Raw genomic sequence first — 107,552 nt, forward strand, 5'->3', positions numbered from 1 at the left:
TCCTGAGCCAGGATCAAACTCTCCGAAGAAATGTTTGAATAGCTCACTTGCACATGGATGTGCTGGCATCGACGTTGTCACAGGACGTGACAAACTTAGTCGATAATTTCTTGTTTTATAGTGTTTGCTCACTATTAAAATTAACGTTGGCGCTTTGTTTTGTTCAGTTTTCAAAGAGCAATTTCTTTTTGTCGTTTATTAATATACCACAATATGTTTTGGTTTACAACTTCTACGAAGTTTTCAATTTATTCCAAAATCACCTTTATCAGCGACTTATAAATAATACTTCATCAAAGAAGAAAAGTCAATATTTTTTTACGAAGATTGTGGAACACATTAACTATCGTTTTGAAGCGACTTAACTATATTACTATCCTTTATAAAGTTGGTCAATAGTTTTTTTAAACAAAAATCCCCCATCGAATTACTTTTTCAATGGAGGACATACAATCAATTATACTTTTGTAAGCCGGAGGACATCACGGGCGATCATAACTTCTTCATTTGTAGGAATGACCATTACTTTAACTGGTGAGTGTGGATAACTGATAAATGTTTCTTCCCCAATTGTCTTGTTTAGGGCGGGATCCCAATATACACCCATGAATTCAAGACCGCGAAGAACCCGTGCCCGGACTGCTTCACTGTTTTCACCGATTCCGGCGGTAAATATGATTGCATCTACACCGCTCATCCTTGCAGCATATGAACCAATATATTTGTGGATTCTGTTCGCGAATACGTCGAGAGCCAATTCAGCACGCTTGTTTCCCTTTTCGGCTTCCGTTTTAATATCCCTTAGGTCGCTTGAGAATCCTGAAATCGCGAGCATCCCGCTTTTCTTGTTGAGGACATCAAGTACTTCATCTGCCGTCTTACCCGTCTTCTCCATGATATACGGGATCAGCGCCGGGTCAATATTTCCAGACCGTGTCCCCATGGTCACACCCGCTAGCGGAGTGAAGCCCATTGACGTATCGATTGATTTCCCGCCCTCGATGGCTGCAATGCTTGCACCATTCCCGAGATGGCAAGAAAGCAAACGAAGCTGTTCAAGGGGTCTTCCCATCATTTCTGCAGCTCGTTGAGAGACATATTTATGCGAGGTGCCGTGGAAGCCGTATTTTCTAATGCCATATTTTTCGTAGTATTCATATGGCAAGCTGTATAAATAAGAAGAAGCTGGCATTGTCTGGTGGAAGGCTGTATCAAAAACCGCTACTGCCGGAACATTCGGCAGAATTTCCTGAAATGCCTTTATCCCTGTTAAGTTTGCTGGATTATGCAACGGAGCAAGGTCAGACAACTCTTGAATTTCCCTAAGGGCTTCATCCGTGATCAACGCCGAATCATTGAATTTTTCTCCACCGTGAACTACACGATGTCCGATTCCATCGATTTCATCATAGGAATCAATGATTTCATGTTTGATCAGTTTTTCCAAAAGCAGCCTTACTGCTACAGCATGATTCGGTATATCGGTTGTTTCCGTAACTTTTTCACCATCGACAGTGATTGTGAAAATCGCATCATTCAAACCGATTCTTTCTACGAGCCCTTTTGTGATGACTTCCTCACTCGGCATTTCAAATAATTGAAATTTCAAAGAGGAGCTGCCCGCGTTGATGGCAATAATCTGTGACATATTTCCGCTCCTTTTCTTTATGCTAAATCCCATAGGGATAAAATGCCGTAACAATTTTTCATTTAATCATTGAATAAAATGCTTTTCAAGAACCAGATCAAATTGTTAGCGCTTGCAGCCAAAAGAAAATGAATTCAAATTTTTTCGATAATATGAACATAAAAGCTAATGCCTAAAAGGCCATTAGCTTTTATAGAAAAAATCAGTACTTTTCCTGTTTAAACCATTCATCGATTTTGCCCATTACCGATTTCGTAGCCCTCGCATCGGACAGCTTGGGCAGGTTGACCAATAAAGCGTTTTTCGGTGCGTGTAAGCCCTCTTTTTTCTTTTGGAGGATCAATATGCTCTTCGCCGCAGCCTCTGTTTTAAACATTGATAAGGGGAGCTGGACCATTCCTTGTATATGCGTATATTTTTTTAAATAGTCATTGAGTTTTTTGGCTTCTTCTGAAAGAAATAACCTATTTGGGACGATGAAAAATAAATACCCTCCGTCCTGCACATGGTTAACGCTTTGCTCGATAAATAAGTGATGGGAATAGGAATGGCCACTGTCAGCAGCCAATTCATATTCTGCCGCCCTGACGTCGTTTGGATAATACCCGACAGGGAGATCGCTCACTGCGACGTTGGCCGGATCAATGAACAGAGGCTCAAGGCTGTCCTGGGTAAAAAATTGTACGGAGTGTTCCTGAAGATTTGCGCCGGAATATGCCAGCCTGATTAAAGTCTCATCTATATCCACTCCGTAGGCAGAAATCTGTTGGCCGGATAAATGGTTCATGATGGTAAAAACCAGATTTCCTGTTCCTACAGCCGGATCAATCATGGATAATTCCTGATTATTATTTGTAAATTTCCCGATTAAATAGCTTACAAACATTCCCACTGCATCCGGTGTCATCTGGTGGTTCGGCTGGATGTTTTCCTGCATTCCTTTTAATATCGCAAGCTGATATGCTTTCCGGATATCTTCTTTTGTATAATTTCGTGTGGAAAAGTGTTGATAAATCTTAGATAATCTTTTCCTTGAAAGTTCACTTATTTCTTCCTGGATGACATGACCGTGAAAAAAGTTTTCGCCCGTTTCACCAAGTGCATCCAAATATGTACAAGACAGCTCTTCTTGCAGGATTTGCGCTGTTTCATCAAATTTCTCAAATAATTCTTCAATTGGGGTAAAATTCACTTCTAACTTCCTCCTGTTTCAATCTTTCCTTATTTTATCCGGCAAAGCACCTTGGCACAAGTTAGGGGATTGTATGTTGGTTAAATTAATGGAGGCAGATGGGTAATGTAAAATAAATTATCGCTTTCCCACAAAAAGGCCGCCCACGGAATACAATTCACATAAGCGGCTATAGCTTTAGGATCGCGAAACGTTTTACAGTACGAATCAGTTATCGTTTTCGCTTAACTGTGGATTATTTTGCAGCTTTTGCAGCTTCGATGGCTGCCTCATAGTTTGGATGGCTTGTACCTTCGCTTACATATTCCGCATATACGACTTTATCGCTGGAGTCTACAACAAAAACGGAACGGGCTAATAAACGGAGATCTTGCATGATGACGCCGTAAGCTTCGCCAAAAGACAGATCACGGTGGTCAGAGAGCACCTGGACATTATCAAGGCCGCTTGCCGCACACCAGCGTTTTTGGGCAAATGGCAGGTCGACGCTGATTGTCAAAACTTGAACATTACCGATTTTAGATGCATCTTCGTTGAACCGTCTTGTCTGCGCATCACAAACACCGGTATCGATAGAAGGGACAACACTGATAATCCTGACAGTTCCTTTGCTGTCGCTCAATTTCACTTCAGAAAGATCATTTGCGAGAACCGTGAAATCAGGAGCCTGGTCTCCAACTTTGACCTCACTGCCTGCCAATGTAACCGGATTGTTTTTAAATGTTACGGATGCCATGATAATTCCTCCTTTAAATCAATGAATATGTACAGTGTTAATCATATGGCCTCGAGGAAATTTTTGCAATTATTTTACCCGGCCAGCTAATGAAAAAAGGGGAGAAATATTCCCCCCAGGCCTTTTTGGCTCATGTAGTCGCCCATTCAGTTGTCATAATCCTCAGAATAGCTTCCCCTTCCTGATTGCTGGCGATTCTTCTGCTGTTTCTGATTATCCTGGGTCCGGTTACCCTGCTTTTGGTTTCCATTATTGGAGAGCATGTTCTGGATTTTTTCGACGAGTGAAGGTGCTGTATCGAGCATTTTTTCAAGCAGATGCGTCCCTTGTTCCAGATGGAGCATTTTCACACCCTGAGAACCGACAATCAAGAAAGCGATCGGTGTAATGGAAACACCGCCCCCGCTTCCCCCTCCGAAAGGCTGTTTAGCCTGGGAACTTCCGTCGGAGCCTCCGCTGTCCACGATAAATTCACTTCCGCCGGCGGCAAAACCAAAACCTACCTTCGAAACTGTCAAGATGACACTTCCGTCAGGAGTCTCGACGGGGTCGCCTATGATTGTATTAACATCAACCATTTCCTTTAGATTTTCCATTGCCGCAGTCATTAAGCCTTGAATTGGATGGTCCGCCATCTGTTCATTCCTCCACTCTACATCGGTTGTTCTTCTGATCCGTTATATACGTTTGTATTGGCGCTTGTATTCTCCGCATTCAAATAACGCGATAGTTTTATCGCTGCCAATATAGCTTCTCCGATACGAACCTGGAATATACAAGTGATAGAGGTATAAAAAACAGGGCGTGCAAAATCAGGGGTCACGGAAAAGGCAGGCTGTCTCTTGAAATGCAAGTAACTGTCCAATATACCTATTATTGACCCTTTCACAGCGAGGAACCCCCCCGCAACCATCCCTGTGTAAAAGGCATCGCCTGTTCCTGCTAAGCTGTGCCATTCAAACTTTCTTACTTTTACCTTGCGAAACATTGCCTTGCATAGCCGGTGGTAGCTGTAAAACTTGCTGATGAATTGGTCCGTATCCATCAAGCCATTTAGTGGATATTCCCGTAAGTTAGAATTGCCTGGCCCTTCTGCATTTTCCTTTTCCGATTCCTTCGAAGCCATATCCTGGTCTTTGGAGGCATTATGGGTTTTCTTATTCATTGGGACATTCATCGTATACCTCAAAATTCCGAACCATGCCCGAAGTTTTATACAAAAATCATCAGGGGTTGGCGGCTGATGGTGATAATGCACGATGATTTTCACCCTCGTGAACACAAGCAAAACCAGCAGCGCAAGAAAAAATGCCGTTATTCCAAACGCCCATGCCATATACCCCACCCCTTTCCAACAACCATTATCGGCTACAGGAAAAAAAATAAACCTGCCGATGTTTATCGGCAGATTTGATTCTATCTTCTATCCAATATGACTGAGGTATCCGCAAAAATGTCATGAAGGCCCTGTTTTTTCGGCAGCCAGCCGACAATAATGTAGCCTATGATGATTGTCTTCGAAATGAACCTGCCGATAAATTCCCTGAAAAGAACTGTTCCCCATGAGAGTTTTTCTTCTTTCAGGCTGACCACCTTTAACCCGAAAATCATTTTCCCCAGGGTTTGACCTGCATATTTCGTCATCAACATAAAATACAGGTAATAGACAATGGCTGTACATAAATTTTCTGCTGAGAACCATCCCTGGTCCGATGGGTCCAATGCCTTAAATATCGGGTGCACAATAATGCGATTGATGCTCCCTACAATGACCAGGTCGGCCAAATAAGCCCAGAACCGCATCCAAAACCCCGCAAATGACAATTGGGATTTTCCCACTGTGCCTGTGTGTTCTAGCCCTCTGGTATCGTAAGTTGATGTTTCAGTTGGTCCGTCCTGCGCATTGTTTCTTTGTTCATTAGATAGATCTGCCGTTGTAGCCCTGTCTGACCATTCGTCTGTTGTTGTGTCGTTACGTTCATTCATGTCTCCACCCCCTTATTCCGCATACAAGTACATAAGGCGAGGAGAATTTGGCTGGGAAAGTAATTTAAGCAAGCCGGCAGTTTCCAGGTCTTTTCCCATCAGCTTCTGGGCACCCATTCCCAACAGTGAACCAAAGCCTATTGCATCCGTATACCGGACAACCTGGGCGTCCGGACTTTTAATTTCTTTTTTCATTGCATCCGTTACATCTTCGAGATGGCCGAATTCGTCTATCAGATTTACTTCCTTTGCCTGGCGGCCATCGTAAATCCTTCCGTCCGCAAGTTCCCTTACTCGGTTTTCCGGCATGTTCCGTCCATCGGCAATGATTTTTACAAATTGATCATAAGAATTGTTGATCATCGTTTGAAGGATTTTTCGCTCTTCCGCAGTCATTTCCCGGTTCGGGCTCATGATATCTTTATATGGCCCGCTTTTGATTGTAACAAATTCAACCCCATATTTCTTTGCAAGTTTTTCGTAGTTATATCCCTGCATGATCACGCCAAGCGAGCCAGTCATCGTTTCAGGGCTTGCATAGATTTTATCGGCGGGCGCTGAAATATAGTAGCCGCCTGAAGCCGCCATTGAACCCATGGAGATGTAAACCGGCTTTTTCGTATCTTTTTGGATTTCCTTTATCTTGTCGTATATTTCCGCACTTTCGACAACTCCACCGCCCGGCGAGTTGACATGAAGGACGATTCCCTTGATATCCCCGTCGTCCTTTGCCATTTGAAGCTTATCCATGAAAGCGCGGTGATGATAGCCTCCGGCACTCATGATCGGATTTGTTTCCCCTGTATCCTGGATTACTCCATCCAGATCAAATACGGCAATTTTATTTAATTCATCCTCGCCTTCCATAACCTCTTCCATAAATTCCTGGTCAGCAGCGAACATGTCATTAAAAATTTCTTCCGTATCGGCGAATATTAGCGATGAAGCGATACTGGTGCCGATAGACACAAAAAATAACACGGCCGCAATTACAAGAGCGGCCCACCTTTTCCCGTTCATTTCCGTTCCTCCTCTGGGCTAAATCTTTAGCAATATTATGTACGTTCAGGTTTTAAAAATGTTTCATAACATGATACACTAATAGCGCATTTCTTAATTGTACCAAAGTATTCACTTTATGGAAAAGACCGATTTTCAAGGAAATGGGGAGAGACAATGGCAGGCCGCCGAAATATTTATTTCTTCTATCCGGAAGTTGCTGAAAACATGGAAAAGGCCCAGCCTTTATACGAGCTTGCGGAACGCTATTCGTTTAACATTGTTAAGGATTACCGGAAAGCGAACATCATTGTAAGTATTGGCGGGGATGGCACATTCCTGCAGGCTGTGCGCAAAACCGGTTTCCGGGATGATTGTTTGTATGCGGGCATTTCAACGACAGGAAACTTAAATATGTATTGCGATTTCCACCTTGACGACTCGAGCAAGATGATCGACGCAGCTACCAGGGAACAAATGGAGGTCCGGAGATATCCGACGATTCAAATCAAAATGGATGATCAGCCGGCGCTTTACGCATTAAATGAACTTTCCTTGCGTTCATCCATCATTAAAACACTGGTAATGGATTTATTCATTGACGGCCTTCATTTTGAGACATTCCGGGGTGACGGGATCATTGTTGCAACCCCGACAGGAAGCACTGCCTACAATAAATCTGTGGGCGGCGCCGTTGTTGACCCAATCCTGCCCTGCTTTCAGGTAAGCGAACTGGCATCATTGAATAATAATACATACCGCACGCTCGGTTCATCATTTATCCTGGGCAAAGGCCGCACACTTGACATCAACCTTTCAGGTGAAGGAAAGCAATACCCAATTATCGGCCTGGATAATGAAGCGATGAGCATAAGCCATGTTCAAAAAATCAATGTTGCCTTAAGCGGTAAAGAAATCAAAACAGTTAAGTTACGCGACAATTCCTTTTGGGAAAAAGTCAGAAGAACGTTTTTATAAGAGAGGCAATGCCTTTCGTTTCAACAAGATGGTACACCACCAGGAATTTTCATGTCTAAAAGAGCCAGTCGGCTCCTTTAGACATAAAGCTTATGTACCTAATGAATTAACGATGCCCGCAAATTATTTACGCCATTTTCCAAATAAGCCTTTAAACAGGTCAACACATAGACCCAACCTTCTTTTTGTCCTATCATTTTGTTTACTATTTCAGGGTCATCTTCATTCAAACCGGATTCGTTTATTTCAATAATTGTACTCGTATGATCCAGCTCTTTCAGGGTAATGGTTACAACCGTTTGTTCACCATATCCCCCCCAAGAGAACACGATTTTTTTATTTTCTCCGACTTCCAATACATTTATTTCCACTTCTGCATTGTATTCATCATATCTCCAAGTAATCTTCTCGCCTTGTTCCAGTCTTCCAGTTCCAGTTGAAAACCAATAATTAGACATTTTTTCAGGGTCTGCTATGGCTTCAAACACCTCGTTTGCTGGCTTTAATATTTTAAATTTCGTAATTACTTGAGTATCCATGCACAACATCTCCCTTTCAGTATAATCAATAATTCTTCTTGGTCCCTTTTGTTTATTATTTAACAACCGATTGTTTTATTCAAATATAACCGGAGTTTTTTACTACCTTTATAAAAAAGAGGAACGGCGTCAGCCATTCCTCTAGCATTAATATTAAGCTCCCATTTTCAGCCTGTTTTTCATTCTTTGCACCCCGGCCGTTCCCCATTTTGTCATGGATATGGAATAGATCGAAAGAGCCCCCCATATAAAAGTGAAAGCCAGCATATGGGTTCTTGTGAAAGCTTCATGGTACAAGAAAACTCCCAGGAACAAAGTTATAGTTGGTGCGATATATTGCAGGAAACCCAGCATGGATAAGGGAACCTTTTGCGCACCTTTTGCAAAATACAAGAGTGGAAGCGCAGTTGCAATCCCACCGCCCAATAGCAGCAGAGTTATATCGGGAGCAACAAAAAATTTGGAATCGGATGTAAACAGCAGATATACCCAATAACCGACAGCAATAGGCGTTACCATCATCGTTTCAAGTGTGAGCCCGATGGCAGCCTCCGCATTGATGACCTTCTTAACCAATCCGTATAGCCCAAAAGTTATCGCCAGTGAGAGCGAAACCCATGGAATTCCCCCAAAATGGATCCCCAATATTAATACGCCAACCGCTGCCAGGGCAAATGAAAGAAGCTGGGCACCGCTCAATTTTTCTTTTAATACGAGTACGCCCAAAAGAACACTGACAAGGGGGTTGATATAGTACCCGAGGCTTGTTTGAAGAATATACCCGGAATTCACGGCCCAAATAAATATGCCCCAGTTCGCGCTGACCAATACCGAAGCGGCCAACAAGGCAAAAAACTTTTTGGGGTTCCCCGCAATCTCCCTTACATAGGAGACGAACGCTTTCCATTTTTTCGTCGCCAGCAACAGGCCGATCATGAAGACAAAAGACCATAATACCCGATGAGCAAGTATTTCATTTGCCTGCACACCCTGAAGCCATTTCCAATAAATAGGAATGACCCCCCATATGATATAAGAAAGAGCAGCATAAAAAGCTCCTTCTTTTTCAGTTGTAAGATTCATTTCTTCCCACTCCCTTTTTCGCCCATTATTGGGCAGTAAGAACCTCCACTTATGGAAGTCCCACTTTATTTCTATACTCGAAATAAATTCTATTATAATGGCAGGCTGATAAGAATTCTACAGTTTTTTTATTATGGTCACATTTCCTTCCTGATGGACAATATGATCATCAATTACTGTCATAAGAGCCTTTGTTTCTAACAGGGAATCACAATTGACGGTGAAAATATTTCTGTCAACAATTGTGAAATCGGCGTCAAAACCTTTTTCAATCTTTCCCCTTCTTTTCTCACTGCCGTTTGCATAAGCACTTCCTTTTGTATATAGCGAAACGGCCTCATAGATGGACAGGCGTTCTTTGTCTCCATAGATGGTTTTATCCAGGCCATAAGGCTTCGTTCTTGTTACGGCAGCATGGATGCCCAAAAATGGATGTAATGGTTCAATCGGTGCATCAGATCCGCCGGCGCAAACGATCCCCTTTTCACTGTATGTTTTCCAGGCATAGGAATATTGCAAAAGTTCTTTCCCCACTTTTTCTTCGACCCATGGAAAATCGGATGCTACAAACCCCGGCTGAATATCAAAGATAACCGGGAGGGAGGCTGCTCGGTCCAGCAAATCTTCCCTCACAATCTGGGCATGGATTAACCGGTCCCTGATTCCTTTTTGTGGGGGAAATTTCTCGATAGCATCAAGGACATTCTGGAAGGCAAGATCCCCTATGGCATGAACGGCAACCGGCATATCAAAACTTCTTGCTTTTTTAACAAGGCCTTCCAATTCTTCCTGGGTAAAAATCGCAATTCCCTGTGTTTCAGGGTTGTCTCTATATGGCAAGCTCAAAAGTGCGGTGTTCCCTCCCAGGGAGCCATCCGCAAAAATCTTCATTGCATCAAACGTGATGTAAGATGTCCCTTCCCCATATGCATATCCATCCCGATTCATGTCATCCACTGCTTCATGATGGACAAGCAGACTGGCGCGGAAAGCCATCCCATGGTTTTCAATCACGGAAACGAAAGCATCATATGTAGGACGGAACCCATTGTAATAATTTAAATCTTCGGTATGGCAGCCTGTTAATCCCAGGCGGTAGCAGTCTTTAATGGCGGTGCGGAGCGCCTCTTCGATATAAGCTTGGGTAATCCCCGGTAGTTTTGAAGCTATCAGTTCCATCGCCGGCTCTTCTTTAAATATGCCATTAAGCCTGCCATCTTTATAACGGCCGACTACCCCGCCGGCCGGTTCATGAACGTTTGCCGTGATCCCTGCTTCTGTTAAAGTCCGGGAATTCACCGCCATCGCATGCCGGCAGATTCGCTTTAAGACAAGAGGGTGATCGGTTGATATCGCATCCAGGTCATCCAGTAATATCAGCTCGGGATGTGCCCATTCATTTTCATTCCATCCTTCTGCTACTATCCACTCGCCCTTCGGCGTCGACTGGCATTTGTCCGCCACCGCTTGCAAAACTTCCTCCCTGCTTTTCATTGCTGATAAATCCAGCCTCATTAACCGCTCCCCATGCCCGATAAGATGCATATGGCTATCAACAAGACCGGGAAGCATCGTATTACCCTGCAAATCTATATCTCTCGTTATTTCAAAGTGATAAACATCCTTGAGGTATTCAAACGCACCCGTTTCTATAATTTTCCCTTCATTTGTCAGAACAGCCTCTACCGTTTGATTCTCCGATTTCATTGTATAGATGAGCCCATTATGCCATATCGTTTTTCCCACTTTTTTGCACTCCATTCGCTAGTTTTGGGTAATGTTATATTTATTATTGAAGGACGTCGGGCCAAGAGAAATAGCAGCCTCACAATGAGTGGAGCTGCACAAAAAGAAGGTTTTATCTAATTAGGTTCCCGGTTTTATATTAATCCAAGCTTTCTATCGCTTGCTTCACATTGGCATATGTATCAATATGGGAAAAATCAATTCCCTGTGCTACAACTGTTTGGGCTAACTCCGGCCGCAGCCCGGTAATGATGACCTTTATGCCCAATAAACGAAAAATATTATGGATATTGAATATTTGGCTGGCTACCTCATCGTCGATCATTACAAGACCGGAAAAATCAATTATAATACATTCCACACCCAGCTTAGCAACCCTTCCAACCGCCTTTTCAATTAAAGCTTGCGCGCGGTCAAACCCGAAAGTACCTATCAACGGCAATACAGCAATTCCCGCCTGAATCGGCACTATAGGGGCGGACAATTCATTTACCTCGTCCTGCGCCCGCTTTATCACTTTATCTGTGAACCGTTCAAATGCTAGAATCGTTTCATAAATGCTGATATCAAGCACGTAGTTTATGCGCTTATTGATGGTCAGGATTTCCCTGGCAGATAATCCATGGTCCATGCTGATGCTGGCAAACCGTTCGATAAAAACCTGCCTGGTCGCAGGGTAGCGCATGATGATACCGGAAATCTTCCCCTTCAATAACGCTTCCTGTTCCCCATTTCTTCTGCTCCATTCAATAAGGCCTTCGGGTGTTTCATTCTCATCGGCGATAATCGAGCGGCCAAGGAAACCCAGAAATTCAAAGTAAACCTCTTTGGCTTGATCTATTTCCTGTGGTAAAACAGGGAAATCAAACTTGTCGACAATTTCTTTAACCAATTCACCAGCAAGCGGTTTCGCGTTTTCTTTAAAGTATTCAGCTACCGTTTCAATCGAATTCACTGTATTACGTCCTCGCTTTAGTAATTTCTTAAGCCGATTACGACCCTCTTTCCTACTATACCTAAAGCCGGCACTCAATAGCAATTACTTGCAGTCATATTTACATCAGGGATGTTCGCATTGACATATCATACATATGACATAGCAGGCCGGTAAAAAGCGCAAAAATAGCACAGCAGCAGCCTGAAGGCTATGCTGTGCTTTGATATCAAGACTGCTTTAGTAATCCCATCTCCTGATTTCTCAATTCAACCCGGCGAATTTTCCCGGAAGTCGTCTTAGGAAGATCGTTTACAAATTCGATTTTTCTTGGATACTTATACGGCGCGGTCAATCCCTTAACATGTTCTTGCAATTCCTGGATCAAATCGGAGGCTTCGGGATCGACACCTTCACGGAGGACAACAAACGCCTTGACGATATTGCCCCGGACAGGATCCGGACTTGCTACTACAGCACACTCTTTAACGGTAGTGTGCTTAACGAGTGCATCCTCCACTTCAAATGGTCCAATCGTATACCCCGAACTGATAATGATATCGTCACTTCGACCCTCGAACCAAAAATAACCGTCCTCATCCTTTTTCGCTTTATCTCCGGTAATGTAATAATCTCCCCGGAACTGCATGGCGGTGCGATCAGGGTCTTTAAAATAGTGTTTAAAAAGGGCAGGCGTATCTACATGGACCGCTATGTCCCCTACTTCACCTGTACCGCAAACTTCTCCAGATTCATTAATGATTTCCACCCGGTTTCCCGGTGTAGGCTTTCCCATCGATCCAGGCTTGATTTCCATGCCTTTGACCACACCGACAAGCAATGTGTTTTCCGTTTGGCCGTATCCGTCACGGACTTCGATTTGAAAATGTTTCCTGAAAGTATCGATCACTTCCCTGTTTAACGGCTCTCCGGCTGATACAGCGCTATGGAGGGCAGGCAGGCTGTATTCTGCCAAATTTTCAACCTTGGCCATCAATCTGTATTCTGTCGGAGTGCAGCAGAGGACATTTACCTTAAGTTTGCTGATAAGCTGTAAATATTTCTGCGGCTCAAACTTCCCATGATACACGAATCCGACTGCCCCGGAGCCGAGTACGGATAAAAACGGGCTCCAAATCCACTTTTGCCATCCAGGGCCTGCTGTTGCCCAGACAACATCTCCCTCACGGATTCCAAGCCAGTGCTCTGCAGCAGTCCGAAGATGGGCAAACGCCCAGCCATGCGTATGGACGACAGCTTTAGGATTTCCTGTTGTTCCTGATGTATATGATAAGAATGCAGTATCGCCGCTTTTTGTATCTGCAAGGGCAAGCAGATCCGAAGCACTTTCCATGTCGGCATCCAGATTCCGCCAGCCATTCACCTGCTGTCCGATTGAGAATTTAATTAAGCTCTCTGACTCTTTTACATCATCAATTTGGTCCGTATATTCAAAGTAGCTGATTATTCCTTTTACTTCACCATGGCTGATTCTGTATTGAATGTCCTTCGATCGGAGCATTTCCGAGCTGGGGATGACAACCATCCCAGCCTTCAGCGCTGCGATATACACCTGGTAAGCTTCAATTATCCGGGGAATGATCACTAAAACCGTATCCCCTTTTTGGAGACCGGCATGCAAGAAAGCATTGCCTATTTTATTTGCATTCGCCATGAGGCCTGAATATGTAATTTCTTTTCGATTCCCCGCTTCGTTTTCCCATTGTAAAGCAGGCTTTTGCGGGTTATGTGCAAACTGTTCGATCTCACTTACAAGATTGTAGTTCTCCGGAGCCAGCAAATCTTCGCGATTCATATAGTGTCCCCCTTTTTTTCACTTACAGATATTCCTTTGTTCATTATACAAAATACTGAATATTTTATCTATTTACAAAATTAAAAAATAAAGAAGCGGGCTAACCCGCTTCTGAATATGCCATAATTACAACATTGCACCAGAGTTAAAAAAGATCTTCCATTTCATCACTGGCACCAAGGTCTTTCTGTTGCTTATGGTTGATTGTAATAGTTTCAACTTTATTGACTGCCTCATTAACCAATTCGTCGAAATCGACAAAGCTTTCGTAAAAACTCACCTTGTCACGGCGCGGCTTCGTTTTCGGTGTGGCCGGGGTAAAGACGGTGCAGCAATCCTCATAAGGCCGATTGGAGATTTCGAGAGTATCATAGCCTCTAGCCAACTCAATAATGTCCAGCTTGTCCATCGCAATCAAAGGACGCAAAACAGGCGTGTTGGTCACTTCATTTATGGCGTACATGCTATTTAATGTCTGGCTGGCAACCTGGCCAAGGCTTTCCCCTGTAATGATCGCCATCCCTTGTTGCTTTTCCATGATTTTATCCGCTACCTTTAGCATCATCCGGCGTGTCGTTGTCATTGTATAGTTTTCCGGGATTTGCTTTTGAATCAGCAGCTGTATGTCTGTAAACGGGACAATATGAAGCTTGATTTTCCCGCTCACTTCAGCCAGTTTCCCTGCCAGGTCGACCGCCTTTTGCCTGGATCGCTCACTAGTGAATGGAGGGCTGTAAAAATGGATACATTCAATTTCCAGGCCCCGTTTCATGGATAAAAACCCTGCCACCGGGCTGTCGATTCCGCCGGATAACATCAGCATTGCCTTGCCGCTTGATCCAAGGGGCAGCCCTCCAGCACCCTGTATCACCTCACCCGTTAAATAAACGGCCTCCTTCCTGACTTCCACCCTCAGGTTAAAATCGGGATTTTTCACATCGACCGTTATTCCTTCTGTATTTTTCAATAGATGTCCGCCCAGGATATGATTTAACTCATCCGTATTGTATGGAAAATCTTTATCAGCCCTTTTGGCCGTGATCTTAAATGTGGCAACTTGCCTGGAAAGCTGGTTAAAATAAAATAGCACAGCATTTTTTAATTCCTCGATATCCCTGTCTATTTTTAACGCAGGACTTAGGGATTGAATCCCGAAAACCCCTTTTAGAAGGTTGAGTATTTCCTTATGGTCCTCGCCATTTAAGAGAATGTACATCCTGTCCCTGCTTGCCGAAAGCTTGGCATTTTCAAATTCTTCAAGCACCCGCCTGATGTTGGCCTTAAGTTTATCGACAAAGCCTTTGCGGTTTCTTTTTTTCGTAGAAATCTCTCCGTAGCGGATGATAATGTGATCAAATTCCATTTTGTTTACCTCATTACTTTTTGTAAATTATTTACTGTGTTCCGTACCATTTTGACAACCCTTTTGGCTTCCTGAAGTTCATTTTGATAAGAGAGGCTGATCCTTATGATACTCTCCGCCCTTTCCAGGTTGCCGAACATCGCCATCACCGTTCGGCTTGGTGACTTTTTCTTGGAGGAACAAGCGCTTGTCGTGGAAACAAAAATACCATCTTCCTCCAATGCATGAACGAAAACCTCCGACTTTAGCCCGGGAATGGAAAAATTTAAGATATGCGGTGCCCCTTCCACCGGGCTGTTGATTTCAATTCCTTCGAAAGCTTCAAGCCCTTCCCATAACATCTGCCTGATGGCTTTCAATTTTTCCAGGCCCGTCTTTTGGTTTTCCATGGTGATTCTCAAAGCTTTAGCGAGGGCAACTGCTCCCGCGACATTTTCCGTTCCGCTCCTTTTCTTCGACTCCTGGCTGCCGCCTGAAAACAGGGGGGAAATGTTGGTGCCGTCCTTGATGAATAACACACCATTTCCTTTTAGCCCATGGAATTTATGCCCGGATATTGTACATAAGTCGATGCCCGATTTCTTTATATCAAGAGGAACCTTGCCCACTCCTTGTACATGATCAACATGAAAGAGGATATTAGGATAGGCAGAAAGGAGCTTTCCTATTTCCGTAATCGGCTGTATCGCTCCTGTTTCGTTATTCACATGCATTGCAGAAACTAATATGGTCTCTTTCCTGATGGCCCTTACTAAATCGGCCAATTGGATTTTTCCGTTCCTGTTCACGGGCAGATATGTTATATCAAAACCGTTATTCTTTAAATAATCACATGCATCAAAAACGGACGCATGCTCAATCTCTGTAGTGATAATATGCTTCCCTTTTCCGGAATTCGCAAAGGCCGCCCCTTTTATGGCCAGATTATTGCCTTCTGTCCCGCCTGAAGTGAAATATACTTCCGAACCCCTGATGTCTAACAGCTCAGCGATTTGATTCCGGGCCTTTGTCAGCAATTTCTCTGCTTGGGCACCAATTCCATGCAATGACGATGGATTCCCAAAAAATTCGGAAGATACTTTAACGAAGGACTCAATTACCTCCGGATATGGTTTAGTTGTAGCACTGTTATCAAAATAGATCATCGTGTCACCTTCTATGGTTTTTCTCCAATCTCAACTTCTAATATTAACATACTTTAGGATACACCGTATCATGCAAGCTTAGGATAGTACCGGTAAAAGAAAAGCTTTAAAAAGAGACCCGGACCGTGATCTGAACCCAAAAAGTTGGACATGGATTTCAAACAGTTTTCTTGGCATGATTCCGATATTGAATCTAGATGCTGATTTGTATATGTTGCCTGCCAACCTTGTTCCCGGAAATTAGCTATCCATCCTTGAAATACGGATCTTTATACATTAAACCTTTGTGCTGTTGCTCTAATGGACTCAGAGTCATAATTTTGGCTTGAATAGCCTGTAATTTGGTTTATAAGAAATACTTACCCACATAAAAAACTGCACCTCCAATTGCTAGATCGTTTCTAACAATTAAGGTGCAGTTCAAACCGAGAGCGGCTCTTAGTTATATTATTTAGAAAGAACTTCCTCAACATTAGCTTCTATTTTCTTCAAGCTTCCAGGATCGACCCTCTCGATGACCGAAGCAGCTACCTCCAGTGCTCCCTCATACTCAAAATTCCTGAATTTTTCTTCCGCTTCCCCCAACGCCTCTGCGACCTGCGGATAACGGCTACGGTACCTGTTGCCGTACTGTATGACCTTCTCTGCCAGGAACATCTGCTCGATCAATTGCTTTGTATGATCATGAAGCGTATTTATGGTAGAAACTGCTTTTCCCAGATAAAGATGGACAGATGCCATATCTAGCGGCTTTTCTTCAAGTTTTGCTTGAACATCCGTAAGGCTTTCTCCTGCTTCCATAATATATGACTTATATCCCTCAGGCAGTCCAGGCAAATTGCTTTTGGCAACTAACCTGCTGGTATCCGCCATCTTCTTTTTAAGGTCTTTTAGTGTATCACGCGCTTCCATTTCATCCTTACGCAAAGCTTGCAGTTTTCCGGAAAAAAGCTTTTGTTCCTCTTTAAGCCCCTTTATCTGGGACTCCACTTCCTGCATCTCTTCGCTCAAAAAGGAATGGGATCCTTCATTTTCCTCCATCTTCAACCGCAGAAGACTATAGCGTTTGGCGATCTGAGCAATCTGTTTGTCCAGCTTTCGCTGAGCTTCCAGTTCACTTTCCGTTAATTGGTAGCTATGCTGAACGATCGCTGTTTCCGCCTTTAGTTTATCATTTTCATATTCAAGGCCCATGATCTCTTCCGTTAGCAGTTCTTGATTTTTCAGGATATATTGTTTGGAAAATACTTCTTTTTCCAGAAGCTCGTAAAGTACATGTACGCCATCAGCAATCTCCTGCACACCTTCTTCAACCTCGGCAATTTCTCCCTTTTCAAGATGTTCCGCATATACGGAGAGCTCCCTTTCAATCCTGTTTACTTCCTTTTCAAACTGGATATGGTCAAGTGTATATCCCTGGCCAAGCATTTCCTTGTAGCCTTCCTTAAGTTCTTCCAACTGTCCCGGAAGGGATGACTGGCACTCAAGCAAAAGCTGCGGTATCCTTTCCATCTTGCCTTCTATGCTTTTCAAACCGGCTTTAATCGACAACACATGCTCCCGTGCATTCAGGTAGTTTCCGTTTTCCGTGGCACTATCGTACTGCTGAAGGATTTCCAGCACATCATCCAGGCGCGTCTCAAATATCGAAGCTGCTTTTCCGTAGCTATGACGGTGAGCAAGCAGCGATTTCTTCAAGGAACGGTATAAATCCTTCAATTCTTCAATTTCAAGCCTGTTATTTTCTTCACTGCCTACAAGCTCATTCAACTCTGAAAGGATATTTTGGATGGTTTCTTCGATTTCTTTTAGCTTAGAAGTTATGTTCCTCTGAACTTCTTTCGACTTTGAAAAACGATACTTATCGATATATTCTTCCGCATCGAACAAAAGCTCTTCCACATCAGGCATGTGGACTGTAATGATCTCGTCCCATTCTTTGCGCCATTTTTCGAACATTTCTTCCGTTTCACCAGTCATGTTAAGCTGTTTCACCTTAGATAGTTCGTCCAGGACCGGCCGGTTCATAATATCGATTTTCCACGCCTCCAGCCGGTCAATTTCAGCAAAATATTTTTTCTTGAAAAAATAGCCCCATATGAAAAAAGCCAATATAACTATGATAATACCAAATATGTATGCCATCATAAGCCCCCTAATCTAAGCCAAAACAAATCTTTCCTCTATTTTCATCAATTAAATGTCCAATTCAATGCTTTTATGATACCATGTTAACAATAATTTTTGACTAGAAAATTGAATTTTTTTGTAGAAATATGGATAAGCAGGGAGGATTTCCGTTTGAAATATGATGGCCATGTCCATAGCCCGTTTTGCCCGCACGGGACACTGGATCGTTTTGAGGAATATATTGAGGAAGCAATACGGTTAGGGATAGAACAATTATCTTTCACTGAGCATGCCCCCTTGCCGGAAGAGTTTAGTGATCCGACTCCTGAAAAGGACAGCGGCATGGATCCCGCCCATCTTCCTGAATATCTTGGTCAAATAGGTTCATTGAAGAAAACTTACAAAGGCAAAATAAAAATCAATGTTGGTCTCGAGGTTGACTTTATTGAGGGATATGAGGAACAAACGAAAGAATTACTGGACAAAGTAGGGCCCCGGCTTGATGACAGTATCCTGTCTGTACACTTCATCAAGGATGGGGATAACTGGCATTGTCTTGATTTCAGTTCTGAGATGTTCGGCAGCATTTCAAAGCAGCTTGGTTCAGTCGACAGTATTTACGAAAAATATTATTCTACTGTGGAAAAATCTTTGAATGCCGATTTAGGGGCTTACAAGCCCTCAAGAATGGGGCATATTACGCTGGTACATAAATTTCAGCGGCTATTCCCGGCTGCCTCAAATTTTGACAGGCAGGTATTCAGGTTGCTTGATATCATGCAACAGAAAAATTATGCACTGGATTACAATGGAGCAGGCGTGGCAAAACCGCTGTGCGGCGAGCCTTACCCTCCCGAGAGATTCATCCGCTATGCCGCCAAACTCGGCATCCCATTAGTATATGGATCGGATGCCCACCAGGCAAAAGACTTAGGGCAGGGGTTCCAAGCTTTAAGCCAGTCAGCCTCCTTAATGCCTGCACGTCCCGATTTATAAAAGCAACAGCTGATGTTTCTGCCGGCTCATCAAATCCTGGGATATAAAAAGTGTGGATTGCAGGAAACGGCAAACCTGTTCCGTGTACTTGTCGTTATAATACGTGTCCTGAGGCATCATATAAAGAACTTCTCTTGAATACTGTGAATGGCTGACAGGGGCTGTGAGCAGGCCTTTAAGCTGGAGGATGAAAATAGGGACGGAAATAACCACGAACTCTTTCCCGGCCATTCCGGTTTCCAAAACCTGTTGAAAGAAAAATTTCTCTTTCGTTAAATAAGTCGAGAGGAATTCCCTGTTGAGGCTTGAGTCCAATGCAAATTCACCGTTTATGAAACTGGATGCCAGGAAATTCTTTTGCTGGAAGCTGAGGATATCTGTTACCATGTCCATTAGGCAGGCCGCAGCACCTTTTTTATGCATGGCCTCTGCATTGTTGCTTAGAATATCGATATACTCTTCAAAGTAAGTAATAAAGCAATATTCCAGCAAACCTTGTTTGTTTTTGAAATAATAGGCGATATTCGCGGTGTTAACCTTGGCTTTTCCGGCAATATCCCGGATGGAAGTGGCATGGTAGCCCTTTAGGTGAAACCAATAAAGCGCTGCATCCAAAATGGCTTCTTTAGTATCAGTCCGACGATTCACAAGATATCCCCTCGCTTTTTGGTGAGTTGCTGTTGTTGGTTTTAATTCTGTATTTAAAATGATTATCCTCCATCAACTTCTCGACATGTTCTTTAAGATTCGCTGAAATGATGGGGATAGCTGTAATTATTAGTGGAAGTAAGGTGGTTGTTCATGTTTAATGTCGAATTGTATAAAGGAACAAAAGAAAAGAATTACGAGCTTGTCCTGAAACAGCTTGCTGCTTTAATAGAGGATGAAACGGACAGGATTGCCAACTTGAGCAATGCATCCTCCCTGCTAAATCAATTTTTGGATCAAGTTAACTGGGTCGGTTTTTATTTGACGGCAGGGGACGAATTGGTTCTGGGTCCCTTCCAGGGATTGCCTGCCTGTGTAAGAATTCCGTTTGGCAAGGGCGTTTGCGGCACTTCCGCTTTGGAAAGAAAAACGTTGCGTGTTGAAGACGTCCATTTATTTCCCGGCCATATCGCCTGTGACGCAGCTTCACAATCCGAGATTGTGGTACCGATCATCAAAAATGGTGAATTGATTGGCGTGCTGGATATTGACAGCCCGATCAAGAACCGGTTTGATGAAACGGATCAAACAATGCTTGAAAGATTCGCCGGCATTCTCGCAAAGCACATTTAACAAAGCGCATGCGTCACTTTGGCGAGCTGATGAACTTATGAAAATAGCAGCGTTTACCTAAAAAAGCCCGGCGGATCCTCTTGCATTTTTGGATCCGCCGAACTTTTAAAGAGCAAGAAAAAAACTTCGGGAACGTTTCACCGCACGAAGGAAAATTTCGAAGATGCAACAAAAAAAACAAAGTTTTTTGGCTGTCGAGTAGTTTCCTGGCAGCATTTCTTGTGTTAGCGTTGATGTTTTCCTTAGGAGGTTGCAAATGTTAGTCGACGTAAAAGGGCGCATGTGCTTTTAATATATAGCCAGCTATATTAATTTAGTACTTCTACTCTATTCTTTCCGGTATTCTTGGCGAGATATAAGGCCTCATCGGCCCGTTTGAACAATGCCTTGGCATCATCAGTTCGGTCCTTTTTCCAATAAGACACCCCGCAGGATATCGTTACTTTTGGATTGGAAAGCTCGCTGACTTTTTCCAATAGCCGCTGGGCAATGCTCACACCTACTTGAAGGGACAGCCTTGGCAAGTAGATGGCCAGTTCCTCCCCGCCCCATCTTGCCCCAATATCGGACTCCCGGATGTTACCATGGATAAGATCGGCAACCTGGACCAATATCTCGTCGCCTACCTGGTGGCCGTACGTATCATTTACCTTCTTGAAATCATCGATATCAATCAAGATAAACGTTCCTTCTTCATCGTCGTCCATTGACTGAAGAATCTTTTCATCAAGATAGCTGCGCGAATACAATCCAGTCAAATGATCCGTAATGACCATCTTCTCAAGTTCCTCCCGGAGCATGGAATTAGCCAGGGCCAGGCTGGAATGGTGAATGAGGGACTGGAGCAATTTAAACATTTCAAAAGAAAAATAGTAAGGCTCTTCTTGAAGCACAACAGCAAAACCTCTCATGGAATTGCTTTGAATCATCGGAACCGCCATTAATGAGCGAAATCTCATCTTTCCATCCATTTTCTGAAGCGTTAAATCACCGATAAACAAGGATTCCTTATCGATATCGATTTTCTTCTTTGAGTAGCGGATATACTGTTCCGCTTCTTTCGTCTGGAAAAAGGCGGAACTCCCTGTCAAAGGTTTTACTTCACCGTTCGGGAGAAGAAAAATAAAGCCAATCTCACTTGCATTGAACGATTTAACGATTTGTTCCCTCATATAACTCATCGTTTCGCTTAAGCGAAGATTTGAATTTAATCGGTGCGATGTCTCATTGATAAGCTGGAGATCAGAAATAAGCTTTTTGGACTGTTGATAGAGCTGGGCATTCTCAAGTGCGCTCCCAGCGGTATTTGCAAGCAGGGAGATAAACTCTACTTCATTTTCAGGAAACACAAGTGAATTAGGCGTTATCACTTGAAGGACACCATATACCCCCTGTTTTCCTTTAAGCGGGGCATAAAGGACAGACCTTTTCGCGGGTACCGAATCCTCAAATTGCACTGTACCAGTTACAAATGCCTGCATAGCCGCAGCATTTTCACTGTCGTATTCCAGGTCCTTTATCGGCAGATTTTCATGATTGTTGTTGTCATGGGACAGCATCAGGTAATAAATGAAGGATGGGTAAACTTCCATTAGCGTTTTTATGATTTCTTCCAGCACAGCGTCCATGCTCATCGAAGAGTGAAATTTCTCTGTTACCTTGAATAATTGTTTGTACCTTTTTTCTTCGAGCACGACTTTATTGAGATTAAAGGCGGTTTCAAGAAGCGTGGTGCATTCCCGCGCCAGGAGTTCGACTGCTTCCGGGCCGATTCCTGACAGGGATCCCGCGGTTTCTTCCTTAACAGCGACCAGGCCCGTAATCCCCGCTTTTTCTTTTAACGGCAAAATGGCCTGATACTCCTGTAACTCGGGAAAAGGATGGTCGTTATAAAAGTAACTTTTTCCGGCCGCACGTTCCATATCCGTATATAACTTTTCAAAATTAAGGATGTGATTGTCCAATCCGCTTTCCGTAGATGCTTCTATGAATACATGCTGTTTCCAGTCATCGCGTTTTAACAAAGTCACTTCCTTCAATGCAAGCGAGCGTTTTATTTCTCCAAGCATGGTAAGGACAAACTGCCCATATTGGATATTCCCGTTCACCAAATCCATATTTTCAAAAAAAATAGTCCTTAAATCATATAGCAATTGAGTTTTTTTGTGTTCCATCTCTATCATCCCTATAAGCTGTTGCCTTTATTTAAGAGCGGGCATTTATATAATAGAACCTTCAGTTATGTGATTAGCGCCAAAAGTCCCAAGCCCTATAATATGTAAAGTGAAAATCTTCATGAAACTTATATCAACAAATTAATTTTCATAGCGCTCTTCATTTCCATTATAAACCTTGAACACCAAAAATTCTTTAAAAACTTATGTATATTTCGTATCAAATGTAAATTTTTTCATATTAGAATCAAATATGTCGCTATGCCGGATTCTTAAATCTCCTTGACATAAATGGCATAAAAAATATATAATACTCTTTGTGTAAAATATTGCAGCCTATTGTGCAGCCTTTATGTTTCATTTTGTTCCTCATTTAATAGAGGTGTATCGCGTAACCCTCTGCTGCTAGGGCGAAGGTGCATGAAAACAAAATGGGCATGATCGTATTCACAAACGGTTTTTATTTTACCCAAATAAAAACATTTGAAGGAGGAGTCATTCATGGCTCGTTATACTGGCCCAAGCTGGAAATTATCCCGTCGTCTTGGAATTTCCTTAACCGGCACTGGTAAAGAATTAGAAAAGCGTCCTTACGCTCCTGGACAACATGGTCCAAACCAACGTAAAAAGATTTCCGAATACGGAATGCAATTACAGGAGAAGCAAAAACTTCGCCACATGTATGGTGTCAATGAGCGCCAATTCCGTACTTTATTTGATAGAGCCGGAAAACTTCAAGGTAAACACGGTGAAAACTTCATGGTTCTTCTTGAATCACGCCTTGATAACGTTGTTTACCGTCTTGGCCTTGCCCGCACTCGCCGTGCAGCACGCCAACTCGTAAACCACGGACATATCACTGTTGATGGACAACGCGTTGATATTCCATCTTACAGAGTATCTCCTGGCCAAACAATCAGCGTTCGTGAAAAGTCACGCAACCTCGACACAATTAAAGAGTCTATCGAAGTAAACAACTTCGTTCCGGATTACTTGACTTTTGACGCTGATCAATTAGTAGGTACATTCACACGTTTACCAGAACGCTCTGAATTGCCTGCTGAAATCAACGAAGCTCTTATCGTTGAATTCTACTCTCGTTAATAATGAGAACCCTCGTCTTCGGATGAGGGTTTTTGCTTTTTTGAGAGTGAATTAAGCAAAGATTTCTATGGATTAAGCGAAATTGCACGGGAATTAAGCGGCGGTTATTCCTTGGATTTAAGCTAAATCCCTCGCCTATTAAACAAGCCGGCTCTTAAGAGCCGGCTTGTTCCATTACTACTTAATTAATGTATACTTCTTTTTTCCCCTGCGGATCAGCATGAATTCGCCTTCGATCATGTCATTCCCGGAAACCTGGTAGTCAAGCTCTGTCACTTTGTCTCCATTTAAAGAAATGGCACCGCTCTGGATATCTTCGCGGGCTTGGCGCTTTGAAGGCGAAATTTTCGCCTCCACCAGAAGGTCAACAAGCCCTGTGGCTTCTTTGCTGCTCCGTTCGAAGCTTGGCACATCTTTAAAACCGACCTTTATTTCTTCGGCAGTCAAGTTTTTTACATCCCCGCTGAACAAGGCAGCTGTAATTTTGATCGCTTGCTCCAACGCTTCCTCTCCGTGAATCAAACGCGTCATTTCTTCCGCCAGCGCCTTCTGTGCTTTTCTAAGATGAGGCTCCGTTTCGACGGATTGTGCAAGGGCATCAATTTCTTCATGGGAAAGGAATGTGAAATATTTCAGGTATTTGACAACATCTGCATCGGCTGTGTTGATCCAGAATTGATAGAACTCATAAGGTGTTGTTTTTTCAGGATCAAGCCACACGGTGCCGCTCTCTGACTTTCCGAATTTCGTGCCGTCAGCCTTTGTAACAAGAGGAATCGTCAAGCCAAAAGCTTTGGCTCCCTCGTCGTTCATTTTTCTGATCAAATCCAAGCCTGTTGTGATATTCCCCCACTGGTCGCTTCCGCCAATCTGCAGCTTGCAATCCAGGTTCTGGTATAAGTAATTAAAATCCATTGCCTGGAGGATTGTGTACGTAAACTCGGTGAATGAAATACCCGTTTCCAATCGGGATGCGATCGTATCTTTAGCAAGCATGTAGTTGATCCCGATATGTTTGCCATAGTCTCGCAAGAAGGTGATGATGTCGATGGATCTTGTCCAGTCATAATTATTGACCATGACAGCCCCGTTTTCCCCTCCGAAATCAAAAATGCTTTCCAGCTGCGCTTTCAGCCCCTTAACATTGTGTTCCACTGTTTCGATCGTTTGCAGTTTACGTTCTTCTTTCTTTCCGCTTGGATCGCCGATTAGGCCTGTCGCTCCCCCTACCAGCACAATCGGCCTGTGGCCATGCTGCTGAAAACGGCGAAGGGTAAGAAACGGCAGTAAATGTCCGATGTGCATACTATCTGCAGTGGGATCCATCCCGCAGTAAAGTGAAATTTTATTGTTATCTAACAGGCTTTCCAGCCCTTCTTCATCCGTCTGCTGGTAAATAACGCCTCTCCATTCAAGATCCTTCAACAATTGCATTAGACTCTCCTCCTATATATTCAATAATCCGGACAATTAAAAACGCCCCTTCAATCTCTTGAAGGGACGAAAAAATTCGCGGTACCACCCAACTTGAGGACACATCTTTCCATCCTCCGCTTTACACGATAACGGTCGCTGCCGTTTGCTGCTACTTAAAACACCAGGGAGCGCCTTATGTTCACAGCAAATGCTCAAGGAAGTAATTCGTTTCTCCATTTGTACCGGTTTGCACCAACCACCGGCTCTCTGGAACAGGGATGAAGCCACTACTGGATCCTATCATAGCCACTTGTAAAATTGAGTTTTTAATAATAATGAATTTTTACCATATATTAAAACGAATGTCAACTTGGCCGCTTAAGACCCTGAAATGTTGGCGAGGTAACTTATATAATAAGGTTATATGCTATAATGTAGGTGATTTCGGGGGGATGAAACGATGACAAACAATCCAAATGGTCAGCTGCCGTCACATTGGAAGCGTATCACGGAATTTCTTCGTGACAAAAAAACAGGAAGGTATTCCCGGATTACATATGGCGTTATATGGAACTTATTTCTTTTATCCATAGTTTTGATTATCCTGGGCCTTTCTTTTGCCGGTGGAGTCGGGGCCGGCTATTTCGCTGCCATGGTGAAGGATGAACCAATCCGCACCAAAAGCGAATTGAGGAAGGATATATACAATTATGAAGAGACTTCGGAAATTTACTTTGCGAATAATGTATACCTCGGCAAGCTTAAAACAGACCTTGAGCGGGAAGAAATCACTCTCGACCATATATCAAAACATCTTTCTAACGCGGTAATCGCCACCGAAGATGAATATTTTTATGAACATGACGGTGTCGTGCCGAAAGCCATCATGCGGGCGATATTCCAGGAATTGACGAATTCCGCCTTGCAGTCAGGAGGGAGCACGCTCACCCAGCAGCTTATAAAAAACCAAATCCTCACGAATGAGGTTTCCTTTGAGAGAAAAGCAAAAGAAATTCTGCTTGCGCTTAGAGTGGAAAAGTTTTTTGAAAAGGATGAAATATTGCAAACCTATCTGAATGTATCGACATTCGGAAGGAATTCCTCAGGCCGAAACATTGCCGGTGTGCAAGCGGCTGCAGAAGGCATTTTCGGCAAAAGCGCCAAAGATCTGAACATCCCACAGTCAGCATTTATTGCCGGATTGCCGCAAAGTCCTTTCGGCTATACGCCTTATACACAGCAGGGGACCATCAAGGATAATCTGGAACCCGGTTTGTCCAGGATGAAAACTGTCCTAAAACGGATGAAAGACGGAAATTATATTTCCGAAACAGAATATCAACACGCTTTGAATTATGACATAAAAAAAGATTTTATTGGGAATAAACCTTCCCCGGCCGAAAAGTATCCATGGGTTACATTTGAGATTGAAAAGCGTTCGATTGACATCCTTTCAAAAATCCTTGCTAAAGAAGCAGGTTATGAAGAACGCGACCTAAAAGCAGACAAAGATCTCCAGGAGCAATATTTAAAACTGGCGGACAGGAATTTGCACCAAAACGGCTATAAAATCTATTCAACGATCGATAAAAAAATTTATGACCGAATGGAGGAAGCTGTAAAGGATTATCAGTATTACGGAAGTCCAAAACCCGAGCAAGTCAAAGACAGTGAAACGGGACAAAAGAAAACCGTAATGGAACCTGTCGAAACGGGTGCTATGCTAATCGCGAACAAAACAGGGAGAATCATCAGCTTTGTCGGCGGGCGCGACCATAACCGGGAGGCTACCAACCATGCAACCAAAGCGCTAAGGCAAAACGGTTCTACGATGAAGCCCCTGCTTGTTTATGGGCCGGGCATCGAGCTTGGCAAGTTGGCGCCCGGTTCGGTCAAAGCTAATGTACCAATCAGCATGAATGACGGTTCCGCGACAGGATGGCGTCCAACTAACTCAGGAGGCGGAAGTTATACAGGGTTGGCAACTGCCCGGGAGGCACTTGCCAAATCGTATAACATTCCGGCAGCATTATTTTACGCGGATATCAAAAATCAACAGCCGGTTAAATACCTTGAAAAGATGGGTTTTTCAAGTCTTATGCCACAGGATTACAACAGCCTGTCAATGTCGCTTGGCGGCATGCAAAAAGGCGTCACGGTGGAGGAAAATGTTAACGCGTTTGCTACATTCGCAAATGACGGCAAGTTCGTTGACGCCTATATGATTGAGAAAATCTTGGCAAAAGACGGAAAGGTAATCTATAAGCATAAATCCAATCCCGTCAACGTCTTTACACCTCAAACTTCATATCTGACTCTTGACATGATGAGAGATGTCATTTCGAGCGGAACCGCAGCATCATTAAGAAGCCAGCTGTCATTTTCCGCGGATTGGGCAGGAAAGACAGGGACTACCCAGAATCTTTGGGATGCCTGGTTCGTTGCCTCCAATCCAAATGTAACCTTCGGGACCTGGATCGGCTATGATACTCCAAAGTCCCTGGAGCAAACATACCAAGGGATTTCATATAGCAAACGGAATATTTATTTATGGGCTAAATTGATGAATGAAACGTACAATATCCAGCCAAAATTAATCGCACCGAAGAAGAGATTCGAAATGCCGGGGGGAATCGTAAGGCGTTCTTATTGCGCTGCTTCAGGGCTGTTGCCATCCGAGTCATGCTCATCAGCAGGGCTGGTAAAGACAGACCTCTTTATCGCAAAATATATGCCGAGCAGAACGGATGAGAGTTTTACCGGTGGCGGACTGTTCGTCAGGATTGGCAACAAAAGATATGCTGCACTTCCTTCCACCCCTGCCGAGTTTACAAGCACCGGCTTTATCGTGAATCCAAACAATTTTGAACAGATCGGCGGCAAGTATATTATTGACCCTGGATCTTTACCTATTAATGATAAATCCGGAGTCAGCCCGATAGCAAGTAGCGAAGTATTGAAGGATAATGGAAAGGTTCCAAGCCCTCCAACGGCCAGAATGCAGGGAAGAACACTCATTTGGGATCCGCATCCGGAAGGAGATGTAATTGGCTACAGGATATACAGCAATGGGAAAAAAGCGGGAATCGTAAAGGCGGGAGGAAACTTATCATTTGGCAGCGGGCGAGGTTCCTTTTATGTGACTGCGGTTGACATTGAAGGAAATGAGTCGTCCCCTTCCAATGTTGTATCCCGTAAAGGAACAGCTTCGGGTAACAAAAAAACAGGCCTGGACATCGCTCCTAACCATAGGAAGCCGAAAAAGAGCTAGAAAACCCTCCGTTTGGAAAGCCTGTAAAGACTGGGACATAGGCGCAGATACACTTTCGCACGAAAATGAACTTTGTATCATCCTTACGAAGACGCCAAAAGAAAACCAAACCGCTAAGGGTTTGGTTTTCTTTTGGTTTATCCAGTTCTAAATCAATCTTCCATCGTTGATAAATCGCCTGTTGGCAGATCAAGTTCCCAGGCCTTCAAGACACGGCGCATGATTTTTCCGCTGCGGGTTTTAGGCAGTTTATCCCGGAATTCAATTTCACGCGGTGCCGCGTGTGCAGCAAGACCCTGCTTCACAAACTGGCGAATTTCTTCGATGAGTTTATCGCTTGGCTCATAGCCGTCACGGAGCGCGATGAATGCTTTAATGATCTCTCCGCGGACCGGGTCAGGCTTCCCGATAACCCCTGCTTCAGCAATAGCTGGATGTTCCACAAGCTTGCTTTCCACCTCAAACGGGCCAACACGTTCGCCGGCGGTCATAATTACATCATCAACACGGCCCTGGAACCAGAAATAGCCATCTTCGTCCATATATGCGGAATCCCCGGAAACATACCAGTCACCTGGCATGAAGTAAGATTCATATTTTTGCGGGTTATTCCAGATTTGATTCATCATGGACGGCCAGCCTTTTTTAACGGCAAGATTCCCCATTCTGTATGGCGGCAGCTCATTCCCCTGGTCATCGACGATAGCAGCCTTTACACCCGGGATCGGTTTCCCCATTGAACCGGGCTTGATTTCCATGGACGGATAGTTGCAGATCACCTGTGCCCCTGTTTCAGTCATCCACCATGTATCATGGATGCGAAGCTGGAATACTTTCATGCCCCAGCGTACTACTTCAGGGTTTAATGGTTCCCCCACGCTTAGGATATGGCGCAGCGTGCTTAAATCGAAGCCTTTTACGATTTCATCCCCGGCTCCCATCAGCATCCGGAAAGCAGTAGGCGCACTATACCATACCGTAACACCGAAATCCTCAATTGTTTGGTACCATGATTCGGGCTTGAAACGGCCCCCCACAACCACATTGGAAGTTCCAGTGAGCCACGGCCCGAATATTCCGTAAGAAGTTCCCGTTACCCAGCCCGGATCAGCCGTACACCAGTATACATCATCGTCTTTAAGATCGAGTACCCATTTGGCTGTTTGATAGTGCTGGATCATTGCATTATGTACGTGAAGGACTCCTTTTGGCTTTCCTGTGGAACCTGATGTATAATGCAGGATCAAGCCGTCGCCCCTATCCACCCATTCAACCGGCAGTTTCTTATCTGCTTCCTTCAGTCTTTTATTGAAGTCGAAGTACATCGTATCTTCTTCGATATTTTCGCCGATAAGGAAAATATGCTTTAGAGCGGGAAGGTCCCCTACAGGCACCCGGGATAATAAATCAGGAGTTGTAATCAGCACTTTTGCTTCACTGTCTTCTAGCCGGTCCTTAACCGCGCCTTCCATGAACGCTTCGAAAAGCGGACCTACGATCGCACCCAATTTGACAGCACCCAAAAGGGCAAAATACAGCTCCGGAGAGCGGGGCATGAATATGAAAACACGATCGCCCTTTTCCACGTTTCCATAAGACTTCAGTACATTTCCGGCTTTATTTGAAAGCTCTTTCATCTCTTTGAACGTATACTTTTCATTTCGCCCTGCGTCCCTGTAATACAAAGCGATTTTATTCTTTCGGTGAGATTCTGCATGGCGGTCGATTGCTTCATAAGCAAGGTTCACCTTGCCCGTTTCAGACCATGAGAATACTTTTTCCGTTTCCGACCAGTCAAACTGCTTGTACGTTTCTTCATAATTCTGAAGGTTAAAATCTCCCATTACCGCTGGCAACGCTTCCAATTTCATGTCACATACTCCCCCTTATTTCGACTTTACACCCTCCATTATATTACATCCGTTTCATTTTCTCAATTTTAAAAAAATTATATCTATATTCTAGGATAATGAACTCATGCCTCCATGTGTAATTTATTTGGAACCAGCCTTTCGTATAAAATGTGTAAAAATAGAAAAATACACGAATTATTTCAATTTTCGTTCTCCCTTTTTATGTATAATGGAAAGGACTACTGATATAGGTGGTGAAGGTATGGAGCATAGGAAGACTTATAATGGGAAGGAATTAAAGACGGCACAAGGGACGTTGATCATTGAAGGGCCCATTACTGCCGAAAAACTGGGGGCATATGAGTTCCACCGTGATTTAGTGGCATTTCGCCCTCCAGAGCAGCAGCACGAAGCACTCATTGGCATTGCCGATCTGCCTGAGGGAAGGATCATCATTGCCAGACATAAAGATACAATCGTTGGTTATGTTACATTTTTATACCCTGACCCGTTGGAGCGATGGTCTGAAATTGAAATGGAAGACTTGATCGAACTGGGTGCAATCGAAGTGATACCGGAGTTCCGCGGTGCCAAGGTAGGGAAAAACCTGCTGATCGTGTCCATGATGGACGATGCTATGGAGGATTTTATCATCATCACAACTGAATATTACTGGCATTGGGATTTAAAAGGGACAGGCCTTAATGTCTGGGATTACCGCAAGGTCATGGAGAAAATGATGAATGCAGGCGGCCTAACCTATTACGCCACGGACGATCCAGAAATTTGTTCCCATCCCGCCAATTGCCTTATGGCAAGGATCGGAAGAAGGGTTCCGCCCGAGTCCGTTCAGCAATTCGACCGTCTTCGCTTTATGAATCGGTTTATGTATTAAACGGGAGACAAGAGGGGGAAAAGAATATGATCATTGAGGAAATCATGAACACAGATGTCATAACTCTAACCGAATCCGATACGATCCATGCTGCCGTCAAATTAATCGGGGAAAACGGGATCCGGCATATTCCGATCGTGAATGAACAGTACGGCCTTGTTGGTTTGGTCAGCGACCGGGATATCCGGGAAGCCACACCGTCCATTTTCCGCACCGACGAGTTCAAGGAAGATTTGCAAAAACCGGTAGGCATGATTATGAAAACCAATGTTATTACCGGCCACCCGCTGGACTTCGTGGAAGAAGCGGCTGCAGTATTTTATGAGAATAACATAAGCTGCCTGCCCATCGTAAAAGAAAACAGATTAGTAGGTGTCATCACCGGTACGGATTTGCTCCATTGTTATGTAGAAATGACTGGCGCCCATCAGCCGGGTTCCCAGATAGAAGTAAAAGTACCTAATAAAGCCGGGATGCTTCATGATGTTTCAGGTCTCCTCAAAAAGAGAAAGGCCAATATCCTGAGCGTTCTCGTATATCCCTATAAAAATGACGAATCTCATAAAGTCCTTGTGCTGCGCGTTCAAACAATGAATCCATTTATGGTGGTGGAGGATTTAAAGAATGAAGGCTATACCGTTTTATGGCCTAGCTTACCGGGGTTATCCTCATGAATAAAAATGCCGTGTTTGTTTACTCTGATGAACTATTATCTTATAAGTTCAATGACAAGCACCCATTTAACCAGAAACGGCTTACCTTGACTCTGGATCTATTAAAAAAACACCATGCAATAAAAGATGAGGATATTATTGCCCCCAGAATGGCAACGGACGAAGAGCTTCAGTTAATTCATGACCCCTCCTATGTAAACGCAGTCAAACTTGCCGGCCAGGGAAAGCTTTCCGAGGAGAAGGGGGAAGGCTTTGGTCTGGGCACTGAGGATACTCCCATATTCCCGAATATGCATGAAGCGAGCAGCCTGCTCGTCGGCGGAACATTGGTTGCAGTCGACCAGGTAATGACCGGGCAGGCCAGACATGCGCTTAACCTTGGGGGCGGATTACATCATGGTTTCAGGGGAAAGGCATCCGGCTTCTGCATTTATAATGACAGTTCAGTGGCAATCAAGTACATCCAGCAGAAATATAATGCAAGAGTGCTTTATGTTGATACTGACGCACACCATGGAGATGGCGTTCAATGGTCATTTTATGATGATCCGAATGTTTGCACTATATCCATTCATGAAACAGGCAGATACTTATTTCCGGGTACCGGAAATATAAATGAACGTGGCCAAGGTAAAGGCTATGGCTATTCTTTCAACATACCGGTGGACGCATTCACTGAGGATGATTCCTGGCTGGACGCATACACAGCCGCCATAACGGAAGTGGCAGAGTATTTCAAGCCGGATGTCATCCTGACTCAAAACGGTGCAGATTCCCATTATTACGACCCGTTGACCCACCTTTCATCCACAATGAGGATTTACAAGGAGATACCGAGGCTTGCCCATGAAATCGCCCATAAGTACTGTGAAGGGCGCTGGATAGCGGTAGGCGGAGGCGGATATGACATCTGGCGGGTGGTGCCAAGGGCTTGGTCATTAATCTGGCTGGAGATGACAGAAAATAAAAACAACTCTGGTCCCCTGCCGGCTGACTGGATTGCAAAATGGCAGCCGCAATCCACGGTCACTCTTCCGGACGAATGGGAAGATCATGAAGGCATTTACCAACCAATCCCACGCAAATCGGAAATAACAGAAAAAAACAGGCAAACGCTAGAAAAAGCGTTGTACCCTATCAGATCGAGCCGTAAAACATCAACCACAAACGGAATCATTTGAGATTCATAAATAAGGATAGTAGAAAACTCACAGGCCCACAAAACAAGGAAGGGTTCGGAGCTTTACATCGCACAAAACAAAGCGGCAGCTTAATGAGGATTTGGGTCACACAGGCGCTGTACAGGATGCAGCGCACTAATCCTGCGTTCTGATTTATGCGGATAAGAAAGTATAAAAAAAACGCCCTCCGGGACGTTTTTTTTATTTTGTGGATTGGCGCTTTTCGATACGGTGCGGCAAAACAACCTGTTCCTGGCCTTCCACTGTTTCTTTGTTCATTAATTTGGTCAGTAATCTCATGGCTACAGCGCCAATGTCATAAAGTGGCTGGACAATTGTTGTGATTTGCGGACGTACCATCAATGTAAGCCGCGTGTTATCAAAGCTTATCACCTCAAAATCATCCGGGACATGATAACCCTTATCCTGTGCAGCGTGGACAATCCCCAATGCCATCTCATCAGCGCCGGCGATAATAGCAGTCGGCCTTTCAGATGCTTCGGCCAGTTTTTCGAACGACTCTATTCCCGAGTCGTATGTATAATCCCCTTCCACCACATATGACTCATTAAACTGCATACCCGCACCCTCAAGCCCTCTTTTGTATCCGGACAACTTTTTCTGGTTGATCGGTTCGGACCCGTTACCTATGACACAAGCGATATTGCGGTGCCCTTGCTCCGCGAAGGCTGTTACCGCATCGTATGCTGCCGCTTCGTAATCGATATTGACAGCGGGAACCTGGCCTGTGTCTTCCACAGATCCTGCCAATACAATTGGTACCGGGGATTTTTGGAACTCTTGCACATGCTGGTCCGTAATATTCGAGCCCATGAATACAATGCCGTCCACCTGTTTACCCAGCATCGTATTTAATAAATGAAACTCTTTTTCTTGGTTTTCATCAGAATTGCTCAAGATGATATTATATTTATACATCGTGGCGATATCTTCAATTCCTCTCGCAAGTTCCGCATAAAAGATGCTTGAAATATCTGGGATGATAACACCGACTGTAGTTGTCTTTTTGCTTGCTAGCCCTCTTGCCACAGCATTTGGCCGATACCCTAACCGCTCGATGACCTCTAACACCTTTTTCCTGGTGGCAGGTTTCACATTCGGATTCCCGTTAACCACACGGGAAACAGTGGCCATTGAAACGTTTGCTTCGCGGGCCACATCATAAATGGTTATATTATTCATTTTACCACTCCTTCATGTCCTGTATTTTTCCCTTAATATAACCTGATTATTTCTGTTCTTTTCAATCTCTGTTTTCCAGGGGGCATCCAGACAGGAAAATCAAACAGGGTATGTTCACATTTGAACAATAACTAACAGAAATGAATCGGATAATAGCATATTGGTCCGAGAAAACACATAATTATATATATATTATCATACGATAGTAACCGTTTTACTGCAATGTATCTGTCTTTTTTTACCTGGATTTTCAATTTTTTTATTATATCCTAAAAAAAAACAGCCCCCTGCGTATGCAAGAGGCTGATATACTCCTTAGATAGACAAAGCTTATAGCATCAAACAGTAACCCAGCTCGGTTTTTGGATTTCGCTGAAGAAATCATCAAACTGTTTAAAGTCCATTTGCTGGGCTGAATCTGATAAAGCGACGGATGGATCCGGATGAACCTCGGCCATTACGCCATCAGCGCCGATTGCCAATGCTGCTTTGGCAGTTGGAAGAAGCAAATCGCGTCTACCGGTTGAATGGGTCACATCAACCATGACTGGTAGATGTGTTTCCTGCTTCAGGATTGGCACCGCTGAAATATCGAGGGTGTTTCGCGTTGCACGCTCGTACGTCCTGATCCCTCTTTCACAAAGAATGATATTTCCATTTCCTTGTGACATAATGTATTCCGCTGCATTGATGAATTCGTCAATTGTTGCTGCCAGACCGCGTTTTAGAAGAACCGGCTTATTGACGGCACCTGCAGCTTTAAGCAATTCAAAGTTCTGCATATTCCTAGCACCGATTTGAATCACATCAATATAATCCACAGCCGTTTCAATGTCATTAGGGCTGACTATTTCACTGATGACGCCAAGGCCGTATTCATCAGCGACACGCTTAAGGATTTTCAATCCTTCAACGCCAAGACCCTGGAAATCATAAGGCGAGGTACGCGGCTTATAAGCTCCCCCACGCAATAGTTTAAGGCCTTTGTTCTTAACAACTTCCGCAACAGATGCAACTTGTTCATAAGATTCAACAGCGCAAGGGCCAAATACAAAGCTTGGCACGCCGTTTCCGATCAGTTCACCCTTAACATTGATAATCGTGTCTTCCGGCTTCTTCTTTCTGGAAACAAGCAACGCCTTTTTGTGGTCGCCCTCCTGCAAATCAAGTCCAAGCTTAAAGATTTCTTTGAAAATATGTTTAATAGAAGCGATGTCAAGCGGCCCTTCATTACTGGATTCAATCAAATCCAGCATCGTTCTTTCCCGTACCGGATCATAACGGTTTACACCTTGTTTTTCTTTCACACGCCCGATTTCCTGTACAAGTTCTGCACGCTTGTTAATAAGTTGTAATAAATCGAGATTGATGTCATCCAGTTCTGCGCGGAGTGCTTCAAGTTCTGCGTTGCTCATTGCAATCCTTCCCTTCGCCTTTTAAGAATACGGCCGGCCAATTTAATCAAGTTTTCTAACTGCTTTCGCTGCGTAACATTTAATCAATCAGACCGACGGCTTTAACCAATGAAAAAAGTATGTTACATTTCATATATAATTACGGATTATTATAAAGCATAGTCAGAAGATTGTCACTACTTTTTTCTTTAATAATTAAACGCTTTTAAGCGCTAAAGTAAATTTTCTATAAAAGAAGGTGCATGTGGTGCAGGAAAAGATTTTTGCCCTTGATATCGGTACCCGTTCCGTTGTCGGAATCATTCTTGAGAAAGAGGATGAAAATTACTTTGTCAAAGATATCCTCGCAAAAGAACATACAGAACGGGCCATGCTAGATGGCCAAATCCATGATGTGATAGCTGTATCCAAAGTTATCCAGGAAATAAAAACAGCACTCGAGAAAAAGTACGGCCCATTGGAAAAAGTATGCGTTGCGGCAGCCGGCAGGGCGCTTAAGACAGAACGCGCTGAAATCGCGTATGATATCAAAGGTAAGCCAATGATGCAGCATGAAGACATTCTTCATCTGGAGTTAAGCGCGGTTCAACAGGCACAGGCGAAGGTGTCGGAAAAGAATTTTTCAAATGGCGGGTACCATTATTATTGTGTCGGTTATTCAGTTTTATATTACAGGCTTGACGGCCAGGAAATCGGAAGCTTAATAGACCAAAGCGGTGATGAAGCTACCATTGAAATCATTGCAACCTTCCTTCCCAAGGTAGTGGTAGAGTCCCTTGTTGCTGCATTAAAGCGGGCAGGCCTTGAAATGCAGGCACTGACTCTGGAACCGATTGCCGCCATAAATGTCCTGATTCCCCCATCGATGAGAAGATTGAATGTCGCACTGGTTGATATTGGGGCCGGCACATCCGATATTGCCCTTACCGATTCCGGTACCGTTATTGCTTATGGGATGGTACCAGTGGCAGGAGATGAAATAACAGAAGCGATAAGCGATCAATTTTTGCTCGACTTTCCTCTTGCCGAACAGGCAAAAAGACAGCTTGGCGAGCAGGAAGAAATAACAGTAACCGACATCCTCGGTTTTGAAACACTGATGCCAAGGGAAGAAATCGTCAGTAAAATTTCCCCGGCAGTTGGGCGGCTGGCAGATGCCATTTGCTCGGAAATATTGTTATTGAACAGCGACAAATCTCCCAGGGCAGTTATGCTTGTCGGTGGCGGGAGCCTTACTCCCGAACTGCCTGTACTGGTTGCAGAACGACTAAACCTTCCTGAAAATCGGGTGGCCATTAGGGGTCTTGACGCGATTCAGAATCTTTCCATGGAGGATTCGCTGGCAAAAGGACCGGAGCTTGTGACCCCGATCGGCATTGCCATCGCTGCCCATAAAAGCCCGATCCAATATATGAATGTTACCGTAAACGGACAGGCCGTCAGGCTGTTCGACATGAAGCAGATGACAGTGGGCGACTGCCTGCTTACTGCAGGCATTAAGATTACTAGTTTACATGGAAAACCGGGTATGGCAATGATGGTGAAACTAAACAGCCAAGACCTTACCATTCCCGGCATGCATGGAAAAAAACCATTGATGCTTTTGAATGGTTTGGAGGCTTCATTGGGTGACGAGGTGCAAAACGGCGATGAAATCACCGCTACAAAAGGGGAAGATGGGTCATCATCCATAGTGCGCATCCGCGATTTGATTGACAGTATTCCGGAAAAAACAATAACCATCAACGGAGAACAACATACCATAACGGCCCAAATCATAAAAAATGGCAGCGTTACAAACGGCGATGCATTTGTAGAAGACAGAGATGAGATTACTTGCACCTTGCCGCAGACGATTGATGAAGTGTTTACCTATCTCTCTTTGGAACATTTTCTATCTTATCTACAGCCATTTGAAATTGAAATAAACAAAAAAAACAGGCAAATTAACCACTTTTCTGGAAGCATTGAAAAAAATGGCCGGCAGGTGAGGCCAGGAAATTCATGTGAGGATGGGGATATAATCAATGTCATTCCACCGTCACTGCCCAATGTGGCTGATCTTGCCAATGCACTCAAGGTCCGAACCAATTATTCGATCGCCGTCCAATTCAACGGAAAAAGGATTATCCTATCCAAAAGCCTGGCCGAATTCTACCGGGATGATAAACTTTTGGGAGAAAAAGATACCATCCGCAACCGCGATGTTTTAGCATGTATCCAATACAAAATGGAACCATTTATCTTCCAGGATGTTTTCAGATTTGCCGAGGTGGAGATGCCGAGTTCTTCGAATGGACGGTTTGTGCTGGTCAATAACAATAAAGAAACCAGCTTTGATAAACCGATATCATCAGGGGACGAATTAAAAATCATTTGGACCACCATGCCACAGAAATTATAAGTCTACCAAAAAAATCACCTGTCAAAATGAAAAGCAATAAAAAGAGAGGACCGATCCCATTGAAAGGACGGTCCTGTTTCTTCATTTCATTTCTAGGTTAAAAGCGCCCGGTCGTTTGTTAAACGTGTTCCCCGTATGCGCTGGAATTCCTCCATCAAATCCTCAATCGTGAGCGTCTCTTTCTTTTCTTCATCAACCTCTAAAATGATCTGGCCTTTGTCCATCATAATCAGCCTGTTGCCTAAATCAAGTGCTTGCTGCATATTATGGGTTACCATTATCGTGGTGAGCCCATACTTTTCGACAATCTCTTTTGTCAACGCTGTAATAAGCTCTGCCCGCGATGGATCCAAAGCGGCCGTATGCTCATCCAAGAGAAGGATCGATGGCTCTGTGAAAGTTGCCATAAGCAGCGACAGTGCCTGCCTTTCCCCTCCTGAGAGAAGGCCCACTTTCGCATTAAGCCTGTTTTCAAGGCCAAGATGAAGGGATTCCAGGACTTCTCCGAAAAACTCTTTCCGCTTTTTATTGACTCCCCTTTGCAATGTCCTTCGTTTGTTACGGGAATAGGCAATCGCCAAGTTTTCCTCGATTGTCATTGTGGGAGACGTCCCCGCCATTGGATCCTGGAAAACCCGACCTATCATTTTGGCACGTTTATATTCCGGAAGATCCGTCACGTCCTTTGAATCGATCTTCACTTCTCCCAAATCCGGCTGGAGAACACCTGATACAAGATTCATTAGTGTGGATTTGCCGGCCCCGTTACTGCCGATCACAGTGACGAAATCTCCTTGCTTCAACCGCAAGTTGATATGGTCCAACGCTATTTTTTCGTCGGGTGTCCCTTCATTGAAAACTTTATGGATATTATTTAATTGAAGCACGGGTTTCACCCTTCCCTTCTGCCGGAACCGCCATTAATCTTCGATGCTCAGCTTGCTTACGGGCTTTTCGTTTCCGCTCTTTATACCCTTCTATAAACCGCGGCAAAACTAAAGCAAGCAAAACAATTAGCGCTGTAATCACTTTTACATCTCCAGGTTCAAAGAATTCAATTCTAAGCGCAAGGCTGACTACTATCCGGTACACAATGCTTCCGCCGATTACCGCGAGAGTCGCAATGGCAATGGTTCTCGTCCCAAACAGCGCCTCCCCGATAATGACTGACGCCAGCCCTATGACAATCATCCCAATCCCCATACCGACATCTGCAAAACCACCTTGCTGGGCGATGAGGGCCCCGGAAAGTGCAACCAGGCCATTCGATAGACCAAGCCCCAGCACAATCATCAAATTCGTATTGGCAGAAAAGCTTCTGATCATTCTCTGATTGTCTCCAGTGGCCCTTAAGGCAAGGCCGATTTCTGTCCGGAGGAAAACATCAACCAGAAATTTAATTAAAAAGGTAATAAACAGCATAAATAGCAGGATGCCCCACGTATGCGGGAGACTCCCCCCCAGCCCTATTGACGATAGAATTCCATTGAATGCCGAATCCATCCCGAACTTATTTCCAAATTCGCTCACGTGAGTGAAAACCGATTCAGTGTTCAATAAGGGTACATTCGATTTTCCCATGATCCGCAGGTTAATCGAATAAAGGGCAATCATCATCAAAATCCCTGATAATAATGCATTAATCTTTCCAATCGTATGGATTAAGCCTGTAAAACAGCCCGCCACAAAACCTGCTGCGGTGGCAAGGATTGTAGCTGTAAATGGATTTACTCCGCTTACAATTAATATGGCCGCAACGGCTGCCCCGGTCACAAAGCTTCCGTCAACCGTTAAATCAGGAAAGTCGAGGATCCTGAATGATAAATACACGCCAAGCGCCATGATGGCATAGATGATTCCTGATTCAAATGCGCCAAATAAAGCCGTAAACATCGTAAATCAACCCTTTCTTATTTCCCTTCGAAGAATTCCCCGATTTTTTCCCATTCCGGCTTTACTTCGATCCCTTGCGCATCTGCTGCTTGCCTGTTTATCATAAGTTTCAAATCCTTAGGAAGCTCTACCGGAATATCGGAGGTTTTTTTATCGCCTTTTAAAATGTCCGCTGCCATTTCCCCTGTTTGGTAGCCGATATCAAAATAGCTGAAACCGCTCGCAGCAACGGCACCTTTCTTCATTGAATCCAGTTCACCGACAAATAGCGGAATTTTTTTGCTGTCGGCTACCGAAATGACCGACTCCAAGGCAGATACGACAGTATTATCCGTTGGGATATAAATAGCATCAACCCTGCCGACAAGTGATTCCGTCGCCTGTTTCACTTCTGCCGATGTAGAGACGGATGCCTTCACTACCTTTGCACCTTTATCCCCTGCAAGCTTGCTTACCTGGTCTACCTGCACCTCGGAATTTTGTTCTCCCGCATTATAAACAACGCCGATGTTTTTGGCTCCAATCTCACCTGTTATAAAATCGATTGTTTTTTTCGTTGCATCCGGGTGATTATCCGTCGTTCCCGTAATATTTGATCCCGGTTTTTCAAGTGCTTCCACCAATCCAGCCCCAACGGGATCTGTTACCGAAGTGAAGACAATCGGTATTTCCTTCGTAGCATTCAATGCACTTACGGCACTAGGCGTTGCGTTCGCGAAAATAAGGTCGACTTTATCGCCGACAAAATTATTGGCAATCGGTTGGGTGTTATTCGGATCTGCTTGGGCATTTTGGAAATCAAACTTTACATTTTCCCCTTCTTTAAACCCGTTGTCCTCAAGTGCCTTTTTAAATCCTTCTGTTGCAGCGTCCAAAGACGGGTGTTTCGCATATTGTGTCAATCCGATTGTATACTGCTTTTCTTTTTCCTTTTCCGTTTTACCGTTTGAAGCATCACTGCTGCAACCCGCTAAAGCAATAAGCCCTGCAAGTACTACTGATGCCGCGCTTAATTTCTTCTTCACAAAAATTTCCCCCTTGTTTTCTTTACTTTTTTCGAAAAATGCTGCAAATTACAGAGTGTCCCCCAAAAAAAATAATATTATATTCTAAAAATTTAATATATTAAAAATAAAAAAGCAATAGTTGTTTTCCGACATTTCATTGACTTGCGCTATGAATGGGGTTTTTCAAATAATAAAAAAAGCCTTTCCCTGGCTGTTTCAGATAGGGAGAGGCTCTGTAAAATCATTATTCTTTGACTGCTTTTGATAAAGAATCGGCAGTGATTTTCCAATGGGAGGCATTCCATACCGGCTGGCCGTTTTTAAATAAAATTGCCTGTGGCGATTCGTGCTTAATGCCATAGGTTTCAGCTACATGATTGGAAAGTTCCCGCGCTTCCTGGACGGCCAGATACGCTGTTTTGACAGCGCCATGGTCCTCAAGAAAGCTTTCATATTCTTCAAAAGCGGCGCCGCTGATAGGACAGGTCAGGCTGTGCTTGATGAGCAAAAAGCTGTCCTTATTTGCGAGCTCCTCAAATTGCTCTTTTGTTTCAATTTTGTTTGCTGCCATAATTCTTCTCCTTTAACCAGATACATTTTTTGTACCAAATAAAAGCGGTGAAGTAATCTTATCACTTCACCGCTCCCAATGACAAATATCTTACCTGGCACATATTCTTTCGTTATTAATTGTAACGCTTCTCCGTTTCCTCAAATGCTTTTTTCGTTTCATCCAATTTTAACTGGGCAGCATTCTTTCCTGGAGTTGTGCTGGAGGATGAACTCGCGTCTGCGGTTTCGGTCCCCATATCAGCAGCTGTGTAGTCATCTGCCGTTGACTCAGCAGAGAACTCGCTTCCTACCCCAGAATCTGAAGCAGCAGAAGAGTCGGAATCCCCGCCATTCTGTTTCATGTTCTTCACTTTATCCATCAAATCGGCAGATCTATTTGTGACCATTTCAGTTACGGCGCTCCTTTTTTCCCGGGCTGTTTCTGCCAGGGTGCCTCCCTTTTCCATCGCAGCCTGTCTGAGCTTCTCTGTTTTGTCGCCAAGATTCTTCACCTGGACATTGAGGTTGCTTCGTAATTCCTTGCCGGGCTTGGGTGCCATAAACAAGGCTGTAGCAGCTCCGACTACCCCTCCAATCAATGCCCCGATTACGAAATCTTTTGATCCTGTCGCATTATTTTGTTCCTGAAACGGCTTTTGATAATCCCTTGTATATTCCTGATATTCTTTTTGAATCATATTAGATTGCTCCTCTCAAATTTTTTAATCGATTTGCTATTAAAAGTTCTTAGGGACCATTCATTTACGATCTGGACCTTAGAAATCTTTTCTTAGCTAGATTATCTGTTTCCAAGGCTTCCGCTTCTGCCACCGATATGGGTGAAACATCCGGCAACTGTTGGTTCTTGCGAGCTTTCCACTTGTCCCTGATTTCCATCGCTACATTGCTCCACTGCACAATCTGGGAGATTTTCTCCTGATTGTTATCAATTCCCGCCTGGACTTGACTGGAGACTTTTTGGATAGAAGAATTGAAGCCTTGAATGGATTCCCCAACACCCTTTACCGCATGGACTACGGAGTTCAGGTTTTCGGATTTCATTTGCAGGTCTTCCGCGAGCACGTTTGTTTTATGCAGCAGCGAAGCAGTTTCGACCGTTACCCCCTGCATTTGCTTTTCCAGCCCGTCTAATGTGTTTGCAACACTATCGAGGGTAGTCTGCAGCGATTTTAAGGTTCTGGATAGGAAGATCACCAGCACTAGAAACGCAATGGCCGCTACAGCAGCACTTAGATATAAAATAATTTCCATAGGACACCTCCAGTAATTGTTCCAGTACTTGTTGTACCAACTTATTGGTTAAATACCCGTTCATTTTCATTATAAACGTAATTATTTTTCCAGGTATAGCCTTAATGTTTTGCTTTTAAAATTGCCTCTGCCACTATTATTATTTTCTGCAAGGGAATATTTAAACATTCTTCCTAAACACAATGGTGATAATCGGCTACAATATATATGTTAACAAGCCCACTATATATGGAGGAATGAAAATGAAAGACCCGAGAATAGAGAAACTTGCGAGGAACTTAATCAACTATTCCATCAAACTTCAAGAAGGCGAGAATGTTTTAATTGAAAACTTTGGGTTGCAGCGCGAGCTGGTCACCGCCCTTGTGAAAGAAGCATACAAGGCCGGGGGGAACCCATTTGTTTTGTTAAAAGACCAGCGGGTTGACAGGGCATTGTTGATGGGCGCTGAAGAAAGACACTTTAACATGATAGCGGATTTTGAAGCGAATGTTATGAGTAAAATGGACGCCTATATCGGACTGCGCTCAGGCGATAATATAAATGAGCATGCTGATGTTCCGTCCGGGAAGATGGCCATCCATGGAAACACGATTGGAAAAAAAGTCCATCGTGAAATTCGCGTCCCAAAGACGAAATGGGTGGTGCTGCGCTATCCGACCTCGTCCATGGCCCAGCTCGCAAAAATGAGTACCGAAGCGTTCGAGGATTTTTATTTCGATGTTTGCAATCTGGATTATGGAAAAATGAGCGACGCGATGGACAGCCTTGCCGAGCTGATGGACCGGACGGACCAAGTGCGCCTGACAGGGCCAGGTACAGATTTGTCTTTTTCAATAAAAGGGATCAAATCCATTAAATGTGCCGGTGAGTTAAACATTCCGGACGGGGAAGTTTACACCGCTCCTGTAAAGGATTCAGTAAACGGAGTGATTACATACAATACGCCATCCCCGTATCAGGGCATTACTTTTGAAAACGTGAAGCTGACCTTCAAGGATGGAAAAATCACCCATGCAGAAGCCAACGACACAGAGCGAATCAATCAGATCTTTGACACGGATGAAGGTGCACGCTATATTGGCGAATTCGCAATCGGCGTAAATCCGTACATTCTCCATCCGATGCAGGATATTCTTTTTGATGAGAAAATTGATGGCAGCTTCCACTTCACACCGGGGCAATGTTATGATGACGCTTATAACGGGAACCATTCCAATATCCACTGGGATATGGTCAATATCCAGCGCCCTGAATACGGCGGCGGCGAAATCTACTTTGATGGCGTGCTGATCCGCAAAGACGGCCGATTTGTGATTCCTGGACTTGAAATGTTGAATCCGGAAAACCTTAAGTAAAATGATGGAAATGGAGATCTTGAACGTACTAAACGAAACTGGGCATAAATAAAGACCTTATTGGCTGCTTTCATTCCGTGTTCCTTCGTTATGAAGCAGCCCAATTTTTTCCCCGCCTATTGTTTCATCTTTAAGAATTTGGACAACCCTTGAGAGATAAATACAGTAGCGCACCTTTCCCGAAAAATTTTTTATGTTTAAGCCTACCTAGCAAAACAATCTACCTTGACACATGTTCTATAATCCTGAGCACGACCAGGAGAATCACCCATTTACACAGTATACATAAGGTATTTTAATAGCACTTTTTTATTGGCTGGCAATATACCTTCATGTCTATCTTTTACAGCCCCCCTCTTATATTTTCGTTTTGCCCCACACAAAAACACCTTCGGTCATGTTCATTTGGAACATGCACGAAGGTGCTTTATATTATCTGCTACTTTAGGTTAGTCCATCTCTTTTACTGTATTTTCCAGCTTTTTTATTTAGGTTGCTGGAGAAATTGTTCGTAAGCCACCTGAAACTTTTGGATGTCCCCAGCGCCCATAAACAGGATTACGGCCCCATCATGTCCTGCCAGTGGTGATGTATCTTCTTCTGTAATGATCTCAGCGCCCGGAATCTTTTCCCGGAGATCTTCAATGGAAAGTTTGCCCTGATTTTCACGGGCTGAACCGAAGATTTCACAAAGATACACTTTATCGGCCAGATTAAGGGCCTCGGCAAATTCCCCGAGGAATGCCTGGGTCCTGGTATAAGTATGCGGCTGGAATACAGCTACGATTTCCCGCTCCGGGTACTTTTGTTTGGCAGAATCGATCGTTGCTGTTATTTCAGTTGGATGGTGAGCATAATCATCAATGATGATCTGGCTGCCTACTTCCTTTTCAGTAAATCGGCGCTTCACCCCGCTGAATGTTAGAAGCTGGGCTTTCACCGATTCTGTATCCAGGTTCTCATATTTACAAAGAGCTATTACCGCTAAGGCATTCAGTACATTATGATTGCCATATGTCGGTATTGTAAATGTGTCATAAAATGTATTTCTGACAAACACCTCGAATGTTGTTCCCATGGCTGATGTTGCCACATTCCGTGCCTGGAAATCGTTTTCCTCGGCAAAACCATAAAAGATAACCGGAACCTTGGCCTGGATGCGTTGGAGCTGTTCATCATCCCCGCAGGCAATGATTCCTTTCCCCACTTGCAACGCCATTTCCTGGAACGCCTGAAAAACATCTTCAATGCTGGCATAGTAGTCCGGATGGTCAAAATCGATATTCGTCATGATTGCATAGTCTGCGTGGTAAGACAGGAAGTGGCGGCGGTATTCACATGCTTCAAACACAAAGTATTCAGCATTCTCTATACCTTTGCCAGTTCCATCGCCGATCAGGAAGGATGTCGGTTTTGCCCCGCTCATGACATGGGAAAGCAAGCCGGTTGTCGACGTCTTTCCATGTGCTCCGGTAACTGCGACGCTGATGAAATTTTTCAGGAAGTCACCGAGAAAGCGGTGATAACGGATAACAGGCAATCCCAGTTCCGTTGCCCGAGTAATTTCAGGGTGAGTATCTGGAAATGCATTTCCAGCGATGATTGTCATACCCGGTTGTATGTTTTCTTCATTGAAAGTAAGGATAGGTATTCCGGCATTTTCCAATGCGATTTGGGTAAAAAAACTCTTTTCAATGTCGGAACCCTGGACTTCGTATTTCATATCATGCAGGACTTGAGCCAATGCACTCATCCCTGAACCTTTGATACCAACAAAATGGTAAACAGTCATAAATAGAACCTCCACCAGTCGTCTATCTGTATGACAGTATATGACGCTTTCTGTTTTTTGCCCATTGCCCTCCAAGCACTCCATTCTCAGACATGAAACGAAGGCAGGCATGGTTTTCTTTGCTGCAGTGAGCTAAAGCTTTTATATTCAATGAATCTCCATTATATCACTTTTACGCGAAACCAACCATGTCAGTAATATTTCAATTGTTAAAATCACCCGAAGTTATTTCAAGCCGTATCCCGGGGCTCCTACTCGACCCTTTCCAGCCGTGGATTCGGGCGGTACCTGCGCCCTGCTTTTGCCTGCGGATGGCCATTCAACAAGACATTATCACCGGTAAAGCTTACGGAAATTTTCAGCAGGCTGCTTCCGATACCGTACATGTCCACCGGGACTCCCTCTTTTTCAAATTCGAGGATCCTTTCTTCAGTGAACCCTCCGCTTACCAGGATTTTCACATGCTGGAAGCCTTCATCATCCAGTGCTTTGCGCAAGGCGAAAATTAACTCTGCGTTAACCCCTCTTGGATCGAACGAGCCCAAGAGGTGTTGGTTTCTTACAAAGTATTTATCAATCATGGTCCTGGATGTATCCACTCGGACACCGCGCAATTTATCTCCAAAGGCCCTGGCTAATTTCAATGAATCAGTAATGGCATCATTGTTGTAGTCAACCAGCGCAATCAATTCATCTTCCGGATACTTTCTATGGTAAGCATCGGTCGCAGCGACAACATCACCGTTGAATAGCTGGATCAGTGCATGCGGCATCGTTCCCATTCCCTTCTTGCCCCACCATTCATTCATGGCATGGGTCGCCTGGGCAGTGGCTCCACCAATATACGCTGCGTATCCGTCGCCAGCCTGTTGGGTAAAATGGTCATCCCGGTCACCCATGAAAATGACAGGCTTCTGGATTCCTGAATAAGCAGCCGCCTTAACGACATTATATACATTGGTGGCTACTGAAGTTCTACGGGCAAGTATTCCGTCGATGAGCCCCTCCAGATAGCCGAATTCCTGATAAGGACCTGTAATGGTAAGCACCGTTTCAAACGGGCTGATTTTATCGCCATCCTTTAACGAGTGGATATCGAGCGATTCAGGATGCTCGGCAAACGTTTTTATCAATGCCACGACTTCATCCGTCCCGCACAGCACTGCATGTTTTCTTTGGAAAAACTGCATCGTCACCGTTTGTTCGGGGCAAAATTCCTCGGCAATTTCCTTTGTTTTAAGAAAATAAACGGCTGAAAACCAGCCCTCTTTCACCCTTTCATCAAATTTAAAGGTTTTATTGGTAAGCCTCTTGATTTCACCCTTCAATTTCAATTCAATTTCCTTCATCCTTGGCAGCTCCCCTAATTCCTAATGGAACCATTTGTTTATCTCGGATCGGAAAATTGCACTTTGCCGAACCTAATAAGTTCCATTTACCTATTGGCGAATGTTTCAATAATACTATTATCTTAAACAATTGCGGGTAGAATACAAACATTAATTTCCGCCATTAGATTCAAGAATGTATTCAAGCTCCTCTACAGATATTAACACATCCCGGGGTTTGCTGCCTCTTGATTCGGAAAGGATCCCCTGCCGCTCCATCATCTCAATCAATCTTGCAGCCCTGTTGTAGCCTATATGAAACCTTCTCTGAAGGCTTGATGCAGAAGCCCCGTTTTGGTTAACGGCAAATTCGCAAGCCTCATAAAACAATTCATCCGTATCCTCAATTACTTGCGCCCTGCTTAATAATTCATCCTGTTCAAATAAATAATTCGGCTCTTGCTCCTGTTTTACATGGTTGACCACTTGTTCAATCTCATCATCGGAGACAAAGGTGCCTTGAAGCCGTACCGTTTTCGAAGAACCATTTTCGGCGAAGAGCATGTCGCCTTTTCCAAGAAGCTTTTCAGCACCGCTCGAGTCGAGGATTGTCCGGGAATCCACCTGCGAAGAGACAGAAAATGCAATTCTTGTCGGGATATTAGCCTTGATTAATCCTGTAATCACATCAACAGACGGCCGCTGTGTGGCAACAATGAGATGGATCCCGCATGCCCGTGCTTTCTGGGCAATCCGGCAAATCGCTTCTTCTACATCAGCTGGGGACATCATCATTAAATCGGCAAGCTCATCGATGATCACGACGATATAGGGCAATTTGTCCGCATGCTGCCCGGCTCTGTCGGCCATTTCATTAAAACGGCCAATATCGCGAACACCCGTATGCGCGAATAATTCATAGCGGCGTTCCATCTCTTCAACGGCCCATTTTAATGCTGCAGTGGCTGCCTTGACATCCGTGATGACCGGGCTTACCAGGTGGGGAATTCGATTATATGGGGCCAGCTCCACCATTTTCGGGTCGATCAGCAGCAGCTTCAATTCCTGCGGTGTTGCCTTATACAACAGGCTTACAAGCATTGTATTTATGCACACACTTTTACCGGACCCAGTCGCACCCGCGATCAAGCCGTGAGGCATCTTCTTTAAATCCGTTACAATTGGCTTACCTGAAATATCCAGGCCGAGAGCCACCGTTAGAGGCGATCCGTCGTTTTGGAAGGCATCGCCGTCGAGCACCTCCCGTAAAAATACCGGCTTGCTTTTGAGATTCGGGATTTCAATGCCGATCGTATGTTTTCCCGGGATCGGAGCCTCCATCCGGATATCCTCGGCTGCAAGGCTGAGCTTGATATCATCTGTTAAGTTAGTAATCTTGTTTACCTTTACACCCGGTTCCGGTTGTACCTCAAACCTCGTAACTGCCGGTCCCTGGGTTACATTCACTACATGGGCCCTGACGTTAAAATTCTTTAGCGTATCATTCAATAACCTGGCCTGTTCCTCCAGCCAATCCCGATCACTCTCGGCGTGGGCCGGCGGTGACAATAAATCGATTGCCGGAAAAGCATAAAATGGCGGATCTCCATCCAGGTCAAAAGCATCCGCTTTTTCGGCGTGCAGTGTTGGTTCGGGCTCAGCCGGTTTTTCAGTTATTTCTGCTTGTGTAACGATTTCTTCGATTGCAGTGGCTGCGTTTGGAAAGTCGCCTTCTTTTTTCAATTGTTGTACCCGGTCCCTGTCCTGCTTTGTCATCAAGACATTGAATGGGATATGTTTTTTCCTGGATGTATTTGGTGCTGTTTCGGTTTCGTCTTGGTTAGATATTTCTTCCTGATCTTCTTCCTGAACTTGTACTGGAGCCATACCTGGTTCGCCCGTTACCTCTTGTTCCAATTCAGTGTGGATCGGCGCTTCTTTCTCTTTCGCTTCCTCCACCAATGCTTGATCCGATTGGGACTGCTCATATACGCTCTCCATTTCGATCGGAGCGGGCATGGGTTCTGCCTGGACTTGTACTGAAGCCATACCTGGTTCGCTCGTTACCTCTCGTTCCAATTCAGTGTAGATCGGGGCTTCTTTCTCTTTCACTTCTTCCACAAATGCTTGAACCGATTGGGACTGCTCATATACGCTCTCCATTTCGATCGGAGCGGGCATGGGTTCTTCCTGGACTTGTACTGGAGCCATACTTGGTTCGCCCGTTACCTCTCGTTCCAATTCAGTGTGGATCGGCGCTTCTTTCTCTTTCGCTTCCTCCACCAATGCTTGATCCGATTGGAACTGCTCATATACGCTCTCCATTTCGATCGAAGCGGGCATGGGTTCTGCCTGAAGCATGATTCTCTCATCGTTTATTGTCCCATCATTCTCCATGTGTTCTATTGCAGGCGCTGGCTTTTTGTGGCTTACTTCTTTATTTTCTTGTCCGGTTTGATCAAAGGAAACAGCAGCTTGCGATGACACTGCAATTTCAGATAGTACAGCATTTTTATCATTGCTTGTCTGGTGGGCAGCACCTTCCTCGAAACCTAGATCGGCATCCTCAAGGGAAAGGCCCTCGCCATTCTGTTTTGCTTCAGTACTTTCCGTTTCGGCCTTACGGTAGATAGCAGGAATTTCTTCCGGATCAAAATTTGAGATTTTTTTCTGTGCCAGCCTACTTTCAAGTTCAAATTCTACTAAGGGATCCGCTGCCGGGGCTTGCTTCTCCATTTTCTTATCCGCCCGCTTGAATCCATATACTGGAGACGGAATCTCCGTTGGACGGAATGGAATATCTACTTTGTCATCCGATGGCTGTGCTTGCTTGTCCGTTTGCTTATCCGGCCGCTGCTTGAATCCATATATTGGAGACGGAATCTCCGTTGGACGGAATGGAACATTGGAAGGCTGGATTTTTCCCGGCTTGCCGCTTTTTGGTTTATCCATGGATTTCGTTGAATCGTTTGGCTGCTCCACGCTTGATTTCCCTTGACTGGCTGTATGCTTCTTTCCTGGAGTCCGTTCATGCTGATCCCCACGTTTTTTTTTCCGGGAGATGCTTTCATCCGGGATCACGGGAAATTTAAATTGCCCCTTCGGATATTGATATAACACCTTTGTATCAGGTTCAATGTTTCCTGGATTCTTTACAGCTCTCCGCTGCCGCTCTTTTTTAGGTCCTTCTTTAATCTTTGCGATGTCCAGTTTTTTCAAAACTTCTTGATCAATTGGCTCGTCTACGATGATTTCTTCGATTTCAATAATTTCTTCATCCTGAAACCATTTTTTTATTTTTCTAAACCATTTCAAACATAATCACTCTTTCCATAGCTCGGTCTTAAGGCCGCACCTGCGCGCAGCCGGTTTCACCTTACCATTTTAACAGTATTTCTTAAAATATCGAGAAAAATTATGCAGATTGGTACAATATGAGGAGGTTCGGCCACTCATAGGAAAATCAAAGGAAAAGGCACCAAATTAAAAAAAAGGATGGGACCCTTTTTACGGAAAAACCCATCCATGCTTCTTACTTACTAAACCAAAAATACTAAATAATTTCCATCTTTACTCACTGCGTTTTTTATTTTTCCCCAATATAAATATGGGTTCCAGCCCTTCGTCTTCATACAGGAAGGATAAAGCCGTGATGGGGACATGCCCGCTCGCAAAGAAACTCATCGCCATTTGTGCCAATACATCATAGCCGGTATCATTTTCTACATCAGCGATAATAATCACATCCTGATGCGGAATAGCGATGGCCATCGTTCCCTCCATTTTGCCTTTCATCTCCCTTAACCAGGCCTCATTCAGGATTCGGCTCGCATCATACCCATCATTAGTATTAAGGAAGTAAAAAGTATTCCCTGCTACGGTATCCGATTTTAAAGGAGTTGGAAGGGAGCGTACGTTGAACCGGGCTATCTGGCGAATCTGTTCAGGGTCCCAATTTTCCTTCGCAAGCAGCTCTCCGTCAATCAAACGGTAAGTGTTGCCAAGGTCCAGCGCATAAAAAACCCTTGTCTCCGCTGTATGCTCATCATAAAGAAAACGATTCCCTTCAACTGCCTCCAGTGGAAATGATGTTGACCTGATAACCGGATAAATATGTTTTTCACTCCCTGCAAGTGTATGCTCTGCCCCCATCACATTCAGGGCTTCCTCCACATAATAAACAACTTCATCTATTGCTTTATCCTTCATTGTTTCCCATTTGGCAATTATTCCGGGCAATTCGATGGAGATCCCTTTACCAGTCGTTGTATTTTCGATTCGGAGCACATCTTTTTTGCTATCAAAGGTAAATGTCCGATAGTCCGATTGAAGCCGCTTCTGAAGAAGATCCTTCATTTTCTTGCCGTCCATTTTCAATTTCGGTTCCTCCTTCTACGCACAAGCGCCTGTTTTGGATTGCCGTTGAGAGCCTCCACATTTTGATTTTTCGAGGGCACTGTTTCATATTGTGCGCCTCAGCTAGACACTATAATGCACATTACAAAAGTAATATTCGTTTTTTATAAAATAAATTGCCCCCATACCGAGACGGGGGTGCAAATTGCTTATAAAGAATGGATGAAATCCTCGATTTCCTGTTGTGTTTTTCGGTCTTTGCTGACAAAGCGGCCTAATTCCTTTCCACTTTCATAAGCAATAAAGCTTGGGATGCCGAAGACGTCATTGGCTGCGCAAATATCGATGAATTTATCTCGGTCTACATAAACAAAAGTAAATTGCGGGTGGTTTTGTTCAATTTCCGGAAGGACAGGTTCAATTGCCCTGCAATCGGGGCACCAATCCGCGGAAAACAAAAAGATATGCTTCCCTGCATTTTTTAATTGATCAAATTGTTCTATAGTTTCCAAATGTTTCATTCGTTTATATTCCTCCGAATCTTTAATTATCCTCATTCCATAATCCTTTAACCAAAAGTGACGATATTCTGTCCAAATCGGATTTATTAGCCAATGATCGTCGTATCAAAGCCAGATGCTAATTTGATAATACCAAACAAAAAGGACCCACACCATTAATATGCAAACTCTGGTTGCACACGCCCTTCGTAATCATGTTACACTTAGTGTCATAAACACCTTTATGATTATACTGAACTAGCTAGCTTACTAATCAGTCTGGAGGCGATGATATGTTAATGACAGTTTATCTTGCAGGGGAGATCCATAGTAACTGGAGAAATGAATTGAAGGAAAAAGCAGAAGCCTTGCAGCTTCCGTTGAACTTTGTAGGCCCTATGGAAGACCATGAACGCTCTGATAATATCGGGGAAGAAATTCTCGGTCCCCAGTCAACAAGTATTTTAAAAGACGCTGCTGCATCACAAATCAATAATCTTCGCACCGAGCTGCTTATGAAGAAAGCCGACCTGGTCATCGCGCTGTTCGGTGAAAAGTACAAACAATGGAATACAGCCATGGACGCAAGCGCGGCAATCTCCCTTGGAAAACCACTTATCCTGATCCGCCCGGAGGCTCTTCACCATCCGTTAAAAGAACTGTCAGCGAAAGCGAATGTGACTGTTGAATCTGTGAACCAGGCCTTGAAGGTTCTTTCCTATGTGTTTGATAATTGATGCCAATAAAAGCGGAAGCGCCCCGTGCAGGAGAAGGTCGGCTAAAAAACTGCCGCGTCCTGTGGCAACATCGGAAATTAGTACATCCCTGTAAGTCAAAGCTAGACATCGAAACATGTTGAAAATTTTAATCCTTTAATAAACAATCCTTGCCAGCTTAAGTGCTGACAAGGATTTTTCTTTGGGGAACAGTGTATCACTGCTTTTTTTCCACTTTTCTAAATTCATATTGGCCAATCAGCATATCCATTATATGGCTAAACATTTCCTGCCGTGTGATCCGTCCATTGGTGAAAATGCCAATGGCCCCTTCTTTTTTCCGGATGCCTTCCTTTTTCGTATATTCATCCATTACCGGGCCTAACTCCTCGCCTGACAACAGCCTTTTGGCGATAGGGGCTGGCAAAGCAACCCTGGCACCGCCCGCAATAAAGAGATTGCCTTCCCGGTCAGCCAGCGCGCCCCAATTACATAGAAAGAGTCCATATTTAGTTTGGACGACACCGCCTTCCAGTCCGATTCCAATTTGTGCATCGCTCTCCCCCAGGCAATTCCTGGCCCGGTTTGATGCTCCTTCTACGGTTTCTTCATCCGAAAAAGGCTGCTCGGAAACACCCGAGGAAGCCTTTATCTCTATTATCTCCGCATCGCGTCCAAAAGCTTCCTTGACAGCATGGACCTTTGCAGGGTTACTGCTTCCCACTGCAACTTTTAACATCATACCCGCTCCATTTACCCATTATTCCTGATGCTTTCCACTGTCGCTTTATCACAAGCCCGAACAAGCTTTCCAATAAGCTCGCGTGCCGCCGCATAATCATCTATATGGATCATCGCCGCATGGGTATGGATGTATCGCGAACAGATTCCGATTACACCGCTCGGCACCCCTTCATTTGCGATATGGACTTTCCCGGCATCCGTCCCTCCCTGGGAAACATAATACTGGTATGGGATATTGTTGGATTCAGCCATATCCAGGATGAATTCACGCATTCCTTTATGGGTGACCATTGACCGGTCCAGAATCCGCAATAGAGCTCCCTTTCCGAGCTGCCCGAATTCTGATTTACTTCCTGACATATCATTTGCAGGACTCGCGTCCAAGGCAAAGAAAATATCCGGCTTGATCATCGAAGCGGCCGTCACGGCGCCTCTTAACCCGACTTCCTCCTGTACAGTAGCTCCAGAGAACAAAATGTTGGGAAGCGTTTCATCTTTTATATCTTTTAACAGTTCGATCGCCAGGCCGCAGCCATACCGATTATCCCAAGCTTTCGCAAGGATTTTCTTCTGGTTCGCCAATGGGGTAAACGGGCAGATAGGCACAATTTGCTGCCCAGGCTTTACGCCAATTTTCTTCACATCTTCGCGATCATCTGCCCCAATGTCTATCAGCATATTCTTAATCTCCATTGGTTTGGATCGCAGCGCTTCATCAAGCAAATGAGGCGGAATCGATCCAATAACGCCAGTCACCGGGCCATTGTCCGTGATTATTTGCACTCGTTGCGCAAGCAAAACCTGGCTCCACCAGCCTCCAAGAGGCTGGAAGCGAATCATTCCATTTTCCGTTATAGAAGTCACCATAAATCCCACTTCATCCATGTGTCCGGCAACAAGAACCCGAGGTCCCCGCACATCGCCCTTTCTCATCCCGAAAATGCCTCCGAGATTGTCCTGTACAATCTCATCCGAATACTTTTCCAGTTCGGAACGCATGAAGTTTCTTACTGCATGTTCATTTCCGGATGCTCCAGGCAACTCTGTCAAAATCTTGAACATTTTTAAGGTTTCCTGATCCATTTCTCTACCCCTTAATCCAATCTGAATTATGTTCATTTCTATATTACAGAAAATTGTCACACGCTGTCACTTGCGAATTTGTTCATCACTTTATATTGTATACTATAGGGAATCATTCAATTACCTATTTTGGAGGGGACTAATATGAACTGGAAGACCTTGCTTTTAGGGGCAGCAGCCGGTTTTGCCGCAGGTTACGCTGCCAAACAAAAGATAGATGAGACAGGCGGCCCTTCACCCGAAAGAGTGCTGGAAAACGTCAAAGCCGCTGTTAAAAAGGATGGAAAGATATATGGGTCCTGGATTGTAATGAAGCCGGAAAACTACGAGAAATTCAATCTGGATTATCAGGTATACAAAGGCGGAATAACCCGCCATGCCAATGGGAAAAGGGAACAATTCGAGTTCGTGGCTGATGCATCAACCGGAACCATTCTGGAATTAACACAAAAAAACGACTGAAGCATAGACAGGCTGCCTATCAAAGGCAGCCTGTCCCATTATTGTCAGCGTTTTCTTTTTAATTCCTGAAGCACTTGTTTGCCGCTTTTATCCCATTTTATGGCTCGGTAATAAGCATCATGATAGAAGCTGTACCAGGCTTTGTTCTCCAAACCATATGACATCCATTTTTGTTTTTGGATGATCGATTCCATCGGATAGTCGTCAAATGCCATTACCCATAGCACATTGGCATGTGCATGTGTAGGCATGATGTCAGCCATGTGGATCAATAACTCCCCGCCCTGTTCCATGACAATGATGGAATGTCCGTCGCTATGTCCACCCGTGTGAACCATCATAATGCCATCCAGGATTTGTTTTTCACCATCAAATGGGCGGACGAGGTGGGCGACCGCTTCCCAGTTTTCTTTCCAGTATGTATTGCCTGAACGGATATTAGGGCTTTGCATCTCGTCCCATTCAATCCGGGACGTGATGATTTGCGCATTTTGAAACACGGGTTTCCACTCTCCTCCCTCACGTTTTGTCAACCCGCTAGCGTGGTCGAAATGCATGTGTGTCATGAGGATATAATCGATATCCTCTGCTGACAACCCGATTTCCCTCAGGTTTTGTTCTACCCTCGATTCTTCGGTGACACCATAGTTCCTAAGCTGTTTTTCATCGAATTTTCCATTGCCGATCCCTGTTTCGATCAGCATATTCAAACCACCCGCCTGTACTAAAATCGGGTCTGTTCGCAATTGAATCTGATTGTTGTCATTATTAGGATACCTTCTTGACCAAAGCGGCTTCGGCACAACCCCGAACATTGCTCCACCATCCAAATGGATATCCCCTCCATTCAGCCATGTCAGCTTGATTTCCCCAATCTGTAAAGATTCCATAAACTCCCTCCTATTCATTATAAGTTTAACTTTATTTTCATAAAATTTAAATAGTCCCACTATTTTAACCAAATAAAAAAGCGATACCTATAAAAGGATCGCTTAGATGGTAATTATTCTAGCGGAATTGCGCCTCAAGCCTGTATATTCTGTTACCTTTTCGAGAGAATCGCTCTTCGTATTCCGTCATGATATTGCCTTCAAAATCGCTGTTGTGCAAATCAAGGCTTACAAATTTAAGCAGCATTCCGTAACGGGACAAGCTCATCAACGAAGATTCGAATAATCCCTGATTATCCGTCTTAAAATGGATCTCGCCTTTTTCGGGAAGGATATCTTCGTACACCTGTAAAAAGGTTTCATATGTCAAGCGGCGTTTCTCATGCCGTGTTTTAGGCCATGGATCAGAAAAATTTAAATAAACCCTGGCTACATCGCCCTTAGCAAAAAAATTACGCAGATCATTGGCATTCTCGTTCATGAGCTTCACGTTTGGCAAATCTGCTTCAATCAGCCTGTCCAAAGCAGAAACAATGACACTCTTAGCAAGTTCAATGCCAATAAAATTGATATCAGGGTTCACCATTGCCATTTCAGTAATGAATCGGCCTTTACCTGTGCCGACCTCTATATAAATCGGATGGTCATTCCCGAATGCTTCCCGCCACTTCCCTTTATGGCTTTCAGGCTGCTGGATGACGTACTGTGGATAGGCAGCCAATTTTTCTTCAGCCCAGGGCTTATTCCTTAAACGCATCAATTACACACCTCTATATCTTTTATACTTTTCACACAATACCATGACTAACCGAATTTCTGCAAGGTAAGTTTTGAACAATTTGCCCGTAAAAAAACCGCAGCTGAAAAGGCGCTTGCGGTTTCCGCGGATTGTCACGTATAAATGTCGTCACAAGTCACACTATAAAAAACATAATCATCTATTTTAAGAAAGGGTCGAAGCCATTATGCCGCTTTCTCATGAAAACCAGATTTTTTTATTAAAGGATATTTTACAAAACCACCAAAGTGATTGCTGCGGATCGGTATCTGAATGCGAGCAAGTGGAACGGCTGGTAAAATCATTGATGGTGAATACAGATGTGAATGAAAACGTCAGAGTCATACTGGAAGAAATATACCGGTACAGCCAGGATGGAATCAATTCATCTGATTTGGATGCCCATATCAATTCGCACCAAACCGATCTTAACCATTGGGTTGATGACATTGGCCGCTTTTATTGATCAAGGATGTAAGGCAACTGTTGAATGATACGTTCCATTTCCTCAATCCGGTTTTTATTTTTATGCCATTGGATCGAGGATAAGGCTTGAGCGGCCACATGCCACTTCATCCTCATTTCAAGGCTTGCATCCAGTGTCTTTCCATATCGGCCGAGCCACTCCCGCCAATCTTCTTTTGGAACATAGGAATAAAGCAGCACTCCGAGATCAATCGCTGGGTCGGCAATGATTGCGCCGTCCCAATCTATAAGAAATAACTCATTTGCATCAGTAAATAGCCAGTTATTATGGTTAACGTCGCCATGGCAGACGACCTGCTCGTCGCACTCAGCCAATAACAGGTTATTCTGCAAAAAGGAAATCGCCTGAAAGACTGCAGGAACCGAAACGACTTCACGGTCCAGGCTGGTTTCTATTTGTGTCAGGATGCTTTCGGGCCGCAATGGGGATTTACCCAATCTTTTCAGCATAGTCAGCAACGGCTGAGACTGATGGATTTTCCTCAGCAGCTTAGCCACTTGCTGGCCATTCATCTCTTGATGGGTGAGTTCCCTTCCATTTAACCAATGCTGCGCCGTTATCACATCTCCGTTTTCAAGACGCTTTGTCCATACCAGCTTAGGCACGATTCCTTCAGCTGATAAAACAGCCAGAAAAGGCGATGTATTACGTTTCAGAAAAAGTTTTTGTTCATTATCTTTTAGGGCAATGAAGGCTTCTCCTGTAGCTCCTCCAGCGGGAACGATTTCCCACTCCTGACCGAATAAATGTTCCAAAAGGTTCACCTTCAATTTCTTCGCTAGTTAAAAAAGCACGGGGCGCCAAATATTAAAGGAACGTCGACTAACCACTGCCACTTCTTGCGACAAACGCCAACGTCGCCACACCCTCGTAACGCTGCGCTTTCCTTCGTCAGATGTATGGCTGACGAAGCTTTCCTTGTCCTATGGAAGCCAGAATAAGCTTTAGTCCGCGGACTGCTTTTTGACTTTCCTGGCACATTTCAAGAAAAATAAAAAAGACAGCCATTGACCATATACAATAGCTATCTTATAGAATTTTAGTTGAAAAGCCGTTTCTTAGTCAAGTGGTATAGTTCATAAACTTAATAGGAAAAACCTGCAACCACCCGAAAAAACCAGGAATTGCCTGAATTTGATCATTCACTTCCCCCGTGTCAAAACCCTTATTTTATTCGGGGCGATAAAGGCTGATAGCTTCGTGTCTCCCAAAATCTCTCCATCCGCCTGGATTCTTACAGGATCTGCAGAGATGATTTCAATATGCCTGCACGTAAAAGAATCCACATTTTTCAAGCGCAGGTGGCCTCCCCATAAAACAGTCACAAAAACAGATAAAAGCTTTATCGTCGGGATATCGTGAACGGCAATTACTTCAAAAAGCGAGTCATCATGCCTGGATTTCGGGGAAATATTTATGCCTCCCCCAAAGTAGGGCTGGTTTGCGGCAACGATGAACCATACCCGTTTAAAAACATGCTCTTTGCCGTCTATGAAAGCAGCCATATCGGTCCTTTTGTATGTAAATAGCTTTTTCAGGAAAAAATATATGTATATGAGTTTGCCAATCTTAAAAAAGTTGAATAGGATTTTCCAGGCGGAATGATTCACGTCATATGTTATTTCCGCATCTATTCCTATCCCCACGCTGTTGATAAAAGCTGCATCAGCCGCATTGGTTTCGAGAATTCCAATATCAATTTCTTTTATATAATTTTCGGGCTGCATAATAAGGGAAAGGGCATCCCGGCAGTTTTTTGTCCGCTGGATTCCGCGGACATAATCATTTCCCGATCCGGCAGGGATGCATGCGATTATGGCATGGGGATATCCTGCTGCGCCATTCATGACCTCATGAAGCGTACCATCTCCGCCCACAGCTGCAATCAGGGTATCCTTGTCGGTTTTTGCTAAAATTTCTTCTGACAACTCTTTTGCATGGCCCTTATATTCCGTGAAAAAAGATTGATATGAAATGTTTTTCGATGCAAGCACGCGCTCCATTTTTTTCCATACCCTTCCACTTCCCTCATTTTGGGCCACGGGATTTATGATGAAATACAGTTCTATGCCGCTTGTTTTTAAACGTTCACCTTCATAGTTTGTTTTCTTCTTCGCTAACATCCAGATCCACATCCCATTCCAGCCGTCTGGATGACGTCGTTTGGCAATAGTCAAGCAATGCCTGTGCGGCCTTTAATTGCTGATGTTTCAACGGTGAAGAAAGGCCCCGCATTTTTTGGAACCATTCCGGAAACGTTCGCTTATCCAGAAGCGTCACATCATAAGGTGCAAGAGGATGATCTATATATCCATTGCGCGAGAGGATCGCTTTCTTTATCGGCAGGCTAACGTCATATAATGAAAAAAGCTGCTTTGCAATTTTCTCCATGCGATCCACGGCAAGCATCGGGTTCAATACTTTTTTCTCTTTGTGCTGGTGGTGCCTCTTCAACCAGAACCTTTCACTGGACCCGGCAAAGACTGCATCCTCTTCAGCTTCAAGGAAGGTAAGGCACCAGGCATCCGTCGGGCTTAACAGGATGACTTCAACCTCGACGGGTGCATTTTTCAGTAGAAAAACAGGTTTATATAATAATAGGAATGTATCAGGAAAACGCTGCAAAAAGAAACGGAGTCTTTCATCCAAAAAGAAAGACTGATCAACAAATGACTTCTCGTACATGGTCGAGCTTCCCCATGTCATCTGAAAGCGCAATAGCTGGTTCAAATAATTCTGTTTCAATTCATCAAGGCTGCCGATATTCGTTGGCATTTGTAGGGAAAAGAAATTTTCCTGTGAATCGGAAGAATTCTGGCTGTCGCTTGCAGGACTTTCCCCCTTCGTGGCGGCCTTTGAAAAAATCCCCCGTACTTTTTCCATAAGGCCGGGCCTGGTCTCCTGTGTCCAATCTTCATCAGGGCTCCCTGCCGGAGGATCATGAAAAAACTGCTCCAACTCCCCGGCAAGGAAGGCTGCTTTTAAATTTTCCCATTGCTGCTGCTTTAGGCGGACAAATTGCGTCGGGTACCGATATATATCCTGTTCATATCTTGAGATATAATCCTGCAATTTAATAAGCTGTCCCATGTTTCATCACAACCTGTCTTTTTTCATAAATATAATGCTTACCCGTTTTCCAAACGAACACGGCCAAGCCTATTGTAAACGTATCGTAAAAATCGGTTCATAGGACGGAGATGCGCCGAAGTGGCTTTGGTAAAGGGAAACTTCAGAGACAGTAAAAGAATGTTGGCCTATCGAATCGCGTCCTGCCTTGACCTGAAGCTCTTCAATGTCAAAGGTCCGTTCTCCTATGTATTTTCTTGCGATGGTGATATGCGGTTTAAATGGTTTCTTGTCCAATGAGAATCCAGCCTGCAAACATTCTTGATAAACCTTCTTCTGGATGTCAAACAGCCTTTCCTCACCGGTGACCCCTGCCCAAAGAATTCTTGGGTTGTGCCGTTCGCCGAATGTGCTGATCCGGTGTAAGGAAAGCGAAAACGGCCCTTCATTGGACAGGCTCCCCTTTACAAGTTCCATTGACTTCTTTCTCATTTCTTCAGGGGCATTTCCCAGAAAAGCAAGGGTAATGTGATAATCGTCTTTATGGAGCCATTTCTTGAAAGGAAACTCAGACCTTATTTCCTCTGTCATATCATATATATATTCTTTCGTTTCGTCAGGCAATGTCAAGGCGAAAAAATAATTTGTATTCATGTGGATACCTTCCTTTTTTCCTTTATCTATTTTAGCATAAACATCTCGTCCGCTCTTATTCCTTGTGTTTGAAAACCCGGCGGTTGTGCGAATATTTAAAGGGCATGACAGAGTATCGCGAAAATGCGGGAATGAAGGGAAACCAAATTTACCGAAACATCACTCCTTTTTATGAAAGATAAGTCCACTGATCTCGTCAATAGTAAGAAAAAAGTGATATTGCGATTCATTTTAACTTGCACAAGGTCGCATTTATAAGAAAAACATCTCTCTTTTCTGCCAAAAGAAATCCCCGCCGGAAACATGGCAGGGATCAAACTCATTCTATGGGTGCAGCATGTTTAGCCGGCCCGCATTGTTTGATAACCTCGTCACGAAACAATTTCTGAAGCTTTCTCGTGACAACGCCGGGAATGCCATCACCGACAGCCTGGCCGTCAATTTGGATAACCGGAAGGACCTCGATGGTTGTTCCCGATAAAAATACCTCATCTGCTGCAAGAAGCTCATCCGTTGTAAAAGGCTCCTCTGAATAAGGAATCCCATTTTCCTTACAAAGCCGCAGCATTACCTGTCTTGATATCCCATTCAGGATTAAATTTGTTGCCGGGTGTGTTTTAATTTTTCCGTCCGTGACAATAGATACATTTGATGAGCTGCCTTCCGTAACCATTCCGTCTCGATGCTGCAGCGCCTCGAAGCACCCGGCTTCGGCCGCCTTCTGTTTCGCAAGGATATTTCCAAGCAAATTCAAGCTTTTAATATCACAGCGCAGCCAGCGGATATCTTCTTCCAAAATGGTTTTCACACCCGTTTTGGCAAGTTCCTGCGAATGGAGCAGCGGTTTTGTATAGGCAACATAAACCGGATTAACAGCGGGAGCAGGGAAGGCATGGTTCCTTGGTGACACCCCCCTGGTGCATTGCATATAAATCGTTCCAAATTCCAGCCCATTCTCCCGGACAAGCTCATTTAGCTGGCTTTCCATATCTTCAATTGTGAATGGCAAATCCAGGCGGATGCTTTTGGCACTTTCGAGCAGGCGGCTTAAATGCTCCGTGGCCGTAAATAATCGGCCGTTGTATACCCTGATTACCTCATATATCCCATCGCCAAATTGATAACCGCGATCCTCTACATCCACGCTGATATCAGACCTCACAACGATTTTGCCGTTTAGTATCATTTTTTCCATCATTACAACACTCCCATTAATGGGGTAGTCCCCAGTGCTGTAACACGTTACCCCACTGGGGGACTGACCCTTTATTCCATCATTTTGCCAATTCGTAGATGGCCCGGGCATATATCGCTGCTGCCTTGAGCATGTCAGCAATGTCTATATATTCATCTTTTTGGTGGGCGATATCTTCTTTGCCGGGAAAAAGCGGCCCGAATGCTACGCCTTCTTCAAGCGATCTTGCATATGTACCGCCCCCAATTGCCAGAAGTTCTGCTTTTTCGCCTGTTTCCTCTTCATAAACCCGCTGTAAAGTCTTGATGAGGAAGCTGTCACTCTTCACGTGGTGAGGGGCTGAATTGGTGTTGCTCTCTATCGCAAATCCCAGGCTTCCCACAGTATTCTGCAAGGCCGATTTGCCTTCCTCCCATTTGAATGTAACCGGGTACCGCATAGAAAAGCCAATCCTCCCGCCCGTTTCCCTTGAATAGCTTAAAATGCCCGCGTTCAAGGTTAAATCCCCGGAAATTTCGTCACTAAACGCGATGCCAAGCCTGTTCCCTCGCGAATCACCAAACACATAATCATGAATGAATGAAAAAAATTTCTTTGCATGTTCCGGGATTTCCAGTCCTGATAAAAAGGCTGCCAAATACAATCCTGCGTTCACTCCATTATTCGGCTCCATGCCATGTGCCGAAACCCCTTCAAGCTCAAGGATTACTTGTTCATGTTCAACGCTCGGGCTTCCATTCAGTGCGTGTTTTTGCATGAAAGACTTGAAAAGTTCTGCAATTTCTTCCTGTTTGCCATCTGCTCGCAGGCGGGCAATCGCATAATCCGGAACCATATTCACCCTTCTTCCAGATGTAAATTCGGTGACCTCAATTCCTGACCCTGATCCGCTGTCAGCTTCTCCTGGCTGTGTAATGGCAAAATCCCAGATGCCTTTCTCGGCATAAATGATCGGAAAATCCGCATCGGGGGCAAATCCAATTGCCGGCATTTCTTCTGTTTCAAAATAGCGATCCACACAACGCCAGTCCGATTCCTCATCAGTACCGATAATCATGCGAACCCGTTTATTCAATGGCAACCCCAGCTCTTTCACCGTTTTCATTGCATAGTAAGCTGCCATAGTCGGCCCTTTATCATCAATCGCACCGCGTGCATAGATTTTTCCGTCCCTGATATCTGCGGCAAACGGATCTGAGCTCCAGCCATCGCCTTCAGGTACCACATCCACGTGGCAAAGGATGCCTAGAAGCTCTTCCCCTTGGCCCATTTCCAGATGGCCTGAAACATTTCCGACATTCTTTGAAGTGAAGCCGTGTTTTTCACCCAATTGAAGCATAAAATCCAGCGCTTCTTTAACACCTTTTCCCAACGGCGCCTCATCAGTGGCATATTCCTCATCAAGTATACTTTTAATCTTGAGCAGCGCCTGTGTATCCTTCAGCAGATCATCCTTCCGCCTTTCAATCTCTTGCTGCCAATTTATCTCTGTCACGAGTATCCAGCTCCTTTTCTACTTTGTTTTGTAGCGATGTTTCGGTTTTAGTTGCGGAACCCCGGGTTTGAGGCGAAAATTCAATCCAGACACTATATTTATTATTGTACCATTTCATCATTCTCCAAAAAACAACAGATGAATTTAGTATGCTGTAGGCTCCTTTTGTGTGTCCTATACATATAGTAAGAAGAATTTAACCGAAAAGGAGACTTGAACAAATGCACCAACCTAACCCACAAACACTGGCGTGGCATGAAACGCTTGAGCTGCATGAACTGGTGGCCTTCAACGCAATCGGTTTAATGAAGATGAAAAAAAGTTTGAAGGAATTGAAGGATGACCAATTAGAGCGAATATACGGGCAAACCATTCATGAGCTTGAAACGAGCCTGCGGGAGCTTCTTCAGTTTTACCCGTATGCGCCACATCCTGGGGAATCAAGCCAGTACCGGGAGTATGGGGATAGTTTTTTTGCGGGGGACTTGCTTGCTTTTACTAAATCAAACGTTAGAAACTACGCTGTCGCCATAACTGAAACAGCTACTCCAATGCTGCGGGAAGTATTAAGAAAACAACTCAACATAGCAATCAAGGCCCACGGGCGGATATTCTATTACATGTATCAGAAGGGGTTGTACGATTCGTACAACTTAAACAAAATCCTGCAAAACGATATCTTGCTGGCCAAAAAAGCCCTTATGTAAAAAAAGTGGGAAGAAGACAGTGTAGATTACTCCTCTTCTTCCTTGTACATATCATTTTCTCCGTATAAAAAAGTCGACAGCCTCCTGAAAAATATAACCGAATTCCGCTTTCTTTGGCGAAGGGGCACTTGTTTTGTCAACTGCAAAGGAATCGGAGAGCCGAAGGAGAATGTACACCTTTAGAGGTGATGTAAAATGAATACAAGCACTGTATCAAATATGTTAGGTGTTTCACAAAGTACGATAAAGCGCTGGATCAAACACCTTGACTTAAATATGGAACGCAATGATCAAGGCCACTATCTATTTTCCGAGGAAGATATTGAACTATTAAAGAAAATACAAGAACAGCTCACAAGCGGAATGGTCCTGCAGGAAATTGAGGTCAGCGGGGGAATAGTGCGCAAGGGTAAAATAAAGAGCCCTGGCAACGATGAAACGGGATCTGAAAAGCTGGCTGCCAAGATAGAGGAACTCGAGAAAAGATTGGATAATAAAGCGGACAGCGTGACTTCGTATCAGCTTTTGCAGCATCGGCGGGAAATCGAAGAACTTCAGCAAGAAGTTAAAACGCTGCATGAACGATTGGGCGCTTTGGAAAATCTTCAAGGGGAAATAAAGAAAAACCGCCCTGCTGACTTGCTTGTATTTGACCAGGCCAATTCGGTGAAAAAACCAAAAAAGAAAAAGATTTTGTCCATACTGTTCGGTTTATAGGCCTTCAACTTAAAATCACAGTTAAGCAAAAATCAGTAAATGGGAATTGATGAGCAATTTTTCTTTTTATAAGCGAAATATTTTTATGTATGGGCAATTTTTTCTCTCGATAGCGATTCATGAACGGTTAGCGTTTTTATTATCGATGAAAGATGCCCGATTTACCTCTCCCATAGTTATATTATTTCCTCCGCTTCGCTTTCCTGGTTCTTACCGCCTTGGTCGCGGGCTGGCTTCGGATCCATTTTAAATATTTTTTGATTTCGTCATCATCCAGCAACAGAGGGATTGAGTTCAGCCTGAGGGCCAGCTCGCGATTAGAATACAACACATGTATTTGCTTGTGGCAAGCCTTACAGAGCAGTGCAGTAGGCATGTGCGCGCCTCCTTCTTCTCGGGGCGTCAAATGGTGGATTGTTAATTCTATGTTTTCCCGCTTGCAAAGATTGCAATGTCCTCTCATGTAAGGCCGCCTTTTCTTCATATTCATGATTAGCTATACTCGGGTAAAGAACGGGGATTCCCAGGGCCCTGCCTATCAGGTTGGCCGAAACGGGCGCCAGGCAAAGTTCCCTGGCCCAAATTGAAAGTTGTCCGGTATGATGGATCTTATGTGCAATAATATGCCGCAAAACCTCTCCTTTTAACAATCTTCCATTCACCCACGAAACGGTCACATTCTCGGATTCCATTTCAGCCGACCAATTTTCAAGTATGCTTCTATATCGTACCGAAGAGCTTTGTTACAGAAATAGGTTTCCTTGCATAAAATCATTTACTTTCCATAAAAATAGGTAACAATAAGATCATGATATGAGAGTGATATTTGCACAAACATGTTCCTTTTTTTAAGATTTATGAAACGGCCATAACAAACAGGTTAATATATTTAATCTTTTGTTAATTCTGTTTTTATCCTGGAATTTCGTGCGTTAAAGGGGTACAATAGTTACAAACGCAGCTGGCATTTCAGTTTGTTTTAGAGGAGTTCCAGGGTGGTAAAAGCAAGTACATAGGTTTTTGTAGCATGAGATTTTTTCAATTCGTTTTATCAAAACAGGTAAAAATGAATAGGAGTGATTTTTTGAAACCTTCAACAAATCGCATGTTAACCCGTATTAAATCCGTTTATATGTTCATCAGCGATAACGGTACGGTTTCTACTCAAGAGCTTGTGGACGAATTTGGCATCACTCCTCGGACGATTCAGCGCGATTTGAATGTGTTAGCTTACAATGACTTAGTAAAAAGCCCGAGCCGCGGCCTTTGGACAACCACCAGCAAAAAGGTAAGGGTGTCCTCGTAAACTGAAAAGGCTTGCCTGTAACAATTAAATAAACGCCTTTCTATAAAGGAAAAACGGCCCTGTATTAAGACAGGGTCGGACTCCCACTGATGCGATTTGTCCGCTATTTTTTGAAATGAGGCGTTCCATTAGGATCCGCCTCATTTTTTTACTCTCCGTTATATCCGGATTTCAGTTGTGAAATTTCTTCATCCGTTAATTCCCGGTATTGCCCAAGCACTAATTCTTCATCAAGCACGAGACTTCCCATCCTGATCCGCTGCAAATAGACGACCCTCTTACCTACCGCTTCAAACATCCGTTTCACCTGGTGGAACTTGCCCTCGGTGATTGTGAGCTCAATGTCTGAGCGAATCCCGGATTTGAGGATCTTCAGCTCCCCGGGCTTAGTCTCATAGCCGTCATCCAGTGTGACTCCATTCCGGAAAGCTCGGATGTCGTCATCGGTTACCTCGCCGTCAATGACGGCAAAATATGTTTTCGGCACATGCTTTTTCGGGGATAACAGCTGATGGGCCAGTTGGCCGTCATTTGTCAGCAACAATAATCCTTCTGTGTCTTTATCGAGCCTTCCGACCGGAAACGGTTCGAAAACAGCATCCTCCGGCTCAAGGATATCAATGACCGTCTCCTGATGATTGTCTTCCGTTGCCGAGAGGACTCCCGGGGGCTTGTTCATCATGAGATAAATGAATTCCCTGTATTCAACGGTTTCCCCGTGCACAGTCACGATATCAGAATCAGGGTTGACATGCTCCTTCGCATCCTTCACCACTGTTTCATTTACCTTTACCGCGCCCGATTTCAGCAGCTTTTTTACGTCCTTCCTGCTTCCATAGCCGATATTCGCCAATAATTTATCAATTCTCATAAATACCTCCTGATTAGAAGCTCCCGGGCAGAGGAACTTTGGTAAACAACAGCAACGTCCTTTACGCCGGGACTAGGCTCTGGCAGATTAAGAGCTCCTGTCCTGTTGCAACATCGGCATGACATTCACATACGTCGAAACTAGACATAAAACATATTGAACTTTCTTATCTTTAGAAAAAACCTTGCACTTTTTACAGGCAAGGCTTTTTTTATATCATGGTCGCAAGCAAGATCATTAAGCTTTTAAGTTTAATCTTTTTTGCAACCTTTCAATCCGGTTTCCGAAGAGTCTGTGGGCCAATTTGCTTTTTAACGAAAGAAGGGCATAAACAACCCCGCCGAATAAAGCACAAATGCCGGTTATTACAATTGATTGCCATCGGCCGTTTGGATTCAACATCAGTGACAGCACGGCCTCCATGCCCCATACCACCAGTGCCATAACCCCGGAGAATATAAACATTAAAATGACCCTTTTTATAACGAGCTTAAAGCTGTACCCGGTAAAATAGCGGATGAATGCCAAGTTCAGCAAACAAGCAGCCAGGTAGCCCAGAGTTGTAGAATACACGGACCCGGCTGTCTCAAACAATTTGATGAACGGAATATTCAGGCTTAATTTTATCAACAATCCTACCAGCAGGCTTAGTACAGTAAATTTCTGCTGGCTTATTCCCTGCAGGACGGCTGCCGATACGGAGAATAAAGCAAACAGGATAGCAGTTGGTGCATAAGCAGCCAGGACGCTGGCCCCAAGCTCATTATGCCCATAAAATGCTGTATAAATTGGCTCGGCCAATATCGACATCCCGATGACTGCCGGAATGGTAATAAATAATAAGATTTGGAACGACTGGTCAAGCTGGCGGTGGAATGAATTCATATTCCCGCCGGCAAAAGCACTGGTCACAGATGGCAAAAGAGCCATCGAAAACGCAGTCGCAAGTGTCATTGGAATTACTACCAGCTTTTGCGTATTAAAATTCAATATACCAAAAGCCGAGGTCGCGATTTTCTCCAATCCAATGGAAGCCATGGCCATGCTGAAGGTTAGGTTGTCCACAAATTGGAAAAGCGGCATCGCAATTCCGACCATGATAAAAGGTATGGATGATACGAAAATTTCCTTGTAGATGTCAATCAGGGAAATATCCATTGTACCCCTATCAGCCGCTAAAAGTTCGTTTAAATATGGTTTTTGGTTTTTCCAGTAAAGTAAAAGTACAGCTAAGCCTCCAATTGCACCGACCGTTGCTGCAAAGGTGGCGACGCTGACTGCTGTCACTAAATCCCCGTCCATGACTTTCAGAACTACAAAGGCTCCGCTTAATAGGAACACTATGCGGACCAACTGTTCAACGACCTGCGAGACCGCAGTCGGCTTCATGTCCTGATGTCCTTGAAAGAAACCGCGGATAATGCTCATGGCGGGCACGAGGATCAGCGCAAAACTGACTGCACGGATGACCGTTGTTACTTCTTCTGCAGTAAATTTCATTTTGGGGTCGGTCCCCAGTTCCGCCAGCAGCGGTGCTATTGCATACATGGCTAAAAACGCCAAAATGCCGGTAACCACCATCAGCTTAAGGCTGGATTTGAACAGCTTCTGGCTGACTGCATATTCTTCAATCGCATTATATTTTGAAACCGTTTTTGACACGGCAAGCGGCATCCCTGCCGTTGCCAAACTGATAAAGATTGTATAAGGAACATACGAAAATGAATAAAGCCCGGCCCCAGCTTCGCCTAACAGGGCATCAAATGGAATGACATATAACAAACCCAGAACTTTGGATAATACGGAACCAAGGGTTAATATAAACGCCCCTTTTAAAAGCTTTGAAGACATACAATCCCTTCCTGCCTATATTCAGTTGCGTAAGCACGCTTTTAATCTTACCACAATTCGACACATTGGAGCATGTTTTCATTCCCAAGCAGTTTAGCAAAAACGGATATTCTTAACAAGAACAAATCACTGGTTATTTCAATGCTGTGTATTTCATAAGTGAATCGGGTAGCATTGCCGACGATCTATAACCCGTTTTTTTATTTCCTGCACGACTTGTTTTATAATGAAGAGGCTTATAATCAAAGTAAAGAGGGAATGCAGATGAAATATGATGTAATAGTAATAGGGGGCGGGCCTTCCGGGTTGATGGCGTCAATAGCGGCCGGTGAAAAGGGTGCAAAAGTGCTTCTGATCGACAAAGGCGATAAACTGGGAAGAAAGCTTGCCATTTCAGGAGGCGGGCGATGTAATGTTACAAACCGCCTCTCAATAGATGAAATCATCAGAAACATACCGGGAAACGGACGTTTTTTACACAGCGCGTTTTCCGAATTCAATAATGAAGATATCATTTCCTTTTTCGAAAACCTTGGAGTTGCATTAAAGGAAGAGGATCATGGCAGGATGTTTCCCATCAACAATAAGGCGCAAAGCGTTGTTGATGCCCTCATCAACCGGATGAAGGAGTTAAAAGTGACTGTGTACACAAATTCTCCGGTCGCAGAAGTGGTATATGACGATGGGAAAACCGCGGGGGTGCGTATGAAGTCCGGCCAGTACTTCGAGACAACATCGGTCGTAGTGGCGGTGGGCGGAAAATCTGTCCCCCATACCGGATCAACAGGCGATGGATACGCCTGGGCGCAAAAAGCGGGCCACACGATTACCGATTTGTTTCCTACTGAGGTGCCTATCCTGAGCGATGAACCATTCATCAAGCAAAAAACGCTGCAGGGACTATCTTTGCGGGATGTTTCCTTAAGCGTATTGAACCCAAAAGGAAAACCTTTGATTACGCATAAGATGGATATGATCTTTACCCACTTTGGAGTATCGGGGCCTGCTGTACTTCGCTGCAGCCAATTTGTCGTGAAAGCGATGAAAAAATGGAACCTCACACATGTAACGATGCGGCTCGATGCATTGCCCGACCAGAATCAGGAGGAGCTTTTCCAGGAAATCCTAAGGGAAGTGAAAAGCGATCCAAAGAAAGCCCTGAAAAACATTTTAAAAGGACTTCTTCCCGAACGGTATCTCCATTTTCTTCTGGAAAGAAGCGGCATTGACTTGCAGGAACAGGGGGGAGCAGTTTCTAATGATAAACTGCGGACGTTTGCAGCTCTTTGCAAAGACTTCCAATTTACCGTAAATGGCACCCAGCCGCTGGAAAAGGCGTTTGTAACAGGGGGAGGAGTGTCGGTCAAGGAGATACATCCAAAGGAAATGAGTTCCAAATTCATGAACGGCTTGTATTTTTGCGGTGAAATACTGGATATCCATGGCTATACCGGGGGATATAACATTACTTCTGCCCTTATTACCGGACGGCTCGCCGGACACAATGCCGCTATCTACAGCCGTAATCAAACAAATATTTGATAAACCTATTTCTTCTGTGAAAAAACACTAAAGTTCTGATTGATAAGGTTTTGCATGATTAAGCAATAATGGGCTGACTGCCCGGGGATCTTTCTTGGATCCCTTGGCCGTCAGCCCTCTTCTTGTGCTTCATTTTTGGCGCAGGTTCCGAGCTACAATTGCATGCTCAAATAACGCTCCCCTGTATCAGGGGCGATACAAAGTACTTTTTTTCCTTTACCCAAACGTTTCGCAACTTCAATCGAGGCAAATACGGCAGCTCCAGCAGAAGGCCCTACAAAAATCCCTTCCTGGCTTGCCAGCCGTTTAAACGTATCAACAGCCTCTTCATCGGCAACTTGGATAATTTCGTCATAAATCTCAGTATTTAGAATGCTTGGCACAAAGCCCGGACTTGTGCCGACAAGTTTATGCGGGCCGGGTTTCCCGCCTGATAACACCGGTGAGCCTTTGGGTTCAGCAACTGCAATATATAAGCCGGGAATCTTTTCTTTTAATGTTTCTCCAGTCCCTGTAATGGTTCCTCCAGTACCCGCAGTTGCGATAAAGGCATCCAGTCGCCCTTCCATTTGTTCGTATATCTCAAGGGCGGTCGTTTTCCGATGAATGTCAGGATTCGCCTCATTTTCAAACTGCTGCGGAATAAAGCTGCCTGGAATTTTCTTATGCAGCTCAAGAGCTTTTTCGATAGCCCCGGGCATTTTCCGCTCGCTTGGAGTCAAGACTACTTCGGCGCCATAGGCTTTTAAAATATTGATTCTTTCTTTCGTCATATTGTCAGGCATTACTAAAATGGCCCGGTATCCTTTTGCCGCCGCGTTCATCGCCAAGCCAATCCCTGTATTCCCGCTTGTTGGCTCAATGATTGTATCGCCCGGCTTCAGCATGCCTTCTTCTTCAGCAGCCTTAATCATATTAAAAGCCGCACGGTCTTTTACGCTGCCCGAAGGATTGAACATTTCCAGCTTTACATAAACATCGGCCGCATTTTCAGGGACCAATTTAGTAAGCCGGACCACAGGCGTCCCGCCGATTAAATCTGTGATATTATTTACTACTTTCATAAAAAGAAAACCTCCAATAAAAACACCGTTTTTATCTATCTGAACCAGCAACCTTAATTTTAGCAAATCAATGCGCTTAATAAAAATTCCGAAGCGAAAAGAATCAAAAAACACTTCAATCCTTATGAAGGTTAAAGTGTTTAGGGTTTACTTTTTTTATAGACGATCATTGCGCTAAAGCAATAAATCTGCTCATCTTCCTCTTCAACACTTGCCGAGACATTGTATTTAATATCTATAATCTGATTGTCCCGTATGTCTTCAAGAAACGAATTCATTTCATCCTCTAAATCCTTTTCATGCTCATAATCAAACAGCTTTACCTGAATCATGGTTTCCCCTGCCTTTTTTAAAGCAGGTTTGCCCAAATGAAGCAATTTTATACTATTTTCAGAAGTTATTTTACAATTACTTCCCCAGTCCAGTTCAACATGCCGCCGACCATATTCCGCACCTTATAGCCCTGCTCTTGCATATAATGGCATACATTATGGCTTCGGCCTGAAGAACGGCAAACAAAAATATATTCTTTGTCTTTATCAAAGTAATCAAGATTAGCAGGGATTTCACTCATCCGGATATGTTTAGCGCCTTCAATCATTCCATGGCGAACTTCGTCATCCTCGCGCACATCCACCAATTCAAGCTTTTCTCCTGCTTCCAGTTTTTTTTCTAGTTCTTCGGGCGTAATTGTTTTGATTTCTTCCATATCAGCACCTCTTAATGCTAGATTTCGTTCTTTTATTATACCAATAACCTTTCCCATGACCAAATGTTTTACTCGCCTTTAAATATATAACCTCCCCTTCAATAGAAAGGGAGGCCCAAAATGAGAATCTGATTTTTAGTTAGCGACGATATTGACGAGCTTACCTGGTACAGCAATGACCTTGCGTACGGTTTTGCCGTCAATCTGTTCTTTGATCGTATCATCTTCCATCGCGATTTCTTCCAGCTTTTCTTTTGTAGTGTCAGTCGGAACCATCAGCTTAGCTTTGACTTTGCCATTGATCTGAATGACGATTTCCACTTCATCATCGACAAGTTTCGCTTCATCATAGGCGGGCCATGTTTCATAAGAAATGCTTTCGGTGTGGCCAAGCTTTTCCCAAAGCTCTTCTGCAATGTGCGGCGCCACCGGCGAAAGCAGTTTCACGAAGCCCTCGATATAAGCCTTAGGAAGCGTATCAGCCTTATATGCATCGTTTATGAAGACCATCAATTGCGAAATGGCGGTATTGAACTTAAGCTCTTCATAGTTTTCGGTAACCTTTTTGACGGTTTGGTGGTACACCTTTTCCAATTTGCCGCTGTCATCGTTCTCGGTAACCTTGGATGTTAATGAACCATCTTCGTCGACAAGCAAGCGCCAGATGCGGTCAAGGAAGCGGCGGGAGCCATCGAGCCCGTTTGTTGACCATGCAATGGACGCTTCCAGTGGGCCCATGAACATTTCATACAGGCGTAACGTATCTGCACCATGGCTTTCGACAACCTCATCCGGATTCACGACATTGCCTTTTGATTTACTCATTTTCTCATTGTTTTCACCCAGGATCATTCCCTGATTGAATAACTTCTGGAAAGGCTCTTTTGTTGGGACAACGCCGATATCATATAAGAATTTATGCCAAAAACGCGCATACAATAAGTGAAGGACGGCATGCTCCGCTCCACCTATATAAATATCAACAGGAAGCCATTCTTTCAGTTTTTCAACATCCGCAATAGCCTCCGCATTTTTCGGGTCGATATAGCGAAGGAAGTACCAGCTGCTGCCTGCCCATTGCGGCATTGTATTTGTCTCGCGTCGCCCTTTGCGGCCATTTTCATCTGTTACATTTACCCATTCAGTGATGTTTGCAAGCGGGGATTCCCCTGTACCGGACGGCCTTATATCCGTAGTCTTAGGAAGAAGCACAGGCAGCTCTTCTTCTTTAACGGCTTCTACACTGCCATCTTCCCAATGGATGACCGGAATTGGTTCGCCCCAATACCGCTGGCGGCTGAAGAGCCAATCCCGAAGGCGATAAGTGATTTTCTTTTCGCCGATTCCTTTTTCGACAAGCCACCCAATCGCTGCTTTAATCGCTTCATCTTTATTCATTCCATCCAGGAAACCGGAGTTGATATGCTTGCCGTCGCCTGTGTAGGCTTCTTTTTCGATTTCACCGCCGGCAACGACTTCCTTCATTACGATTCCAAACTTCCTGGCAAACTCATAGTCGCGCTCGTCATGGGCTGGGACTGCCATGATGGCGCCGGTACCGTAGCTCATTAACACATAATCCGCAATCCAGATTGGCATTTTTTCGCCATTGACCGGATTGATGGCATAAGCGCCCGTGAATGCACCTGTTTTGTCTTTCGCAAGATCAGTTCTCTCAAGATCACTCTTATTCTTCACTTCATTGATATAGATCTCTACAGCTTCTTTTTGCTCTGCTGTGGTGATCTTCTCTACAAAAGGGTGCTCAGGCGAAAGCACTGCATATGTCGCTCCAAATAATGTATCAGGGCGGGTGGTGAACACGGTGAAAGATTCATCATGTCCATCAATCGCAAATGTCACCTCTGCACCTTCAGAACGTCCAATCCAGTTCCGCTGCATGTCTTTTATGCTTTCCGGCCAATCGACTTCTTCAAGATCGTCAATCAACCGGTCTGCATAGGCTGTGATTTTCAGCATCCATTGCTTCATCGGACGGCGTTCTACAGGATGTCCGCCGCGCTCGCTCTTTCCGTCTATCACTTCTTCATTGGCGAGTACGGTTCCAAGCGCAGGGCACCAGTTTACAGGCACTTCATCAATATAGGCCAGTCCTTTTTCATATAACTTCAGGAAAATCCATTGAGTCCACTTGTAATATTCCGGATCGGTCGTATTAATTTCCCGGTCCCAATCATAGGAAAACCCGAGGGACTTGATTTGGCGCTTGAATGTGCTGATGTTTTTTGCTGTGAATTCAGCGGGGTCATTCCCCGTGTCCAATGCATATTGCTCTGCCGGAAGGCCAAAAGCGTCCCATCCCATTGGGTGTAGTACCTTATAGCCTTGCATCCTCTTCATGCGGGATAGAATATCGCTTGCCGTATAGCCTTCAGGATGCCCTACATGCAGTCCTGCCCCAGATGGATAAGGGAACATATCCAATGCATAAAATTTGCGTTTACCGCTCTCTTCGTCCACTTTGAATGTATTATTCTGTTCCCAGAATTCTTGCCACTTTTTTTCAATTTTTTTATGATTAAAACTCATTTTTGTTCCTCCTAATGTCTGTAATCATCTGTCTCTCAATAAAAAAACCCCTCATCCCAAAAGGGACGAGAGGATTATGTACATCTTCCCGCGGTACCACCCAAATTGGCGAAAAAACTAGATCCGCCCCGCTTACAAAATCCGTAACGTGGAAGCTCCGTCAGACATTACTAGCGTTCACGCCTGAAACTCAAAGGCGAGTTCACGACTGATCCCGGCTGGCTTGCACCGTCCGCCAACTCTCTCATACGGGGTCCCATCGTTACTACTCCTTGTCATCATTATTTTGCGAATATTAGATTATATAGGTATTCTAGTAAATTTTTCTTTCAAAAGCAATACATGCAGTAAAGATTATTGACAGGTTTTCATTTATATATGCAAAAACACGGCAAGATGTGTGCTTTTGTCAATATAATGTTCAATTTGCCGCATTATTTATGAACATGAGCAGCGATTTCGTTTCCTCGATTAGTTCCTTTTAACAGGCGATCATAAAACAGGGTCGTGAAAATTGCCATAATAAAGAAAACAGACAACACGCCAAACATCATGTTCATACCATTCCAGTCGACAAGGAAACCTCCAAAAAGCGGCCCGAACATTCTCCCGCCGGTTGCCGTGCTGTTCACGATTCCCTGGTAAAGCCCTTCTTTCCCCTTTGTAGCCAGTTCATCCGCGGCAGCCGGTACAGCCGGCCACACAAACATCTCACCTATCGTCAGGATCACCATTGCCGTCAAAAATCCGGAGAAACCCTCGGCATTCGCTGCAACCGAGAAAGAAATAATGAAGATCAGCATGCCGGTGATCAATTGAATCTTCAAGGATTTTGCAAACCATTTGATTAGCGTGGAAACAAGAGGCTGGGCCAATACGATCAAAGCGCCGTTAATTGTCCATAAGAGGCTGTATTGTTTAAGCGTGATACCGATTTGCTGAGTATATGCCGCGATTGTGGATTGCCATTGCACATAGCCCACCCAGCATAAACAGTATCCCAAGCACAGCATCAACAAAGCGTAAAGCCTTATCTGGCTCTTCATCGGCTGTTTCTCATTTAAAATGGTTGTCTGGGCAGCCAGATCCCCTTCCATTCCTTTAAAGCCGAAAATGGCAAGCAGCATGAATAAAAGGTACATTCCCATATTGGCAGCAAAAATATATTCAATTGAAAAAGAAGCGATGACCCCACCAAGTGCAGAGCCAAGAGCCACACCGAGGTTTTGGGCCACGTAAACCGCGTTGAAAGCTTTTCTGCCCCCTGCCTTCCAGCATGAACCGGCCATGGCAAAAATAGCGGGAAAAACAATGCCGGTTCCAAACCCTGATATGGTCAAAAAGATGATATAAGGAATCCATTCATGATTGATTGCAAGGCCGATTGATGCAGTTACTGTAATAAAAATACCGGCGAGCGAGGTTTTATATCCCCCGATTTTATCAAATAAGCTTCCTCCAACCAGATTTCCGACAACACTGGCCAAGGCATTTGCCAAGAGGACAAAGCCTGCAACAGAAAGCGATTTCCCCAGGTGGTCATGAATGAAGATTGTATTTAATGGCCAAAGAAACGAAGAGGCGGTAACATTCAAGGCCATTCCAATGATTAATATCCATAATGCGCGGGGCATGAAAAATCTCCTTTTCTACAATTGTTTCGTTAACCAAAACAATTCTAGGGCTTTTCAAACCGCACTGCAATAGTTTTTCTGTTTATCTATATAGAATCATTATTTACAATTTTCGGGGTATTTTAAAACAATTCGGCAAAGTTGGCAATGAGGCTGACTCAAACGGGGTGTGACTCCATCAAAACTTCAATATTTAGATCTTCACACGAAATTCAGAACTAAATCGTAAAATTTAGGGGTCTGAACCCTTTTGTTTTTTGAGTCAGCCTCATGAAGCAATGTTTCTTTATCGGTCGTGATTCAGGAGAATGAGCCTATTCTGCATCTGCTGTACTTGGAGCCGCATTCTGTGCAGCTGTTCCCTTTGCTGTTGGTTTGCGCTGTTGTTTAATATGACAATGGTATTTACCGCATTCTCCAGTTCCATTTGAGCCGTGGAAAAATGCAGATCATCGAAAGTACTGTCATGTTCCTGCCTGGATGCATCCCTGTATTCTTGGGTCGCAAACCGGAGAGCGTCTTCACATTGCTGGATGCAATTTTCAACAGACTGTCTGGTTGCCAATCGTATCCTCTCCTTTTAAACCGATATTGATGATTAGGATCATCCCAGTTAGTTTTGCCTCTTTCCGCCGTGATTATCAATAAGGCAGGACCAATTTCTTTCCCTGCCAAGCCGGAAAATACCCTTTGGATAAGCTTTGCCGTTCATGATATCATGTGTTATAGGGGACTGATTTGATCCCAGGACAAGAGGCTTGCCACCCACAATACGGCACAAAAGTGAAAAACTGAAAAGGAGATTTCCCCCTTGGTTGAGTCAAACTATTTTTCATATGCCCTTGATAACAAACGATACCATACCTGGAACTATCATTTACGCCAGGAATTTGGGCATAAAGTTTTTAAAGTAGCCTTGGACGGCGGGTTCGACTGTCCAAACCGCGACGGCACAGTGGCCCATGGCGGCTGCACCTTCTGCAGTGCAGCTGGTTCCGGGGATTTTGCCGGCAACAGGGCAGAGGATTTGGAGACACAGTTTAAAGAGATAAGCGGGAAAATGCACCGGAAGTGGAAGGATGGAAAATACATGGCCTATTTCCAGGCTTTCACCAACACCCATGCCCCGCTTAAAGAGTTAAAGCATAAATATGAAACAGTGCTTAAACAGGAAGGTGTTGTAGGCCTATCCATCGCGACGCGGCCGGATTGCCTCCCTGATGATGTTGTAGAATATTTGGCGGAATTAAACGAACGTACTTATCTATGGGTGGAACTTGGACTGCAGACTGTACACGAACGGACTGCGCTCCTTATTAATCGGGCCCATGATTATGAATGCTATGTGGAAGGTGTCAATAAATTGCGCAAGCACGGTATCCGTATTTGTTCCCATATCATAAACGGCCTTCCGCTGGAAAGCTATGAAATGATGATGGAAACAGCCGGTGAAGTTGCAAGGCTTGACGTACAGGGCATAAAGATCCACCTGCTTCACCTCTTGAAGGGAACTCCAATGGTGAAACAATACGAAAAGGGGATGCTGGAATTCCTTTCGTTTGAAGAATACATCTCCCTCGTATGCGACCAACTCGAAATCCTGCCTCCTGAAATGATTGTCCATAGAATTACGGGAGACGGTCCAATTGACCTAATGATCGGGCCAATGTGGAGCGTTAATAAATGGGAAGTGCTGAACGCAATTGATGCTGAACTGAAAAAACGGAACAGCTGGCAGGGAAAAAAACACATAGGCCAGGTGGTGCAGGCTTAAATGAAACTGGATGGAATTCTTCCATATGCGCGCATTCTCCTCGAAAAAGCTGTGGGCCCCGGAGATATAGCTGTCGATGCCACAGCCGGCAATGGCTTTGATACCCTTTTCCTGGCAAAGCTTTGCGGAAGTGAAGGGCATGTATATGCTTTTGATATTCAGAATGAAGCGATAGCCGCGACATCTAACAGGCTGGAATCCGAGAATCTGCTAGACCGCTGTACCCTTTTTAACACCGGCCACCAAGACATGAAAGCCTGCATACCCGAAACCAGCTTTGGGAAAGTAACAGGCGCCGTTTTCAATCTTGGTTATTTACCTGGCGGAGACAAGAGCATCGTGACTGGAGCCGAAACCACTATTTCCGCTATCGTACAGCTATTGGAAATCATGGCTCTCGGAGGAATCATCGTACTTGTCATCTATCACGGACATCCTGAAGGGGAGGTCGAAAAAGAACAGCTTTTGAATTTTGTTTCAAAGCTCCCCCAGGAACAGGCGCATGTCCTGCAATACAGCTTTATAAACCAGATTAATCATCCGCCTTTGATTATCGCTATAGAAAAACGGTAAAAAAAGTCTGCTTCCCAAAAAAACGGAAGCAGACTTTTTCTTATACGATTATGAAAGAAATTTTTTAAACATTGTATGGATGTGAAGCTTCGGCATACACGGATGCACCATTGCCGATTTTCCCACAGGAAGTGGCAATGGTTAGTCATGTCCTTTATACAGGTGCATGAAGTTTTTTCTATTTACTGGCCGAAGAAAAAGCCGGCCGGTTTTATTTTTTGCAGGTTCCTATAGGCCCTGCCATTCAGGTAAAAGAACATCGAATCAAAACCGCCAAAGCGGATCAATTTTCTGGCAAGCACACTCACACTTTTTTGGGATTTCACTTTATCGTCAGATAAGTAAAGTCCTAACAGCCCCCTATGGATCAATTGGTGGAAACGTTTATGCGGCAGCCTGTCTGAATATTGGTTAGACTTTTTTACAAAATGCGTGAACCGATCGAAAAGCTCTTTATCATCTTTGTAATAAGAGCAGAAGTTCAAGTCCCCGCCGTGCCTGTCTTCTTCCTGGTCTATAAAATAATCCAGTAAAATGTGCAGGCCTTGTATGTAAGGAAAATACCCTTCCCGTATCACGTCAGCATACTGAGCCTCGAAATCCTGCCTAAGACTGTAGGAAACAAGGCAGAAAATACCGAGGGTAGAGCCTGAGCATGCAGAGAACTCATACCACGACATCGCCGGCAGTTGACTTTTATATCTGTCGAACCAAGTTTGAAGCCTTGGGATCCTTTCTTCGACCGTTACATGCTTGTGAACCTGCAAATCGCTATAATAGGAGCAAAGCTCTTGCAAATAGGGAAGAATCGTGGGGTAGTGGACGATTTGCCTTAATACGGACTGGCACGTATTGACAAGTTCACTCAGGTACCCTCCATCCTCCTGGTCTTCCCGGAAGCGGTAATAGTTGACCTTCGATGCGGCGATATCCAGCGAATGTTGCATGGACTCATGCAAAGCCCTAAAGTCATCGGGATCTAACGAATTGCTTCTGTCGCATAAATTATCAAGATAATCGCTTATTGTTTGATAGGCAACAATAAACCGGATTGCCTCTGCATTTTTTTCTTCAGCAATCAACGCCAGGATCGATCCACCCTCACAATGGAACGTTTTGGAGCAAATACTATCCAGGGCTTGCCTTCGCAATTCCGGATTTGGTATTTCTTCCGCTCTTTTCGTCCAGTGGCGAAGTTCTTTCTGTACAATCGGAAAGACATCCCGATATACATATTTCATTAATGCCAAAGGATTCGTCGGGACCGACATCCACTCACCTCACTTAAATGATGGCTGCATTCACTATATATAAGAAAGTCATTTATTTAAATCTGATTCCCGCTTTATTTTTGCCATGTGAAACCACGTTTGCACATGCCTTCCAGCAAAGCTGAACTCCCCGGCCTATGCAACTGAAGCTGAACTGAGCCAAATCAACAATACTAACTATTAAATCGATCTTAAACAATATACCCGAGTGTTTTTAAGCGGTTTTCGACAAAGCCTAAAGCATACTGAAATACGCTTTCACGTTCCGGCTCGTTAAATATCTCGTGGTATAGCTGCTGCCATTCTTTATACTGTTTTTCACTGCATTGATTATAATTAAACCATTCCCGGACCGATTTCTTATCTACAATCCGATCGTCGCCGCCTTGCATCACCAAAAGCGGGACATCCTGGAAATGGGGAATGTCTTCAAATGCCTGTTTCATCGCGTTCACAAGTTCACGGTACCATCTGACCGAAACCTTTGTTACATAAAGGCTGTCATTCATATCTTCTTCGATGATATCCCGATTCCTCGTAGCGATATCTGGGGTAATCCCCGCCTCGATCCTGAATTTAGGCACGATAATGTTAAGCCCATGTGACAGGGCATCAAGCATTTTGGATGGCTGCTGGACCAAGCCCAGGCAAGGAGATGATAGGATGACGCCTGCTAGATCCAGCTCATCCTCCTGCAAAAGCCTGATTGCCACAAGGCCGCCCATACTGTGACCCAACAGGAACACAGGGAGTGAATATTGATAGGCTTCCGTAATCCAGCCCCTTACTTCCTGTAAGTAATCCTCGAAGGAATCAATATGCCCCCTAAAAGCACGAGTAGTCATTCCCTGCCCCGGAAGGTCTCCCATAATGACATGGTACCCTGATGACCGCCACATTTGCGAAAGCCACTTATATCGGCCATGGTGCTCCATGGCACCATGTATTATGATGATAACGGCTTTTGCATCTTTGCCGTCTGCCTCCCATTTCCACATAGGAAATCCTCCTTTGACATCTGCTTGGCTCACAATGATGAAAATCTTTTAAATAAATGGCATTTTACACCTATTCCTATTCCCGTTAAAATAGAAGTAATGCATATGTATGCCGAAGGCAAAAAATTCAATAAAAGGCTATAACAAAAATAATACCGAAAAAATACATACTACGGAAAGGATTTGACTTCAAATTGATAATTTACCCTTATAAAGAAAAGGCACCCCAAATTGCCGAAAGCGCGTACATTGCGGATAATGCAGTCGTCACTGGCGATGTTACCATCGGCGAGCATTCCAGCCTCTGGTTTAATTCTGTTATCCGGGGGGATGTGGCTCCGACCATCATCGGGAATAAAGTGAACATCCAGGATAACAGTGTATTGCACCAAAGTCCGAACAACCCGCTCATATTGGAAGATGAGGTGTCTATCGGCCATGGGGTAATCCTGCATAGCTGCAAAATCAAAAAAGGTGCATTGATTGGCATGGGTTCCATCATCCTCGACAATGCCGAAATCGGTGAAGGAGCGTTTATTGGTGCAGGAAGCCTTGTTCCACAGGGTAAAGTAATTCCTCCTAATAGCCTGGCGTTTGGCAGGCCAGCGAAGGTGATACGCGAATTAAATGAAGATGATAAAAAAGACATGGAGCGCATTAGCCGAGAATACGCGGAAAAGGGCCAGTTCTATAAAAAAGCCGATCGCATAAAGTAAACGGAACAATTTTTGGACTGTTTTATTTAGTATGAAATAACCCAATCAAATTTAGTCACTCGTTTGCACCTGCATTGTTGTAATGTGGACTGCTTCGCAGGGCTCTGGACAATAAAGCCTTAATGTGAAAAAGAAGAGGATTTACAGCAGCTGTAATTCCTCTTCTTCACTTTGATTACTCAGGTATTGGACGAAGCCATTTAGCCAAGACCCCTATTATTTCGCTTGTGCTTTTAATGCTGCAGCTTTATCGGTACGCTCCCATGGCAAATCGATATCATTGCGGCCGAAATGGCCGTATGCAGCCGTTTGCTTGTAAATCGGGCGGCGAAGGTCGAGCATATTAATAATTCCGGCTGGACGGAGGTCAAAATTAGCCCGGACCAGGTCGACCAGAACATCTTCACCGACTGTTCCTGTTCCGAAAGTATCCACAGAAATCGATACTGGCTGTGCAACACCGATCGCATAAGCAAGCTGCACCTCAACCTTATCTGCAAGGCCTGCAGCTACGATGTTTTTCGCTACGTAACGGGCTGCATATGCTGCGGAGCGGTCTACTTTTGTAGGATCCTTACCGGAGAATGCGCCCCCGCCATGGCGCGCATAGCCACCATACGTATCAACGATGATCTTGCGCCCTGTCAGGCCCGCGTCACCTTGAGGCCCTCCGATAACAAAGCGTCCTGTAGGGTTGATGAAATACTTGGTATTTTCATCAATTAACTCAGCAGGAACTACCGGATTGATCACATGTTCCTTTAAGTTGCGCTGGATTTGCTCCAGGCTGATTTCCGGATGGTGCTGGGTGGAAATGACAATTGTGTCGATGCGAACAGGCTTATCGTTCTCATCATACTCAACAGTAACCTGTGTTTTACCGTCCGGACGAAGGTATGGAAGGATTTCCTCCTTGCGCACTTCAGTCAACCTGCGGGAAATCTTGTGGGCCAATGAAATAGGAAGAGGCATAAGCTCTTTTGTTTCATTGCAGGCAAAACCAAACATTAATCCCTGGTCTCCCGCTCCTATCGCTTCGATTTCTTCATCAGTCATCTGGCCTTCACGGGCTTCCAGAGCCTGGTCAACACCCATTGCGATATCGGGCGATTGCTCATCGATGGATGTCAAAACGGCACAAGTTTGTGCATCGAAACCATATTTCGCTCGGGTATAGCCGATATCGGCAATTGTTTCACGCACGATTTTTGGAATGTCTACATATGTAGAAGTGGTGATTTCCCCCGCTACCAGGACGAGACCTGTTGTTACTGACGTTTCGCATGCAACACGCGCATTTGCATCTTTTGAAAGGATTGCATCCAATATTGAATCTGAAATCTGGTCACAAATTTTATCCGGATGACCTTCAGTTACAGACTCCGAAGTAAATAGACGACGGTTCTTTGACATCTGATTTCCTCCTTATGAAAATAGTATGATGTTTAGGCTGCAGAAAATATGAAGCTTGAAGGAATCGGATCACCCAGTACTTATTTTCATATTTCCTCGCCCGTTTTTTTTTGACGGAGCTCGTTCCCTTTTTAAGTTTCATAATAGATGCAGTAAAGAAATGATTGGCTTTTGACACCCGTCATGATAACATCTCTTTACATACTTTATACAAAAAAACCCTTTCCTACTCATAGAGGAAAGGTGTGTAGTCTGACATCTATCCTTTCTTCTTATCGTTCAAGGGTTTGTAAACCTTGCACCAGGTTAGCACCATCGCCATGGAATAATCCTGTTCAGCTCCGCAATCTCGGCTTACAAGTTTCCTATGGCAGGTTGCCGGGTTTCAAAGGGCCTGTCCCCTCCACCAACTCGGGATAAGAGAATCCGTACAAGGTAAAATCATAACAAAGTAACGAAAAAAGTCAAATAATATTTACAGCTGTTTTTCACAAAAAAATTATTGCTTTGCATTTGTATGCCAGACCGGTTTTATAATGAACACTTTCCATCCTTGCACTCTTTGCTTAAAAACAAATGCCTTCGCGCAGCAATAAAACGGTATAGGGGAACACCAATCAACGGCACGGACGGAATGTAACAAAAAGCACCAATAAGGAATAAAAGAGGGCATTTAACCATGATCCGTCTTACTGCGTAAAAACCCTTCAAGACCTTTCCCTTTTTCGTTACCAAGTGCATCTCTTCTCTTAATTGTTTCTTATTAAAGTGGATTGTATGGTTTTGTTTTTCATATTCTTGAAGGGACGCCCACTTAATGCTGTCAAGCCAATCAAATGCTGATATCGCTTGTTTCGTTTTTCGGCAAAGGATACATTCAGCATCGTATAAAGCGGTATCGGTCAACCTACCACAACCTTTTATGGATAGTACTATTCTATTCCCTTTCCTTTATCGCACAAACCTGCCAAAAACATCGGCAAAGACAGGAACCCCTTGCTGAAAGTGCTTTCATCAATTATTATTGAATATAAAAAATAGTCACAAAAATATCACTATTAGTATAGACTATTTAGATAAATGTGTTATACTATTTATATTACTTAAATAAAACGTATAAAGGAAGGTATCTCATAATGAATTCTGTTGGCATTTCAAATGAGTTACACAATTTATTGGCCGGAAGCAACGTGAATGTTCAACTTTCCGTACCTCAACTAGTGGAAAAAGTATTGAGCCGAAAAGAAGGGGTTCTTACATCAACAGGCGCAGTTAAAGCTGAAACTGGAAAATATACAGGCCGTTCCCCTAAGGATAAATATATCGTCGAGGAATCTTCCATTAAAGAAAAGATTGACTGGGGAGCAGTGAACCAGCCGATTTCCGAAGAAGTGTTTGCTAACCTTTATGATAAAATGATAAATCATTTAAAACAAAAAGACGATATTTTTGTATTTAATGGATTTGCCGGTGCTGACCATAAGTATCGGCTGCCTATCCAGGTCATTAACGAATATGCATGGCATAATTTGTTTGCCCACCAATTATTCATCAGACCGAATGAAGAAGAGCTAAAGGGTCATAAAGCAGAATTCACCGTTATTTCAGCCCCTGATTTCAAAGCCGACCCTGCCGTTGACGGCACCAAATCAGAGACATTCATCATCGTTTCCTTTGAGCACCGCACTGTTTTGATAGGTGGAACGGAATATGCCGGGGAAATGAAAAAATCCATTTTTTCAGTCATGAACTACCTGCTCCCTGAAACAGGAATTTTGCCAATGCATTGTTCGGCCAACGTAGGCAGGGAAGGCGATGTTGCCCTGTTCTTCGGATTATCCGGAACAGGAAAGACCACTCTTTCTGCTGACCCTAACCGCAAGTTGATCGGTGATGATGAACATGGCTGGTCTTCTAACGGTGTATTTAATATTGAGGGAGGATGCTATGCAAAATGCATCAACTTATCCCGTGAAAAGGAACCTCAAATTTTCGATGCGATCCGTTTCGGTGCCGTACTTGAAAATGTAGTGATAGATGAAGATACAAGGGTCGCTGATTACGATGACAATTCATTAACTGAAAACACCCGAGCGGCCTACACGATACAGTCTATTGATAATATTGTCGACCCTAGCATTGCAGGTCATCCAAATACAATTATCTTCTTGACTGCTGACGCTTTCGGCGTATTGCCCCCGATCAGCAAGCTGACGAAAGAACAGGCGATGTTCCATTTCTTAAGCGGTTACACAAGCAAGCTGGCTGGTACCGAGCGCGGAATCACATCTCCTGAAGCAACTTTCTCCACCTGCTTTGGTTCGCCATTCCTGCCGCTTCCTGCAACGCGCTACGCGGAAATGCTGGGTGAAAAAATCGACCAGCACGGTGCCAAGGTTTTCCTGGTTAACACAGGATGGACCGGTGGAGAATATGGCACAGGAAGCCGGATGAAGCTTGCTTATACGCGGGCAATGATCCAGGCTGCTCTCGAAGGTGAATTAACGAACGTAGAGACAATACGCGATGAAATCTTTGGCTTGGACATTCCACTCCATGTACCAGGCGTTCCGGACGAAGTTTTGCAGCCAGTCAAGACATGGAATGATAAAGCAGCCTACGAAGCAAAGGCTAATGAACTCGCGGCTAAATTCCGTGCCAATTTCAAGAAATTTTCAAATGTACCAAGCGAAATGGAACAATTGGGCGGACCGAACGCATAATTGTACTTGATACCGCTTGAACAGTCTCCATAAAAGGGAAGAGGCCTATCCAGGCTTCTTCCCTTATTTTATATAAAATATACAAATTAAAAATTTCAACATGTATTGATGTCTAGCTTCGTTGTCATGGATGTACAGGACGTGGCAATGCATTAGCCGACGGTCCTTACAACGGGGCACTTCCGCTTTCCTTATTTAATTGGTCGAGTTGAGCGATACTAGCTTGTATGTGATTACAGTCCGGCCGCTTGACCACTCTACCTTCTGAATGACACCAGTTCCGCTGGTTTCGCTTTGGAGTGTTTTGCGTACGTCCAGTGGAATATCGAGCGGATACAACCTGTAACCTTCCTTCTCCAGGGAGAAGATGTTTTCTTCTTTTCTGTCCTCACGGCCCTTGGTTACAATCATGGTATTCAATTCTAACGGCATCCCCATAATCTTGGCCTCCTTAATAAGATATCTTTATAGTATCATTTTTTTCGTTGGCGTTTCATCCATTGTGTTAAATCTTCAACGATTTGCCTATTCATCGCCGGAGGGAAATAGTGGGTGAAATTATCAAAATACCAGCTCTCCACAGGCTTCTCTTTCGATTTTAGTATCTTTTCCAGCCTGTAGGCATGTTCAATCGAAACGTTTTCATCCAGTACTCCATGAATGATTAACACAGGCGCATCCAATTCGTCCGCTTCAAATAAAGGCGTTCGATATTCGTACTGCTCCGGGTATTTTTTTGGGGTTCCCCCAATTACCCGCTTCATCATCCTTCTTAGGTCCTCCCTTTCCACGTATGTAAGGAACATGTCCGAAACGCCTCCCCAGGTTACAACCGAGGCAGCATTTTTACAGTGTATCGCTGTCCACAACGCCATTACTCCGCCTCTGGAAAAGCCGAACACATGAATTGAATCCGGGTTGACCCTTGGATGTTGCTCCAGCAATGTAAAGGCAGAAATGGCATCTTGCCGATCTTCGCCAGCAAAATCTTCATCTCCTTCCCCGCCCTGGTTCCCGCGATAAAAAGGTGCAAATACGATAAAGCCCTGTGCAGCAAACTGTATGATCCTGCCCGGCCGCACCTTCCCGACATTTTTGATGCCACCGCGCAAGTAGAGAAACCCGTCAAGTACATCCCCTTTAACAGGTTCAGCCAACAGCCCTTTTACCCTGAGTCCCTGAGAGATATAAGTGACGGAATAAAGATGGATCCCCGGATGAGGGGACGGAAAACGCCGCTTTTCAATAATGGTGCCGTCTTGCATATTTCATTCCCCCTTCACGCAATTGCTTATTTGTATTGTAAAACAAAGATGCGCATTTATCCCGTTATAACAGTTTCATTCTAAGGTTCCATAGGCATTCACACATTTTTATTTCCGGAATACCATATGTTAAACCGCCACACATACACCAAAACGATAAAAAGGAGGATTTCCATGAAAAAGCGGGTAAGGGCCGGCATCGTTCTATTTATTTCCATGCTGATGGTAATTTCCCTTGCGGCATGCGGAAAAGATCAGATACAAAAGGTCAGGATTGCTGAGGTAACACGTTCTATATTCTATGCCCCACAATACGTAGCGATTGAAAAAGGATTTTTTAAAGAAGAGGGACTGGATGTAAGTTTAAAGACAACTCCCGGCGGGGACAAAACGATGACAGCATTGATTTCAAACGGTGCGGATATTGCTCTAGTAGGTTCTGAGACTTCTATATATGTCGCTGCTCAAGGATCTAAGGACCCGGTCATCAATTTTGCCCAGTTGACACAAACGGATGGAACCTTCCTTGTTTCAAGAAAAAAAATCGAAAAGTTTGACTGGAATATGCTAAAGGGCTCAACCTTCCTGGGACAACGGAAAGGCGGCATGCCGCAAATGGTTGGCGAATTTGTGCTGAAAAAGCACGGAATCGATCCGCACAAGGACCTCAAGCTAATCCAGAATGTCGACTATGCCAATATAGCTACTGCTTTTGCGTCCGGTACCGGGGATTATGTCCAGCTTTTTGAACCGACAGCCAGCGTGTTTGAGAAGGAAGGCAAAGGACATATCGTGGCATCTTTTGGAACCGAGTCCGGCCATGTACCATATACCTCCTTTATGGCAAAGCAAAGCTATATGAAAAAGAATAAAGAAACAATAGAAAAATTTACGAGGGCTTTGAAAAAGGCACAGGATTGGGTCCAAAAACAAAGTGCCGAAGAGACGGCTAAAGTGATTCAGCCATTTTTCGAGGATTCAGACCTGGAAACAATCGAGACCGTAGTGGAAAGATATAAAAGCCAGGGTTCAATTGCAACGGACCCGATCTTGGAAGAAGAAGAGTGGAATAACCTGCAGGATATCATGGACGAAGCAGGAGAGCTTCCTAAGCGAACCGATTACAAGAAACTCGTTAACACGGAATTTGCCAAAAAGGTCTCTAAATAAGGGAGGCTTTATAATGGGATTTTTAACAATTAACAATATTCACCATACCTTTTTTACAGAAAAAACCTCAACTACTGCCCTGGAGAATATCAGTCTGGATATCGAGGAAGGGGAATTCATTTCCTTCCTCGGGCCCAGCGGATGCGGTAAAACAACCCTGCTGTCGATCATCGCCGGCCTTTTTTATCCAACCTCAGGGAACATCCTGTTGGAAAACAAACCGATTCACGGTGATACAGGGTTCTCAATTGGCTACATGCTCCAGCAGGATTATCTTTTTCCATGGAAGACAATAGAGGAAAATATCATGCTTGGGTTAAAGCTCTTACAAAAGGATGATGCCGTATCGAGGACCCAGGCGTTGAAGCTTCTGGGGGATGTTGGCTTATCCGGCGTAGAAAAACAGTTTCCAAGACAGCTGTCGGGGGGCATGAGGCAGCGTGCAGCCCTTGCACGAACTCTTGCTGTAGATCCGAAAATTTTGTTGTTGGATGAACCATTTTCGGCGCTCGATTATCAGACTAAGCTGAAGCTTGAAGACCTTGTGTCCGACACTTTAAAAGCATTCGGGAAAACCGCGGTCCTAGTAACCCACGACATCGGCGAGTCCATTGCCATGAGCGACCGAGTCTATCTATTTACCGCAAAGCCGGGCAGAATCCATAAAACTTTTACCATACCAGCCGAGCTTCGGTCCCTTTCTCCTTTTGAAGCGAGAAACCACCCGTTGTATCCGGAATTATTTCAAACCATATGGAAGGAGCTGGAGAGTCTTGAAATCCACCCGGGAAATTAACAGCCTCCATGATCAATACAAAGCGTCCTTACGAAAGGAAAAGAGGTGGGTCCATTTTTTCCAACTGCTCATCTTTATCACCTTTTTTACCTTATGGGAGGCTTTCTCGAGAATGGAATGGATCGATCCTCTTATTTTCAGCTCTCCTTACAAGGTATGGTCGCTTTTTCTTGAGAAGGTGATGGACGGCACACTGCTATCACATCTAAGTATCACGGTATTTGAAACCCTGCTCGGCTTTCTCATCGGGACGTTGCTTGGGACCGGGCTTGCCGCCATTCTTTGGTGGTCATCGCTGCTATCCAAAATATTGGATCCATATCTCGTCATTTTGAATGCGATGCCTAAGGTGGCCCTTGGGCCAATTCTGATTGTAGCTCTCGGGCCAAATATGACATCGATTGTTGCAATGGGTGCGATCATTTCCATCATCATAACTACAATTGTAGTCTATACTTCATTCAGGGAAGTGGATCCCAATTACTTAAAAGTGCTTCAGACATTTGGAGCCAGCCGATTGCAAATGTTCAAGGAAGCCATCCTGCCGGCTTCGTTTCCTACAATCATCTCCACCCTTAAGGTGAATGTCGGACTTTCCTGGGTAGGTGTCATTGTAGGTGAGTTCCTTGTTTCTGAAAAAGGGTTGGGCTATATGATCATTTACGGTTTTCAGGTATTCAACTTCAACCTGGTCCTGCTGTCGCTGCTCATCATTGCCGTGTTTGCCACCATTATGTACCAGCTCGTGGAACTGCTGGAAAGGAAATTAATAAAAAATAACTAACAGGAACGGCAGGGACTATCCATTTTTCCCTTTGTTCCTTTTTTAGTTCTTCGGAGTACATCCAGGCTGAGTGGTACGATTTCATCTTTCATGATGAAACTGAATCTCTCTTCCTCCTTCATGTTATCAGGCAGATTTTCCATTAGCACAGGTCCATTCGTTTCAATGTAATTTTCCTTTTCCACCATTTCCTCCAGCCCGGCGAAATAGATGGATTTAATAAAAGCGCCTCCAGGGGAATGAACCTTGTATTGCCCCAGAAATAATAATTCCCCTGTGATTCCCCCTGTCTCCTCATAAATCTCCCGTTTGGCGGCCTCCTCTACTGTCTCTCCCTTTTCCCGTTTTCCTCCGGGAAATTCGAGTCCCCGCCCGGCGTGATTCGTCAACACCCAGCTGCTATTATAGCGGCACAGTGCCAACACATGGTCCGCTTCTCCGAATGCATTCCATTCCGGGGAATATTCAACCTTATTGCCATGGGCATCCGTAAATTTTCTCAAAGTAACAACTCCATTCCAAGAAAAACCCTTGCTTTACACAATCTTACACTATAAAGCTGGCTTATAACCACAAAACAAATCGATTGATCTGAGCGGGAAAATTCCAATCTGGTAGCGAAAGATTTTTGTTTGTTGAAACGCATCTATTTTCTCCCGGAAAATTTTAATTTTGAAAATCCATTCTTATTGCGCAAAATCAAATTTTGTTTCAAAAATACATTTCTAATTCTGAAACCTCAAATTCATTGAGGAAAATCATTTAAGTTACAAGTTTTTTTTGCATAAAGTCTGTTTTGGTTGGCGATGCAACTATACGGATGGCCTCTCATTGCGAGAGGCCATCCGTGGTGGGTTTTTCCTGCAGGATTCCCATACTTTCAATGTGGTTTTTCGCTTCTTCGTCACCCAACTCGTAGATCAGCCCGTAAATCTTTTGGATTGTCATATCATATGCATCGTTTTCCCTGTCATAGTGGTACTGGATGTAAGGAACATGGGCCCGGTAGAAGTTTTCAATCTCAGTTTCTGAATTTTGGTTGAAATATTCCCTTAGCGTGGTAATTTCTTCATCTGTGGCCTGAATTTTAAAATTCCACGGCGAACTTTCTCCATCCCGGGATATTTGTCCGTTTGCTAAATAAATGTAATAGGTGTCCTTCACTTTAGACATAATAATCGCCCCTTTTTTCCGCTGTTGGTAAAGGTAGTTTTTCCTGTTTGCTTCCCTTCATTCCAGACGTAACAGTTTCTGTTTATCACGTGTTACTCTCTGTAATGATGCATGCCGAAATTCAAAAAATAGATTAAAGAATTCCATAAAGGGTAAAACATATATATAATGAATAAAACGACATTTAGAAAAATTAATGAACGAAACTTGGAAATATATATCGCAAATGATGAGGCAATGTGGGGTGATAAAATTGAAGTTAATTGATGATCTTTACAATTTGTACAGAAATAAACTGACCGGTGATGAAGAGGATATCGATATGCTTGCGTTTGCTGTGTTGGAGCAGCTGGACAGAAAAGAGATCCTGGATTTGCTGCATGAAATGGAGGACCAGGAACTTAATAACCTGCTTGGCATCTACATCATCGAATCGTTAAAGGGAAAGTTCGCGAAAGAAGGCCTGGAAGATACAAGACCAGCCCATTACCGCAATATTCATTAAAGAAAAAACCAAATACATATGAAGCCTCGAAGAAAATTTCTTCGGGGCTTTTTGTGGAGGAAGAATAACCAATCCCAATATATAAAAATGCCTTGCATCAATTTGCAAGGCGTTTTGTCGACTTTTCTTATTATTTTCCCAGATAAGCACGGAGCATCCAAGCATGCTTGTCCAGGCTTCTTTTCATTCCGGTAATCAAATCGGCTGTTACATCATCATCTGCCTGGTTGGAAAGTTCAATGCCTTCATCAAGCTCTTTTGAAATTTTTTCAAAGTCTGAAATGACACTTTGAACCATATCATCTGTTGATTCCTGTCCGGTTGCTTCTTCAAGCGTTGTCAAATCCATGTATTCCTTAATGGTTGCAGCCGGCTTTTCTCCGATGGCCAACAGCCTTTCAGCCATTTCATCTATATTTGCCGCTGCCTCATTATAAAGTTCTTCCAGCTTCGTGTGAAGCTCGAAGAAATGAGGACCGTTTACGAACCAATGGTAATTATGTAGCTTCGTGTAAAGCAAGCTAAAATTGGCGATTTCCTTATTGATCACATTTGTTAAATTATCTGGCATACTATCATCCTCCTGTTCACATTTTATATTTCCCATTTCTGTGTTGTTAAAACATTTTATCGTTCTTTGAAATATAAAATGGTAAAATATGAAGAAAACGTGAACGAAAAGGAAGTTAGCCATGAAAATCGTATTGATCATAGGAATTGCAATCGTACTAATCATATTGCTTTTATCTGTGTTAACGATAAATAAAGGATATGGATATAAGCATACCATAGATCCAATCGATCCTCTGCCTGATCAGGAGAACAGCCAGGAAAAACAGAAATAAAAAGTTCCTGCCTCGATGAGGGCAGGAACTTTTCATCCCATATATTAAGCGAACACCTGGTGAAGGTCCTCTTTAGTTTGGCCAAGCCAGTAGCGCATCAATTTCTTCGCGCCCTCAAGATCATGGAGCTTCGCCTGGCCGCATTGTGTTTCATTTGCAGCTGGAATGTCAGTCGTTTCCACAGCATCCTTCATAGTATCCTCAAGGACATCGATGATTTCAGACACGGTAGGTTCACCGCTTACAACCAGGTAAAATCCGGTTTGGCAGCCCATTGGCGAAATATCGATAATATCAAAATGGTCATATTTTTCTGCAGCTTCTCGAATGTTAAAAGCCAGCAAATGCTCGAGCGTATGAATCGCATCCGGCTTCATTGCCTGTTTATTAGGCTGGAAGAATCGTATATCAAATTTATTTACAACACCATCCGTCCCTACTTTGTGTACGCCGCAATGCCTGACAAAGGGAGCTTTAACAGCATTATGGTCCAATTCAAAACTTTCTACTGAAGGCATGAAATATCACTCCTTAAACATTATGATTTCTATTTTACCTCTTAATTCGTTTTATTTCACCCATTTACAAGCAAAAATGATCGCCTGTCTTCGCCTTCGGAGCTAATTCTGTGCCATTGCGGTGCTTTGTTGCAGCTAAATATGCTATAGTAAATACACTATTCTATTTGCATGTATAAGAAAAGGAAGATACCTTATGATCAAAAGACTGCTTATCGGGACCATACGGTTTTACCAGGTCGCCATATCGCCTCTCAAGCCACCAACCTGCCGTTTTTATCCTACCTGTTCCCATTATGGGTTAGAAGCAATCAAACGGTTCGGTCCGATTACAGGCACTTGGCTGACAATCAAACGGATTTTGAAGTGCCATCCATTCCATCCTGGTGGAATAGATCCGGTGCCCGAGCGGCAACATAATGGGGAAAAATAATCTCCCTGAAATTTATACTTGCTTTTTTGGTACACCTTCATGTATGATACAAAAGTCAAATCGGAATCATTACGTTTTTATTGTATAGCTCACGTTAAAACCAATATGGCAAGGTGATGCCATATACATCCTGTTTTGAATTCATGGATAGCTCAATTATAAAATTCAAATCGGAATCAGTACGATTATGAAAGGTGTGCGATTATTGATGGGTAGAAAGATTGCAATTTTTTTATTTCTAAGTATTGTCCTTGTCCTGTCCGGATGCGGATCCGGGGAAACCCAAAACAAGGAAAACAAAGAAGTGATAAAGGTTTACACTACTGTTTATCCGCTTCAGGATTTTACCGAGAAAATCGGTGGAAAATACGTTGAAACAGAAACAGTATATCCACCAGGAACTGATGAACACTCATTTGAACCGACACAAAAAGATATTATTAAGATGGCAGATTCAGACCTGTTTTTCTATATCGGCCATAATCTCGAAGGATTCGTTACAAAAGCCAAACCTATACTGGAACAGGAAGATGTCAAAGTAACGGCCATTGGTGAAAAAATTCAGCTCGAGAACGGAGATGGCCATTCAGAGGAGCCCGGCGATGAACATACAGAAGAGCATGGCACTGAGCATTCTGAAGAGCATGCAAGCGAGCATGATGGTGAGCATGCAGGCGACCAGCATGATGGTGAGCATGAAGAGGAAGGCGATGGCCATGACCACGGCGATGTAGATCCCCATATCTGGCTTGATCCTGTGTATGCGCAAGAAATGGCAGAATTGATAAAGGATGCACTGGTTAGCGAGATGCCAAAACAAAGAACATATTTTGAAGACAATTTCAGTAAAGTACAACAACAATTGCAGAAATTGGACGAAACGTTCAAGAACGCAACAGCCAATTCAAGAACGGACAAAATCATTGTGTCCCATGGGGCCTATGGATACTGGGAAGACCGTTACGGCATTGAGCAGATTAGCGTCACGGGCCTTTCCGCTTCAAGCGACCCTTCGCAAAAACAACTGCAGGAGATTATCAAAACGGCCAGGGAACATGATATCCATTCCGTTATCTTTGAACAAAACATAAGCTCTAAACTGACAGCTATTATTCAAAAGGAAATCGGTGCAAGGTCGTTAACACTGCATAACCTCTCGGTGCTTACCGAAAAGGATTTGAAGAATGGGGAAGACTACTTCAGCCTCATGAACAAAAACGCTGAAACCTTGAAAACAGCTTTGCATTAAAAATCAAACGAAAAAACGAAATGCACCGCTTACGTGCATTTCGATTTTTTTTGTCCATGTGCAAAAAATTTCCTGTGCAGATTTATCAACTAAATGTAAAACAGCAGCTAAATTTAACTTTATTTATATGCCATAGCTTTTTAAGGTGTATATTTTTGCCTGATCACCTGTGCTTTTTCCATTAGCTCTTTTCCTATCGAAGGCTCGAACTGTCCATATATCACCGTCATTTCCCTCATCCATGCACGTTTTTCAGCATTAGTCAATGTATATATCTGTATCCTCGAATTTGATTTTATTTCCTCCATTTGCTGAGTATTCATTTCCTGGGATTTCTCCCAAAGCCAATCCGTTGTCTCCGCCATTGCTTTTTCAATATCTTCTTTAATGTCCCCGGGCAGGCTGTCCCAGAATCGTTTATTCACTAACACAGCATATCCCAAATATCCATGATCGCTGATGGTCATATATTTTTGGACCTGGTATAGCTTTTTCGAATTAATATTGGTAATTGTATTTTCCTGGCTGTCCATTTCATTTTTTTCGAGATTTTTAAATGTATCGTTAAAGGCAGTCGCAGAGGTAGTAGCCCCGAAATGGCTGAACTGTTCCTCCAACACCCTGCTCTTCATAATCCGAAAATTCTTCCCCTTAAAATCAGATGGATGCCTGATCGGTGAATTGCTGGTTATTTGCTTAAAATGATTCGACCAGAAAGACAAACCCTTAATGTCTTCTTCCTCCAATGAACTCAAAAGCTCTGTCCCAATTTCTCCTGTCAGGGCATATTTTAATGCTTCATGGTTCGGGAAAATATAGGGGAGATCCAGAAGCAGCCATTTTGGCGACAATTCCGTTATTTTAGATGCAGCGGGGGCGATCATTTGCACCTCATTCCTTTGCAATGCCTCAATCTCTTCCCCATCGCTATACAGGGATTGGTTTGGATACACCTCTACCCGTACTTTATGTTCCGTATATTTCTCCACAAGTCCGGCAAACCGTTTGGCCGCCAATCCTTTGGGAGTGTTTTCAGCCACCACATGGCTGAATTTGATAATGACCTGATCGTTTAACCCCTGTTGTTCGTCATCTATCGACAGTTTTTTTCCTGGTGAGAACGATTGGAATGCTATCACTGAGGCAATTCCCAACCCGACTACAATTAATAGTAAAGGGGCCCAAAAGGAACGCATTATTCCCTCTCCTTCTTAATGGTATCTATAAATCTATTGTAGCATAGCGTTTTTTTCATGATAAAATTATTGTAGAAATATTGGAGGAGATCATCATGGGAAAATCCGGCCACATGCCGATTCAATGGAAAATCACGTTGCTTTCATTCGGGATCGTTGCCTTTTCCATTCTGATAGGCGGCATTTTTCTGCTCGGCAATGCTGTGTCCTTAAAGAAAGACGAATTTGGCAAGCGGTCGATGATCACGGCCCATACAATCGCCGAACTGCCTGAGGTGCAAATGTATGTACAGGAACCTGGAGGGTGGCATTCATTGCAGCCAATCATCGAAAACCTGCGGATAATCCATGGTGCCGATTATATCGTTGTCATGAATCAAGAAAGACTCCGCTACTCCCATCCGGTTTTTGAGAAATTGGGTAGGGTTTCACAAGGCGAAGATGAAAGTGCCGCTTTTGCAGAGCATGAATACTTATCAGAGGCCACAGGGGAATCAGGCACTTCCGTACGGGCTTTCGTACCGATTTTGGATAAAGAAAACGAGCAGGTAGGGGTTGTTCTTGTAGGCAACATCCTTCCCACTTTCACGGAAATGGTAGGAGACTTAAAAAAAGATATATTCGTTCTTTTATTCCTGACCCTGCTATTTGGAGCATGCGGATCCTGGATTCTAGCCAGGCATATCAAGCGGGAAACCTTTCATCTGGAGCCCCACCAGATTTCAAGAATGCTGGTTGAGAGGACTGCCGCCTTCAACGCCATGCATGAGGGCGTTATTGCTATCGATAATCGAGAAAGGATCACCATTTTTAATAAAAAGGCTAAGCAGCTATTCGGCATCAGCAGAGATGTGATTGGGAAGCAGATAAGAGAAGTCATCCATGACACAAGGCTTCCTGAAGTATTGAAAAGGTCAGAGCCGATTTATAATCAAGAGATATCGGTACAGCACCGCAATATTGTGTCCAACAGGGTGCCCATCAAACTGGAAGATGGCACGATCGGTGCCGTATCAATCTTCCAGGACCGTACAGATGCCACTAAGCTTGCGGAAGAGCTTACCGGTGTTAAAACCTTTGTAGAGGCCTTGAGGGTGCAAAACCATGAACATATGAATAAACTGCATACAATCTCCGGTTTAATACAACTCGGAAAACTTGATGAAGCTCTTGCCTATGTATTCCAAATAACAGAGGAGCAGGAAGAGCTGACCAGGTTCCTGAGCAAGCATATTCATCACGATAGCCTTGCGGGCCTGCTCATTAGTAAAGTATCAAGGGGAAAAGAACTGGATATCGAATTGCTGATCGACAAGCATACCAGCCTGGACCGTTTTCCCGAGGATCTCGACCATCACGATTTTGTCCTTATTCTAGGCAACTTGATCGAAAACTCTTTTGCTGCATTGAAAGACCAAAATCAAGAAAAAAAACAAGTCTATCTATATATAAACCAGGATGATCACTTCTGTGAGATAGCTGTAGAGGATAACGGAAGCGGAATTCCCAGGAACATTAAACCGAACATCTTTGATTACGGATTCACTACAAAAGGGGCGGACGGATCAGGCATCGGCCTGTACCTTATCTCCCAAATCGTCGAAAAGGGCCGAGGGGAAATCCAAGTTACTTCAGGACCGGACGAGGGTACTGCTTTTTACTTAAGGTTCCCTATGAATAAGCTTAAGGAGGATCGCTATGGCAAAAATAACAATCAGGGTTCTTCTTATTGAAGATGATCCAATGGTACAGGAAGTGAACCGTCTATTTATCGAGAAGGTTGATGGCTTCAAAGTAATCGATGTTGCATCCAACGGCCAGGATGGTTTGCAAAAAATCCGCGATCTATCCCCTGATCTTGTGATCATGGACATTTTCATGCCTATCCTTGACGGTATAGAAACCATCCATCAAATCAGAAAGCAACAAACAGATGTCGATGTAATCGTGATTTCGGCAGCCAACGACCAGAAAACCATTCGAAAAATGATCCAGAATGGCGCATTTGATTATTTAATAAAACCATTTAAATTCGAAAGGCTTAAACAAACGCTGGAAAAATATTATGAATATGGCTCACAGCATAGCGAAGATGCTTTTTTGTCACAGTCCGAACTTGATAAGATTATGTTTCAAAAGGATCGAGATCACGGTAGCGGGAAAGCAGAAGATAAGGAAACCCTTCCGAAAGGATTAAATGCAGCCACGCTTAGCCAAATTAAAGAACTTTTGAATAACCAACTGACCCCGTTATCGGCAGAAGAGGTGGCCGATGGAATTGGCATCGCGCGTGTAACAGCAAGACGGTACCTCGATTATCTGAAAGGGGCAGGATTCCTTGATTTAGATATTCAATATGGCGGAATCGGCAGGCCGATCAATAAATATATCCTAAAAAGGCAGCGGTAAAAGTCCGCTGCGTAAAGAAAGGACCGGATGCAGGCGTTTCTTCGGATTTCCGGTCCTCTTTTTTCATTCTATAGAGCAGTGTTCGGTTCTGTACACTTCCTCTTCAAGCGCTGAATTTCATGCTCGGCCAAATCAGTAATCTCCTTCACAACAGCCAAAGGCATTCCTCTTTTTAACAGAATCTCTGCAATTAGATAAGGCTTTTTCATAGAAACGTCAGCTCCCTGCCTCCCGTGTGTTTTTATGATTGTGATTAGTATTATTATACCTATTTCCATCTGGCAAAAAAAAGCGGCACTCGCCCATTTTTATAAAAAATGTGGTGCCGTAACCTTATTTGATGAGCGTCCGTCTGATGACCGTTTACTTTTAGAAAATACCAAACGTTATCCGCGTTCCTCCAGCCACTGTTTCAACTCACGCCGCAACAGTTTATTAGATGAATTACGCGGCAAAGAATCGCAGAAAATAATCTCCCCAGGCACCTTATAGGAAGCCAATTGTTCCTTACAAAAATCAATTAACTCCGCTTTGGCTGGCTGGCTGTTTGGGAACGGCACAACAAAAGCAACCGGCACCTGCCCCCACATCCGGTCACTCTTGGACGTGACGCCTGCTTCGAAAACTGCTGGATGTAAGCTTAACACCGACTCGATTTCAGCAGGATAGACATTCTCCCCACCGGAAATGATCAAGTCAGATCTGCGGTCCATTACATATAAAAATCCTTCACTGTCCAAATAACCAATATCCCCGGTGTACAGCCACCCATTTTTTATTGCCCGTTTCGTTTCTTCTTCCCTGTTTAAATATCCCTTCGTTACATTAGGGCCGGACACTACAATCTCCCCTGGTTCACCTTTTAAGGCAGCACGGCCATCAACCTCAATTTTCAATTGGGAAGGGAACAATGGTTTTCCTGCAGAACCAATTTTTTTTATGCTGTACTCAGGAGCAAGGGTTACGATTTGAGAGGATGTTTCGGTCATCCCATATGTTTGATAGACTGGGATTTGCTTTCTTGTACACTCTTGAAGAAGATGTTTGGGTGCAGGGCCTCCGCCAAGGAGCATACAGCGGAAATGTTCCGGATAGCGCTGTTCTCCCAATGAAAGCAACATTCGGTTTAACATCGCGGACACAACCGAAATGACAGTAACCCCTCTATCCATGATCATTTCGTTGGCTACTTTCTCATCAAATTTCTCTGCAAGGACCACTCTGATTCCATATATTACACTTCTCATTAGGATCGATAGGCCGCTTATATGAAAAATGGGAACAGCACAAAACCAGCAATCTTCCTCTGAGAGGCCTAGATTGAGTACAGACCCCATCGCACTCCACCAATGATTGCCGAACGTTTGGATCACGCCCTTGGGTTTCCCGCTGGTTCCTGATGTATACATGATCGTAGCTGCATCCGAAAGCAGAAATTCTGCCTGAGAATATGACTCTGCCGTAACAGGAAGCGACCGGATTTTTTCTTTTCTTAAGATTTCCGTTTGCGGAATATCAGTTGCGATCCCTTCGAGCTTACTGGAGAAAAACTCCTCTGATATCAGCCACTTAGACTCGCTGTCTGTGATTTGCCAGCCCAATTCCCTTGCTGTCAGCCTGCCGTTCAACATCACGATGGTAATCCCCGCATTGAAAAGCGCATGGATCATAATCACGCTGTCAATATGGTTTCTTAATAACACAGCACATGCATCCCCTGGCCGGAGACCTACGGAGGCGAGCTTCCTTGCGTTTTCCTCCGCCAATTCATCCAGTTCACGAAATGTATATAGTCTGTCTTCAAATTCGACGGCTACCCTCTCAGGAGTGAGTTCGGCCCTTTTTTTCAGCCAATTCGGCAGTCTTTCTTCAGTTATCATCTTTCATCTTTCTCCTTTTAAGAGAATTCGTTCCCTAGCTGCCTTTGTATAAAAACAGCTCGACGGGAAACCGTCAAGCTGTTTTTGGTTCATTATTGTCGTACGTGCTAAGATCACGGGAAGCGAGGGAATTTTCCGAAATCCGGCTTACGCTTCTCTTTGAACGCGTCACGGCCTTCTTTGGCTTCGTCGGTTGTGTAATAAAGAAGGGTTGCATCCCCTGCCATCTGCTGTAGGCCGGCAAGCCCGTCAGTATCAGCATTCATGGCTGCTTTCAGGAAACGAAGAGCTGTAGGGCTCTTTTCAAGCATTTCTTCGCACCATTTCACCGTTTCTTCTTCCAATTGATCTAAAGGAACCACTGTATTGACCAATCCCATATCCAGCGCTTCCTGTGCACTGTATTGGCGGCACAGGTACCAGATTTCACGGGCTTTCTTGTGGCCGACGATACGGGCAAGGTAACCGGAGCCATAGCCTGCATCAAAGCTCCCCACCTTAGGTCCTGTTTGGCCAAATACAGCGTTGTCCGCCGCGATCGTTAAATCGCAGACGACATGGAGTACATGGCCCCCGCCAATAGCATATCCGGCTACCATAGCTACAACCGGTTTAGGAATGACACGGATCAATCTCTGCAAATCCAAAACATTCAAACGAGGGATTTCATCTTCCCCTACGTAACCGCCATGTCCACGAACTTTTTGGTCCCCTCCGGAGCAAAATGCTTTTCCGCCTTCTCCTGTAAGAATGATAACGCCTACACTTGAATCATCCCTAGCCCTTGAGAAGGCATCGATTAATTCCATTACCGTCTTTGGACGGAATGCATTATGTACTTCTGGACGATTGATGGAAATGCGTGCAATCCCATTATAATTTTGATAAAGAATATCTTCGTACTCCCGGACTGTTGCCCATTCAATTGCCATTCATTTCTCCTCCTTTAATCGTTCGTTAAAAACTCACTTACTATTTTACCAAACTTTTCATCAACTTCCACATGAATCGCATGGCCGGCACCCTTTATTATTTTCCATTCGCAATTGTTTATAAGTTTTTGCATTTGGCGCGCGATAGTGCAAAACTTCTCATCAAATTCCCCTGTGACAAGCATGACAGGGAATTGAAGGTTCTGCAAATGATCCCACCACGAAGGCTGCGAACCTGTCCCCATGCCAAGCAGGCTGCCCGCAAGGCCGGTTTCAGAGTTTGACAGGCGTTGCCTCCGCATTTCCTGTCTCTTATCCTCTGGCAGGCTTTGCTGTGTTTTAAAAAGGGGAATGCCTTGCCAATATTCGATAAAATCAGCCACTCCATTTCTTGTAATCCGTTCAGCCAGCTGTCTGTCACTTTCTCTCCGGATTTTTCTTTCCTTTTCTGTCAGAAGCCCGGGCGAAGCACTTTCGAGGACAAGCCTGTCAACATACTCCGGGTATATGCAAGCAAAGCTTAAAGCAAGCCTGCCTCCCAGGGAATACCCAAGCAGGCAAGCTTTTTTTATGCCTAGAGTCTCAAGGATATTTTTCAAATCTTCCGCAGCTTTTTCCGTCGTATACCGTGTATAGTCATGCGGTGAGTCTGTTTTTCCATGCCCAATCAAATCAACCATTATAAACTGGTAACGTGATTCATACTTTTGTACGAGAGAGCTCCAGGTTTCCAGGCTGCCTGTAAAACCATGAAGCAATAGCAAAGGCTTGCCTTCACCCTTCAATTCCACATGGTATTCGACACTGTTACTGATTATCTTCATTATTTTTCCTCAAATAACGATTGTTTTATTTCCTGGGAAACAAATCTCCACAATTCTCTATGTTTTAAGACATTAGAGTCTCTGGCAGTCTGCACCTCAATAACCTTAAGGCCCGGAATAGCAAACGACTTAGTAAAGGCAGCCGCAAACTCATCCCAAGACTCGGCCTTTGTGTAATTCCCATCATATAACGCAACGGCATGTGAAAAATCCAGACCATGGGGAGTCCCGAATAATGTCTCGAAATATTCTTTTTCTGATGCCTGGGGCAAGAAAGAGAAAATACCGCCGCCATCATTATTGATTAGCAAGATGGTAAGATTGGTCTTTTGCAGCTTAGCTGCCATCAGTCCGTTCATATCATGGAAGAAGCTCAGGTCTCCAATCACTAAAACCGTGTTGTCCAAAACCGCACCGACACCGAGAGCCGTTGATACAACCCCATCAATGCCGTTGGCGCCGCGATTCGCAAATGTCCTGATTTTCTTGTCGCCGGTAAAAAAGAATGTATCCAAATCCCGGATGGGCATGCTGTTTCCTACGAACAATTGCGATGAATCCGGCATTAAATCCTGCAAAAGCAAAAACAGTTTCCCCTCACTTAATTCATCTTCATCACGGATGGATTCGAGGGCGTTCCTCGTTGTGGCATTCACTTTCTTCCATCTTTGGAGCCATGAGGACTTTTCCTTGGCCTGGATGGTGTCACAAATCCCCCTGCTAAATGCGACTTCATTGCTGTATATCATGTCGGTTGCTAAGCCTGCTGGTTCCCGCCAGCCGCCGCCGCTATCGACTACAAGATGCTTTGTGCCACGATGCTTTTTTAAAAATAACAACAGTGATTTCGAAACAGGCATAGGGCCGAATCGAAGTACCAAATCTGGCGCTAAAAGATTAGCAGCATGTTCGTCGCGCAAAAATGTATCATAACAGTCAATAATGTTTTCAACGGTTTGGGTTCCGCTTCTTAATTGTGATAAAGGATCAGCCAATATGGGAAAAGAAAGCTTTTTGGATAAACAAATAATGGCGGCCCTTATTTCATCACTCTCAAGCTCACCGCATACGATAATCCCCTGCTTTGAATCCTCAAGCAACTTTGTAACAGCATCTGCCTGTCCTGAAGGCAACTGCAGCTCACCGCCACGGACGGTAACATTGGGTGTGCGCGCTTCCTGGTTTATCCTAAAGTTTTTCGCATTCCCTATCGAAGGAACGAGAGGCTCGCGCAGTGGAAAATTCAAGTGCACAGGTCCAGCCGGCTGCTTGGTAGCTGTTGCTACTGCCCTTGCTCCAATTGTTCTTGCATAGCTGACCATTTCATCGGATTGTTCAGGGAGGGCCATTTCCACAAACCATTTCACATGCTTGCCATATAAATGAATCTGGTCGATAGCTTGCGGAGCTCCAACATCCCTGAGCTCATGAGGCCGGTCTGCTGTCATGACCACTAGAGGCACCCTGGAATAATAGGCCTCGATGATAGCCGGATAATAATTCGCCGTCGCCGTTCCCGACGTACAGACCATCGCTACCGGTTCGCGGAGCGCCTTAGCTAACCCAAGTGCAAAAAAAGCAGCTGACCGTTCATCGATATTTAAGTGCAGGGTAATATCAGGATGCTCAGCAAACATCAATGCCAGAGGGGTAGACCTTGACCCTGGACTGACTACGACATGTTTTACCTGATTCACGGCGAGTTCATCAATAAATGAGGCCGTATATGCGGTTAACGCTTCTCTGTCATTCATGCAGCATTCCTCCCAGGGCACTTAGCATCGGTTTAAACTTGATCGAGGTTTCAATATATTCGCTTTCAGGCGTGGAATCTTCCACAATCCCACAGCCGGCAAAAAGGGAAGCTTCCTTACCCTGCAGTAACGCAGACCGGATAGCGACAGCAAATTCACCATTTCCGTAAGAATCAGCCCATCCGATCGGCCCTGCATAAAATCCGCGTTCAAGCTGCTCCATTTCACGAATCCTTCTTACCGCTTTTTCTTGGGGCAGCCCGCCCAGCGCGGGTGTTGGGTGAAGCTTTTCCATTACGTGGAAAATAGAAACAGATTCATCGCATTTGCCCTTTACGGGAGTGTATAAATGCTGGATGTGCCTGTTTTTCATCAACATTGGTTGTCTAGGGATATCCACTGAATGACATACAGACTTTATTGCTTGTTCAATCATGGAAACGACATATTGGTGTTCAATCAGGTTTTTCTGATCATGCAATAACGTATTTCCAAGCATATCATCTTCCTGCTTATCTTTTCCCCTAGCGATCGACCCTGCAAGGCATGTCGAAAACATCTCACTGCCAGTCTTTTTGATCAATCGTTCAGGGGATGCCCCGACGAAGCAGTCGCTTCCGACTTCTAGGCTGAATATAAAACTTTCCTTCTGTTCTCGGGACAGGTTCTCAAGAACCTGTTCCGAGTATACCGGATCCTTGAATACTAGCCGCATTTCCCTGGCAAGAACCAATTTTTGCAAATCCGTTTTCTTTATTTCTTCTATTGCCGTTGCAACGGTATCTTTCCAATGTTCGGGTGCGATCTCCCTTTGTTCCATGATTTCCCGTTTTCCCGGTTCGGAAATCACTGCCCCGTTTAATAGTGTATCCCGTTCATTTATCATTTTCATAAAGAGCTGTATATGGTCTTCAGGTGAACAGATCAAATTAGTCGTTAAATAGCCTTGTCCATTCACGATAGACAGCATGAATGTAGGAATATAGAATAAATTATCTCCAAATTGATCCCATAAACTGGAACCGTTTTTTTTGTGATCAAAAGAAAATCCGCCGAACAGCAAAGGCCCCGTACCATTCTTCTGCAGGATCCCTGTTTTAATCGCGCTGCCGGTAAGGGCTTCCCAGCTGTGTTCGACATCATTAAACCGTAAACGGTGTGCGGCGGCCTGAACTTTCTCAGCTTTTCCCAATCCCGCGATGATCATTTCTTTCGCAGGATCTTGCCAAAAAAAGCGTTCACCCAGATAATCTTCTCTTCCTGCACGATAAAATGAAAGGGGGTTGATATTATCAACTTCTACAACTTCGCTGAAGAGGACTTTATGCTGTTTTCGTTTCGCTTCTGCGAGTGCCTCTGTAAGCCCGTCTATCAGCTCACTTTCGTGTGAGATTGCCAAGACAAAATCCCCCTATCCTTTCCGTTAAAAAGCGTTACAAACTCATTTAAAGATACACCCCGATTTATCTCCATGTCAAACATTCCACGTTCTAAACATAAGTTTAGCCAACTTTTTTCCTTATTATATAAAAAAATAAACTCACAATAATAATCTCATGAACCAACTTTTCAAACCTGAGGACGTTTATCCTAAAAAGCATTGACACCAACCTTTTGTTTTTCTACACTTATTCTGTAACGTTTCGTTCACATTTAGTTTTTTGTTTATCATACCGATATATTATTACATTTTCAGGGGAGAGAATAAATGCAAACGCGACATCACACTGAATCGGCTCCACTCCTCCAGGATACTAAATCTAACTGGAAGGTCCTGTGGCAGCTCACTCGTCCACATACATTAACTGCCGGTTTTGTTCCGGTCTTGATCGGCACTGCTCTTGCCATTCAAAACAATCACATTAACGGCCTATTGTTTATTGCAATGCTGCTAGCAAGCTTATTGATCCAAGCCGCCACCAATATGTTTAACGAGTATTATGACTTTAAGCGCGGGCTGGATAATGAAGAATCGATCGGCATTGGCGGAGCTATTGTCAGGGAAGGCATGGCCCCAAAAACCGTACTGAGGCTGGCGCTAGCTCTCTACGGAATCGCCACCCTTCTTGGGGTATATATATGTATGGAATCTTCCTGGTGGCTTGCCGTTATTGGCTTAATATGCATGGCAATTGGCTATTTATATACCGGCGGCCCTTTTCCTATCTCATCTACACCATTCGGAGAAATTTTCGCAGGATTCTTTATGGGCTTTCTGATCATTTTAATTTCATTTTTCATCCAAACGGGGAATGTTTCTACATTATCAATGTTAGTGGCGATTCCAATAGGAATTCTAGTCGGTTTGATTAACCTGTCCAACAACATCCGTGATTTGGATGGTGATAAGGAAAATGGCAGAAAAACGCTGGCCATATTAATCGGCCGGAAAAATGCAGTATCCTTGCTCGGTATCATGTTCGGCATATCTTACCTTTGGATGATAGGGCTCACTGCTACGCAAACTGTTTCTCCATGGGTTCTGCTGGTATTCCTAAGTGTTCCTAAAGCAGTCAAAGCAACAAAAGGATTCATTGGAAAGACAGTCCCAATACAAATGATGCCGGCGATGAAAGCTACCGCACAAACGAATACGATCTTCGGTTTCCTTTTATCGATCGGCCTGTTTATCAGCTATTTTATATAATTTGGAATATCCCTTGCCTTCAGGCAGGGGGTTTTTATTTGTAAAAAATGGTCCATGAAAAATTTGTATAGTTTCCATGCTTCCTAGTTGGGGTATTGAATATATATTCCTGACAGAAACCATAATCAGATAAGGAGTGTATAATATGGTTACCAATCAACAAATCCATACTATAGAACAAGAACTGCTTAACCAAAAAGAGCAGCTCAAAAATAGAATCAAACAAGATGAAACAAGCTGGTTTGACACAAGCCAAAGTGAATCGGTTGGGGAACTGAGCTCGTATGATAACCATCCGGCGGATATGGGAACAGAATTATTCGAACGTGAAAGAAATATGGCAATTGATGAGCATGCCGAATCAGAAATTAAAAAAATCGATCATGCCCTGGAAGCCATAGAAAATGGAACATATGGGAAGTGCAGCACCTGTGGTACAGAAATTCCTTTTGAGCGGCTACAGGCAGTGCCTGCCACATTATATTGTGTGGAACATACACCTGAGAATGGCCGGAGTATGGATCGCCCAGTGGAAGAACAAGTGCTGGAGCCCTCACACGGGGACCATTTTGAAAACCGGCGTGTTGACAATGAAATGAACGTTAAAGAGGACAGCTTTGGGGAAATTGCACGTTTCGGCACATCAGAAACTCCATCCGATTTCACCGGTGACCATGAATCGTACGATACATTATATGAAACTGAAAATGAAAATGATGCCTTCCCTGAGGATTATGAAAGCTTCCTAGGCAATGATATAAACGGCAAGAACCGAAAAGTTTTTCGCTCGAAGCAGCAGGAGGAATACGAAGAAAGGCTAGATGAAGAAGGGATCGAGTCCCAAATAGGAGACGTTCCTTTTAAGCAATCTGATGGCTATGTAAAGGGCGGAGGCAGAAACCGTCACAATTAAAAGGTTCTCCGTCAAATGTTGGGGTGATGACTGATTGTCGTCACCCT

Annotated in this window: 100 protein-coding genes, 1 pseudogene, 1 riboswitch and 2 other annotated features; of the genes and pseudogenes, 32 read left to right on the forward strand and 69 right to left on the reverse strand. The window is 44.1% G+C overall.

The genetic code is table 11. The features are described from left to right. Positions 1-457: 457 nt before the first annotated feature. The 7 genes from D0466_RS01180 to sppA form a co-directional block, all read right to left on the reverse strand. Complete coding sequence (locus D0466_RS01180; protein WP_117320741.1) at positions 458-1,648, reverse strand: acetate kinase; 1,191 nt, start codon at positions 1,646-1,648, stop codon at positions 458-460. Between the two features lie 202 nt (positions 1,649-1,850). Continuing rightward, positions 1,851-2,840: a class I SAM-dependent methyltransferase gene (locus D0466_RS01185; protein ID WP_117320742.1), complete on the reverse strand. Its 990-nt coding sequence runs from the start codon at positions 2,838-2,840 to the stop codon at positions 1,851-1,853. A 235-nt stretch (positions 2,841-3,075) separates the two neighbouring features. Beyond that, positions 3,076-3,576, reverse strand: a complete 501-nt coding sequence (gene tpx / locus D0466_RS01190) for a thiol peroxidase (RefSeq protein WP_117320743.1) — start codon at positions 3,574-3,576, stop codon at positions 3,076-3,078. Positions 3,577-3,722: 146 nt separating this feature from the next. Further along, positions 3,723-4,211 carry a GerW family sporulation protein gene (gene ytfJ, locus D0466_RS01195; RefSeq protein WP_117320744.1) on the reverse strand — a complete coding sequence of 163 codons (489 nt, stop codon included), beginning with the start codon at positions 4,209-4,211 and terminating at the stop codon, positions 3,723-3,725. A gap of 17 nt (positions 4,212-4,228) precedes the next feature. Beyond that, positions 4,229-4,912: a DUF2953 domain-containing protein gene (locus D0466_RS01200; protein WP_117320745.1), complete on the reverse strand. Its 684-nt coding sequence runs from the start codon at positions 4,910-4,912 to the stop codon at positions 4,229-4,231. An 80-nt stretch (positions 4,913-4,992) separates the two neighbouring features. Further along, entirely contained in the window at positions 4,993-5,562 is a 570-nt protein-coding gene (locus tag D0466_RS01205; protein ID WP_117320746.1) for an RDD family protein, read from the reverse strand. A 12-nt stretch (positions 5,563-5,574) separates the two neighbouring features. After that, the gene (gene sppA, locus D0466_RS01210) at positions 5,575-6,582 is read right to left on the reverse strand and encodes a signal peptide peptidase SppA (RefSeq protein ID WP_117320747.1); all 1,008 of its coding nucleotides are present in this window, start codon (positions 6,580-6,582) and stop codon (positions 5,575-5,577) included. A 156-nt stretch (positions 6,583-6,738) separates the two neighbouring features. Between sppA and D0466_RS01215 the strand changes: the two genes are divergently transcribed. Continuing rightward, a complete protein-coding gene (locus tag D0466_RS01215; protein WP_117320748.1) occupies positions 6,739-7,539 on the forward strand; it encodes an NAD kinase in 801 nt (266 codons plus the stop codon). Positions 7,540-7,637: 98 nt separating this feature from the next. On the opposite strand, the gene D0466_RS01220 is transcribed toward D0466_RS01215, so the two are convergent. The 8 genes from D0466_RS01220 to ezrA form a co-directional block, all read right to left on the reverse strand. Further along, positions 7,638-8,078, reverse strand: coding sequence for an SRPBCC family protein (locus D0466_RS01220; protein WP_117320749.1), 441 nt, complete (start codon positions 8,076-8,078; stop codon positions 7,638-7,640). Between the two features lie 153 nt (positions 8,079-8,231). Continuing rightward, the gene (gene rarD / locus D0466_RS01225; protein ID WP_117320750.1) at positions 8,232-9,161 is read right to left on the reverse strand and encodes an EamA family transporter RarD; all 930 of its coding nucleotides are present in this window, start codon (positions 9,159-9,161) and stop codon (positions 8,232-8,234) included. 117 nt (positions 9,162-9,278) lie between these two features. Next, a complete protein-coding gene (locus D0466_RS01230) occupies positions 9,279-10,907 on the reverse strand; it encodes an amidohydrolase (protein WP_117320751.1) in 1,629 nt (542 codons plus the stop codon). Positions 10,908-11,046: 139 nt separating this feature from the next. Next, on the reverse strand, positions 11,047-11,862 hold the full coding sequence (locus D0466_RS01235) for an STAS domain-containing protein (protein ID WP_117320752.1): 816 nt from the start codon (positions 11,860-11,862) through the stop codon (positions 11,047-11,049). Positions 11,863-12,070: 208 nt separating this feature from the next. Then, positions 12,071-13,657 carry an acyl-CoA synthetase MbcS gene (gene mbcS, locus D0466_RS01240; protein WP_117320753.1) on the reverse strand — a complete coding sequence of 529 codons (1,587 nt, stop codon included), beginning with the start codon at positions 13,655-13,657 and terminating at the stop codon, positions 12,071-12,073. A 145-nt stretch (positions 13,658-13,802) separates the two neighbouring features. Beyond that, entirely contained in the window at positions 13,803-15,020 is a 1,218-nt protein-coding gene (thiI, locus tag D0466_RS01245) for a tRNA uracil 4-sulfurtransferase ThiI (RefSeq protein WP_117320754.1), read from the reverse strand. Between the two features lie 5 nt (positions 15,021-15,025). Beyond that, the gene (locus tag D0466_RS01250) at positions 15,026-16,165 is read right to left on the reverse strand and encodes a cysteine desulfurase family protein (RefSeq protein ID WP_117320755.1); all 1,140 of its coding nucleotides are present in this window, start codon (positions 16,163-16,165) and stop codon (positions 15,026-15,028) included. Between the two features lie 447 nt (positions 16,166-16,612). Further along, complete coding sequence (gene ezrA, locus D0466_RS01255; RefSeq protein WP_325048661.1) at positions 16,613-18,313, reverse strand: septation ring formation regulator EzrA; 1,701 nt, start codon at positions 18,311-18,313, stop codon at positions 16,613-16,615. Between the two features lie 153 nt (positions 18,314-18,466). Here ezrA and hisJ point away from each other — a divergent pair, with 153 nt between their 5' ends. Continuing rightward, positions 18,467-19,291: a histidinol-phosphatase HisJ gene (hisJ, locus tag D0466_RS01260; RefSeq protein ID WP_117320757.1), complete on the forward strand. Its 825-nt coding sequence runs from the start codon at positions 18,467-18,469 to the stop codon at positions 19,289-19,291. On the opposite strand, the gene refZ is transcribed toward hisJ, so the two are convergent. Continuing rightward, positions 19,286-19,939, reverse strand: a complete 654-nt coding sequence (gene refZ, locus D0466_RS01265) for a forespore capture DNA-binding protein RefZ (protein ID WP_158555774.1) — start codon at positions 19,937-19,939, stop codon at positions 19,286-19,288. The two genes, hisJ and refZ, sit on opposite strands and share 6 nt — an antisense overlap. A gap of 153 nt (positions 19,940-20,092) precedes the next feature. On the opposite strand from refZ, the gene D0466_RS01270 reads away from it, so the two are divergent. After that, positions 20,093-20,572 carry a GAF domain-containing protein gene (locus tag D0466_RS01270; protein ID WP_117320759.1) on the forward strand — a complete coding sequence of 160 codons (480 nt, stop codon included), beginning with the start codon at positions 20,093-20,095 and terminating at the stop codon, positions 20,570-20,572. Between the two features lie 308 nt (positions 20,573-20,880). Here D0466_RS01270 and D0466_RS01275 read toward each other — a convergent pair whose 3' ends face one another. Then, positions 20,881-22,746: a sensor domain-containing diguanylate cyclase gene (locus tag D0466_RS01275; RefSeq protein ID WP_199484483.1), complete on the reverse strand. Its 1,866-nt coding sequence runs from the start codon at positions 22,744-22,746 to the stop codon at positions 20,881-20,883. Positions 22,747-23,247: 501 nt separating this feature from the next. Here D0466_RS01275 and rpsD point away from each other — a divergent pair. Then, complete coding sequence (gene rpsD / locus D0466_RS01280) at positions 23,248-23,850, forward strand: 30S ribosomal protein S4 (protein WP_117320760.1); 603 nt, start codon at positions 23,248-23,250, stop codon at positions 23,848-23,850. A 177-nt stretch (positions 23,851-24,027) separates the two neighbouring features. On the opposite strand, the gene tyrS is transcribed toward rpsD, so the two are convergent. Further along, the gene (tyrS, locus tag D0466_RS01285; protein ID WP_117320761.1) at positions 24,028-25,284 is read right to left on the reverse strand and encodes a tyrosine--tRNA ligase; all 1,257 of its coding nucleotides are present in this window, start codon (positions 25,282-25,284) and stop codon (positions 24,028-24,030) included. A gap of 59 nt (positions 25,285-25,343) precedes the next feature. After that, positions 25,344-25,579, reverse strand: a binding site (T-box leader). A 147-nt stretch (positions 25,580-25,726) separates the two neighbouring features. On the opposite strand from tyrS, the gene D0466_RS01290 reads away from it, so the two are divergent. Continuing rightward, complete coding sequence (locus D0466_RS01290) at positions 25,727-28,537, forward strand: transglycosylase domain-containing protein (RefSeq protein WP_117320762.1); 2,811 nt, start codon at positions 25,727-25,729, stop codon at positions 28,535-28,537. A 152-nt stretch (positions 28,538-28,689) separates the two neighbouring features. On the opposite strand, the gene acsA is transcribed toward D0466_RS01290, so the two are convergent. After that, the gene (gene acsA, locus D0466_RS01295; RefSeq protein WP_117320763.1) at positions 28,690-30,408 is read right to left on the reverse strand and encodes an acetate--CoA ligase; all 1,719 of its coding nucleotides are present in this window, start codon (positions 30,406-30,408) and stop codon (positions 28,690-28,692) included. A gap of 244 nt (positions 30,409-30,652) precedes the next feature. Between acsA and D0466_RS01300 the strand changes: the two genes are divergently transcribed. The 3 genes from D0466_RS01300 to D0466_RS01310 are packed head-to-tail and all read left to right on the forward strand — an operon-like array spanning position 30,653 to position 33,140. Continuing rightward, on the forward strand, positions 30,653-31,285 hold the full coding sequence (locus D0466_RS01300; RefSeq protein ID WP_117320764.1) for a GNAT family N-acetyltransferase: 633 nt from the start codon (positions 30,653-30,655) through the stop codon (positions 31,283-31,285). Positions 31,286-31,311: 26 nt separating this feature from the next. Continuing rightward, on the forward strand, positions 31,312-31,959 hold the full coding sequence (locus D0466_RS01305) for an acetoin utilization AcuB family protein (protein ID WP_117320765.1): 648 nt from the start codon (positions 31,312-31,314) through the stop codon (positions 31,957-31,959). Beyond that, complete coding sequence (locus D0466_RS01310) at positions 31,956-33,140, forward strand: acetoin utilization protein AcuC (RefSeq protein WP_117320766.1); 1,185 nt, start codon at positions 31,956-31,958, stop codon at positions 33,138-33,140. Before D0466_RS01305 ends, D0466_RS01310 begins: the two co-directional genes overlap by 4 nt. A 201-nt stretch (positions 33,141-33,341) precedes the next feature. On the opposite strand, the gene ccpA is transcribed toward D0466_RS01310, so the two are convergent. Then, on the reverse strand, positions 33,342-34,343 hold the full coding sequence (gene ccpA / locus D0466_RS01315) for a catabolite control protein A (RefSeq protein ID WP_117320767.1): 1,002 nt from the start codon (positions 34,341-34,343) through the stop codon (positions 33,342-33,344). A 338-nt stretch (positions 34,344-34,681) separates the two neighbouring features. Beyond that, positions 34,682-35,758: a bifunctional 3-deoxy-7-phosphoheptulonate synthase/chorismate mutase gene (locus D0466_RS01320; RefSeq protein ID WP_117320768.1), complete on the reverse strand. Its 1,077-nt coding sequence runs from the start codon at positions 35,756-35,758 to the stop codon at positions 34,682-34,684. Between the two features lie 247 nt (positions 35,759-36,005). On the opposite strand from D0466_RS01320, the gene D0466_RS01325 reads away from it, so the two are divergent. Further along, positions 36,006-38,162 carry a cell division FtsA domain-containing protein gene (locus tag D0466_RS01325; protein WP_117320769.1) on the forward strand — a complete coding sequence of 719 codons (2,157 nt, stop codon included), beginning with the start codon at positions 36,006-36,008 and terminating at the stop codon, positions 38,160-38,162. A gap of 92 nt (positions 38,163-38,254) precedes the next feature. Here D0466_RS01325 and D0466_RS01330 read toward each other — a convergent pair whose 3' ends face one another. From D0466_RS01330 to D0466_RS01355, 6 genes are all read right to left on the reverse strand, one after another. Next, positions 38,255-39,049: an ABC transporter ATP-binding protein gene (locus D0466_RS01330; RefSeq protein ID WP_117320770.1), complete on the reverse strand. Its 795-nt coding sequence runs from the start codon at positions 39,047-39,049 to the stop codon at positions 38,255-38,257. After that, positions 39,033-40,055, reverse strand: a complete 1,023-nt coding sequence (locus D0466_RS01335) for an ABC transporter permease (RefSeq protein ID WP_117320771.1) — start codon at positions 40,053-40,055, stop codon at positions 39,033-39,035. Before D0466_RS01335 ends, D0466_RS01330 begins: the two co-directional genes overlap by 17 nt. Positions 40,056-40,072: 17 nt before the next feature. Continuing rightward, positions 40,073-41,080 (reverse strand): ABC transporter substrate-binding protein, encoded by a 1,008-nt coding sequence (locus D0466_RS01340; RefSeq protein WP_117320772.1) that lies wholly within the window; start codon positions 41,078-41,080, stop codon positions 40,073-40,075. 226 nt (positions 41,081-41,306) lie between these two features. Then, on the reverse strand, positions 41,307-41,633 hold the full coding sequence (gene ytxJ, locus D0466_RS01345) for a bacillithiol system redox-active protein YtxJ (protein WP_117320773.1): 327 nt from the start codon (positions 41,631-41,633) through the stop codon (positions 41,307-41,309). Positions 41,634-41,748: 115 nt separating this feature from the next. Further along, a complete protein-coding gene (locus D0466_RS01350; RefSeq protein ID WP_117320774.1) occupies positions 41,749-42,312 on the reverse strand; it encodes a YtxH domain-containing protein in 564 nt (187 codons plus the stop codon). Between the two features lie 64 nt (positions 42,313-42,376). After that, entirely contained in the window at positions 42,377-42,886 is a 510-nt protein-coding gene (locus tag D0466_RS01355) for a DUF948 domain-containing protein (RefSeq protein WP_117320775.1), read from the reverse strand. A gap of 242 nt (positions 42,887-43,128) precedes the next feature. Between D0466_RS01355 and D0466_RS01360 the strand changes: the two genes are divergently transcribed. Next, positions 43,129-44,244, forward strand: coding sequence for an aminopeptidase (locus D0466_RS01360; RefSeq protein ID WP_117320776.1), 1,116 nt, complete (start codon positions 43,129-43,131; stop codon positions 44,242-44,244). A 484-nt stretch (positions 44,245-44,728) separates the two neighbouring features. On the opposite strand, the gene murC is transcribed toward D0466_RS01360, so the two are convergent. From murC to D0466_RS01385, 5 genes are all read right to left on the reverse strand, one after another. After that, a complete protein-coding gene (murC, locus tag D0466_RS01365) occupies positions 44,729-46,036 on the reverse strand; it encodes a UDP-N-acetylmuramate--L-alanine ligase (protein WP_117320777.1) in 1,308 nt (435 codons plus the stop codon). 251 nt (positions 46,037-46,287) lie between these two features. Next, positions 46,288-47,385 carry a nicotinate phosphoribosyltransferase gene (locus D0466_RS01370; protein ID WP_117320778.1) on the reverse strand — a complete coding sequence of 366 codons (1,098 nt, stop codon included), beginning with the start codon at positions 47,383-47,385 and terminating at the stop codon, positions 46,288-46,290. 150 nt (positions 47,386-47,535) lie between these two features. Further along, on the reverse strand, positions 47,536-50,679 hold the full coding sequence (locus D0466_RS01375) for a DNA translocase FtsK (RefSeq protein WP_233522498.1): 3,144 nt from the start codon (positions 50,677-50,679) through the stop codon (positions 47,536-47,538). 255 nt (positions 50,680-50,934) lie between these two features. Then, complete coding sequence (locus D0466_RS01380; RefSeq protein ID WP_117320779.1) at positions 50,935-51,741, reverse strand: DUF1444 domain-containing protein; 807 nt, start codon at positions 51,739-51,741, stop codon at positions 50,935-50,937. Positions 51,742-51,929: 188 nt separating this feature from the next. After that, positions 51,930-52,241 (reverse strand): thioredoxin family protein, encoded by a 312-nt coding sequence (locus D0466_RS01385; RefSeq protein ID WP_117320780.1) that lies wholly within the window; start codon positions 52,239-52,241, stop codon positions 51,930-51,932. A 272-nt stretch (positions 52,242-52,513) separates the two neighbouring features. Between D0466_RS01385 and D0466_RS01390 the strand changes: the two genes are divergently transcribed. Then, the gene (locus D0466_RS01390; protein ID WP_117320781.1) at positions 52,514-52,957 is read left to right on the forward strand and encodes a YtoQ family protein; all 444 of its coding nucleotides are present in this window, start codon (positions 52,514-52,516) and stop codon (positions 52,955-52,957) included. 196 nt (positions 52,958-53,153) lie between these two features. Here D0466_RS01390 and D0466_RS01395 read toward each other — a convergent pair whose 3' ends face one another. Together D0466_RS01395 and D0466_RS01400 are read right to left on the reverse strand one after the other, a co-directional pair. Further along, positions 53,154-53,678: a DUF84 family protein gene (locus D0466_RS01395; RefSeq protein ID WP_233522499.1), complete on the reverse strand. Its 525-nt coding sequence runs from the start codon at positions 53,676-53,678 to the stop codon at positions 53,154-53,156. 11 nt (positions 53,679-53,689) lie between these two features. Next, the gene (locus tag D0466_RS01400) at positions 53,690-54,763 is read right to left on the reverse strand and encodes a M42 family metallopeptidase (RefSeq protein ID WP_117320783.1); all 1,074 of its coding nucleotides are present in this window, start codon (positions 54,761-54,763) and stop codon (positions 53,690-53,692) included. Between the two features lie 144 nt (positions 54,764-54,907). On the opposite strand from D0466_RS01400, the gene D0466_RS01405 reads away from it, so the two are divergent. After that, positions 54,908-55,225 (forward strand): PepSY domain-containing protein, encoded by a 318-nt coding sequence (locus tag D0466_RS01405; protein ID WP_117320784.1) that lies wholly within the window; start codon positions 54,908-54,910, stop codon positions 55,223-55,225. Positions 55,226-55,269: 44 nt separating this feature from the next. Here D0466_RS01405 and D0466_RS01410 read toward each other — a convergent pair whose 3' ends face one another. Both D0466_RS01410 and trmB read right to left on the reverse strand, forming a co-directional pair. Beyond that, positions 55,270-56,115, reverse strand: coding sequence for a YtnP family quorum-quenching lactonase (locus D0466_RS01410; RefSeq protein ID WP_117320785.1), 846 nt, complete (start codon positions 56,113-56,115; stop codon positions 55,270-55,272). A gap of 118 nt (positions 56,116-56,233) precedes the next feature. Then, positions 56,234-56,872: a tRNA (guanosine(46)-N7)-methyltransferase TrmB gene (gene trmB, locus D0466_RS01415; RefSeq protein ID WP_117320786.1), complete on the reverse strand. Its 639-nt coding sequence runs from the start codon at positions 56,870-56,872 to the stop codon at positions 56,234-56,236. Positions 56,873-57,080: 208 nt separating this feature from the next. Here trmB and D0466_RS01420 point away from each other — a divergent pair, with 208 nt between their 5' ends. Continuing rightward, complete coding sequence (locus D0466_RS01420) at positions 57,081-57,359, forward strand: YtzH-like family protein (RefSeq protein WP_117320787.1); 279 nt, start codon at positions 57,081-57,083, stop codon at positions 57,357-57,359. Here the strand turns inward: D0466_RS01420 and D0466_RS01425 are convergent. The 6 genes from D0466_RS01425 to pepV all read right to left on the reverse strand — a co-directional run bounded on the left by D0466_RS01425 (position 57,353) and on the right by pepV (position 63,793). Further along, positions 57,353-58,135 carry a phosphotransferase family protein gene (locus D0466_RS01425; RefSeq protein ID WP_117320788.1) on the reverse strand — a complete coding sequence of 261 codons (783 nt, stop codon included), beginning with the start codon at positions 58,133-58,135 and terminating at the stop codon, positions 57,353-57,355. The genes D0466_RS01420 and D0466_RS01425 overlap by 7 nt on opposite strands. A 387-nt stretch (positions 58,136-58,522) precedes the next feature. Continuing rightward, positions 58,523-59,503 carry a diacylglycerol/lipid kinase family protein gene (locus D0466_RS01430; RefSeq protein WP_158555775.1) on the reverse strand — a complete coding sequence of 327 codons (981 nt, stop codon included), beginning with the start codon at positions 59,501-59,503 and terminating at the stop codon, positions 58,523-58,525. Beyond that, entirely contained in the window at positions 59,475-60,470 is a 996-nt protein-coding gene (locus D0466_RS01435; protein ID WP_117320790.1) for an NERD domain-containing protein, read from the reverse strand. Before D0466_RS01435 ends, D0466_RS01430 begins: the two co-directional genes overlap by 29 nt. A 69-nt stretch (positions 60,471-60,539) precedes the next feature. Further along, the gene (thpR, locus tag D0466_RS01440; protein WP_117320791.1) at positions 60,540-61,103 is read right to left on the reverse strand and encodes an RNA 2',3'-cyclic phosphodiesterase; all 564 of its coding nucleotides are present in this window, start codon (positions 61,101-61,103) and stop codon (positions 60,540-60,542) included. Positions 61,104-61,422: 319 nt separating this feature from the next. After that, a complete protein-coding gene (gene dat / locus D0466_RS01445) occupies positions 61,423-62,298 on the reverse strand; it encodes a D-amino-acid transaminase (protein WP_117320834.1) in 876 nt (291 codons plus the stop codon). Between the two features lie 79 nt (positions 62,299-62,377). Beyond that, positions 62,378-63,793 (reverse strand): dipeptidase PepV, encoded by a 1,416-nt coding sequence (gene pepV, locus D0466_RS01450; protein WP_117320792.1) that lies wholly within the window; start codon positions 63,791-63,793, stop codon positions 62,378-62,380. Between the two features lie 221 nt (positions 63,794-64,014). Between pepV and D0466_RS01455 the strand changes: the two genes are divergently transcribed. Further along, a complete protein-coding gene (locus D0466_RS01455) occupies positions 64,015-64,500 on the forward strand; it encodes a spore coat protein (protein WP_117320793.1) in 486 nt (161 codons plus the stop codon). Positions 64,501-64,695: 195 nt separating this feature from the next. After that, positions 64,696-65,217, forward strand: a complete 522-nt coding sequence (locus tag D0466_RS01460) for a MerR family transcriptional regulator (protein WP_117320794.1) — start codon at positions 64,696-64,698, stop codon at positions 65,215-65,217. 181 nt (positions 65,218-65,398) lie between these two features. Here the strand turns inward: D0466_RS01460 and D0466_RS01465 are convergent, their stop codons facing one another. Together D0466_RS01465 and D0466_RS01470 are read right to left on the reverse strand one after the other, a co-directional pair. Continuing rightward, entirely contained in the window at positions 65,399-65,701 is a 303-nt protein-coding gene (locus D0466_RS01465; protein WP_117320795.1) for an HNH endonuclease, read from the reverse strand. A gap of 40 nt (positions 65,702-65,741) precedes the next feature. After that, a pseudogene (locus D0466_RS01470) lies at positions 65,742-65,939 on the reverse strand (DinB family protein); the annotation flags it as partial. A 362-nt stretch (positions 65,940-66,301) separates the two neighbouring features. Here D0466_RS01470 and D0466_RS01475 point away from each other — a divergent pair. Beyond that, the gene (locus tag D0466_RS01475) at positions 66,302-66,523 is read left to right on the forward strand and encodes a DeoR family transcriptional regulator (RefSeq protein WP_117320796.1); all 222 of its coding nucleotides are present in this window, start codon (positions 66,302-66,304) and stop codon (positions 66,521-66,523) included. Positions 66,524-66,671: 148 nt separating this feature from the next. On the opposite strand, the gene D0466_RS01480 is transcribed toward D0466_RS01475, so the two are convergent. Together D0466_RS01480 and D0466_RS01485 are read right to left on the reverse strand one after the other, a co-directional pair. Then, on the reverse strand, positions 66,672-67,394 hold the full coding sequence (locus D0466_RS01480) for a pseudouridine synthase (protein WP_117320797.1): 723 nt from the start codon (positions 67,392-67,394) through the stop codon (positions 66,672-66,674). 237 nt (positions 67,395-67,631) lie between these two features. After that, a complete protein-coding gene (locus tag D0466_RS01485) occupies positions 67,632-69,245 on the reverse strand; it encodes a putative polysaccharide biosynthesis protein (RefSeq protein ID WP_117320798.1) in 1,614 nt (537 codons plus the stop codon). 264 nt (positions 69,246-69,509) lie between these two features. Here D0466_RS01485 and D0466_RS01490 point away from each other — a divergent pair, with 264 nt between their 5' ends. Next, on the forward strand, positions 69,510-70,787 hold the full coding sequence (locus D0466_RS01490) for a BaiN/RdsA family NAD(P)/FAD-dependent oxidoreductase (RefSeq protein WP_117320799.1): 1,278 nt from the start codon (positions 69,510-69,512) through the stop codon (positions 70,785-70,787). A 152-nt stretch (positions 70,788-70,939) separates the two neighbouring features. On the opposite strand, the gene cysK is transcribed toward D0466_RS01490, so the two are convergent. The 6 genes from cysK to D0466_RS01520 form a co-directional block, all read right to left on the reverse strand. Then, entirely contained in the window at positions 70,940-71,851 is a 912-nt protein-coding gene (cysK, locus tag D0466_RS01495) for a cysteine synthase A (RefSeq protein ID WP_117320835.1), read from the reverse strand. A gap of 140 nt (positions 71,852-71,991) precedes the next feature. Continuing rightward, positions 71,992-72,183, reverse strand: coding sequence for a sporulation protein Cse60 (locus D0466_RS01500; RefSeq protein ID WP_117320836.1), 192 nt, complete (start codon positions 72,181-72,183; stop codon positions 71,992-71,994). 65 nt (positions 72,184-72,248) lie between these two features. Further along, the gene (locus D0466_RS01505) at positions 72,249-72,560 is read right to left on the reverse strand and encodes a rhodanese-like domain-containing protein (protein ID WP_117320837.1); all 312 of its coding nucleotides are present in this window, start codon (positions 72,558-72,560) and stop codon (positions 72,249-72,251) included. Positions 72,561-72,695: 135 nt separating this feature from the next. After that, complete coding sequence (leuS, locus tag D0466_RS01510) at positions 72,696-75,110, reverse strand: leucine--tRNA ligase (RefSeq protein ID WP_117320800.1); 2,415 nt, start codon at positions 75,108-75,110, stop codon at positions 72,696-72,698. A 58-nt stretch (positions 75,111-75,168) separates the two neighbouring features. Then, positions 75,169-75,398 (reverse strand) — a binding site (T-box leader). A 146-nt stretch (positions 75,399-75,544) separates the two neighbouring features. Further along, positions 75,545-76,744: an MDR family MFS transporter gene (locus D0466_RS01515; protein WP_117320801.1), complete on the reverse strand. Its 1,200-nt coding sequence runs from the start codon at positions 76,742-76,744 to the stop codon at positions 75,545-75,547. Positions 76,745-77,030: 286 nt separating this feature from the next. Beyond that, positions 77,031-77,309, reverse strand: a complete 279-nt coding sequence (locus D0466_RS01520) for a YtzC family protein (protein ID WP_117320802.1) — start codon at positions 77,307-77,309, stop codon at positions 77,031-77,033. A gap of 246 nt (positions 77,310-77,555) precedes the next feature. Between D0466_RS01520 and D0466_RS01525 the strand changes: the two genes are divergently transcribed. Then, complete coding sequence (locus D0466_RS01525) at positions 77,556-78,518, forward strand: TIGR01212 family radical SAM protein (protein ID WP_117320803.1); 963 nt, start codon at positions 77,556-77,558, stop codon at positions 78,516-78,518. Continuing rightward, positions 78,519-79,091, forward strand: coding sequence for a class I SAM-dependent methyltransferase (locus D0466_RS01530; protein WP_117320804.1), 573 nt, complete (start codon positions 78,519-78,521; stop codon positions 79,089-79,091). Between the two features lie 182 nt (positions 79,092-79,273). Here the strand turns inward: D0466_RS01530 and D0466_RS01535 are convergent, their stop codons facing one another. Together D0466_RS01535 and D0466_RS01540 are read right to left on the reverse strand one after the other, a co-directional pair. Next, the gene (locus D0466_RS01535) at positions 79,274-80,362 is read right to left on the reverse strand and encodes a tetraprenyl-beta-curcumene synthase family protein (protein WP_117320805.1); all 1,089 of its coding nucleotides are present in this window, start codon (positions 80,360-80,362) and stop codon (positions 79,274-79,276) included. Between the two features lie 191 nt (positions 80,363-80,553). After that, a complete protein-coding gene (locus D0466_RS01540; RefSeq protein WP_117320806.1) occupies positions 80,554-81,360 on the reverse strand; it encodes an alpha/beta hydrolase in 807 nt (268 codons plus the stop codon). Between the two features lie 197 nt (positions 81,361-81,557). On the opposite strand from D0466_RS01540, the gene D0466_RS01545 reads away from it, so the two are divergent. Beyond that, a complete protein-coding gene (locus D0466_RS01545; RefSeq protein ID WP_117320838.1) occupies positions 81,558-82,076 on the forward strand; it encodes a gamma carbonic anhydrase in 519 nt (172 codons plus the stop codon). Between the two features lie 216 nt (positions 82,077-82,292). Here the strand turns inward: D0466_RS01545 and metK are convergent, their stop codons facing one another. Further along, positions 82,293-83,489, reverse strand: a complete 1,197-nt coding sequence (gene metK / locus D0466_RS01550; RefSeq protein ID WP_117320807.1) for a methionine adenosyltransferase — start codon at positions 83,487-83,489, stop codon at positions 82,293-82,295. A 269-nt stretch (positions 83,490-83,758) separates the two neighbouring features. Further along, a riboswitch (SAM riboswitch) is annotated at positions 83,759-83,912 on the reverse strand. 108 nt (positions 83,913-84,020) lie between these two features. Then, positions 84,021-84,395, reverse strand: a complete 375-nt coding sequence (locus tag D0466_RS01555; protein WP_158555776.1) for a thiol-disulfide oxidoreductase DCC family protein — start codon at positions 84,393-84,395, stop codon at positions 84,021-84,023. Positions 84,396-84,625: 230 nt separating this feature from the next. Here D0466_RS01555 and pckA point away from each other — a divergent pair, with 230 nt between their 5' ends. After that, on the forward strand, positions 84,626-86,212 hold the full coding sequence (gene pckA / locus D0466_RS01560) for a phosphoenolpyruvate carboxykinase (ATP) (protein WP_117320809.1): 1,587 nt from the start codon (positions 84,626-84,628) through the stop codon (positions 86,210-86,212). A 195-nt stretch (positions 86,213-86,407) separates the two neighbouring features. Here the strand turns inward: pckA and D0466_RS01565 are convergent, their stop codons facing one another. Beyond that, the gene (locus D0466_RS01565) at positions 86,408-86,650 is read right to left on the reverse strand and encodes a DUF2584 domain-containing protein (protein ID WP_117320810.1); all 243 of its coding nucleotides are present in this window, start codon (positions 86,648-86,650) and stop codon (positions 86,408-86,410) included. Between the two features lie 35 nt (positions 86,651-86,685). Further along, on the reverse strand, positions 86,686-87,477 hold the full coding sequence (locus tag D0466_RS01570) for an alpha/beta hydrolase family protein (RefSeq protein WP_117320811.1): 792 nt from the start codon (positions 87,475-87,477) through the stop codon (positions 86,686-86,688). 216 nt (positions 87,478-87,693) lie between these two features. Here D0466_RS01570 and D0466_RS01575 point away from each other — a divergent pair, with 216 nt between their 5' ends. The 3 genes from D0466_RS01575 (at position 87,694) to D0466_RS01585 (ending at position 90,227) form a co-directional block, all read left to right on the forward strand. Beyond that, positions 87,694-88,647: an ABC transporter substrate-binding protein gene (locus D0466_RS01575; RefSeq protein ID WP_407675594.1), complete on the forward strand. Its 954-nt coding sequence runs from the start codon at positions 87,694-87,696 to the stop codon at positions 88,645-88,647. A gap of 13 nt (positions 88,648-88,660) precedes the next feature. Further along, on the forward strand, positions 88,661-89,443 hold the full coding sequence (locus D0466_RS01580) for an ABC transporter ATP-binding protein (RefSeq protein ID WP_117320813.1): 783 nt from the start codon (positions 88,661-88,663) through the stop codon (positions 89,441-89,443). A 112-nt stretch (positions 89,444-89,555) separates the two neighbouring features. After that, the gene (locus D0466_RS01585; protein ID WP_233522500.1) at positions 89,556-90,227 is read left to right on the forward strand and encodes an ABC transporter permease; all 672 of its coding nucleotides are present in this window, start codon (positions 89,556-89,558) and stop codon (positions 90,225-90,227) included. Here the strand turns inward: D0466_RS01585 and ytkD are convergent. Continuing rightward, positions 90,224-90,730: an RNA deprotection pyrophosphohydrolase gene (ytkD, locus tag D0466_RS01590; protein ID WP_117320815.1), complete on the reverse strand. Its 507-nt coding sequence runs from the start codon at positions 90,728-90,730 to the stop codon at positions 90,224-90,226. The two genes, D0466_RS01585 and ytkD, sit on opposite strands and share 4 nt — an antisense overlap. 325 nt (positions 90,731-91,055) lie before the next feature. Beyond that, positions 91,056-91,400 (reverse strand): hydrolase, encoded by a 345-nt coding sequence (locus D0466_RS01595; RefSeq protein WP_117320816.1) that lies wholly within the window; start codon positions 91,398-91,400, stop codon positions 91,056-91,058. Positions 91,401-91,644: 244 nt separating this feature from the next. Between D0466_RS01595 and D0466_RS01600 the strand changes: the two genes are divergently transcribed. Continuing rightward, complete coding sequence (locus D0466_RS01600; RefSeq protein WP_407675593.1) at positions 91,645-91,905, forward strand: DUF6154 family protein; 261 nt, start codon at positions 91,645-91,647, stop codon at positions 91,903-91,905. Between the two features lie 130 nt (positions 91,906-92,035). Here the strand turns inward: D0466_RS01600 and D0466_RS01605 are convergent, their stop codons facing one another. After that, the gene (locus tag D0466_RS01605; RefSeq protein WP_117320817.1) at positions 92,036-92,476 is read right to left on the reverse strand and encodes a Dps family protein; all 441 of its coding nucleotides are present in this window, start codon (positions 92,474-92,476) and stop codon (positions 92,036-92,038) included. Between the two features lie 121 nt (positions 92,477-92,597). Between D0466_RS01605 and ytzI the strand changes: the two genes are divergently transcribed. After that, positions 92,598-92,750, forward strand: coding sequence for a YtzI protein (gene ytzI / locus D0466_RS01610; RefSeq protein WP_117320818.1), 153 nt, complete (start codon positions 92,598-92,600; stop codon positions 92,748-92,750). 44 nt (positions 92,751-92,794) lie between these two features. On the opposite strand, the gene D0466_RS01615 is transcribed toward ytzI, so the two are convergent. After that, on the reverse strand, positions 92,795-93,268 hold the full coding sequence (locus D0466_RS01615; protein WP_117320819.1) for an S-ribosylhomocysteine lyase: 474 nt from the start codon (positions 93,266-93,268) through the stop codon (positions 92,795-92,797). A gap of 196 nt (positions 93,269-93,464) precedes the next feature. Between D0466_RS01615 and yidD the strand changes: the two genes are divergently transcribed. After that, positions 93,465-93,701: a membrane protein insertion efficiency factor YidD gene (gene yidD, locus D0466_RS01620; protein ID WP_117320820.1), complete on the forward strand. Its 237-nt coding sequence runs from the start codon at positions 93,465-93,467 to the stop codon at positions 93,699-93,701. Between the two features lie 208 nt (positions 93,702-93,909). Next, positions 93,910-94,950 (forward strand): metal ABC transporter solute-binding protein, Zn/Mn family, encoded by a 1,041-nt coding sequence (locus tag D0466_RS01625; protein ID WP_117320821.1) that lies wholly within the window; start codon positions 93,910-93,912, stop codon positions 94,948-94,950. A 140-nt stretch (positions 94,951-95,090) separates the two neighbouring features. Here the strand turns inward: D0466_RS01625 and D0466_RS01630 are convergent, their stop codons facing one another. After that, complete coding sequence (locus D0466_RS01630) at positions 95,091-96,146, reverse strand: DctP family TRAP transporter solute-binding subunit (protein WP_117320822.1); 1,056 nt, start codon at positions 96,144-96,146, stop codon at positions 95,091-95,093. Between the two features lie 95 nt (positions 96,147-96,241). Between D0466_RS01630 and D0466_RS01635 the strand changes: the two genes are divergently transcribed. Together D0466_RS01635 and D0466_RS01640 are read left to right on the forward strand one after the other, a co-directional pair. Next, positions 96,242-97,879, forward strand: a complete 1,638-nt coding sequence (locus D0466_RS01635; RefSeq protein WP_117320823.1) for an ATP-binding protein — start codon at positions 96,242-96,244, stop codon at positions 97,877-97,879. Further along, on the forward strand, positions 97,845-98,555 hold the full coding sequence (locus tag D0466_RS01640) for a response regulator (protein WP_117320824.1): 711 nt from the start codon (positions 97,845-97,847) through the stop codon (positions 98,553-98,555). The genes D0466_RS01635 and D0466_RS01640 overlap by 35 nt, the downstream gene beginning before the upstream one ends. Positions 98,556-98,623: 68 nt before the next feature. Here the strand turns inward: D0466_RS01640 and D0466_RS22005 are convergent, their stop codons facing one another. The 6 genes from D0466_RS22005 to D0466_RS01665 all read right to left on the reverse strand — a co-directional run bounded on the left by D0466_RS22005 (position 98,624) and on the right by D0466_RS01665 (position 105,344). Continuing rightward, positions 98,624-98,764 carry a hypothetical protein gene (locus tag D0466_RS22005; RefSeq protein ID WP_158555777.1) on the reverse strand — a complete coding sequence of 47 codons (141 nt, stop codon included), beginning with the start codon at positions 98,762-98,764 and terminating at the stop codon, positions 98,624-98,626. A gap of 177 nt (positions 98,765-98,941) precedes the next feature. Beyond that, the gene (locus D0466_RS01645) at positions 98,942-100,435 is read right to left on the reverse strand and encodes an o-succinylbenzoate--CoA ligase (RefSeq protein ID WP_117320825.1); all 1,494 of its coding nucleotides are present in this window, start codon (positions 100,433-100,435) and stop codon (positions 98,942-98,944) included. Between the two features lie 113 nt (positions 100,436-100,548). Next, positions 100,549-101,367 carry a 1,4-dihydroxy-2-naphthoyl-CoA synthase gene (gene menB, locus D0466_RS01650; protein ID WP_117320826.1) on the reverse strand — a complete coding sequence of 273 codons (819 nt, stop codon included), beginning with the start codon at positions 101,365-101,367 and terminating at the stop codon, positions 100,549-100,551. Between the two features lie 14 nt (positions 101,368-101,381). Then, a complete protein-coding gene (gene menH, locus D0466_RS01655; RefSeq protein ID WP_117320827.1) occupies positions 101,382-102,191 on the reverse strand; it encodes a 2-succinyl-6-hydroxy-2,4-cyclohexadiene-1-carboxylate synthase in 810 nt (269 codons plus the stop codon). Beyond that, entirely contained in the window at positions 102,191-103,945 is a 1,755-nt protein-coding gene (menD, locus tag D0466_RS01660; protein WP_117320828.1) for a 2-succinyl-5-enolpyruvyl-6-hydroxy-3-cyclohexene-1-carboxylic-acid synthase, read from the reverse strand. The genes menH and menD overlap by 1 nt, the downstream gene beginning before the upstream one ends. Then, complete coding sequence (locus D0466_RS01665; protein WP_117320829.1) at positions 103,938-105,344, reverse strand: isochorismate synthase; 1,407 nt, start codon at positions 105,342-105,344, stop codon at positions 103,938-103,940. Before D0466_RS01665 ends, menD begins: the two co-directional genes overlap by 8 nt. A 309-nt stretch (positions 105,345-105,653) precedes the next feature. Between D0466_RS01665 and D0466_RS01670 the strand changes: the two genes are divergently transcribed. Both D0466_RS01670 and D0466_RS01675 read left to right on the forward strand, forming a co-directional pair. After that, positions 105,654-106,592, forward strand: a complete 939-nt coding sequence (locus D0466_RS01670) for a 1,4-dihydroxy-2-naphthoate polyprenyltransferase (RefSeq protein ID WP_117320830.1) — start codon at positions 105,654-105,656, stop codon at positions 106,590-106,592. A 145-nt stretch (positions 106,593-106,737) separates the two neighbouring features. Beyond that, positions 106,738-107,505, forward strand: a complete 768-nt coding sequence (locus tag D0466_RS01675) for a TraR/DksA C4-type zinc finger protein (RefSeq protein ID WP_117320831.1) — start codon at positions 106,738-106,740, stop codon at positions 107,503-107,505. Positions 107,506-107,552 lie beyond the last annotated feature (47 nt).

The sequence above is a fragment of the Peribacillus glennii genome (assembly GCF_003429105.1).
In the GTDB taxonomy this organism is placed as follows: domain Bacteria; phylum Bacillota; class Bacilli; order Bacillales; family DSM-1321; genus Peribacillus; species Peribacillus glennii.

Excerpts from the sequence above, each read along its gene's own strand:
- D0466_RS01675 (WP_117320831.1), top strand. The coding sequence starts at position 106,738 with ATGGTTACCAATCAACAAATCCATACTATAGAACAAGAACTGCTTAAC.
- D0466_RS01180 (WP_117320741.1), bottom strand. The coding sequence starts at position 1,648 with ATGTCACAGATTATTGCCATCAACGCGGGCAGCTCCTCTTTGAAATTT.
- D0466_RS01420 (WP_117320787.1), top strand. The coding sequence starts at position 57,081 with ATGCCGCTTTCTCATGAAAACCAGATTTTTTTATTAAAGGATATTTTA.
- D0466_RS01645 (WP_117320825.1), bottom strand. The coding sequence starts at position 100,435 with ATGATAACTGAAGAAAGACTGCCGAATTGGCTGAAAAAAAGGGCCGAA.
- tpx (WP_117320743.1), bottom strand. The coding sequence starts at position 3,576 with ATGGCATCCGTAACATTTAAAAACAATCCGGTTACATTGGCAGGCAGT.
- D0466_RS01460 (WP_117320794.1), top strand. The coding sequence starts at position 64,696 with ATGAATACAAGCACTGTATCAAATATGTTAGGTGTTTCACAAAGTACG.
- rarD (WP_117320750.1), bottom strand. The coding sequence starts at position 9,161 with ATGAATCTTACAACTGAAAAAGAAGGAGCTTTTTATGCTGCTCTTTCT.
- cysK (WP_117320835.1), bottom strand. The coding sequence starts at position 71,851 with ATGAAAGTAGTAAATAATATCACAGATTTAATCGGCGGGACGCCTGTG.
- D0466_RS01570 (WP_117320811.1), bottom strand. The coding sequence starts at position 87,477 with ATGCAAGACGGCACCATTATTGAAAAGCGGCGTTTTCCGTCCCCTCAT.
- D0466_RS01565 (WP_117320810.1), bottom strand. The coding sequence starts at position 86,650 with ATGGGGATGCCGTTAGAATTGAATACCATGATTGTAACCAAGGGCCGT.
- thpR (WP_117320791.1), bottom strand. The coding sequence starts at position 61,103 with ATGAATACAAATTATTTTTTCGCCTTGACATTGCCTGACGAAACGAAA.
- D0466_RS01455 (WP_117320793.1), top strand. The coding sequence starts at position 64,015 with ATGCACCAACCTAACCCACAAACACTGGCGTGGCATGAAACGCTTGAG.
- sppA (WP_117320747.1), bottom strand. The coding sequence starts at position 6,582 with ATGAACGGGAAAAGGTGGGCCGCTCTTGTAATTGCGGCCGTGTTATTT.
- D0466_RS01595 (WP_117320816.1), bottom strand. The coding sequence starts at position 91,400 with ATGTCTAAAGTGAAGGACACCTATTACATTTATTTAGCAAACGGACAA.
- D0466_RS01530 (WP_117320804.1), top strand. The coding sequence starts at position 78,519 with ATGAAACTGGATGGAATTCTTCCATATGCGCGCATTCTCCTCGAAAAA.
- ytxJ (WP_117320773.1), bottom strand. The coding sequence starts at position 41,633 with ATGGCAGCAAACAAAATTGAAACAAAAGAGCAATTTGAGGAGCTCGCA.
- D0466_RS01200 (WP_117320745.1), bottom strand. The coding sequence starts at position 4,912 with ATGGCATGGGCGTTTGGAATAACGGCATTTTTTCTTGCGCTGCTGGTT.
- D0466_RS01485 (WP_117320798.1), bottom strand. The coding sequence starts at position 69,245 with ATGTCTTCAAAGCTTTTAAAAGGGGCGTTTATATTAACCCTTGGTTCC.
- D0466_RS01355 (WP_117320775.1), bottom strand. The coding sequence starts at position 42,886 with ATGGAAATTATTTTATATCTAAGTGCTGCTGTAGCGGCCATTGCGTTT.
- pckA (WP_117320809.1), top strand. The coding sequence starts at position 84,626 with ATGAATTCTGTTGGCATTTCAAATGAGTTACACAATTTATTGGCCGGA.
- D0466_RS01350 (WP_117320774.1), bottom strand. The coding sequence starts at position 42,312 with ATGATTCAAAAAGAATATCAGGAATATACAAGGGATTATCAAAAGCCG.
- leuS (WP_117320800.1), bottom strand. The coding sequence starts at position 75,110 with ATGAGTTTTAATCATAAAAAAATTGAAAAAAAGTGGCAAGAATTCTGG.
- thiI (WP_117320754.1), bottom strand. The coding sequence starts at position 15,020 with ATGGAATTTGATCACATTATCATCCGCTACGGAGAGATTTCTACGAAA.
- murC (WP_117320777.1), bottom strand. The coding sequence starts at position 46,036 with ATGACTGTTTACCATTTTGTTGGTATCAAAGGTTCAGGGATGAGTGCA.
- rpsD (WP_117320760.1), top strand. The coding sequence starts at position 23,248 with ATGGCTCGTTATACTGGCCCAAGCTGGAAATTATCCCGTCGTCTTGGA.
- D0466_RS01670 (WP_117320830.1), top strand. The coding sequence starts at position 105,654 with ATGCAAACGCGACATCACACTGAATCGGCTCCACTCCTCCAGGATACT.
- D0466_RS01405 (WP_117320784.1), top strand. The coding sequence starts at position 54,908 with ATGAACTGGAAGACCTTGCTTTTAGGGGCAGCAGCCGGTTTTGCCGCA.
- menB (WP_117320826.1), bottom strand. The coding sequence starts at position 101,367 with ATGGCAATTGAATGGGCAACAGTCCGGGAGTACGAAGATATTCTTTAT.
- D0466_RS01615 (WP_117320819.1), bottom strand. The coding sequence starts at position 93,268 with ATGCCTTCAGTAGAAAGTTTTGAATTGGACCATAATGCTGTTAAAGCT.
- D0466_RS01505 (WP_117320837.1), bottom strand. The coding sequence starts at position 72,560 with ATGGAAGAAATCAAAACAATTACGCCCGAAGAACTAGAAAAAAAACTG.
- mbcS (WP_117320753.1), bottom strand. The coding sequence starts at position 13,657 with ATGAATCGCGAAGATTTGCTGGCTCCGGAGAACTACAATCTTGTAAGT.
- D0466_RS01465 (WP_117320795.1), bottom strand. The coding sequence starts at position 65,701 with ATGAAGAAAAGGCGGCCTTACATGAGAGGACATTGCAATCTTTGCAAG.
- D0466_RS01580 (WP_117320813.1), top strand. The coding sequence starts at position 88,661 with ATGGGATTTTTAACAATTAACAATATTCACCATACCTTTTTTACAGAA.
- D0466_RS01215 (WP_117320748.1), top strand. The coding sequence starts at position 6,739 with ATGGCAGGCCGCCGAAATATTTATTTCTTCTATCCGGAAGTTGCTGAA.
- D0466_RS01310 (WP_117320766.1), top strand. The coding sequence starts at position 31,956 with ATGAATAAAAATGCCGTGTTTGTTTACTCTGATGAACTATTATCTTAT.
- ccpA (WP_117320767.1), bottom strand. The coding sequence starts at position 34,343 with ATGAATAATATAACCATTTATGATGTGGCCCGCGAAGCAAACGTTTCA.
- D0466_RS01205 (WP_117320746.1), bottom strand. The coding sequence starts at position 5,562 with ATGAATGAACGTAACGACACAACAACAGACGAATGGTCAGACAGGGCT.
- D0466_RS01430 (WP_158555775.1), bottom strand. The coding sequence starts at position 59,503 with ATGTTAGCGAAGAAGAAAACAAACTATGAAGGTGAACGTTTAAAAACA.
- D0466_RS01410 (WP_117320785.1), bottom strand. The coding sequence starts at position 56,115 with ATGGAATCTTTACAGATTGGGGAAATCAAGCTGACATGGCTGAATGGA.
- D0466_RS01605 (WP_117320817.1), bottom strand. The coding sequence starts at position 92,476 with ATGCCAGATAATTTAACAAATGTGATCAATAAGGAAATCGCCAATTTT.
- D0466_RS01220 (WP_117320749.1), bottom strand. The coding sequence starts at position 8,078 with ATGGATACTCAAGTAATTACGAAATTTAAAATATTAAAGCCAGCAAAC.
- D0466_RS01640 (WP_117320824.1), top strand. The coding sequence starts at position 97,845 with ATGGCAAAAATAACAATCAGGGTTCTTCTTATTGAAGATGATCCAATG.
- ytzI (WP_117320818.1), top strand. The coding sequence starts at position 92,598 with ATGAAAATCGTATTGATCATAGGAATTGCAATCGTACTAATCATATTG.
- D0466_RS01320 (WP_117320768.1), bottom strand. The coding sequence starts at position 35,758 with ATGAGCAACGCAGAACTTGAAGCACTCCGCGCAGAACTGGATGACATC.
- D0466_RS01625 (WP_117320821.1), top strand. The coding sequence starts at position 93,910 with ATGGGTAGAAAGATTGCAATTTTTTTATTTCTAAGTATTGTCCTTGTC.
- D0466_RS01400 (WP_117320783.1), bottom strand. The coding sequence starts at position 54,763 with ATGGATCAGGAAACCTTAAAAATGTTCAAGATTTTGACAGAGTTGCCT.
- D0466_RS01395 (WP_233522499.1), bottom strand. The coding sequence starts at position 53,678 with ATGATGTTAAAAGTTGCAGTGGGAAGCAGTAACCCTGCAAAGGTCCAT.
- D0466_RS01300 (WP_117320764.1), top strand. The coding sequence starts at position 30,653 with ATGGAGCATAGGAAGACTTATAATGGGAAGGAATTAAAGACGGCACAA.
- menH (WP_117320827.1), bottom strand. The coding sequence starts at position 102,191 with ATGAAGATAATCAGTAACAGTGTCGAATACCATGTGGAATTGAAGGGT.
- D0466_RS01290 (WP_117320762.1), top strand. The coding sequence starts at position 25,727 with ATGACAAACAATCCAAATGGTCAGCTGCCGTCACATTGGAAGCGTATC.
- D0466_RS01490 (WP_117320799.1), top strand. The coding sequence starts at position 69,510 with ATGAAATATGATGTAATAGTAATAGGGGGCGGGCCTTCCGGGTTGATG.
- D0466_RS01480 (WP_117320797.1), bottom strand. The coding sequence starts at position 67,394 with ATGAGAATTGATAAATTATTGGCGAATATCGGCTATGGAAGCAGGAAG.
- D0466_RS01275 (WP_199484483.1), bottom strand. The coding sequence starts at position 22,746 with ATGGAACACAAAAAAACTCAATTGCTATATGATTTAAGGACTATTTTT.
- D0466_RS01635 (WP_117320823.1), top strand. The coding sequence starts at position 96,242 with ATGGGAAAATCCGGCCACATGCCGATTCAATGGAAAATCACGTTGCTT.
- D0466_RS01360 (WP_117320776.1), top strand. The coding sequence starts at position 43,129 with ATGAAAGACCCGAGAATAGAGAAACTTGCGAGGAACTTAATCAACTAT.
- menD (WP_117320828.1), bottom strand. The coding sequence starts at position 103,945 with ATGAATGACAGAGAAGCGTTAACCGCATATACGGCCTCATTTATTGAT.
- ezrA (WP_325048661.1), bottom strand. The coding sequence starts at position 18,313 with ATGATGGCATACATATTTGGTATTATCATAGTTATATTGGCTTTTTTC.
- D0466_RS22005 (WP_158555777.1), bottom strand. The coding sequence starts at position 98,764 with ATGAAAAAGCCTTATCTAATTGCAGAGATTCTGTTAAAAAGAGGAATG.
- ytfJ (WP_117320744.1), bottom strand. The coding sequence starts at position 4,211 with ATGGCGGACCATCCAATTCAAGGCTTAATGACTGCGGCAATGGAAAAT.
- tyrS (WP_117320761.1), bottom strand. The coding sequence starts at position 25,284 with ATGCAATTGTTGAAGGATCTTGAATGGAGAGGCGTTATTTACCAGCAG.
- D0466_RS01540 (WP_117320806.1), bottom strand. The coding sequence starts at position 81,360 with ATGTGGAAATGGGAGGCAGACGGCAAAGATGCAAAAGCCGTTATCATC.
- trmB (WP_117320786.1), bottom strand. The coding sequence starts at position 56,872 with ATGCGTTTAAGGAATAAGCCCTGGGCTGAAGAAAAATTGGCTGCCTAT.
- D0466_RS01435 (WP_117320790.1), bottom strand. The coding sequence starts at position 60,470 with ATGGGACAGCTTATTAAATTGCAGGATTATATCTCAAGATATGAACAG.
- D0466_RS01305 (WP_117320765.1), top strand. The coding sequence starts at position 31,312 with ATGATCATTGAGGAAATCATGAACACAGATGTCATAACTCTAACCGAA.
- D0466_RS01585 (WP_233522500.1), top strand. The coding sequence starts at position 89,556 with ATGGAATGGATCGATCCTCTTATTTTCAGCTCTCCTTACAAGGTATGG.
- D0466_RS01535 (WP_117320805.1), bottom strand. The coding sequence starts at position 80,362 with ATGTCGGTCCCGACGAATCCTTTGGCATTAATGAAATATGTATATCGG.
- D0466_RS01335 (WP_117320771.1), bottom strand. The coding sequence starts at position 40,055 with ATGTTTACGGCTTTATTTGGCGCATTTGAATCAGGAATCATCTATGCC.
- metK (WP_117320807.1), bottom strand. The coding sequence starts at position 83,489 with ATGTCAAAGAACCGTCGTCTATTTACTTCGGAGTCTGTAACTGAAGGT.
- dat (WP_117320834.1), bottom strand. The coding sequence starts at position 62,298 with ATGGAAAAAATGATACTAAACGGCAAAATCGTTGTGAGGTCTGATATC.
- D0466_RS01575 (WP_407675594.1), top strand. The coding sequence starts at position 87,694 with ATGCTGATGGTAATTTCCCTTGCGGCATGCGGAAAAGATCAGATACAA.
- yidD (WP_117320820.1), top strand. The coding sequence starts at position 93,465 with ATGATCAAAAGACTGCTTATCGGGACCATACGGTTTTACCAGGTCGCC.
- D0466_RS01500 (WP_117320836.1), bottom strand. The coding sequence starts at position 72,183 with ATGATTCAGGTAAAGCTGTTTGATTATGAGCATGAAAAGGATTTAGAG.
- D0466_RS01250 (WP_117320755.1), bottom strand. The coding sequence starts at position 16,165 with ATGATCTATTTTGATAACAGTGCTACAACTAAACCATATCCGGAGGTA.
- D0466_RS01385 (WP_117320780.1), bottom strand. The coding sequence starts at position 52,241 with ATGAAACATTTGGAAACTATAGAACAATTTGATCAATTAAAAAATGCA.
- D0466_RS01370 (WP_117320778.1), bottom strand. The coding sequence starts at position 47,385 with ATGAAGGAAATTGAATTGAAATTGAAGGGTGAAATCAAGAGGCTTACC.
- acsA (WP_117320763.1), bottom strand. The coding sequence starts at position 30,408 with ATGAAATTGGAAGCGTTGCCAGCGGTAATGGGAGATTTTAACCTTCAG.
- D0466_RS01390 (WP_117320781.1), top strand. The coding sequence starts at position 52,514 with ATGTTAATGACAGTTTATCTTGCAGGGGAGATCCATAGTAACTGGAGA.
- D0466_RS01630 (WP_117320822.1), bottom strand. The coding sequence starts at position 96,146 with ATGCGTTCCTTTTGGGCCCCTTTACTATTAATTGTAGTCGGGTTGGGA.
- D0466_RS01270 (WP_117320759.1), top strand. The coding sequence starts at position 20,093 with ATGTTTAATGTCGAATTGTATAAAGGAACAAAAGAAAAGAATTACGAG.
- D0466_RS01515 (WP_117320801.1), bottom strand. The coding sequence starts at position 76,744 with ATGCCCCGCGCATTATGGATATTAATCATTGGAATGGCCTTGAATGTT.